Source organism: Novosphingobium sp. ERW19, assembly GCF_012641315.1.
In the GTDB taxonomy this organism is placed as follows: Bacteria; Pseudomonadota; Alphaproteobacteria; order Sphingomonadales; family Sphingomonadaceae; genus Novosphingobium.
Genome location: NZ_JABAIC010000001.1, coordinates 1 through 114,263, shown reverse-complemented (window position 1 = coordinate 114,263; position 114,263 = coordinate 1). Strand labels below are relative to the sequence as shown.

Here is a 114,263-nt window from a genome sequence, read left to right as displayed (position 1 = left end):
GGCTTCGGGATCGAGCCCCAGCGCCTTGTGGAACACCGGCCGCGCGTGATCGCGGACGTACATCGTCGAGTAGACGGCGAGCAGGAAGAACCGCACCCACAGCTTGTTCATGCCGGTCAGCAGCTTCGGGTCCGCGCGCAGCAGCAGCGCGAAAGCCTCGCCATGGCGGAATTCGTCGTTACACCAGCTTTCGAACCAGTTGAAGATCGGATGGAAGCGCAGTTCCGGGTGCGCGGCCAACTGGCGATAGATCGCGATATAGCGGGCATAGCCGATCTTCTCGGAGAGGTAGACCGAGTAGAAGATGAACTTCGGCTTGAAATAATGGTACTTCTTGGCCTTGGTCAGGAAGCCGAGGTCGATGCCGATGCCCGCATCCTTCAGCGATTCATTGATGAACCCGGCATGGCGGCTTTCATCGCGCGCCAGCAGCTTGAACAGCAGCTTCATGTCCGGATTCTTCGTGCGCCGGGCCATTTCGGCATAGAGGATACAGCCCGAAAACTCGGAGGTCAGGGAACTGACAAGGAAGTCGATGAACTCGGCGCGCAGTTCCGGCTCCAGCGCTTCGATCACCCCGGCAAAGCTTTCCTGGCGCTTGAAGTGCTTTTTGTTGGGATCGCTGACCATCTCGGCCATCAGTTCGTCCCACTCCTTGCGCACCAGCGATACGTCGATGGAATCGAGCGCGGCAAAGTCGGTGGTGTAAAAGCGCGGGCTCAGCACGGTCTCGTGGCTCACCATCTTGTGCACGTCGGGCTTGGGCGCGCTCTCCCGCGCCGCCACAGGACGTTCGAGTGTAATCGCGTTCATCTCAGGCTCCCAGGATTGAAGCTGACCTCGTAAAGCTCGGTCAGGCCAAGGTAGGCGACAAGCCGCATCCAGCCCCGCAGCAGGGGGCCTGCACGAACGACGGTTGCCGTCCGCTCGAACACGGCGCTTTGCCCAAAGGCCACGCGGATCGGTTCGCCATGAACGCGGACCTTGTCGCCGGGCTGGACGGCAAGATTGCCCGCCAGCTCGACATGTGCGTGGAAATGCGCCTCGCTCTGCTCCACCGCCACACGGCAGGGCACTTCAAAGGCGCGGGCGCGGATCATGCCTGATTTCCCTTCACGGCCGTTCCACTCAGGAACTTTGCAAAGGCGGCCCGGTTGGTTGCGCCGAACGAGCCGAGCTCGATCGAACGCCCCGTCGCCGGGTCGCGCAACGAGAGCGATCCGTTCTCCCACTGCGTCAGTTCGAAGGGAGCCGCTGGGCCGATCCCCTTCATCTTCCTCTCGCGAGCCATGCCGCGCATCACCCCGCGCACGAACCCGCCACCATCGTTCTCGCCCTTCATCACGGCGAGCGTCGAACCTGCATCTGCGTCCTTGACCACGACTGCCCCGTCCGCCCGGTCCTCGAAAGCGAGGTGCCGCACTTCCAGCGCCGCCACGTTGTCCCGCGCCCGCGCCACGGCGGGCACCGCCTCGCGCTCGAGCACGCCGACCCGCACCAGCGCTGTCAGCGCCAGCGTCGTCGCCACCAGCGCACCTGCCAGCATCAGGGCCGGGCGGGGAACAGTGTTCTCATGGTCATGGACCAAGCTGCCATGGTGGGGGCTCATGCCGCCGCTCCCTGCAGGCCATGGTCACGCACCGGTGTCGCCTTGGTGCGCACCGCTGCGGCCTCGTTCGGCACTACTGCCGCACAGGCCTTGGCGAGAACCCTGGCGGCTGCTTCTGCATCGGGCAGAGCGCGCAGCATCGGGCTCGGCTGGCCAAGCCGCCACGGCCGTGCGTGCGGCCAGAGCATGGCGAAGCCGAGCCGGTGGCGCCCGACCAGTGTCAGCGCAATGTCGCCATGCCCGCCACCCTGCGGCCGCAGGTCTGCCGAGCCGATCATTGCCAGCGGCAGGTTTACGCACTTGTTCAGTGCCACGCCAATGCGCAGCACCACGCGGCGGTTGGTGATCGTGTAGACCGTCGTCTTCGCCACCGCGATCGCGAACACGGCAAGCAGACCCTGCGTGATTGCCCCGCCGACCACGGCCGCACCCGCGCCAAACAGCCTGCCGGAGGCCAGGCCCAGCACTGCCAGTGCTGCGAAATAGCCGCTCACCCAGCGGGTGTGCAAAGCGCTGCGGGCGAAAGTCCGCCAGTCTGGCGAACCCTGCCACAGGATGTTTTCGCCGGCCGGCAGATCGCCCGGCAGCCCGCGGATCGGCTCGTGGTCATACTCGCTCATATCAGCGGTTCCAGCCGGTTTTCGTTGGCATAGAGGTAGCCGGTGCCGAAGTAGGCCACGGTGCGCTCTTCCTCATACCGGGTGATCTCGCCCGGATTGGCGGGGAAGGGGGCACCGGCAAAGTCGGCCGCGTTGATCGCATCAATGATCACCGCGTTCTTCTTGACGACTGCCATCGGCATCGGCGCGAGCACGGTCTTGGTGCCGGTATCCACTGCCAGATACCGCACCATGTGCTCAGCCCGGTCGACCCACATGTCGGTCACCACGCCGGCCTTCAGGCCATCTGCGCCATAGACGGGCAGCCCGCGCGGGTCCGTGCTCGCCGTGGCCACGCTGATTTCCGGCACCAGGCCCATCGGCACGATGCGCGGATTGCCATGCGCGTCAATGTCTGCCCACTTGGCACGGTCGGCATAGGAGCCAGGGCCAACGCCTGCGGCAAACACGTCGCCCACCGGGCTCAGCGGGGCACCGCCAAAGTTCTCGCGGCGCTTGGCGTTGATCTCGAACGGATCGCGCTCTCCGGTGGGAACGGATTTCGTGCCCTTGCCGAACGGCAGGATGAAGGTCTTGGGCGCCGCAGCCGAAAGCGGACCGCCTTCGCTCAGCAGGCGTCCGGTCAGCGCGTCTTCCAGCGGATAGCCCTCGCGCCGGTCCTCGCGGCGGAGCCAGAAGACAAGGGCGATGAAGAACCCGATGAAGGTTATCATCGCGATCTGAGCGGCATCGATCGTGCCGACGATATTGCCGTAGTTCATGTGCGTGTCCTCTTCACGTTCCCTGTGCCCCTGCTGCTCATGTGGGGAATTCCGTCAGTCCGAAGCTTCGTCCCTCCCGCCGGATGGCCGCCGGGGTCTGGCCCACGAGCGGGCCCAGCACGACGAGCGTGGCCAGCAGCAGGCAGATTTCGATGATGTAGATCGTGGCATAGCCGGTGGCGCGATTGGCCAGCGTCAGGCCCAGCTCGTCCGAGACAGCAAGGCCCGAAACCAGATCGCGCAGCACCCCGCCCATCGCGATGGCGAGGCCCGCAAAGGTCGTCTGCACCGCGCCCCATGCCCCAAGCGCGAGGCCCGATGTCTTCTCGGTCGCCAGCGTCATCGCGGTGGTCAGCGTACCGACGAGGAACAGGCCTGCGCCCGCACCGATGCCTGTCGCGCCAGTCAGCAGTGCGCCCGGGCTGCCCAGCGGAGCTGCAAAGATCACCAGCATGAACGCCGCGATCCCCACCACCGCGCCGAACCCGGCAATCCGCAGCGCGTCCATCCCGCGTGAAAGCCAGCGGCCCGACAGCGTGAACCCCGCCAGCGCGCCCAAGGACCAGCCCCCGGTCAGGAACGTCGTCGCCCCCACCGAAAGGCCAAGGATCTCGCCGCCGTAAGGCTCAAGCAGTGCGTCCTGCATCGAGAACGCCGTCGCCCCGAGGCCGACTGCCACCAGCAGCCGCATCGTGATCGGCTCGGCCACGAAGCTCTGCCACACCTCGGTAAAGGCGGGGCGCGGCGTCTCGGCCGATGCAATCGCCGCACAGCGCGCCTCCTGCTTCCACAGCGCAATGACGTTGAGGAAGAATGTCAGGATCGCCGAGCCTTGAATGACCTGTACCAGCCGGGTCGGCGTGAAGTGTGCCAGCAGTCCGCCGATCACCAGCGCGCCGATCATCATGCCCGCAAGCAGTGCCAGATAGAGCAGCGCCACCGCACGCGGGCGGCGCTCGTCGTCGACAAGATCGCCGGTCAAGGCGAGGCCTGCCGTCTGGGTGGTGTGCATGCCGAAACCGGCCAGCAGGAACGCCAGCGCGCTAGCCGCAACGCCGATGGTGAACAGCTGGGGCCGCGCCATCAGCAGCAGGGCAAAGGGCATGATGGCAAGACCGCCGAACTGCATCAGCGTGCCGAACCAGATGAATGGCACCCGCCGCCACCCTAGTACCGAACGATGCACATCCGACTTGTGCCCGATCAGTGCGCGGAACGGCGCTGCCAGCAGTGGAATGGCGATCATCAGCGATACGAGCCAGGCCGGAATGCCCAGTTCCACGATCATCACGCGGTTCAGCGTGCCGTTGAGCAGCACGGTCATCATGCCAACGCTCACCTGGAACAGCGACAGGCGCAGCAGGCGCGACAGCGGGATTTCCGCGCTGGCCGCATCGGCAAAGGGCAGCCAGGTGATTGCCACCTTGCTCCACCTTGCGGAAAGGGCCTGCCGCTGCGCCATCAGATCTTCACCAGCTCCATCGCATGGCTCTTGTAGAACCCGCTGGAGATCCGGCCCGACCGGCGCACGTCCCAACCCTCGAACTGGTTGAGCGCCGCGCGCAGCTGGCTTTCGGCAATCGGCACGATCGCGGGCGAACGGTCGGAGCGCGGGAAGACCTTGCCGACCGTATGCATCGCGCCGAGCAGCGGGGTGTAGGGGGCAAAGGTGAAGAGGATCGAGCCGGTGCAGCGGCGGGTCAGCGCAGAAAGCGCCCAGACCATGTCCGTCAGCGTATAGTGGATCAGCGAATCCATCGCCACGACATGGTCGAAGCTGCCCAGTGCAGGGTCGAGCATGTCGCCCACGCGCCACTGGATGCGGCCATGACCAAGGTAGGACGGCGCCCGCTCGGCGGCGATGTCGACCAGCCCTTGCGCCACGTCGATGGCGGTCACTACTGCCCCGCGGCAGGCGGCTTCCACGCTCAGGCTGCCGGTGCCGCAACCCGCGTCCAGCACGTCGCGCCGCCGCAAGTCCTCGGGCAGCCAGCCCAGCAGCTGCGCGCGCATCGCATCGCGCCCGGCGCGGACCGTGGCGCGGATGCCGCTGACCTTGGCGTTCGATGTCAGGTCGATCCACGCCTTCTGCGCGGTGCCATCGAAGTACTGTGCAAGCTTCTCGCGCTGGCTGTCATAGCGGTTGGGGGCAAATTGCGTGGCCATCATTCGTACCCCAGGAAGTCGAAGATATCGCGATCCTTCATCGGGCTGGCGACCACCGGATCGACGCCGTCCCACAGCATTTGTGCAAGCCGCAGGTATTCCTGCTGCGCAGCAATCACTTCGGGCGAAGGCTCCATTTCGAACAGCGTGCACTTCTTCAGGCGGCTGCGCCGGATCGCATCGACATCCCGGAAGTGCGCCAGGCGCTTCATCCCGATCGCCTCGCTGAAGCGGTCGATCTCGTCGGTGGCGGCAGAGCGGTTGGCGATCACGCCGGCGAGCCGCACGTTGTAGTTCTTCGCCTTCGCACCGATCGCCGCAACAATGCGGTTCATCGCGAAGATGGAATCAAAGTCGTTAGCCGCGACAACCAGCGCCCGTTCGGCATGCTGCAGCGGGGCAGCAAAGCCACCGCACACCACGTCGCCCAGCACGTCGAAGATCACCACGTCGGTATCTTCCAGCAGGTGGTGCTGCTTGAGCAGCTTGACTGTCTGCCCCACGACATAGCCGCCGCAGCCGGTGCCTGCAGGCGGACCACCGGCCTCCACGCACATCACCCCGTTATAGCCCTCGAACATGTAGTCTTCGGGCCGCAGTTCCTCGGAGTGGAACTCGACGCTTTCCAGCACGTCGATCACCGTCGGCATCAGCTTCTTGGTGAGGGTGAAAGTGGAATCGTGCTTGGGGTCGCAACCGATCTGCAGCACGCGATGGCCCAGCTTGGAGAACGCGGCGGAAAGGTTTGAAGACGTCGTCGACTTGCCGATCCCGCCCTTGCCGTAGACCGCGAAAACCTTCGCGCCCTTGATCTCGTCGCGCGGGTCCAGCGAGACCTGCACCGATCCTTCGCCGTCCGGCTGGCTGAAGCGCGCCCTTGGGTCGAGCAGGTTCATCGCAAACTCCTATTCCGCCGCAATTGCGGAAGTGATGGTGGAAGGGGCATGCCCCACGAACACGCCTTCCAGCCTGTCCTCGAGCTCGTCGCTGGCCATGCGCAGCGCTTCGAGCGTATCGTCGTCGGGTTCCCACAGGCGCCGCTCGCACGCCTCGAGCAGCCGGTTCGCCACGCGGGCCGAGCTGGTCGGATTGAGCTGTGAAAGCCGCTCGCGCATTGCCGGGTCGAGCACGAAAGTCTCGCTGATCTGCTGGTAGACCCATGGCGCCACCTGGCCGGTCGTGGCCGACCAGCCCACGGTGTTGGTCACGTGCTGCTCGATATTGCGCACGCCTTCGAAGCCGTGCTTGAGCATGCCTTCGAACCACTTCGGGTTGAGCGTCCGCGTCCGCGTCTCCAGATCGATCTGCTCGGCCAGCGTCCGCACCTTGGCCTCGCCCACCGTCGCATCGACGATATAGACCGGCGCTTCTGTACCCTTGGCCCGCGCGATCGATCGGCTGACTCCACCGAGGCTGTCGACGTACTGGTCCAGATCGGTAATGCCGACTTCGACGCTCTCCAGATTCTGATAGACGAAATCGACGTCCTTCAGCGCGCTGCGCAGCAAGTCGCGCTGGGCCACCGGCGTGCCCTTGACCCCATAGGCATAGCCCTTGCGCGTCTCGAAGGCATTGGCCAACTCGTCCGGATCGGCCCAGACGCCGCCCTCGATCAGCTGGTTGACGTTCGCGCCATAGGCCCCTTCGGCATTTGAGAAAACGCGCAGTGCGGCGGTCTCCATGTCGCAGCCATGCTCGCTCATGTGCGAAAGGCTGTGCTTGCGAACGAAGTTCATCTCCAGCGGCTCATCGGCCTGCGCGGCCAGAAACGCTGCTTCGGCCAGCATCCGCGTCTGCAGCGGCAGCAGATCGCGGAAGATGCCCGAGAGCGTCACCACCACGTCTATTCGTGGACGGCCCAGTTCCTCCAGCGGGATCAGTTCGGCCCCGGCCAGGCGGCCGTAGCTGTCCATCCGCGGCCGTGCGCCCATCAGCGAGAGCGCCTGCGCAATCTGCGCGCCCTCGCTCTTCATGTTGTCGGTACCCCACAGCACCATGGCAAGGCTTTCCGGCGCGGCTTCGCCATTGGCGGCGTGCCGTGCGAGCAGGCGCTGCGCCTGCAGCTTGCCCTGCTCGCAGGCAAAGCGCGTCGGCAGGCGGAACGGGTCGAAGCCGTGGAGGTTGCGCCCGGTCGGCAGCACTTCGGGATTGGCCAGCAGGTCGCCGCCGGGGGCAGGGCGCACATAGCCGCCGTCAAGCGCATGGATCAGCGCGCCCAGTTCATCGCAGGAATCCAGCGCCGCCTCGATCGCTTCGGCCGAACTTTCGCCCGCGTCCATCAGCGCCTCGACCAGTTCCGCGCGCTCGGCCCCGGTTGGCGCCTCGCCCAGCACATGCAGCCCGTGCGGGATCAACGTGCGCTCAAGCTCGTAGAGATTGGCGCTCAGCTCCATCACGCTTTCGGCAGTGACGTCGAGCGCATCGCACTCGTCCCAGATCAGTTCCTCGAGAGCCGTGCGCTCTGCCCCATCGGTCGTCATCCGCCAGCGTTCGATGCTCCCTTTCAGGTCCGCAAAGCCGCGGTAGAGCCCGGCCCGCGCCAGCGGCGGCGTCAGGTAGCTCAGCATCGTCGCGCCCGAACGCCGCTTGGCCAGCACGCCTTCGGACGGATTGTTCGCGGCAAACAGGTAGAAGTTGGGCAGGTCACCCAGCAACCGCTCCGGCCAGCACTTGCCGGTCAGGCCAACCTGCTTGCCCGGCATGTATTCGAGCGCGCCATGCGTGCCGAAATGCACCACAGCGTCGGCACCGAAGTCCTCACGGATCCAGCGGTAGTAGGCCGAAAACGCATGCGTCGGGGCAAAATCGCCGTCGAACAGCAGGCGCATCGGATCGCCTTCGTACCCGAAGCCCGGCTGCACGCCCACGAACACGTTGCCGAACCGCGCGCCCAGCACGTGAACGTGCGAACCGTCGCTCTGGATCTTGCCCGGCGCCGGACCCCACTGTGCCTCGATCTCGGCCAGATAGGGCTCGCGCCGCACATGCTCGTCGGCGTCGATGCGGGTGTAGACGTTGGCATCGGCGCCAAACCGCTCGGCATTACCTTTCAGGATCGCATCGCGCAGCGCGTCCACGCTCTCGGGCACTTCGACCTGATAGCCCTCGCTCGCCATCCGCTTGAGCGTGCCCAGCAGCGATTCAAACACCGCAAGGAACGCCGCAGACCCGGTCGCCCCGGAATTGGGCGGGAAGTTGAAGATGGTGATCGCCACCTTGCGCCGCGCCCGCTCCGCCTTGCGCAGCGCCACGATCTTCACGACCTTGGCGGCGAGCGCCTCGACTCTTTCGGGGCAGGCGCGCATCGCGTTGACCGGCCCGGTGCTTTCGAACACGCATGCCGTCGCGCAACCCGCGCAAGCCTTGCCCGCACCGTCCGAACGGCCACCGAACACCGTCGGCATGGTCGCACCGTCAAGCTCCGGGATTGCCACCATGATGGTCGATTCCAGCGCCAGCAGACCCTGCCGCGAAGCACCCCACTGCTCCAGCGTCTGGAACTCCAATGGATGAGCGGCAATGTAAGGCACGTTCAGGCGGCTCAGGATTTCCTCGGCCGCCTTGGCATCGTTGTAGGCAGGGCCACCCACCAGCGAGAAGCCGGTCAGCGAAATCACGGCATCGACCACCGGCTCACCGTCCTTGAGGAAGAACTTCTCGATGACAGGGCGTGAATCCAGCCCGTTGGCAAAGCCGGGGATGACGCGCAGACCAGCCGCTTCCAGCGCCGCGATCACGCCGTCGTAATGCCCGGCATCCTTCGAGATCAGGTAGGAGCGCAGCAACAGCAGCCCCACTGTGCCGTTCGGCCCATGCTTCGTCGGCAACAGCCGCAGGCTGTCCGAAAGCTTCTGCTCGGTGCGCGGGTGATAGACGCCAACTTCGGGATAGTCGCGCGGGGCTTCGGCCTTGGTCATGCCGCGGCGGGTCAGACGCTCGCCGGCGGCATAACGGTCGATCAGCGCACGGACCATCGACACCACGTTGTCGTCCGACCCCGCCAGCCAGTACTGCAGCGTCAGGAAGTAGGCGCGCACGTCCTGCGCGGTTCCGGGAATGAAACGCAGGATCTTCGGCAGGCGGCGCAGCATGCGCATCTGGCCCGCGCCGGAATTCGCCCCGGGCTTGCCCGATCCGCGCAGCTTCTTGAGCATGGCGAGGGGCCCCTTGGCCGGCGCATCCATGCGATAGCCGCCCATCCGCGTCAGCCGCACCACGTCGCCCGAAGACATCAGGCAGACCATCGCGTCGCAGTCCTCGCGCCGGGCCTCCAGCGTCGGCAGGATCGCACGGATGTGATCGTCAAGGAACAGCATCGTCACGATCACGATGTCGGCCTGGGCAATCGCGGTCTTGGTCGTTTCCAGCGCCTTGCTGCCGGGCCGGTCCCAGTCGGTAGCGGCATGGAGCGTGACGCTCACATTGTCCTGCCGCAGTCGCGCGTCGGCGCGCTCGACTCCTGCCTTGAGGTGGTTGTCCAGTGTGACGATTGCGACACGGACCTGAGGGGCGCGGCTACCGGGCATAGTGGGCCTTCGCATCATAGAGCGTGGCCAGATCCACCGCGCCGCGACCCTGCAAAACTGCAAAGGCCTCGGTGTTGCGGCGAACCTTTCCGCGCACGAAGAACGGGACTTTCCTGAGCTCCTGTTCCGCTTCTGCGGTCCACGAGATCTGCGAACCTGCCGGCCGGGCCTCGGCAAGGTCACCATGGGAAACTTGCGCGGCAGCGACTTCGATCGCGCGGGGGGCTGACGGGGCAGGGGCGCTCTCGCCCTCGTGGCGCCGTGCTGCACCGTGCAGGTGTGAAGGGCCGGCCTCGTCCGAAAACTCGAAGTCGTCGCGGAACATCGTCAGCAGATGTTCTTCCAGCCCCATCACCAGCGGATGGACCCAGGTATCGAAGATCACGTTGGCGCCTTCGAAGCCCATTTGCGGGCTGTGGCGCGCCGGGAAGTCCTGCACATGCACCGGCGAGGAAATCACCGCGCAGGGAATGCCGAAGCGCTTGGCGATGTGCCGCTCCATCTGCGTGCCCAGCACCAGTTCGGGCGAGGCGTTGAGAATCGCGTCCTCGACTTCGAGATGGTCGTCGGTGATCAGCGGCTCGATGCCGTAAAGCGCTGCTGCAGCGCGCATTTCGCGCGCAAACTCGCGGTTGTAGCAGCCAAGGCCGCAGACTTCGAAGCCCAGCTCTTCGTGGGCAATGCGTGCCGCAGCAATTGCGTGCGTAGCGTCCCCGAAGATGAAGACGCGTTTGCCCGTCAGGTAGGTCGAGTCGACCGAGCGGCTCCACCACGGCATGCGCGATTGCTGATCGGCCAGAGCCTCGGTTGCGTCGACACCGGCCAGCGCGGCAACTTCCGCAATGAATTCGCGGGTCGCGCCAACGCCGATCGGCACGGTGCGGATCGCCGGCTGGTGCAGCGCCTGATCCAGCCAGCGCGCCGCTTCGCCGCCAACTTCGGGATACATCACGATGTTGAAGTCGGCCCGGCCCAGCGTGCGAATGTCGTCCGGCGCAGCATCGAGCGGCGCGACGCAGTTGACGTCGATCCCGAGGTTCCACAGCAGCTTGCGCACTTCGAGCACGTCGTCACGATGGCGGAAGCCCAAGGCACAAGGGCCGAGCAGGTTGACCAGCGGGCGCCGCCGTTCGCGTGGCGCGGGGCGCACGTCGCGATCCACCAGCTGCCGTACGACGCGATAGAATGTCTCGGCCGCGCCCCAGTTCTCCTTGCGCTGGTAGCTCGGCAGCTCCAGCGGGATCACCGGGCAGGGCAGTTCCAGCGCTTCGGCCAGCCCGGCCGGGTCGTCCTGGATCAGCTCGGCGGTGCACGAGGCGCCGACCAGCAGCGCCTTGGGGGCAAACCGTTCGTAGGCATCGCGCGCGGCATTCTGGAAGATGCTTGCGGTGTCCTTGCCCAGGTCTCGCGCCTGGAACGTGGTGTAGGTCACCGGCGGGCGCTTGCCACGCCGTTCGATCATCGTGAACAGCAGGTCGGCGTAAGTGTCCCCCTGCGGGGCATGCAGCACGTAATGCAGATCCTGCATCGCAGTGGCGACACGCATCGCCCCCACGTGTGGCGGACCCTCGTATGTCCAGACCGCCAGCTGCATCGCCTATACCCTCAAGATGTCGCGACGGCGCAGGGGCCGCGCGAAGAGCTCGGCGAGGTCACCCGCCTGCTCGAAGCCGTGGATGGGCGAGAACACCAGTTCGATCGCCCACTTGGTCGAAAGTCCTTCGGCCTCCAGAGGATTGGCCAGGCCAAGCCCGCAGACCGTCAGGTCAGGGCGGTCGAGCCGTACGCGGTCAAGCTGCAGGTCAACGTCCTGCCCTTCGCTCAGCCGAGTGGAGGCCGGCAGCAGCACCAGTTCGCGGGCATTGAGCTCGCGGTTGAGGTAGGGCGTGCCCACTTCCACCGGCATCATGCCGAGCTCTGTGTGCAGGAAGCGCGCCAGCGGCAGTTCTAGCTGCGAATCCGGCAGGAACGTGATGCGCTTGCCCTCAAGCCGTTCGCGCCGATGGGCAATCGCTCGCTTGGCCCGTTCGCGTCCCGGAGCCACGACGCGGTTGAAGTGCATCCTGTCGATCCCGAAGGCCTCTGCCGCTGCGCGCAGCCAGTCGGTCGTGCCTTCGGCGCCGAACGGGAACAGCGCGTCGAGCCGCTTTGCTCCGCGCCGCTGCAGCGCACCAATCGTCTCGGTCAGGAACGGCTGGGCCAGCAGGAAGACGGTGTTCGGACCCACCTTGGGCAGGTCGGCCATGCGCTTGGCGGGCAGGAAATGCACAGGGCCAATGCCCAGCTCGTCGAACAGCCGCTTGAACTGGTCCTCGACGATGTCGGGCAGGGCACCGACCACGAGCAGGTTGGCTGCCTCGACCGCGTCCGCAGCAGGCATCTCCGGCACCAGCGCGGTCAGGCAGGCGTCTTCGCCTTCGGTAAAGGTCGTCTCGATCCCGCTGCCCGAATAGTTCAGGACACGCACCGATCCGGCAAACTTGCCATCAAGCCGCTGCGCTGCCTTGCCGAGGTCCAGCTTGATCACTTCCGACGGGCACGATCCCACCAGGAACAGCGTGCGGATTTCCGGCCGCCGCGCCAGCAGCTTGTCGACGATGCGGTCAAGCTCGTCCTGGCAATCGGCCATCCCGGCCAGGTCACGCTCTTCGATGATCGCGGTGGCAAAGCGCGGCTCGGCAAAGATCATCACGCCTGCCGCGCTCTGCAGCAGGTGCGCGCAAGTTCGTGATCCGACGACGAGGAAGAATGCGTCCTGCATCTTGCGATGCATCCAGATGATGCCGGTCAGTCCGCAGAACACTTCGCGCTGGCCGCGTTCGCGCAGGATCTGTGGCTGTGCTGCCGGAGCGCATCCAAGAACGCTTTCGCCGGGGCTCATGCCGCCACCTCAAGCCGCGCTGCGCGCAGTTTCAGCAGGAACTGTCCAGCGTTGATGACATAGGCGGCATAGCCCGCCAGTGCGATCTGAATGCGCTGCTCGAAGCTGCCGAAATTGCCCAGCAGCATCACCAAATAGGTGGTGTGCAGCGCGATCACGAGCATCGAGAACACGTCTTCCCAGAAGAAAGCGCGGGCAAACAGCCACTTCCCGAAGACGACCTTTTCCCAGATCGAGCCGGTCACCATGATCGCATAAAGCGTGAGCGTCTTGATCACGACCGAGATGTCGGCCGCGACGGCGCCTTCGCCCCACGCAAGACTACGTAGAACTAGCGCCAAACTGACCAGAAACACCAGGAACTGGAAGGGGGCGAGCAGGCCCTGCACCAGCGTCCACCGCGTGGAGTCGCGCTTCTCGCGTTCCTCCGCAGTGTAAAGCGGCGGGCGCGTAGCCTGCGTGCCAAGTGCTTGGCCTGCGGCTTTAAATCTGATCGCGTCCCCTCTCATTCGGCCCCTTTCGCGGGCTGAGGCACCAGGCCTTCGAGAACTGGAGACTACGCCTCGTCTTGCAGAAGTGTCAATCTATCTTGACGACAAATAAAAATGACAGATCAGGGTTTGTCAGCAACAGTTTACAGGCGTAGAGTGTTGGCTCCGGTCAGAGTCGAACTATCGATCCGACAGTCCGGCGGGTGCGATTTGCACCCCACAGGCCGGAGGGGTCTGCCATGGCGACTGTTTATGGGTCCGAGGCCAACGCCGATGCAGTAAGGCGGACACGTCGCAGACGTGCCCCAGGCTTGCGATCAGGTCCGACCCACACGGATGGACACAATTCCTCTCCCGCCAGAGGGCCGGCATCGGTTAACAGCCTGATCGAGGAGCAGATCATTCCTCGTCTTTTGCTCGCCCATTCGTCCGGTGTGCCCAAAGGCCGGGTGACCGGCACGCTCTCGGTCGATCCGTCCGACGCCGCCAGCTTCGCCTCGCTGCCGCTCGATCTCGATGCCGAGGAATTGCTCGAAGTCGTCGAAGGCTTCATCGCGCGCGGCATCGCAATTGAATCGATCTTCGTCGATCTGCTTGCCCCTTCCGCGCGCCGCCTCGGCCAGCATTGGGAAGAGGACGAGTGCGATTTTCTCGATGTCACAATGGGCTTGTGGCGCTTGCAGGAAGTCATGCGGCAGGTCGCGTTGCGCTTTCCTGCCGACGACTCCGATGGCGACCGCGCCCGCAGTGCGTTGTTTTCTCCGATGCCCGGTGACAGGCATGCGCTGGGCACGCTGATGATCGAGGAAGTCTTTGCCCGGGCCGGCTGGCAAACCGAGGCGCTGATTGAACCCAAGCGTAAGGAATTGCTGCAAATTATCGCCGAAAGACACTTCGATGTCATAGGCTTGACCGTCAGTTGCGATTGCACTAACGCGAATCTCAGTGACCTAATTTGTTCCATTCGCAGCGTCTCTCGGACGCCCGGGGTTCAGGTCTTCATTGGTGGACGAATGGTCAATGCCAATCCGGGTATCGTCGATGAAGTGGGCGCCGATGGCACCGCTCCCGATGCACGATCGGCTCTCGTTCTTGCCGAAAAGCTGGTTGCCAGGAAACACGCCGGATCGGTCCGCCCCGAACATCCCCTCGGATAGCCGGCTCGACTGATGCCTTCCCGCAATAACTCCGTCGAAGGGAAGCTGCCCTTCGCCAGTCCCCGCACCCATTTCGAGGCGCTCGGACCGGATGCTGCCGCGACCCTGGCGATGGTGGCGGGCGATCTTGCTTTGGTGCTCGATGAAGGTGGCCAGATCGTCGACGTGACGGCAAACCCGCGTGAATTTCCCGATGCCCAGCAGTGGATCGGCCGCGATTGGCTCGATACGGTATCGGTGGAAAGCCGGCCCAAGGTCATGGAAATGCTGGCCAATGCGCGCAAGGGCGTGACCCAGCACTGGCGCCAGGTGAACCAGACCACGACCGAAGGCGAAGTGCCGCTGCGTTTCGTGGTGGTCCGCCTCGGTGAAAGCACCAACGCCATCGCCATCGGCCGGGACATGCGGGATGCCGCTGCCCTGCAGCAGCGAGTCCTCCAGGCGCAGCAATCGCTCGAGCGGGACTATCTGCGCCTGCGCCAGCTCGAAGCGCGCTACCGCATGCTGTTCGACCAGTCGCTCGATCCGGTGCTGATCGTCGATGCCGAAGCTTTCCGTATCCGCGAGGCCAACCGCGCCGCGCACCAGCTGTTCCAGGCCCGTAACGGCACGCTGCAGGGCGCCAAGCTGACCACGCTGTTCTCCCGCCCCGCGCGCGAACACCTGATCGCTTTCCTCGGGTCGACCCTCGTTTCGCCGGGCGTCCTCCCGATCGAGGTGCAGCCCAACAACAGCGACGATGCCGTCATGCTTTCAGCCAGCGGTTTTCGCGAAAAAGGCGGGCAGTTTCTGCTCATCCGCCTGTCCGGTGCTTCCAGCGTCGCCGAGCACGCCTCGGGCGAGATGATGCGCGTGATCGAGGCCATGCCGGATGCCTTCGTGCTGACCGATGCCCGCATGGTCATTCAGGCCGCCAATCCGGCCTTTGTCGAACTCGTCTCTGCCGCCACCGTCGATCAGCTGCGCGGGCGTCCGCTGGCGGATTTCGTCGGGCGTCCGGGCATCGATCTCGATCTGATCGACGGCCAGCTCGCCAAGCACGACATTGCCCGCAATGTCAGCACGGTGGTCGGCGCGCGGGACGGTTTCGATGGCGAGCCGGTCGAACTTTCCGCTGTGAAGACCGGCGATGACCAGCCGCACTACGGTTTCGTGATTCGCCCGATCGGTCGCCGCCTGCGCGACCTTCCCGTCACGGCAGACGCCCCGCGTTCGGTCGAACAGCTCACCGATCTGGTCGGTCGCATGTCGCTGCGCGATATCGTGCGCGAATCCACCGACCTGATCGAGCGTCTCTGCATCGAGGCAGCGCTCGAATACACCTCGAACAACCGCGCTTCTGCCGCCGAAATCCTCGGCCTCAGCCGCCAGAGCCTCTATTCGAAGCTGCATCGCTACGGCCTTGGCAATCTGGTTGATTCACTTGACGAATAAAGTGTCAATTTGATTTGACGCTTTGGGTCCATGGGCATAGTCTTTGCCCATGGCGCAATCTGCAGTCTCCACTGGGATGACGCCGCCTCCGGCGGCTCGCGACGTCTTGGAACTCCTCAAGCCGATCACGTGGTTCCCGCCGATGTGGGCACTGATGTGCGGCGTGGTGTCCTCGGGCGTCTCCCCTTTAAGCCGCTGGACCTTCCTCATCGCCGGCATCCTCTTGGCTGGCCCGCTGGTCTGCGGCACCAGTCAGGCCGTGAACGACTGGTTCGATCGCCACGTCGATGCGATCAACGAGCCTGACCGGCCCATTCCCTCGGGTCGCATCGGCGGGCGCTGGGGCCTCTACATCGCCATCGGCTGGACTGCCCTGTCGCTGGCGGTTGCTGCCTTCACCGGCCAGTGGGTGCTGATCGCGACTGTGTTCGGCCTCGCCTGCGCCTGGGCCTACAGCGCGCCGCCCTTCCGCCTCAAGACCAGCGGCTGGATCGGCCCCGCCGTCGTGGGTCTCACTTACGAAGGCCTGAGCTGGTTCACCGGCGCTGCCGTAATGGCCGGGGCCTTGCCACCGGTCCATGTCCTCGTGGTCCTAACGCTTTACAGCATCGGTGCCCACGGCATCATGACACTCAACGATTTCAAGGCCGTGGAGGGTGACCGGGCGACCGGCCTGCGTTCGCTTCCGGTCGTGCTCGGTGAACGACCGGCTGCCTTGCTCGCCAGCGCCGTCATGGCCGTGCCGCAAGTGATCGTCGTCGCGCTGATGGTCATGTGGGGACACCGAATCTCCGCAGGGGTGGTTGCGGTCCTGCTCGCTGCGCAACTCGCGCTCATGCCGAAACTGGTGTCGGCCCCGGCGCGCAATGCGCCGTGGTACAACGCCACCGGCGTGTCACTCTACGTGCTCGGCATGCTCGCCTCGGCACTCGGCCTTGGGGGGTATGTCTGATGAACCGCAGTTTCGGCTGGTTTTCGATTGTCCGGCTCGGGGCCGTACAGGCCTCGATCGGCGCGATGGTGATGATCGCAACTTCCCTGCTCAATCGCCTGATGGTGCTGGAATACGGCCTTGCTGCCGGCATCCCCGCCGGGCTGGTGGCCTGGCACTACATGGTCCAGCTTTCACGGCCGCTGTGGGGCCACGGCTCGGACCTCGGGCGCAAGCGCACCCCCTGGGTCATCGGCGGCATGGCCATTCTTGGGGCAGGGGCAATGCTCGCTGTTCAGGCCACGACCATGCTCGACGATGCCCGGACACCAGGCATCGCGCTCGCCGTCATCGCCTTCTCGCTGATCGGCGCGGGCGTTGGCGCCGCGGGAACCTCGATGCTCGCGATACTTGCGTCCGGCGTCGCGCCGGAGCGCCGTGCGGCTGCTGCTGCCACGACATGGATCATGATGGTCTTCGGCATCGTCATTTCCGCTGGTACTGCCGGTGCGCTGCTCGATCCCTATTCCGAACAGCGCCTGTTCGTGGTCGCGGGCGGTGTGGTGGCTGCGGCAATCTCGCTCACCTGCCTCGCCATGCTCGGGCTTGAAGCGAAGACCACTGGCGCCGTGCCGACGGAGAACCGTCAGCCCCCGGCAACCTTGCGTGAAGCCATCTCCGAAATCCTCGGCGATCCGCAGTCGCGTCGCTTTACCCTGTTCATCTTCGTCTCGATGCTCGCCTATTCGATGCAGGACCTCATCCTCGAACCCTTTGCCGGGCTCGTGTTCCAGATGTCGCCGGGCCAGTCGACCAGCCTTTCCGGACTCCAGCACGGCGGCGTGCTCGTTGGCATGATCGTGACCGGGCTGGGCGGCAGTGCCTTTGCCGGGCGCATGCCGATCGAACTGCGCGTCTGGACCATGCTCGGCTGCATCGGCTCGGCCGTCGCGCTGGCTGGGCTGGCGATGGCGGCTCAGGCTGGTCCGGGCTGGCCCCTGGCGGCAAACATTGCGGCGCTCGGTTTCTTCAACGGCGCTTTCGCAGTCTCCGCCATCGGCTCGATGATGGGCTTGGCTGGTGCCGGCAAGCGCACCCGCGAAGGCGTGCGCATGGGCGTCTGGGGCACGGCGCAGGCCATCGCCTTCGGCCTTGGCGGCCTCACCGGCGCTCTCGGCGTCGATTTCGTGCGCGGTGCCACGGGGCAGGTGTCGCAAGCCTTCCAACTCATCTTCGCTTTCGAGGCGAGCCTGTTCCTCATCTCGGCAATCCTCGCGATGCGTGTGACATATCGGCGGGCCATCCCCGCCCAACTGGGGACGGCAGGGGCATGACCGACAGGGTTGAATACGATGTCGTCGTCATCGGCGGTGGACCATCAGGAGCCACGGCCGCGTGGGATCTGGCACGCATCGGCCGCAAGGTCCTGCTGCTTGACCGGGCCGGGCGGATCAAACCCTGCGGCGGCGCGGTCCCACCGCGCCTGCTCGAGGAATTCGACGTCCCGCAATCGCTGCTCGTGGCGCGCGCCCGCTCGGCGCGGATGGTCGCACCCTCGAACCGTGCGGTGGACATGCCCGTGGGCGAGATCGGCTACGTCGGCATGGTTGATCGTGACCATTTCGACGAATGGCTGCGCGAACGTGCCGCCAAGGCCGGGGCCGAGCGCCGCGTCGGCACGTACGAAAGGATCGAGCGGGATGGCAATCCCGGCGCGGTCGTCTGCTACCACGAAGCGCGCGGCGACGAAGTGCGGAAAGTCCGCACCCGCCTCGTCATCGGCGCTGACGGCGCGCGTTCGGGCGTGGCGCGCGAAAACATCCCAGGTGCCGAACGGAACCCTTGCGTCTTCGCCTACCACGAAGTCGTCCGTTCGCCACAAAGCACTGAACAAGGCTTCGATGCCTCACGTTGCGACGTGCTCTATCAGGGCAAGCTCTCGCCAGATTTCTACGCATGGGTCTTCCCCCATGGCGAAACGTCGAGCATCGGCGTCGGCAGCGCCAACAAGGGTTTTTCCCTGCGCGGTTCGGTCAAGCAGATGCGCGATGAACTCGGCCTCGAAGGGTGCGAGACGATCCGCCGCGAAGGCGCACCGATCCCGCTCAAGCCCTTGAAGCGCTGGGACAATTGCCGCGATGTGCTGGTCGCTGGGGACGCTGCCGGAGTCGTCGCGCCTGCCTCGGGCGAGGGCATCTACTATGCCATGGTCTGCGGCCGGATCGCCGCGCAAACCGGCGACGCTTTCCTCGCCAGTGGCAATCCTGCTGTGCTGAAGCGTGCGCGCAAGGCTTTCCTGCGCGAACATGGCCGCGTGTTCTGGATCCTCGGGATCATGCAGTATTTCTGGTATTCCAGCGACAAGCGCCGCGAACGCTTCGTCGAGATGTGTGCGGACAAGGATGTCCAGCAGCTGACCTGGCAGGCTTACATGAACAAGAAGCTGGTGCGCGCAAAGCCGATGGCGCACCTGCGCATTTTCCTCAAGGATTGCGCGCACTTGCTGGGCCTGAGGCCCGCTGCCGGATGAAGCGCGCCTCGCTCATGCCCGCCGGCATTCCGATCGGCATCGCCACGCTCGCAGCCTTTGCCACGGCGATGGTCGGCGGCACGATCACCGATCTCGGGCCTTGGTACGATTCCCTGATCAAGCCCGCTTTCACGCCGCCGCGCCCGGTCTTCCCGATTGCCTGGACCACGATCTTCGCCCTGTGCGCCATCGCCGGGGTCGTGGCATGGCGCGCCTCGCGCACCTCGCGAACGTCTGACACGGTGATCGGCCTGTTCGCGCTGAACGGCTTCCTCAACATCTTGTGGAGCCTCATCTTTTTCCGGATGCAACGGCCCGACTGGGCATTCTGGGAGCTGTGCCTGCTGTGGCTCTCGATCGCCACGCTGATCGTCTACTGCGGCCGCATATCCCGGCTCTCGGCAGTCCTGCTGCTGCCCTATATCGCCTGGGTCACCGTGGCTGGCGCGCTCAACTGGGAAATCGTCCGCCTCAACGCGCCGTTCGGTTAAAGGAAGGGCGTTGCCCGGCACCATGGAAGCGCTCTTCGCCTCGGGTCACGCCGCCGACATCGTCCTCGCCGCACTCCTGCTCGAAGCACTCTGGCTGCGCTTGCGGGGATGGAAAGTCGCAGATCTGCTCACCATGTTGCTGCCTGCCGCACTGATCGTCGTTGGACTTCGCGCTGCCTTGGTCGGCGCGGATTGGCCGTGGATTTCAGCCCCGATCGCGCTCTCCTTCCCGGTGCACATCGCCGACGTTGTGCGCCGTCGCCGCAGCCTCTGACAGTCGCGCGTTCGTCTGGCAGAGTTGGGGGTGAGTTGCGGGGGAGTTGCCCTTCTGCCCCGGAGAGTTGGAAACACAAAAAGGGTCCGCCGGAGAAGCTCCAGCGGACCCTTCAGGTCCCACATTCCTGCGGGGGATCAGTGTGTTGCGGTCGAAACCGCAGCGGCAATCGGAGCTGCGGGAGCCGCCGGTGCTACAGGAGCTGCCGCCGGTGTCGCCATCGGGGCACCCCACAGCGCCGGGTAGTCCTTGGCCATCTTGTACCCGCCCATCGGCTTGTTCTTGCCCTGGTGGCAGGTGGCGCAGCTCACCTTGAACGGATCGCCCATCGGGCCCTTGCGGTGCGCCGGGAAGACGTCCTTCAAGCTGCTGATATATTGGCCATTTATGTCGCGTACCATGCGCAGGCCGTACCACGCCGTGGCGCGCTTGGGCGTGCTGATGTTCCACGGCTTGAACGCCTGTGCGTTGTGGCAGAACGTGCAGTTCACGCCCAGCGACGTCGACAGGTGGTTCATAAGTGCATACTGCGGCTCGGTTTCCTTGATGGAAAGCTCATTGGCCTTGGTCGGATGCAGGGTATCGGAAACGACCCGGATCGACCTGTCGGTCTTGGGATCGCCGGTCAGGTAAAGCGCCAGAGACGCTTCCGGCAACGAAGAATAAGCCGACGCGGCAACCGGATTGTTCTGTCCGTGGCGGTTGCCGATGATCCCGTTCTTTCCGGCATCCGGCAGGGCCCAGTAGTTGGCCGGGATCGCATTGCCGCGGTGACAGGTCCAGCAGGTCACGCCCGTGTTCGCCACGTGCTTGTTCCAATTGGAGTTTATGTTGCGGGTCATCTGCAACATCTTGCGCGCGGCGACCTTGGTGTACTTCTCGTCCGAGGCCATGTTCTCGGGGTTGTGGCAGTAGTTGCAGCCCTGCTCAGGGGAAACCCACGCGGTGATCGCAGCCATCGTGTAGGTGAACTGCTCTTCCGACACGTCGCCCAGAACCTGCACGTTCTGGTAGGCCGCGCCGGCGCGAGGTCCGTCGTTCGAGGGCGGATCATATGGCGGGGCGGGCACGTCGTCCTTGGCCATGGCCACCTTCTTCAAGGTGACCTGGTCCATCCCCGTGCCGCGATGTCCGTTCTGGACCGACTGCTTTGGCCCTAGCTCGCAACCCGAAAGGGTCAGCGCAGCACTCGCCAATGCGGCGATTGCGATTGTCCTTCTCATTGGCCCGCACTCCCCAGCGTTGCGGGATCGATGACCCCGGTATCGGGATACATCGGAGCATAGCCATGCTGCTGCGCCCAGAGGTACCAGTTGTCGACCACGGTGCCGGTCAGCAGGATGCCGATGCCGCCCGTGAGCGTCGTCAGCACGGCGAACCACCAGGCCCAACGGTGGATTGATTCCATCGTGGCGTTGAAGCCCATGGTCCAGCGCCAGAACAGCGCGGCGCGTTCCGAGGCCGTGCCCCGATCGGTGATCTGCTCGATCTCGCGCTCACCGCCGTAGCGACCGACTGCAAGAATGGTGGCGCCGTGCATCGCGAAGAGCAGGGTCGAACCATAGAGGAAGGCGATCGAGAAGGCGTGGAACGGGTTGTAGAACAGGTTGCCGTAGCGGATCGAGAAGGCCGCCGTCCAATCAAGGTGCGGGAAGATGCCGAACGGCACAGATTCCGCCCACGAGCCCATGAAGAACGGGCGGATGAAGCCGAGCACGAGGTAGAGCCAGATCGCCGAGGCGAAGGCCCAGGCCACGTGCGTCCCCATGCCAAGCGCGCGGGCGCGGGTATATGTGCGGACCCACCACAGGATGATCGACGTGGTCAGGAAGAACCCGGCCATGATCCACCAGCCACCCTTGGCCAGCGGCACGAAGGGGGTGAAGCCATATTCCGGTCCCGGCGGTTCAAGCGACAGCCAGGGCAGCATGCGCACGAACTGGATCGGGTTCCAGTTTACCGAGGCGAGCATGTTGAGCCCGATGATCTCGATCGCGAAGAAGCCGAAGATCAGCGCGAACACGCCGGTCCAGCCCAAGTAGACCGGACCGATCTGCGCATGGCCGATCAGGCCCATGAGGTGGTTGAACGATCCCTTGCCGATCCGCGGCTCGCTGCCGGGGGGAAGGGCGATCCCGGCTTCGGGCTCGCCCCGCAGCTGGACCTGGGTGAAAATGTTCTGATAGGTCGCCATCGCTCAGTGCTCCTTCACGACCAGATCGGCAGGTTGAGCCACCAGGTCCACCATTCGGGCCAGCCCTTGGTCCACAGCGGCCCGCTGATCACGATGCATACCGCGCTCCAGAAGCCCGCGTTGAGGGCAAGGAGCAGGCCGACGCGGTGAATGCCCAGCGTGCCGACCGAGTAGCCGATGAGATCGCGGAAGAAGGTGTCTTCGTACTCGGGCGACTTCACCTCGGCACCTTCCGGCGGGTTGACCGCAGAGAGCACCAGTGCGCCGTGAAGGGCGAGCGCAAGCGTCGTCGTGAAGAAGAACGAGACTGCCAGCATGTGGGCCGGATTGTAGTGGAAGTGCAGGTACTGGTACCCCGTGTTGGAAACCCAATCGAGGTGGCTGAAAATGCCGTAAGGGAAGCCGAAGTGCCATCCGCCCAGAAGGACGGGGCGGATCACCACCAGCGTGAAGTAGGCGAAGATCGCCATGCTGAAGGCGACCGGGACATGGTATCCCATGCCCAGCTTGCGGCAGATCTCGACCTCGCGCAGCGCCCAGCTGCTGAACGAAATCAGCGCGCAGACGGTAATGACCTGCCAGAACCCGCCTTGTGCCAGCGGGGCAAGGCCCAGCCCGTACTTGAGATCTGGCGGCTCGATCGAGATGAGCCAGGGATTCCACGTCGGCCCTTGCGATGCCGCGTAGAAGATGAGCGCAGTGCCCAGCGATGCGAAAATCGCGGTCACCACGCCAAAGAAGCCGACGTAGAACGGACCCACCCAGAAATCGAACAGGTCGCCGCCGATCAACGTGCCACCGCGAACGCGGTATTTTCGTTCGAAACTAAGGAGTGCCATGGTTCTACCCCTCCCCGCCGCGGCGCGACGGGCTTAGCTGTGTTCTGATTGGCTGCCACAGGAGGCGGCGACTAGAGCGCCGCCGCCTCTCGCACAGTTGGCGTCAGGGCGCTGCGGGCGCCGCTGCTGCTGCGTTCGCCATGCCCTGGGCCGAGTTCGGACCATCGAGCCAGTTGAACGTATCGGTGCTGAGCAGGATGAAGTGAATCACCAGTGCGAGCACGAACAGGAATGCGAACAGGGCAACCAGAGCCCTGCGCGGATCGAAAATAAGCCAAATCCTCCACATGGTCTTAGTCCTTGTGCAAGTGTTGAAGGTTCTGCCTCAGGCAATCGCCGTCGACAGACGGATGCGTCAGAGCCAGGGCTTCCACATCCAGACGAGGACGTGTGCGACCACTGCGACGGCGGTGAAGCCGACGAAGCTGCTCATGAACAGTTTGTGGAATTCCTTTGCTTCCTCAGGCGTGAGGTAGGTCCTCAGCCCGAAGCGATCGTCATGATCACTCATTGCCCAATCTCCAGTCGTTGTTGATGTGCGAGAGGCGGAAGACCTCTTTCGATATCCACGCGGAACTGACCCGCGAGGATGGGGGAACACGGGCGACCGGAGAGGGGCGACCGTGCAAGCTGTTGCGCCTGGGATGAGCGCGGAAGGATAGGTGCGCAGGTCATGTCACCTGCGCCTCGAGCATGGCATCGGCGAGCCTGTCGGCGCTGACGCGGGTTTCGTTGTGGCGACGCGTCACCCGTTCGGCTGCATCGCGCAGGCGCTTGGCCGCGGAGATGCGCACCAGCACGGGCTGTGCCTCGACGATCTGGTCGAGCCGCGCCTTGGCGTCTTCATCCCACGCCAGTTCGCGGGTATCGCGTGCCGGGGTTGCCTCGACAGCATCGAGCTGGGTTGCCAGCGGGATGATGTTGAACAGCGCATCGAACAGCGCGTTGCACACTTCCTGGACGAGGTAGGTCGCGCCAGAATAGCCCATGAACGGTGTGCCGATGTGGCGACGGATCGCCGCGCCGGGGAAGCTGGCCGGAATGTAGATCGACCGGCCGCCCTCTTCGGCGCTGTACATGCGTTCGTTGTAGCTGCCGAACAGCACTAGGGGCGAATTGCCGTGGATCGCGGCGCGTACGTCCTCGTTCTTCGGCTTCACTCCTGCGCTGCGCGAGAAGGCGAACGTGCAGGGCAGGCCCATGTCGTCTTCAAGAAACTTGCGGATGCCGCGCGTATAGGTCTCGTTCGCAACGATGCCGAAGCTGGCCGTGGCGAAGAAGTCCTGCGTGACCGAGCGCCACAGGTCCCATAGCGGCTTGATCGTGGTGTGCTTCTCGCGCTCGATGAACGGTTCGGGATCTAGCCCGAGTTCCGCAGCCAGCGCGCGCAGGAACCGCGTCGTGCTGTCGAGCCCGATAGGGGCCTGAAAGTATGGCCGCTCCATCTGCTCGCACAGGGCGCGGCCGAATTCGCGGTACATGCACACGTTCGCCTGCGCATCGGCCAGCTTGCGGACATCGGCCAGATGGCTTCCAAGGGGGAAGACCATGTTGACCTCGGCGCCGATGCCTTCGATCAGGCGGCGAATCTCGTGGACGTCGCTTGCCATGTTGAACATGCCGTATGACGGGCCGAGGATGTTCACCTTGGGCTTCTCGCCATCCTTGACCGGCTTGAGCACTGGGACGGTCTTCGGCCCGAATTCCGACCAGAGCCAGCTGAGTGCGCGATCCGCACACTGCCACTGGTCCTCGTCAATGGTGCGCGGCAGGAAGCGCTTGATATTGGTGCCCTGCGGCGTGACGCCGCCGCCGATCATCTCTGCGATGGAGCCGGTGACGACCACGGCGGGAAGCTCGGGATCGAGCACTTTCCACGCCCGCTTCATCGCGCCCTCGGTGCCGGTCTTGCCCAGCTCTTCCTCGCCCAGGCCGGTCACGACGATGGGCAGTTCGTGCGGCGGCAAGCCGTCGGTGTAGTGCAGGACCGAGGTGACCGGCAGGTTCTCGCAACCGACCGGACCGTCGATGATCACCTGCAGGCCTTTGACTGCGGTGAAAACGTAAACCGCGCCCCAGTAGCCGCCTGCCCGATCATGGTCGAGGACGAGCGTCATGTGCCAACCGCCTCTGCCGCCTTGCGCGCGGCTTCGTTGAGGGCGGCGTACTTCTTCTTGAAGGCGGGGCGGTCCTGCGGGGTGTCTTCCCAGATCCCGGCTGCAGGGCCGGTGCCGACGCCTTCGAAGAACGCGCTCATCCGGTCAAAGCGCGCCTTGTTGGCCATCGCCGCGTTGATGACTTGCGCAAGGCTGCCCGCGCCAGCCACGCCCATCAGCGGACGGGCCGAGATCAGGTTGGTGAAGTAGAGTGCCGGGATCGCCTTGGCCTTGGCGTGCTGCACCACCGGCGTCGTGCCGATGGCGAGGTCTGGGCGGAATTCCTCGACCGCGGCGATGTCCTGCTCAAGGCTGGCGCGGAACTGGACGCGCACGCCGCGCGCTTCGAGCCATTCGCGGTCAGGATCGGACCAGCTTGTACGCGGGCAGGCACTGCCGACATAGGGTACCTCCGCGCCGCTTTCGATCAGCAGGCGGGCAACGAGCAGTTCGGAGCCTTCATAGCCCGAAACGGTGATGCGGCCCTTGATCGGGTTGGCGGCAAGTGCGGCCTTGATCATCGGGACGAAACGCGCCTTGGCGGCTTCGACCTTTTCCGGCGCCACGTTGCAGGCCGCGCCGATGGCATCGAGCCATGCGGCGGTGCCATCAGCGCCGACCGGGGCCGAGCCGACCACGGTGCGCCCGGCATGTTCGAACTCGCGGACGCTGGCGGTGTAGAACGGGTGGATCGCGGCGACCACGGCACAATCGAGCGCGGCGTAAAGCTCGCGCCATTCGCGGGTTGGGACAACCGGCCCGGCGGCAAGGCCGAGCGGTTCGAGCATCATGCCGATGCCCACGGGGTCAGCCGGGAACATTTCGCCGAGCAGGGTGACGGTCGGCTGGTCAGAGCGGGTGGCAGGAGCCGCCACCGGACCCTGCGCCACTTCCTCGCGCGCGTAGGCGAGCATGGCGCCTGCCAGCACGTCCTTGGCCTCGGCATGAGTGGGAATGCCGAAGCCGGGCACGTCGATGCCGATGATGCGCACGCCATTGATCTGCTTTTTGAGCAACCGAAGTGGCACACCACTGGCGGTTGGCACGCACAAATTGGTTACAACAATCGCGTCGTAATCGGCCGGGTCGGCCAGGCCCTCAACCGCTTCCTTGATGTCCTCGAACAGCTTGCCGGTGACGAGCGTTTCGGAACTGAATGGCACGTAGCCGACGGTGCGGCGCGCGCCGTAGAAGTGCGAGGTGAAGGTCAGGCCATAGACGCAGCAGGCCGAGCCCGAGAGGACGGTTGCGGTGCGGCGCATGCGCAGGCCAACGCGCAGCGAGCCAAACGCCGGGCACATCGATTGCGGTTGATCGTGCGGGCCGACCGGGTAGTCGGCGGCGTAGCGCTCCAGCAGTTCTGAGCCTTGCGCCTTATTCGTCGCATCGCGCAGCACGTCCGCGCCTGCGTGGCAGCCGCCGCCTTCGACCGGCGGATCGAGTTCGATCCGGTCCGGTTCACGCGCGTGAAGCGCCCCATCAACGAGGTCTGTCATGGCCTAGACCTCGTCATAGACCACCTCAAGCGAGGGCTTCTTCTCGAATGATCCGCCGCGCATGTCAGCCTGTGTCGCCGGGACCAACTCGACGTTGCCTCCGGTGTCTTCGGGGGAGAAGAGGCCGAGCAGTCCATCCTGGTCGAGGGGCGTGGGCTGCCGCGGCGGCGCCGACGCGACATTGGATGCAAGCTCCGCGAAGAGACTGCCCCATTGCCCGCCGGGCTTGCCGATGATCTGGTAGTTGGCCGATTTGCGCCGGATGTCCTCGTCGGCGGGAATGGCGCAGAGGACCGGGATGTCCACCGCCTTGGCGAAGGCCTGCGCTTCGCCGGTGCCGTCGTCCTTGTTCACGATCATGCCGGCCACGCCGACATTGCCGCCCATCTTGCGGAAGTATTCCACCGCCTTGCAGACGTTGTTGGCCACGTAGAGCGACTGCAGGTCGTTCGAGCCGACGACGATGACTTTCTGGCACATATCCCGCGCGATAGGCAGGCCGAAGCCCCCGCAGACGACGTCGCCGAGGAAATCGAGCAGGACGTAATCGAAGCCCCAGTCATGGAAGCCAAGCTTTTCGAGCAGTTCGAAGCCGTGGATAATCCCGCGCCCGCCGCAGCCGCGGCCAACTTCCGGTCCGCCCAGTTCCATCGCGAAGACGCCGTCGCGCTGGAAGCAGACGTCCTCGATCCGCACGTCCTCTCCCGCCAGTTTCTTGGCCGAGGACGTCTCGATGATCGTCGGGCAGGCCTTGCCGGCAAATAGCAGGCTGGTGGTATCGGACTTGGGATCGCAGCCGATCAGCAGCACGCGCTTGCCCTGCTGGGCGAGCATGTAGCTGAGGTTGGACAGGGCGAAGCTCTTGCCCGAGCCGCCCTTGCCATAGATCGCGATGATCTGCGTCTCTTTCTTCACTTCCCCGGTGTGCGGTGCGTCAGGCTCGATCGACGCTTCATCGCGCAGAGCGGCGGCATGTGTATCCAGCATCGTCATGCGCAGTTGCTCCAGTCGAGGACCATCTTGAGGCAGTCGGCATCGAGGAAGGCTTCCGGATAGGCATCCGGGGCTTCCTCAGCCGGGCGCTGGTGAGAGACCAGACCGGCAAGATCGAGTGCGCCGCTGTCGATCAGGGCGCGGGTAGAGGTAAGATCGTCCGGGCCCCATTCGGCGGCGACACGGAAGCGTGCCTCGGCACGGAAGGCGGGGGCGAAAGCGAAGCTGGGGCGGTTGGCGTAGAAACCTGCCAGCACGATCTCGCCCCTCTTGCGCAGGCGCGGAACCAGCAGGTCGAGGCAATCGGCATCGCCGCTGGCATCATAGATGTTGGCGTAATCGTGGCGGTCATCGTCCTTGGGGGCGATGACGTTGTAGCCTTGCGCGCCTGTGCGGCGGGCGGGCTTGTGCTCCCAGACAGTGGGGGCAGGGGCGCCAGCAGCGATGGTCATCCGCGCAAGCAGGCGGCCCAGCGTGCCATGGCCGATGATCAGATCGGGCGGGTCGCCGCCGTTCATGGCGTGAAGCGCAGTGGCGGCGAGAGCGAAGAGCACGCCATCCCGGCCCAGCGACTCGGAGACCGGCAGGGCGCGCGCCAATGGCACGATCACCTGCCGCGCCGTGCCGCCGAAGAGGCCGCGCGCATCGCGATAACAGGTCGCGCCGGGGACAAAGACCCAGTCGCCGATGCGGGCCTGCACTTCGCTGCCGGCGTCGACAATGCGGCCGAGGGATTCGTATCCGGGCACCAGCGGGTACCCCATGCCCGGGAAATTGGGCATCTCGCCCGACCAGAGAAGCTTTTCGGTTCCGGCACTTACGCCGCTCCACTGCACTTCGACCAGAACGTCAGAAGGGGCGAGCGCGGCGGAAGCTGCGTCGGAGCCTTGTCCTGACGTCAAGGCAAGCCTGCGAAGCGCGATGCGCCTCGGTGCTTCCAGTATGACCGCCAGCGACTCCATGCCGGTCTTCCCCTCTCCCGGTGATCCGGGCCGTGCCGCAGTATCCGGATGGGTACTGTCAGGCAGTGTTCACCATACGCTAACGCCAAAGGGTGTCAAACAGATTGGACGGTCATAAGTGTCAATATGAACTAACAATGACCGAGGCGATCACGGGCATTGCCGTGCGCTTCTGCTGCCAGTGCCGGAAGCCCGCCTTGCGAAGCATCGCGCCATATTCAGCTGGTGTGCGAGGGCGCCCGGAGTTCATCGCCCAGAGATACAAGCCAAAATAGGCGTCACCCATGGCTTTTGCCCCGCGTGCGCCGGCCATCGGTTCGGCAATGACAAGGCGGCCGTCCTCGGGAAGAGCTGCCCTGATTCCGCGCAAGATCTGAAGGCAGCGATCATCGTCATGATCGTGGAGAATTCGCGACAGGGTGATGCAGTCGTAGCCTGTAGGCGGGGTATCGGCAAAGAAGTCACCCGGATGTCGGGAGACTCGCGGCGGCAGATTCGTCGCACCAGCCAGAACGGGAGGCAGATCGAATATGCCCAGCTCAAGCGAAGGGCATGCCGCGGCCAGCGCATTGACGAAAGCGCCATGACCGCCGCCGATATCGAGCAGGCGGCGGTGGCGATCGAAGGCGTAGGCACCCATCGCCTGCTGCGCAACCATCTGTTGCGAAGCGGCCATGAGTGAGGAGTACCGACCGGCAGTTTCACCATCGGTTTCAGGGTGATAGTGCCAGAAATTCGACAGGGCGGTCGGCTTCTGCCGGTCCTGCCGCAGCAGGGCAAGCGGGTCGGCGAGATCCGCGTAAAGCAGCGGGTGATGTTGAACCATGGCGAGCGCGCCGGGGTTGGAAAGCAGCGCGGCGCCCTGCTGGCCGAGCATCCACCAGCCCGGAGCAACCTCTTCTGCAAGGTCCAGTGCAGTGGCGGCGCGCAGCAGCCGAGTCGCGGCGGCGCGGCTCAGTGCGGCCGACCGGGCGATATCGTCGGCACCGCACGGTCCAGCATCGAGCAGGTCGAGCAGGTCGACCTGGACCGCGGCTAGCAGGACCTGCGAATAGGTGAAGCCCGCCACCAGATCGAATGCGCTGGCGGCGCGGCGCCTTGAGACGCTTGCGAAAATGGGGAGGCGAGATGCCCAGTCCTGAAACACCGGGCTGCCCAGAACCCGGTTGCGCCAATGGGTCCAGCGGCGTCGCCACTGAGGGGGCCATTTGGGAGGGCTCTGCGCCGGCGGCGCATCCGTCAAGGGGGCAACGTCCAGCATATGTCCAAAAGATTGGACATTTGTGATGTAAAGGTCAATTGTATTCGCTGGAGGGTTTCCCTCCGAGAGAGGAGCATGCCTTGGCATCGCGGGTGGCGATCATCGGCGCGGGCATCGGCGGCCTGACGGCAGCCGCGCTGCTGGCTGCGCGCGGGGCCGACGTCACCGTCGTGGAGAAAGCCGCGCACCCCGGCGGAAAGGCGCGTCAGCTTATCGTTGATGGTGCCTCCATCGATGCCGGGCCCACCGTCTTCACCCTGCGTGATGTGTTCGAGGGCATCTTTGCTGCCTGCGGTGCCGACCTGGCCGACTTTATCGACATCCGCCGCGCCGACGTGATCGCCCGCCACGCGTGGGGGCCGGAGCGGCATCTCGATCTCCATGCCGATCCGGAACTGAGCGAGCAGGCCATCGGTGACTTTGCCGGCGCTTCGGCCGCCGCAGGCTTCCGCGCCTTTCGCAAGGAGGCCGCGCGCATTCACGGCATCATTGACCGTCCGATGATGCGCGGCAGCAAGGTCAGCTGGCCGCTTCCGCTGATGTGGCGCATCGGCCTGTGGCGCATGGGCGATCTTCTGGCGATCCGGCCCTACGAATCGCTGTGGAAGGTGTTGGGCGAACACTTTGCCGACCAGCGTCTGCGCCAGCTTTTCGCGCGCTATTCGACTTACTGCGGTTCCTCGCCGTTCGAGACACCGGCCACCTTGATGCTGATTGCCCACGTCGAGGCGCAAGGCGTCTGGCTGATCGAAGGCGGCATGAGCGCGCTGGCCGGAGCTCTGATGCGCCTTGCGCAGATGCACGGCGCGAAATTCCGTTTCAGCACCGGCGCCGCCCTCATAGAGACCGCACAAGGACGCACATCGGGCCTGATCCTCAGCAATGGCGAGCGGATTGCCGCCGATGCGGTTATCGCCAATGCCGATCCCGAGGCTCTCGCCGCAGGACGCTTCGGGCCTCTGGGCGCCATGGCGGTGCCATCGCATGGCGTGCGCAAGCGGTCGCTCTCGGCGATGGTCTGGCTGGCAAATGCGCGCACCTCGGGCTTTGCGCTGCAGCGCCACAACGTGTTCTTCTCACCCGACTATGCCCGCGAATTCAGCGACATTCGCGGTGGGGCTCCGCCATGCGATCCCAGCGTCTATGTCTGCGCGCTCGATCGCGAGGGTGGGGCCGATGTGCCGCCGGGCCACCGTGAACGTCTGCAGATCATCGTCAATGCGCCCGCCAATGGCGACACCCATACTTACACCGAAGAGGAGAAGGCCCGGTGCACACAGGCCATGAGGCGCAGCCTTCAGCGTTGCGGACTGGAGCTGGAGGACAACTTTCCCCACACGCTGCTGACACCGAACGCCTTCGAGAACTTTTTGCCCTCGACCGGGGGGGCGATCTATGGTCGGGCCTCGCACGGTTGGGCGGCGTCCTTCCTCCGGCAGGGTACGCGGACCCGGATCCCTGGGCTCTACTGCGCGGGTGGAAGCACCCATCCGGGGGCCGGGGTGCCGATGGCCGCCTTGTCCGGGCAACTGGCGATGCAGGCTGTGGTGCAAGACCTCGCTTCGATGCGCAGATCCCGCCCGGTGGTTATGGCTGGTGGTATGTCGATGCGATCAGCGAGTGCGGACGCCATGGGCTGACGATCATCGCCTTCATCGGCAGTGTATTTTCGCCCTACTACAAGAAAAGCGGCCGCGGCGATCCGCTGCAGCACTGCGCCTTGAACGTGGCGCTCTACGGCCCCGGCGCGCGCTGGACCATGACTGAGCGTGGGCGCGGCAGCGTCGCGCGCGATGCGGACAACCTGCAGATCGGGCCGAGCGCGGTGCGCTGGACCGGAGACTCGCTCGAAATCGATATCGAGGAGATGGACAAGCGGGTTGGGGTGCCGTGGCAGCGTCGTGTGGCCGGCAAGGTTCGCGTCTATCCCGAAGCGACCAACGACCGCGCCTTCTCGCTTGACCCGGAGGGGCGCCACCGCTGGCACTGCATTGCCCCGCGCGCGCGGATCGAGGTCCAGATGGAAAAGCCCGGTCTCGGGTGGAAGGGCAGTGCCTATCTCGATTCGAACTTCGGCGCGGAGTCGCTGGAGGAAGGCTTCCGCGTCTGGCACTGGTCCCGCGCCCATGGGCGCAGCGGGTCGGTGGTCTGCTACGAGGGCATCCGTCGCAATGGCCAAGGCTTTGCCAGCGCCCTGCGCTTCGGTGCGGACGGGGTGCCGCATGAGGAGGAAGCGCTGCCGCCGGTCGCGCCCTTGCCGAACACACTATGGCAGATGGAGCGCAAGACGCGGGCGGACAGAGGCCATGCCAGCGTCATCCGCACCTGGGAGGATGCGCCGTTCTATGCCCGCTCCACCCTGTCATCGCGCCTGTTCGGAGAGCCGGTCGTGGCGGTACAGGAAAGCCTTGATCTCGATCGCTTTTCTTCGCCGATCGTGCAATTCATGCTGCCCTATCGGATACCGCGGGTAGAGTGACGGCCTAGGAGTTGAAAGGAGGTGCAGGCATTACCGCAATGCCTTCGCTGCGAAGTTGAGCGATTGCCAGTCGTTCACGCTCAAGCGCGCGAACGACTGATGGGCGCGCTTCGACCGCGCGAGCATGGGCGGCAAACCTGGGATAGGCTTCGACCGGGAATCCGCCGCCAAGCACACGGCACCAGACCCAGTAAAGATAGCCGTCCATGACGGACCAGTCCTGACCGTACCAGAAGGGTTTTCCCTCTAATCTCTTTTCGACAATCTGGAACTGATCGCGCATCATCGTGATGGCCGCTTCCCTGACCTGATTTCGTGCATCGTCAGTTTGCGCAAAGAAGCGTGGAATGCAGATACGGGTCACGATGGGGTGCAATGTTGCCGAACAGAAGCACAAGTCGGCAACTTGTGCCATTCGCTCAAATTCATCGCCGGCTTCGGGCAACAGCCTTGCCTCGGGATAGCAAGTGTTGAGATAGCTCAGGATAGCGACGTTTTCCGTGAGCGAGCGTCCATCTATGACCAGCGCGGGCACCTTGCCCTTCGGATTGATCGACAGATAATCAGGCTGCTTGTGTTCGCCGGTCGCCATACGGACGAGGTGAACTTCGAAGTCTGCACCGGCTTCCTCAAGGGCGATTGCGGTCACTCGGGCGCAACTCCCTGGCGAATAGAAAAGCCCTATATTCATTGGTTCCTCGATGCAGATCAGGTTCCTGGGGCGACACTCAACGCTCGTCTTGCGGAGTTTTCCGCTTGGCAGCTTCCTTGTCCTTGGCAATCTCGCGGTTGACTGACCATAGCTGGTAGACGCCAAAGCCCAGCGCGATGACGGCGGTGAAGACGATTTCCACCCAGCCGAAGTGTTCGCTCATCGAATTCATGCTGGCTCTCCCTCCTTTTGCGCGCTTGCAGCGGCGAACGTGCGGATCAGTTCAGCGGCCTTCGCGGGGCACTCCTCATGCGCAAGGTGCCCCAATCCCGGCAGCACTTCCACACGGCAATCGGGGATCAGCCTTGCGGCCTGTTCGGCAGACGAAAGCGGCACGGCGGTGTCGCCACTGGAATGGACCAGCAGCACGCGGTTTCTCAACTGCGGCAGCAACCGGCTGAGCGCTTCAAGGTCCCAGCTTGCCATCATTTCCATCGCCCCGCCGCAGTGGTGATGATTGCCCATAAGCGCCTCGTAGGCGGCAATTCCCATGGCATCGATGGCAGAGCCTGTGGCGCGGCGCAGGAAGCGCCCGGTCTCGCCGGGAATGCGGGCAATGCCGGCCAGCATGCGCGGCACGAACGGGTTCACGAACAGCATCTTTGCCAGCGACGGGAACAGCTTGGCGGCAAGGCCGGGGAAGGGCATCAGCGCGGGGTTGAAGCCGATCAGGGGTGTGGCTGCGCCCTGCAAATGGACGGCCTCGATTGCTATGGCCGCGCCCGCGGAGTGGCCGACCATCAGCGATGGCTTATGGTCCAGCGCATCGAGCAGATCTAGCACGGCACTTGCCATGCCGGGCAGGGTCAGGCCCTGACGCGGACGGCCTCTGGTAAAACCGTGGCCGGGCAGGTCGGGGGCGATCACTGTGAAGTCCTGCGCCAGCAGTGGCAGCACGTCGCGCCAGCTGTGCGTTGCCGCGCCGGTGCCGTGGAGCAGCAGGATCGTCGGCCCCTCGCCGGTGACCTGAACATGCCATCTGAGCCCGGGCGTCTCCACGAAGCGGCTTGCCTCGCGGTTGGGCCAGTTGTGGCCTTCGACGTCCCAGCTTGGGGCCCTCATGCGCGTTTCTTCTGAGGCTCGGCAGCAAGCGTCACCGCCGCCTTGAGCGCCTTGGCATCGGCGAAGGGCAGCGGCAGGTAGCGCGCCCGCATGGCTTCGGCGATGCGGGCAGCTTCGGGCCGAGGGCGCGGGGAAATGTCGATCACCACGGCATCAAGACCCGCGCTGGCAATTCTCCGTGCGGCGGTCAGCGCGTCGGCATTGGCCTGGGCGCGGCCGGATGAGCCGTCTGCGCCGATGTTCGCGCTGCCGTCGGTTAGGAATACGAGAAACGGTGTGCGGCCTCGGCTCATCACGGCATCGGCCAACTGGCGGGTCAGGGCAATGCCTCGTGCCAGTGGGGTGCCGCCGCCGCCGGGTAGTTCGGCAAGGGCGCGTTTGGCGCGGGTCAGCGAACGCGTGGGCGGCAGCAGCAGGTCTGCCTCGGTCCCACGGAAGGCGACCAGCGCCACTTCGGCACGCTTCACATAGGCCTGGGCAAGGATCAGCTCGACCGCGCCCTTGGCCTCGGACAGGCGGGCGAGAGCTGCCGAGCCTGAGGCATCGACCGCAAAGATCGTGACCGTCGTGGCGCGTTCCTCGAAGCGGCGGACCCTGAGGTCGTCGCGGCGAAAGCGGATCGGGCCGGCACCTGCGGGAGCCGGATCGCGCCTGCGCAAGGGCTGCCACGGGATCGCCGCGCGAAGGGTATCGACGAGCGCCATGCGCACACCGCCGCCGGGCATGCCCGGGCGCGCACCAAGGGGCTTGCCGCGTAGTGCCGAACCGGTGCGGCGTCCAGCGCCTCCGCCACGCGCCGACCGTTGCGCGCGACCAGAGGCGATCAGTTCGAGCACATCAGGCGGGATCATGGCGCGGGCCGCTTCGATCAGCAGGTCTTCGGGCAAGTCCGGCGCGCTGTCGTCATCGTCGTCGTTGTCCGGGCGCTCTGCCTCTTCCGGCTCTCGCTCCGGTTCGGGAGGCGGGGGCGCTTCGGGTTCGGGCGGCAACTGCGTCGCGCGCGGAGCAAGCACAAGGCGGGTCGCAGCCTCGAGGTCGGCGCGGCCTGCCGTATCGCGCCCGCCAAGTGCGGCGTGGGCACTGGCTGTGGCTGCGGCCTGCAACAGCGGACGGATCGATGCAACGCCGAGCGCCGTTGCCGTGGCGGCAAGGGCAGACAGCGCCTCGCTATCGAGCGGTGGTGAGGCTGACACTTCGCAAGCAGGCGGCAGATCGATTGCAAGGTCCGCAGCGCGCACGTCCCGCAGCGACAGGTCGAAAGCCACCCGTTCCATCAGGGCCAGCGGCGGGCGCTCGTCCTGGCCTTCGCCATCGTCGAGCAGGACAAGCAGGAAGCCGCCGCCATTGTCGAGCGCCTGCGCGATCCGGCCCGCAGTGTCCGTGCGCAGGCGTTCCGCCATGGGCACGACCAGCACGCCGCCCGCCACCTCAGCCAGCAAGCCGCGTTGGAGAACCAGCGAACCCGTGGCGAGGCTGGCGGCAATGTCTGTGCCACCGGTCAGCCGGTCCTCATCGATATGACCGGGCAGGCGGCGGAAGGAGGTGTCCGTCGGAAGCAATCCGAGCAGCGCTTGCAAAACGAGATCGCGCGCCGGTCCGCCGCCGCGGAGCACCATGCCGCCAAGCTTGCGGTCTGCGGTCAGCAGGCGCGCTGCCAAGAGCGCATCTGCCATCGCATCGGTCATCCGAAGTGTTCGGCGATCGCGCGATCAATCCGTGCGGTCGATCCGCTTTCGTCGAGCACGTCGCGGCGCAGGCGGTGGCGCAGGGCCATCGGCGCAACGTGAAGCAGGTGATCGCGCTTGACCACCTTTGCGCCCTTCAGCGCCGCATAGGCGCGCGCGGCGCGCATCAGGGTGAGCTCGCCGCGCAAGCCGTCAACGCCCACGGCGCTGCAGATCCCGGCGGCATCGATCAGCACGCTGTCCGGCACCTCGATCTTCGCCAGCTTCTTCTGCCCGCGCGCGATCTGCTGCAGGACTTTCTCGTCCTCCTCGGCCCACTGCGCGGCAAATGCCTCGCTGTCGGCATCGTGCGAGGCGCAGCGGCGCATGATTTCGACGCGGTTCTCGATCTCGCGCGGGGTGCGCACTTCGACCGAAAGGCCGAAGCGGTCGAGCAGCTGCGGGCGGAGTTCACCCTCTTCCGGGTTGCCGCTGCCGATCAGCACGAACTTTGCCTTGTGGCGCACCGACAGCCCCTCGCGCTCCACCACGTTCTCGCCCGAGGCGGACACGTCGAGCAGCAGGTCGACCAGATGGTCTTCGAGCAGGTTGATCTCGTCGATGTAGAGGAAGCCGCGGTGCGCCCGCGCCAGCAGCCCCGGTTCAAACGTCTTTTCCCCGGTGCGCAGCGCGCGTTCCAGATCGAGCGAGCCGAGCACCCGGTCTTCCGTGGCGCCCAGTGGCAGATCGACGAACGGCACCGGCCGCTTGCTGGCCTTGTTCGATTCGCAGGGGCCAGGGCAGGAATGCGGCGCATCGGGCGAGCAGCCATAGCGGCAGCCGTCCATCACCATGATCGGCGGCAGCAGGCTGGCGAGGGCGCGGGCGGCGGTGGACTTGCCTGTCCCACGGTCGCCAAACACCATCACTCCGCCGATGGAGGGATCGACCGCTGCGATCAGGAGCGCGAGCTTCATCTCGTCCTGACCGACGATCGCAGAGAAGGGGAAGCGCGCCATCTGTCCAGAAGTGTGGACACATATGGCCGTCAGGACAAGCGGAATTATTGCCGATCAGAAGTCTTGATCAATCGGTCCTTGAGTGTGTGCATCGTCCACCACACGCCCAGCACCATCGGCAGCACCAGCAAGCCGATCACGAACTCGTCCGAAACGCCCAATGCGCTGTCGGGCACGGCATAGAGCGCGTACTTGATCAGCCCCAGAACATAGTAGCTGAGCGCCACTGCAGACAGGCCCTCGACCAGCTGCTGCAAACGCGCCTGCATCGATATCGACTGCTCCATCGACCGCAGCAGCTCGGCATTCTGGTTCTCGATCCGCGTATCGATCCGCGCGCGCAGCAGCGACGTCAGCTGCTCGGTGCGTTCGCCGATGCGCTCGATCCTCTCGCTGGTGGCGATGCAGGTGTTCATGGCCGGGCGGAAGCGGCGCTGGGTGAAATCAACCAGCGAGGCGTAACCCTCGACCGGCTGCACGTCGAGCTGCTCCAGACGCTCCTCGACGATCTGCCCGTAGGCGCGGGTGGCGTCCATGCGGAACGAGATCGCGGTTGCGACCGAGGCAAGATCGAGCGCGAGGCGTGACAGTTCCTCAAGCAGGCTGTCGTCGCGCGCGTCGCTGTCGGCGATGCGGTTGGCAAGATCGCTCAGGCGTTCTTCGGCTGCATCCAGCTTGGGCCAGCATTCGCGGGCGACCGGCAGGCCGAGCAGCGCCTTGTTGCGATAGTTGCCCAGTTCCTGCAGGCGCTGGATCTGGCGGGTCAGATCGCGCCGGTCGATGCCGTTGGCCGCGGCGAGCAACCGCCCGAAGCCATCGTCCTTCAGCCGGAAGTCCGACCATATGCGGATTCCGCCGCCCAGGGTGCTGGAAACAAGTTCATCGCGATTGATCGGGTGGCGATGGAGAACCTGCTCGACGTCGGCATCGCTTTGCGCCAGCCACACGCGCGTGCTGCGCACGATCTGGCCGGGTAAGGTGCGTGCCCAGGCGATTGCGGCCGACAGTTCTGCATCGGCGGTCGGATCGAGAAAGCCCTCGTCGTCGCAGGGCGCACAAAACAGCGTCAGGCTGCTGCCTTCGCTCTGGCGTTCCCAGGTGAAGGTGACCCTCTCGTTGATCCGGCCTTCGCGGTGCGTCGGATTGCCGACGTTGTCGGTGCTCGCCGTCAATGCCTCGATGGCGGAGAGTTCCTCGGCACGCTCGCTGTCGTCGATCGCAAGGACCCACTGCACGATATGGCAAGGCACCGGCAAGGGCGGCCAGCGCCGCAAATGCATCTCGCCAACGGCCCTGCTTCGAAGGTCATGGTCGCGCATCGGTGGAAATCCCTGACGCGGCTGGCAGGAGAGAGGCACCATTGACGCCGCCGCTTGGGCAAAACGCTATGCCAAGAGTGGCGCGCCACCAAACGGATTTGCGTGGTTTCGTGCAAGTGCCTGCCGGGATTGCCCAAAAGAACTAGGCTTTCGCGCGATGGGCGCCGAAGCCCCTTGACCGCGTGAACGTTCTCAATTAGGTGAACGTTCACAAGAGCGCTGATGGCGAGCATTTCGCGTGGCAGTGCCGAGGTTGTAAAAGGGGAGGATCATGAAGGTTTCCATGACACGTTCCGCTGCCGTTCGTGCAGCCAGCATGGGTGCCCTTGCACTCGCGCTCGCCGGGCAGGCCGTCCACGCGCAGGAAGCGCCGCAGGATGCCGCTGCTCCGGCTGAAGAAGGCGAAGCCATCGTCGTCACCGGCATCCGCGCCTCGCTGTCGAAGGCTCTCGACATCAAGCGCAGCGCGCAGGGCGTCGTCGATGCGATCTCCGCCGAAGATATAGGCAAGTTCCCCGATACCAACCTTGCCGAATCGCTGCAGCGCATCACCGGCGTTTCGATCGATCGCAACAGTGGTGAAGGCTCCACCGTCACCGTCCGCGGCTTCGGTCCGGACTTCAACCTTGTCCTGCTCAACGGCCGCCAGATGCCTGCCTCCAGCCTCGGCGGCAGCAGCGGCGCCCCGGCCTCGCGCTCGTTCGACTTCGCCAACCTCGCCTCCGAAGGTATTGCCGGCGTCGAAGTCTACAAGTCGGGCCGCGCTTCGCTCGCCACCGGCGGCATCGGTTCGGTCATCAACATCAAGACCGCCAAGCCGCTCGAGCGCCCCGGCTTCCATGGCAGCATCGGCGCCAAGGCGGTCTACGACACCTCGCTGTTCGACGGCACCAGCATTACCCCTGAAGTCTCGGGCATCATCAGCGATACCTTTGCCGACAACCGCATCGGCGTGCTGCTGACCGGTTCGTATCAGGACCGCAAGGCCAGCCAGGCGCAGTTCAATGCGGGCTGGCGTGAAGGCTATCTCGGTTCGGAAAACAATTGGGGTTCGCTGGCGCAGCCCGGCACGCCGGGTGCTGCCAACATCCAGAACCGCCCCGGCCCGAACGACATCTACCAGGTCACGCAGAACGCCGGCTACGATTTCACCACGTTCCGCCGCAAGCGCATCAACGGCCAGGCCGTGGTGCAGGTCAAGCCGACCGACACGCTGACCGCCACGGTGGACTACACCTTCTCGCAGAACACCATCGACGCCCGCACCAACTCGATCGGCGTTTGGTTCAACCACGGCGATACTTCCAGCAGCTGGACCGATGGCCCGGCGGCCGGCCCCAACTTCTATGCCGAGAACTTCGGACCCGGCAAGGACCTCGCCATCACCGGTGCGGTTGCGGCCAACCGCTCGCGCAACCAGTCGATCGGCGGCAATCTCAAGTGGGAAGGGCCGGGCGGGCTGCGCCTCGAACTCGATGGTCACCACTCGACCGCCGAGAGCAAGCCGACCAAGCCTTATGGTTCGGGCATTGCCGTTGGCAGTGCGATCTTCGGCGTGAAGTCGCAGAAGGTCGATTACACGTCCGACATGCCGGTCATCAGCGTGCAGATGTATCCGGGCTCCGAGATCAAGGCCTCGAACATCCGCCCTGCCGGCAACGCCTTCCGCACCGCCTACATGCGTGACGAGATCAACGAGGTCACCTTCCGCGGCGGCTACGATTTCGATGCCTCGTTCATCGACAGCCTCGACTTCGGCGTGACCTACACCGAGAACAAGGTGCGCTCGGCATTCGGCGTGATCCAGAACGATACCTGGGGCGGCACGCTCTCGGCAGCCGAAACCCCGGACGATCTTTACCAGATCCGCGATCTGCCCAAGGATCTTTCCGGCATGTCGGGTTCGCAGGATGCCTCGATCATCCCGAACTACTTCAACATCGACACCGACGGCCTGATCCGTCTGCTCGACAGCAAGATCGGGATCTGCAGCACCGCCGTTACGGCCGGCACCTGCATCGCCAAGTACACGACCGATCGCACCGTCCGCGAACGGACCTGGGCGCCGTATGTGCAGACCAAGCACTCGTTCGATCTGGGCGCGGGCACGGCAAACCTGCGCCTCGGCCTTCGCTACGAGAAGACCAAGGTCGATTCGACCGCGCAGGTTCCAATCCCGGTCCGCACCATCTGGACTGGCGGCAATGAAACCGCGATCGATTACGGCAACCCGCAGCAAGTCGCTGCCGCCTCGCTCAAGGGCGAGTACGAGAACTGGCTGCCGGCAATCGACTTCGACATGGAGCCGGTCCGCAACGTCCGCCTGCGCGCCAGCTACAGCCAGACGATCACGCGTCCCGACTATGCCTCGCTGCAGGGCGGCACCACGCTCGCCTCGCCGATCCGCATCGGTGGCAGCACGGCGTCGAGCGGCAATCCGGGCCTGCTGCCGTACAAGTCGAACAACGTCGATCTTTCGGCTGAATGGTATTACGCGCCGACCAGCTACGTTTCGGTGGGCTTCTTCCACAAGGTCGTGAAGAACTTCATCAGCCAGACGCAGGTCAACCAGCCCGCGTTCGGCCTGACCAACGCTGCCGCCGGCGCCAATGCCGCAGCCGCACGGGCAGCGCTGGGTCCGAATGCCACCGCGCAGCAACTGCTCGACTACATCGGCGCCAACTTCCCCTCGACGGTCATTCGTGACAACAACGGGGTGGTCACCGGTGTCGTCGGCCAGGCGTCCGATCCGCTCGTCAACTTCATCACCACGCAGCCGACCAACAGCGACCAGAAGGCCAAGCTGTGGGGTTGGGAGTTCGCGGTCCAGCACAGCTTCTGGGATACCGGCTTCGGTGCGATCCTGAACTACACCGTGGTGAAGAGTGACACGAAGTTCGACAACACCCTGCGCTACACCATCCCGCAGTTCGCGGTGAACGGGGTCAGCGACAGTGCCAACGCCGTGCTGTTCTACGACAAGAACGGTCTGCAGGCGCGCGTTGCCTATAACTGGCGCGACGGGTTCCTCTCGGGCTACGGTTTCGATCCGTACTACGTAAAGGCCTATGGCCAGTTCGACGCCAGCGCATCGTACGAAATCCGCAAGGGCGTGACGGTGTTCGTCGAAGGCATCAACATCACCAACGCCGACCGCAAGGGCTATCAGCGCAACAACCAGACCGTGTTCTTTGCGGCACCGGGTTATGCGCGCTATGCTGCCGGTGCGCGGTTTACTTTCTGAGCCTGACGGGATGACCTTCGGGTAACGAAGAACCGGCGGCCCGTATTGCTTCGGCAGTGCGGGCCGCAGGGGTTTTGAAGACTGGGAGGCTGGCCGGATCAACCGGTGGCCGATACGGGTGAGAGATGAGCGGGTCGGTGAAGCAGGTTGTCATCGTCGGAGGCGGCACCGCAGGGTGGCTCTCGGCGTGCCTGCTCGCGGCGCGGCGGCCCGAACTGGCGATTGTTCTGGTCGAGGCGCCGGACATCCCGACCATCGGCGTGGGCGAGGGCACCTGGCCGACCATGCGCGAAACGCTCGCCACCATCGGTATTCCCGAGGCGGAGTTTCTCAGCCAGTGCGACGCTTCGTTCAAGCAGGGTTCGCGCTTCGATGGCTGGGTCGATGGTTCTGCGCAGGACAGCTACCTTCATCCGTTCACGCCGCCCCCGCCGGGCGACATGGCTGCCATGCTGCAGGCGTGGCGCGCGCAATCGCCGGACCTTCCCTTCGCCGCGCTGATGACGCCGCAAGCTGCGGCCTGCGACGAGAACCTCGCGCCACGCCAGCGCGCCATGCCCGATTACGCCGGGGCGCTGAACTACGGCTATCATCTCGATGCCGGCAAGTTTGCCGCGCTTCTGAAGCGCCATGCGACGACGCGGCTCGGCGTGACGCATGTCTCGGCGCAGGTGACTGCCGTTGCCGACGACGAGGCGGGCAACATCGCCAGTCTTCACCTGCACGACGGGCGGGAAATTGCCGGTGACTTCTTCATCGATTGCTCCGGGCTCGCCGCGATCCTGATCGGTGACCACTGCGGCGTGCCATGGGTGGACCGGTCCGACGTGTCCTTCAACGACAGCGCGCTTGCCCTGCAGGTGCCGGTCGAACCCGGCAGCGCGATTGCCTCGCAGACGATCGGCACCGCGCACGAAGCGGGCTGGATCTGGGACATTGCCCTGCCGACGCGGCGCGGCATCGGCTGCGTGTTCTCCTCGCGCTTCATGGACGATGCGCGCGCCAAGGAAGTGCTGCGCAGCTACATTTCTGCGCGGCTGCCTTCTGCCGATCTGGCCGCCCTGCGCCCGCGCAAGCTAACGTTCTCCACCGGCCACCGTGAGCGCTTCTGGCATCGCAACTGCCTCGCCGTGGGCCTCTCGGCAGGCTTCATCGAACCGCTTGAAGCTTCGGCCATCGTCACCGTCGAGCTGTCGATCAAGGCGCTCGCCGAAAACTTCCCGCGCCGTCAGGCCACGATGGGCCTGCTGGCCGAGCGCTTCAACGAACTGTTCCGTTACCGCTGGGACCGCATCGTCGAGTTTCTCAAGCTGCACTACGTCCTCAGCCGCCGGACAGAGCCCTACTGGCTCGCCCAGCGCGATCCGGCGACGATCCCGGCGCGGCTTGCCGAATGTCTCGAGCTTTGGCGCGATCAGCCGCCGTCGGTGTGGGACCTGCCGCGCATGGACGAACTGTTCTGTGCCGCCAGCCAGCAATACGTGCTCTACGGCATGGGCTTCCCAGTGCCGGCCGGAGCAGCCGACGCCACTGCCAGCCAGCGCCTTGCCGAAGTGCGCCAGCGCTCGCGCGCGCTTGCGGCGGCGCTGCCATCCAACCGGACCTATCTCGATGCCCTGCGCCCCGAAGTGGCCGCAGCCCCAACCGCCATGCATGGAGCGGCAGTGAAATGAGCAACCACGCAGTCCTCAATCCCGCCGATCACGCCGAGTTGCGCATCGATACCGCCGCCAGTGCCGAGCTTGGCGACAATGTCATGGCCTGCGCCACCGTCCCTGCGGAATTCCGCTCGATCCAGGCGCACTATCCCATCGTCCTGCGCCGCGACCTTGCCAGTGGCAAGCTGGAGGCGCTGGCGCTCCTGGGGTTCGAGACCGGGGAGAACCTGTTCCTGCGGGATGGTGCATGGGATGCACCCTACCGCCCGCTTTCCATGGCGATCCGCCCGTTCCTGATCGGTCGCGCGGCGACGCCCGATGGCGTGGGCCAGGTCCACGTCGATCTCGACCACCCCCGCATCAGCAGGACGGGCGAGGGCGTGCGTGTGTTCGATGCGAGCGGCCAGCCCACGCCCTACCTTGAGGACATCGCCGCCAAGCTCGGTGATCTCGACCACGCCCACCGCGAATCCGCCGACTTCTTCGCCGCGCTCGACCGCTATGAACTGGCGGAATCCTTCACGCTGGAAGTTACGCTTGACGATGGCGCGAAGAACTCGCTCGTCGGCTATCACACGATCAACGAGGAAAAGCTCTCCGCCCTGGATGGTGCAGCCCTGCAGGACCTGATGCAGAGCGGCCACCTCGCGCGGATCTACATGATCATTGCGTCGCTCTCCCACTTCGGCGATCTGGTCGCGCGCAAGAACGCCAAGGTTGCCGGTGGCTGAAACAACTGCCCTGATGCTTCCTGCAGTCGCTGAGAGGACACTCGAACACCTGAGCGATCTCGACGCCATGCTGCAGGGCGCGCGCGAACCGTTCGTGCTGCGCGGGCTGGTGCGCGACTGGCCGCTGGTGCAGGCGGGCCTTGAATCTGCCCGCGCCGCCCGCGCCTATCTGGTCGAGCGCGCGCGGCCCGTTCCGTTCACCGTCTCGCTGGCCGATCCCGGCAGCGGCGGACGCCTGTTCTATGACGCTGCCATGCAAATGAACTTCCGCACCGCGCGCGGCAAGCTGGCGGATATCTTCGCCGGGTTCGATGCCAACGAAGGCAGCGCCGATCATCCGGTGATCTACCTCGGCTCGATCGACGTGCCGACGCACTTCCAGAGCGTCGACGCCGAGAACCGCGTAGACCTCGGCACGCGCGATCCGATCACCAGCCTGTGGATCGGATCGCCCACCCGCATCGCGGCGCACAACGACTTTCCCGACAACCTTGCCTGCTGCGTCGCCGGGCGTCGCCGCTTCACGCTGTTCCCGCCCGAGCAGTTCCGCAACCTCTACCTCGGCCCCATCGACAACACCCCGGCGGGCCGCGCCGTCAGCATGGTCGATTTCGCTGCGCCGGATTTCGATGCGCACCCGCGCTTTGCCGAAGCTCTGGAGCATGGGCAGGTGGCTGATCTCGAACCGGGCGATGCGCTGTTTGTGCCCTCGATGTGGTGGCATCATGTCGAGGCGACCGAGCCTTTCAACATCCTGCTCAACTACTGGTGGCGCGATACCCCACGTTACATGGGCCAGCCGCAGACCGCGCTGACCCACGCCCTGCTCGCCATCCGCGACCTGCCCGAGGCGGACCGCGCGGTGTGGCGCGAGCTGTTCGACTACTACGTGTTCTCGGGCGGCGACCAAGCCCGCGCCCACATTCCCGCAGAGGGGCAGGGCGCGCTAGGGCCCATCGACGCGCAGGGCGCTGCCCGCATCCACCAGTTCATCCTGAGGAGCCTCAGCCAATGACCGCTTCGCATCTGCCCCGCCGCATCGTCATTGCCGGAGGCGGCACCGCCGGATGGATGGCCGCCGCCGCGCTCGCCCGCACGCTTGGGCCGGTCGCGCAGGTCACGCTGGTCGAGAGCGAGCAGATCGGCACCATCGGCGTCGGCGAAAGCACGATCCCCCCGCTCGTCACCTACAACCGCCTGCTCGGCATCAACGAGGCCGAGTTCATGCGCGCCACGCAGGCGACGTTCAAGCTGGGCATCAATTTCGAGAACTGGCGGGTCGAGGGCGAGAACTACTTCCACTCTTTCGGCGGCACCGGCAAGGATCACTGGTCGGCAGGCTTCCAGCACTTCTGGCTCCACGGTCTGGAGCGCGGCCACACTGAGCCCTACGGCGAATACTGCCTTGAACTGAAGGCAGCGGAAGCAGGCAAGTTCGCGCACTTGCCGGACGACCGGATGAATTACGCCTACCAGCTCGATTCCGGCCTCTATGCCAAGTTCCTGCGCACCATGGCCGAGGCCGATGGCACCATGCGGATCGAGGGCAAGATTGCCCGCGTCGAACTCGATGGCGAGAGCGGCGATATAGCGGCGCTGGTCCTGGAGGGCGACCGCCGCATCGAGGGTGACCTGTTCATCGATTGCACCGGCTTTCGCGCGCTGCTGATCGAAGGCGCCTTGCGCGCAGGCTACGACGACTGGACCCACTGGCTGCCCTGCGACAGCGCCATCGCCATCCAGACATCGAGCGTGCGCCCGCCCGTGCCTTATACCCGCGCCATCGCGCACGAGGCGGGCTGGCAGTGGCGCATTCCGCTGCAGCACCGCCAGGGCAATGGCGTGGTCTATTGCAGCGACTACCTTTCCCACGAAGCCGCGCTCGAAAAGTTGCTCTCTACGGTCGAGGGCGAGAAGCTGGTCAAGCCGAACCATATCCGCTTCCGCACCGGGGCGCGGCGCAAGCAATGGCACCGCAACTGCGTGGCGGTTGGGCTTTCGGGCGGGTTCATGGAGCCGCTCGAGTCGACCTCGATCCATCTGATCCAGCGGGCCATCCTGCGCATCGTGCGGATGTTGCCGGCAGGCGTCATCAGCCAGCGCGACATCGACGAGTTCAACGACCAGCAGTTCACCGACATGGAGCAGATCCGCGACTTCCTGGTCCTGCACTACAAGGCGACCGATCGCCGCGACACGCCGTTCTGGCGGCATTGCGCCAGCATGGAAGTGCCCGCCAGCCTCGAGCACAAGATGGAACTGTTCCGCGTAACCGGCCGCGTGTTCCGCAAGAACGAGGAGCTTTTCGCGGAGAACTCGTGGGTGCAGGTGATGATGGGGCAGGGGATCAACCCGCAAAGCCACCACCCCGTCGCCGCCAAGCTGCGCGACGAGGAACTGAAGCATCTGCTTGGCAGTTTGCGCGAACAGGTCAGCCGCACGGTTGCCGCGCTGCCATCGCATGGCGATTACGTGGCGCGCTATTGCGGCGCGCAGGTTCCGGCCGCGGCATGAGTTTTCTGCTTCTGGCTGCAGCGGCGGTCCAACCCGATTGGCAACTCGTGTGGGCCGACGAGTTTGACGGCACCACGCTTGATCGCAATCATTGGGTCCTTGCCGAGGATTGTTGGGGCGGCGGCAACGAGGAGCGCCAGTGCTACACTGCGCGCAAGGCCAACCATCGCGTGAGCGGCGGAGTGCTGGAGATCATCGCCCAGCGCGAGGACTTCACCGGCCCGGCATACCCTCGCGACCAGCGCGACAGCATGGAGAAGTCCGAGGCGAAGCGGTCGAAGCCGTTCACTTCCGCCCGTCTTTCAACCGCCGGAAAGGCGGCGTGGCTCTATGGCAAGGTGCAGGTGCGCGCGCGACTGCCGCAGGGGCAAGGCACCTGGCCGGCAATCTGGATGCTGCCGGAGGACTGGGCCTATGGCGGGTGGGCACGTTCTGGCGAAATCGACATCATGGAGGCGGTCAACCTCGGCGAGCCTTGCGAGACTTGCGAGGGCGGCCGCGAGAACCATGTGCTGGGCACGATCCACTTCGGCGGGCAGCCGCCGCGCAACCGCTATATCTCGGAGCAAACGCAGCTCCCCGATCCGACCGCCTTTCACACCTACGAGGTGGAGTGGGACAAGGATGGCATGGTCTGGCGCGTCGACGGCAAGGACTATGCCCGCCGCATGCCGCACGAATGGCACACGCTGGGGTCTGACAAGCCGGGCGCGCCGTTCGACAAGCCCTTCCACCTGATCCTCAACCTCGCCATCGGCGGGCACTTGCCAGAGGGGCGCAACACCACGGGCGTGGACGCTTCCGGCTTTCCCAAGGCAATGGCGGTTGACTGGGTCCGCGTATGGCAAAAGCCCGGCGAAGCCGCTAACGCGGGCGTGGGAACGAAGAGCGGGGGTAACTGAGCTACCATGGCGCGAAGGCGGCAGGCGGTAACCATCAAGCACGTGGCGGCCGATGCGGGCGTCTCGCTGCAGACGGTCAGCCGCGTGATCAACAACGAGGCCAATGTCCGGCCCGAGATGCGCGAGAAGGTCCAGGCCTCGATCGACAAGCTGGGCTACGTGCCCTCGATCGCGGCGCAGCGGATGAGCGGATCGCGCTCCTACCTGATCCTCGCCCTCAACGACCGCGAACGCACGATTGCCGACTGGCGGGCGCGGCAGGGCACCGACTGGGTCGACCAGATGCTGCTGGGCGGCATGCTCGAATGCGCCGAACATGGCTATCGCCTGATCTTCGAACTGGTCGATACCCACAACGATCACGTCGAGCGTGAACTGGGCGCGGCGATTGCAGCGCTCCAGCCCGATGGCGCGATCCTCACCCCGCCGCACTCTGACAATCCGCAGATCCTCGAGACGCTGACCCGCCACCACGTGCCGTTCGCGCGGATCGGCGCGCAAGTGCACGAGGAAGGGCTGCCCGATGGCATCATGGTTTCGATGGACGACGAAGGCGGTGCACGCACGGCGACGCGGCATCTGATCGAGCTTGGCCACAAGCGCATCGGCTTCATTTCGGGGCCATCGGAGTATCGCCTCTCGGCCAAGCGCATCGATGGCTGGAAGGCCGAGATGGAGGTAGCGGGGCTCACCACCGCGGGCCTGCTCGAGGCTGGGGACTTCACCTATGCCTCTGGCGTGCGGGCCGCTCGCGCCTTGCTCGCCAGCCTCGATCGGCCGAGCGCGATCATTGCCAGCAACGACCAGATGGCGCTGGCCACGGTCGAGATTGCCGACGAACTGGGCCTTGCCATTCCGGCGGACCTGTCGCTGGTCAGCTTCGACAACACCCCACTGGTGCGCTTCACCCGGCCCGCGCTGACCGCCGTCGATCAGCCGATTGCCGAGACGACGGCCACGGCGGTGCGCAGCCTGATTGCGGTACAGAAGGGCGAAGAGGTTGCAGGCGCGGTGATCCTCCCGATGGGCTTCGAGGTCCGTGGCTCCACCGGCCCGGCAGCGGCCTGCGGGGCGTGATCGCCGGACAGGCCCGAGAACACCGCTTTCTTGCGCTCTATGCATTGGCGTGGGCTGGATCGACGATTGCCTACGTCCCGTTCCTGACCCTGCTGCTGCCGATGCACGTGGGCGATCTGGCGGGAAGCGAGGCCGTGCGCTGGCTGGCTGCGACGACGTTTCTGGGCGCGATTGCCGCCAGCTTGTGCAACATCGCCTTTGGCTGGGCGAGCGACCTTGTCGGCAGGCGCCGCCCCTTCGTGCTGGCGGGTCTGCTGCTCTCCAGCGTCATGCTCCAGATTGCGCCGCGCACCGGGACCTTGCTTTCGCTGACCGCGGTGATCGCGCTGTGGCAGGTCGGGCTGAACATGATGCTCGGGCCGCTGTCTGCCTGGGCCGGGGATCAGGTGCCGGATGGGCGCAAGGGGCTGCTTGGTGGTCTGCTCGCTTTCGCCCCGGCTTCGGGCGCGCTTGCCGGGGCCTTGGCGACCTTGGGCGACGCCTTCTCGCTGGAAACGCGCTTTGCCGTCGTGGGCGTGATCGTGGGGCTCTGTGTCCTCCCGCTCGTGCTGCTGGGTGAGGACGGTTTTGCGCAAGGCGTGGCAAAGCCGGCCGAGGGAAGCGCTGTTGCGCGCAAGGTTCTCAAGGGCATGGCGACGCGCATGTGGCTGGCCCGCCTGCTGGTGCAGATCTCCGAAGCCTCGCTGTTTGCCTTCTTCTACCTGTGGCTGCGCTCGGTCGATCCGGGCCTTGCCGACGGCGCGATTGCCCGCGTCCTGCTGACGGCGATGGTCATCGGCGCGCTGGTCGCGCTTGTGGCCGGCGGCCGGGCGGATCGCACCGGGCAGCCGGTTTCACCGCTGGTGCTCTCGTCAATCGGCGCTGCGCTGGGACTGATCATCATGGCGTTTGCCGCAGGGCGCGACGGAGCAATTGTGGGGTACATCCTGTTCGGTCTTTCGACTTCGGCATTTTTGGCGCTGCATAGTGCCCACACCTTGCGGGTCCTGCCCGACAGCGCGCGGCGCGGGCGCGATCTCGGGCTGTTCAACCTGACCAACACGATCCCGTCGCTGGCGATGCCTGCGCTGACCTTGGCGCTTGTGCCAAGCCTCGGCTTCAGCGCGCTTTTCGTGGTTTTGGCGTTGCTCGCGCTTTGCGCAACCGTGCTTCTCATCGGATTGCGACGGGCTGCCTGACAGCCGTTTCGTCAAGGGTTGATTTCCGCTCGCAAACATGTGAGACGTTCGATTGAGAACGTTCACAGAATTTGGGGAAGTCGATGTCGAAGGGAAGCCTGCGTCCTGCCATGGCAAGTGTGGTGGCGCTATCATTCCTGCTGGCCGCTGCGCCGGTAACAGCGCAGGAAAGCGCGGTGGCCAATCCGGCGAACTGGCCGGTTGCTCACAGTCCGTCGACCATTACCGACGCCAGGACCGAGCGGGCCATCACCAGGCTGCTGCGCAAGCTGACGGTCGAACAGAAGGTCGGCCAAGTGATCCAGGGCGATATCAGCTCGATCAAGCCTGAAGACCTTGCCCGCTATCCGCTCGGGTCGATCCTCGCCGGTGGCAACAGCGGCCCCTATGGCGACGAGCGTGCCGATGCCGCCAAGTGGCTCAAGCTGGTAAACGAGTTCCGCGCCGCTTCGCGCAAGGCGGGGGCGGGCGTGCCGATCCTGTTCGGGGTCGACGCGGTCCACGGTCATTCGAACCTGCCGGGAGCCACGATCTTTCCGCACAACGTCGGGCTTGGTGCGGCGCATGACGCCGATCTGATCAAGCGCATCGGTGTGGCGACGGCGGCCGAGGTCGCGGGCTCTGGCATCGAATGGACTTTCGCCCCGACGCTCGCCGCCCCGCAGGACCTGCGCTGGGGCCGCGCCTATGAGGGTTATTCGAGCGATCCGGCGGTGATCGCCAGCTATTCGAAGGCGATGGTCGAGGGGCTGCAGGGCCCGTTGCTCGCCGGAAAGCCGCTGCCGGCCGAGAAGGTTGCCGCCAGCGCCAAGCACTTTCTTGCCGATGGCGGAACCGAACATGGCAAGGACCAGGGTGATGCCAAACTGGCCGAACCCGAACTCGTCCGCCTGCATGCACAGGGCTATCCCGTTGCCATCGACGCTGGGGCGCTGACTGTCATGGCCAGTTTCTCCAGCTGGAACGGCGCAAAGAACCACGGCAACCGCTCGCTCCTGACCGACGTGCTCAAGCAGCGGATGGGCTTCGAGGGCCTGGTGGTTGGCGACTGGAACGGGCATGGTCAGGTTGAGGGCTGCACGCCGACCGATTGTGCCGCTTCGATCAATGCCGGTCTCGATCTCTACATGGCGCCCGACAGCTGGAAGGGTCTGTACGACAACACCTTGCGTCAGGTGCGCGATGGCACGATCCCGATGGCGCGGCTGGATGACGCCGTGCGGCGCATCCTGCGGGTGAAGTACAAGCTTGGGCTGATGGGGCCTAAGCTGGTCGAGCGTGGCGATCCCGCAGCCGTGGGGGCGCAGGCGCATCTCGACGTGGCACGCGAGGCCGTCGCCAAGTCGCTCGTTCTGCTCAAGAACGAAGGGTCGGTCCTGCCGATCAAGCCGGGTGCCAAGGTGCTGGTGACGGGGCCGGGCGCCGACAGCATGGCGATGCAGGCCGGTGGCTGGACGATCACCTGGCAGGGCACCGACACGACAGGCGCCGATTTCCCCAAGGGCCGCACCATCGGTCGCGCGATCGTCGAGGCCGTGGCCGAAGCGGGCGGTTCCGCCGAGATTGCCAAGGGGCAGGGCGCGGTCAAGCCTGATGTCGCCATCGTGGTGTTCGGCGAACAGCCCTATGCCGAGTTTCAGGGCGATGTGCCGAACCTGCTGTTCCAGTCGCGCGAGGGCGAACTGGAGCTGATGAAGCAGCTCAAGGCCCAAGGCGTGCCGGTGGTGGCGCTGTTCCTTTCGGGCCGTCCGATGTTCGTGGGACCTGAGATGAACGTGGCCGATGCCTTCGTCGCGGCGTGGCAACCGGGCTCGCAGGGGCAGGGCGTGGCCGATGTGCTGGTCGCGCGCAAGGACGGCAAGCCGCCGCGCGATTTTACCGGGACGCTCCCGTTTGATTGGCCGCGCGATGCCCGTTCGCCGATGGTGGAGCCGCTGTGGCGGGTCGGCCATGGTCTCAGTTACGCAAAGCCCGCGAGCGTCGGCAAGGTCAACGAGGAGCCTCGCGTAGAAGTGGGCAGCCTGCTGAGTGAAACCACGTTCATCCGTGCCGGAAAGGTGATCGAGCCGTGGCGGCTGGGGCTGGACAGCGTGGTCACCATGCGCGCGGTCGATGTGGCGGCGCAGGAAGACGCGCGACAGTTTACCTGGGGCGGCAAGGGCGACATCGCGCTCGACGGGCCGGTGGTGGATATGCAGCGCCACCTCAATGGCGGCTTTGCGTTGCGGCTCGACTGGCGGCTCGATGCGCGCGGGTCGGGGCCGGTGACGGTTGCCTTTGCGGGCGTGAAGCTGGACGTCAGCCAGAGCCTTGGGGCTGCGGGCAAGCCAGCGACCCTGCGCATCCCGCTGACCTGCTTTGCCGAGCATGGCGCGAAGCTGAATGCAGTCGGTTCGCCCCTGCGCCTGAGCGCGGACAAGGGTTTCACGGTGAGTGTGCGCAACGCCCGCATCGAGGGCGTGGGCGAGACGATTCCGTGCCCGCCCTTCGTCCAATAAGGCCTTAGGGAGTGCCCTTAGCGGATCGGCGTGAGCAGGAAGGACGCTGCCACGCCGAGAATGATCAGCGCGAAAATCCGGCGGACCGTGCGCGTCCGCCGGGGATCCGACAGCCAGCCTTGGGCACGGGCTCCGGCAAGCACGATCGCGCAGTGGATCAGCGTGGCGATGGCGGTGCTGACGAAGCTGAGCAGGAGGGCGTTGCCAAGGCCAAGGGTTTCCCCACCAAGGAATTGCGGGGCGACGACCACGAAGAACAGGTAGGCCTTCGGATTGAGCAGGTTGATCAGCGCGCCGGTGGCAAAGGCGCGCCCGGTGGTGCCGTTGGCAGCAGGCGTTTCCTTGCCGGCGCCGCGCCAGGCTTCGACCGCGAGCCAGACCATCATCAGCGCGCCCGCGATGCGCAGGCCGTTCCACAAGGCGGGGAAGCTCTCGAGCAGGGCGGCGAGGCCGAGGGCTGCAAGCGCGCCGTTGGCGAGGAGACCGAGCGCGACGCCGGCCACCGCAGCCATGCCGCTTCGCCTGCCTTCAGTCGCAGCGAGGCCTGCCAGCCATGCCATGTTCGGGCCGGGCGTCAATTCGATCAGCAATACGGCAAGGGCGAAACCGACGATGTCCAAGCCTTGGGTCCTTGTGGGTGAAGGACTTGCAGTGGACGCGGCCACAATGGAACGCAAGCATATGAAGGATCATCCGCTGGCGAGTGCGGACGGTAACGCCGGGGGGAAAGCACAGATCGCGCGACCGGTGCGGTGCCGTTGCGGCACGCAAGGGATGGGGCGCGGGACCGGTTGCGAATGGCCGGGGGGCGGTTCCGTGCCCCTTACCGGCTCAGCCTGAGGGCGGACATATGTGAAAGGACGAAGCGTCAGCAGCGGCTCGCGGGCTGCCTTGGCTTCTGGCAAGCGGCTGCGTGAAAAGAACCTGTCGTTTGTGCTGACACAGTCGCACAATCATGGCGGGTTCCGCATCCGCAGCGTCGCTCAGGGTTCGGCGCCGTGCTGTCAGCCCTGGGTTGTCCTGTCTGTCCTTGGGTAACGACGAAGGATTGCCCGGTGGGTCTTGGGCTTTACGCCCCGCATTGAACCCACGCGCACCTGCCGCACCGATCGCGCCGGAAGCCTTCACGATGTGTTGGCGTCCGAAGGGAGAGGAGCGGGTTGGCCTTGTGCCCTCTCCTGACCTGTGGGCGGGACGTATAACCTATATGGTTCATTTTGTCAAGGTCTATCAGCGTGACCCCCATCGTCATCCCGGGCTTGACCCGGGATCCCGCTTCTTTGTTGCGAGACCGTGCAGGAAGAAAAGCGGGGCCCCGGGTCAAGCCCGGGGCGACGGTTGTGTTTGGGGTGTGTGGGGTGTGAGGCGGCGTGGGGCACTGCGGCTGGATTCAAATAGGCCGCTATTTTCGGAAACGAAAAGCAGCGAAAAATCCCGAAGACAAACCCGGCCACCACCAAGCCAATTGGACGAGGCCGCCTTCGGGAGGATAACACCATGCGCACCAGTCGCCTTTGCCTGCTCGTCTCGGCCAGTATTATTGCAACGTTTGTGGCGCGAACTGCGGCTGCACAGGAACAGTCGGCCGCCGATACGGCCGCAAGCGATCCCAACGAAATCATCGTGACCGCACAGAAGCGCGCGCAGAGCGTACAGGACGTGCCGATCGCGATTACGGCGGTGGCTGGATCATCGCTCGGCACCTTGCAGATGCGCAGCGGGACCGAACTGGCGCGCCAGACGCCGAACCTTTCGGTGAGCGTGCTGGGCAACGAGGATCAGCCAAAGTTTTCTGTGCGCGGCATCGCGCAATCGGCCTTCGATCTCAACGCCTCGTCGCCCACCGGCATCTTCTACGACGAAGTCTTCGTGCGGGCCTCGTTCCTCGGCGGTGCGCAGCTGTTCGACATGGACCGCGTCGAAGTGCTGCGCGGCCCACAAGGCACGCTGTTCGGCAAGGAAACGGTGGGCGGTGCCGTCAGCTACGTCACGCGGGCGCCGCAGTTCGACAACTCGGGCTTCATTTCGGGCGAGCTTGGCAACTACAGCTATGTCGGCCTGCAAGGCGCGGCGAACACGCAGCTGGTCGAGGACCGGCTGGCCCTGCGCGTTTCGTTCAACACCAGCGACAGCGACGGCTTCGTCAAGAACCTGCTGCCGGGCGGGCGGGACAAGTCGAACTTCAACAAGGTCGCGATCCGCACCGCGCTGAAGTACAAGGACGACGCCGGCTTCGATGCCACGCTGCGCTACAGCTACACGCGCAGCTCGCCCGAGGCGGTTGGCACCAATGTGACCGGCTACCTGCCCGGCAACACCAACGCTTTCGGTTTCGACCCCCGCCGCGATCCGGTGACCGGCAAGCTGCTGGATGCGCGCGAGGGGTATTATGACCGCGATGGCCGCATTCGCGTGCGTGGGGACGGCGTCAGCCTTACGCTGAACAAGGATCTCGGCAATGTCACGCTGACCTCGATCTCGTCATACCTCAAGGGCTACTTCCTCAACGAGGTGGATGGCGATGGCAGCGCGGCAAACCTCCTGGCGCTCGATTTCGAGGCGCGGACCAAGGAGTACATGCAGGACCTGCGCCTGACGACGAAGTTCGATGGACCGTTCAATGTCATCGCCGGCCTGTTCTACTTCCGCGATACGCTGGACAACCTGTTCCACGTCTCGCAGTTCAACGGGGCGTTCGACGGGCGGCAAACCTATCGCCAGACGCGCACCTCCTATGCTGCCTACATGGACGGCACTTACGACTTCTCGCCTTCCTTCAGCCTGTACGGCGGGATCCGCGTGACGCATGACAAGGCGACGATGCGCAACTTCCGTTCGGTGGTGAACATCCCGGGCCTTGGCATTCCCAACACCAACGTCGACTACACCGAGACCCAGCCGAGCGGTCGCCTTGGCCTGCGTTACAAGCCGTCGTCCGATTTCATGGCCTTTGCGCAATATGCCAGAGGCTACCGCAGCGGCGGCTTCAACGGTGGCGCGCTGGTGTTTCCGGGCGACCTGAACACGGCCAAGCCCGAATTCCTCGATGCCTACGAAGTGGGGATCAAGAGCCGGCTGCTCGACCGCAAGGTCACGCTGAACCTTTCGGCCTTCCATTACCAGTTCAAGGACCAGCAGTTCATCAATTCGATCTCGGTGATCAACCAGGCGCTGGTCAACGCGGGCCGTTCGCGCATCAACGGCGTGGAAGCCGAGATCAATGCCAGCATAACGCCACAGTTCCGCCTTTCGGCAGGGATGGGTTATCTCGACGCCAAGTATACGCGGCTGGTACTGAACGGTGCCAACCTTGCGGGCAATCGCATGATCGAAGCGCCAAAGTTCTCGTTCAGCGGTGCGGCCGATTATACTGTCCCGCTTGACGGCTCGACCGAACTGACGCTCCATGGCGACATGGTGCACAAGAGTTCGCAGTTCTTCACCGCCTATAACGCCGATGTCTTCCCCTTCAGCCTTGGCCGCACGCCGGGGTTCGAGGAATACAACGCGCGCATCGGCCTGTCGCTCAACGAGGGCAAGTACGAACTGGGCCTGTGGGGCAAGAACCTGAGCGATAACAAGACTCTGGTTGGCGTCGGCATCGAGACGAACACCAACTTGCGCTTTGGCACGGTGCCCTATCCGCGCCGCTATGGCGTCGACTTCCAGGCAAAGTTCTGATCGTGGGCGTTCGCAGCACCAGACAGGCAAAGGCAGGGGCGCTCGTCGCTCTTGCCGCCATGCTCCTGGCCATCGCCGGACTGCTTCTGGCAAGCAGGGTGCAATCGGCCCACGGCGTCAGTGTCAGTGAAGTGCATTTTCGGGGGAGCAGTGGTGCGCAGATGCGCGCGCTGCTGTTCCGCCCCGCAGGCGCGACCGAGGCCAACAAGGCTCCGGCGATCCTGGCGGTGCATGGCTATCTCAACAGCGCGGAAATGCAGGGCAACTTTGCGACGGAATATGCGCGGCGCGGCTATGTCGTGCTGGCGCCCGACCAGCGCGGGCACGGCGCGAGCGATCCGGTGGCCTTTGCCGATGGCTTCGGCGGACCCGATGCGCTTGCCTACTTGCGCAGCCTGCCGTTCGTGGACCGCGACAACATCGGCCTTGAAGGCCACAGCATGGGCGGCTGGACGGTGCTGCGCGCTGCCGAGGCCCATCGTGATGGCTATCGTTCGCTGATACTGGAAGGTTCGAGCGTGGGCGCGCCGTTTGCGCCCGAAGGCACCACGGCATTCCCGCGCAACCTGCTGGTTGTCTATGGCACGCGCGACGAGTTCGGCGGGTTCATGTGGGGGCCTGAGGCACCGCTTGCCACCGGCTCTGTCCAGAAGCTGCGGGATCTGTTCGGCAGCCGCGATCCTGTCGAGCCCGGCCGGCTCTATGGCCGTGTGGAGGACGGGTCGGCGCGGATGTTGCTGACGCCGGACGTGACCCATGCCTGGCTGCACCAGTCGCGGACAGGTATCTCGCCGGCGATCGAGTGGTTCGGCCGCACGCTCAACGGCGGGCGCCCGCTTCCGGCCAGCGACCAGATCTGGCCATGGCGCGAGGCAGGGGACTTTCTGGCGCTGCTCGCCATCCCGGCGCTGATCGCGGGCGCGTTGGCTGCATTCGGCGGCCGGGCCTTTGCCATTGCGGCGCCGGCGGATGCGCTCACACCGCACGCGGCAGCGACACGGAGCCCTCTGGCGTTGGCGGCCGTTGCCATCGTGCCGGCGCTGCTGTTCATTCCGGCTTGCATGCTGACCGAGGTCGCGCTCGGGCAGAACGGGCTGTTCCGGCAGACCTTCACCAACCAGTTCGCAGGCTGGGCACTGCTCAGCACGATCCTTGCGGTCATTGCGTTGCGGCGGCAGGGTAGTGCCTTGCCACTGGCGCAGGTTCCCCGCGCTCTGCCCCTTGCGCTGCTGGCGCTCATGCCCGCCTATGTCCTGGTTCTGGCGGCGGACCGACTGTTGCACGTCAATCCTTCATGGTGGTTCATCACGGTCCGTCCGGTCACGCTCGAACGCACGCGCGACTTCCTGCTTTACGCACCGTTCTTCACCGTGAACTGCCTTGCCTCGCTGAGCTTGATCCAGGCAGTGTCACCATTGGAGAATGGCGGGCCGTGGGGAGCGACGATGCGGGCGGTGGCGGCAACGTCGGGAGGTTTCGTGCTGTTCCTGCTGGTGCAGTACGGCGTGCTGGCGGTGACGGGACATCTGCTGTTGCCGGGTGAAGGCCTGCGGGTAATCTCCGCGATCGGTTTTGCGGCGTTTCTTGCCTTCGTGGGCATCTTCGGGACAGTTTCCAGGCGTGCGCTCGGCTCGGTCGTACCCGGGGCGGTCGTGTCGGGTCTGTTCGTGACCTGGGTGCTTGTTGCCACGCAACCGATTGGAGCCTGAGAATGACGACGATTGCCAGAATGCTGATTGCGGCCATGCTCGCGGGCGCGTCGCCGGTCAGTGCTGCCGAGCCGGGAGCCCCGACGCTGCGTTTCGTGTTCGAGGAGCGCGTGGATCTGGAACCGGCCGAGGCTGCAGGTGCCAACCCGCGCGGGGCAGGGAACCGCATCGGCATAACCGGAGGCACGATCAGCGGCCCCATGCTGCAGGGCACGGTCCTGCCCGGAGGCGCCGATTGGCAGTTGATCCGCAGCGATGGCTGTTCCGAAATCGTGGCGGACTACTTCATCCGTGCGGAGGACAAGTCGCTGATCCATGTGCGCAACGTCGGCCTTGCCTGCGGGGCGGGTGCGGAGCGGGGCGCCTATGCCAGGGCGACGCCGGTGTTCACGGCGCCTGTCGGCAAGCACGACTGGCTGAACAAGTCGGTGTTCACCTCGACGATCGAGCCTGTGATTGACGGGGAGGGCAGGCTGCGGCAGGTGGTCCTGCGCTTCTATGAAGTGCGATGACGCCAGCTCCAGAGCTTGCCAGGCTGGCGTCGGGACAGGCCAACGCTTTGCAGGGCTCCTGCACCCTGCGGGAAAATGGGCGGATACAGAACGTGCGCGATCTGGCTGCGGTACGCCAACTGAGGCTTGTCGAACATCTCGATGCGGTGGGGCACGGCAAGGTCGAAGATCTTGCCAGATCGCTGGGCGTGACGCCGCAAACCATTCGCGGAGACTTGCGCCAGTTGGACGAACAGGGCGTCGTGTCGCGGGTTCGGGGCGGCGCCATGTTGCGATCCCGGCTGGACAATCTGGGCTACCATTCGCGTCAGGCGCTTGCGGCGAATGCCAAGTCGCGCATTGGCGAGGCCGCGGCGGCGCTGATCCCCGACGGGGTGTCGTTGTTCATCAATATCGGCACGACCGTGGAGGCGGCCGCGTCGCGCCTTCGGCAGCGTCAGCGACTGATGGTGGTGACCAACAACCTCAACGTCGCCGAAATCCTGGCAGACGCCCGCGGGATCGAGGTGATCGTGGCGGGTGGCCGCCTGCGGGCGGAGGATCGCGCGGTCGTCGGTCCCCTTGCAGTGGATTTTCTGAGCGCATTCAAGGTCGATTATGCCGTGATCGGTGCCAGCGCGCTGGACGCCGACGGGAGCCTGCTCGATTTCGACATCGACGAGATCAAGGTTTCGCAGTCGATCGTGGCGCATGCGCGGCATGTGATCCTGGTGGCCGATGCGTCCAAGGCCTCACGCCACGCCCCGGTGCGCTTTGCCACCATGCGCGATGTCGACACTTTCGTGACGGACAGAGTCACCGATCCCGGCCTTGCCCGCAGCTGCGCAGAAGCCGGTGTACGGGTGATTGAAACCGACCCCAGCTGATCGAGCTGCCTTTCGAGATTCCGGTTGAGCCGCGCAGGCCAGACTGCCGCGGAGCGACCTTTCCTGCCTGCAACGCTTCAGACCGAGCCAACCATGACCAAAGCTGTGAGACCTGTGTCGACAAACGCGGAGCCGACCTACGACGTGGCTGTCATAGGCGCCGGCATCAACGGTGCCGGGATCGCGCGGGATGCTGCCGGACGAGGCGCCAGCGTCGTGGTGCTCGAAGCGGGAGACATCGCCCGCGGCACGTCCTCGGCTTCGACCAAGCTGATCCACGGCGGCCTGCGCTATCTCGAGCACCGCGAGTTCGCCCTTGTGCGCGAGTCCCTGGCCGAGCGTGAACGGCTATGGAAGATTGCGCCCCATGTCGTCTGGCCCTTGCGCTTTGTCTTGCCCCACCGGCCGGGCCTGCGCCCCCGCTGGCTGCTGCGGCTGGGCCTGTTCATTTATGACCACATCGGCGGACGGCGCGCCCTGCCGCCGGCGCGCACGATCGACCTGCGCACGCATCCGGCGGGGGCGCCGCTAAAGCCGGGGTTCGCGACAGGCTTTGCCTATTCCGACTGCTGGGTCGACGATGCGCGCATGGTCGTGCTCAACCTTCGCGATGCGGCCGACCGAGGGGCGACGGTGCTGACCCGGACGCAGGTTACGAGCCTGACGCGTGACGGCGATCTCTGGCGGATCGGGACGCATGGAGGCGAGCACTTCACCGCGCGCGCGGTGGTCAATGCCGCCGGGCCGGCAGTGCTTGATGTTCTTGGCCTTGATGTTCTTGGCCTTGATTTCCTGGGCCTTTCGGCAGAGCGGGCCGGCCGGAAGATGCGGCTGGTGCGCGGATCGCACATCGTGGTGCAGCGATTGTTCGAACACGATCATGCCTATTTCTTCCAGCTGCCCGATGGCCGCATCTTCTTTGCCATCCCTTATGAGCAGGACTTCACGCTGGTCGGCACGACGGATGTCGATCACACGGGCCCACTCGATGGCCTGAAGCCGGATGACGCCGAGATTGCCTACTTGTGCGAGGGGGCAAGCGCCTATTTCCGCAAGAGTATCACTCCGGCCGACGTGGTATGGAGCTTTGCCGGCGTCCGCCCGCTTGTCGACGACGGATCGGGCCGCCCCGAAGCCGCAACGCGCGGCTATCGGCTCGATCTTTCCGATGCGGCGATGGGACCGCCGCTGCTCAGCGTTTTCGGTGGGAAATTGACCACCTATCGCCATCTGGCGCAGTCAGCCACCGATCTGCTTGCCACGCGTCTGAACGGTTTGCGGGGGAAGGGCTGGACTGCGACCGCGCCACTGCCTGGAGGCGATTTCGCCATGACCGGCGCCGCGGCGCTGACCCGGGACCTGATGGCACAATATCCGTTCCTGCAGCGCGACTGGGCGCATCGCCTGATCACTTCGTATGGCACGCTGGCACGGCAGATACTGGGCAGTGCGCAATCGCTGGCAGATTGCGGCGCTCACTTCGGTCACGGTTTGACGGCTTGCGAAGTGGATTACCTGATTGACCGGGAATGGGCGCGGGAGACCGACGACATCCTGTGGCGGCGCAGCAAGCTGGGCCTGCGCCTGTCGCCCGACGAGGTGGCGGCGCTTGACGGCTATCTCCAGACCAGAACCGGAGGGGCGCGATGAAATCTATCCTGGCGATCGATCAGGGCACCACATCGACCCGGTCCCTCGTGATCGACGTGCAGGGCCGAGTTGCGGCCCGCGCGCAAGTTGAACTGCCACAGTCCTATCCCCGGCCTGGCTGGGTGGAACATGATCCGGAGGCGATCTGGCGCGATGTCGTGGCGACGGCGCGCCAGGCACTGGCCGAGGCAGAAACTGGCGGCCATGAAATTGCGGCGATCGGCATTGCCAACCAGAGGGAAACCTTCGTGGTATGGGACCGGTCCACTGGCAGGGCCGTATATCCGGCAATCGTCTGGCAGGACCGCCGCGGGGCGGAACTGTGCGACAGGCTTGCGAAGGAGGGCGCTGAAGAAGGGGTTTCGGAAATCAGCGGCCTCGTGCTCGATTCCTACTTTTCGGCAAGCAAGCTCGCCTGGTTGCTCGATGCGGTGCCGGGTCTCCGGCAAAGGGCGGAAGAGGGTTCGGTAGCCTTCGGGACGATCGACTGCTTCCTGTTGTGGAAGCTGACGGAAGGGCAGGTTCATGCCACCGATCCCACCAATGCCGCCCGCACGCTGCTGTTCGACATCGCGCGCATGGACTGGTCCGAAGACCTGTGCCGCCTGTTCGGCGTGCCCCGGGCCATGCTGCCGGAGGTGCGCGATAACGACGCGCTGTTCGGCGTGGCATCGGCAGCGGTTCTGGGCAGGGCGATCCCTATACGAGGCATGGCGGGCGATCAGCAGGCTGCGCTGATCGGTCAGCATTGCCTGTCACCGGGCTGCATCAAGATCACCTACGGCACCGGCGCCTTTGGCCTGATGCATACCGGGGAGACGATCAGTCGATCACGGCACCGCTTGCTCAGCACCGTGGCCTATCGCGCTGCGGCACGCACCTGCTACGCCCTTGAAGGTTCGATCTTCGTGGCAGGCGCGGGCGTGCAGTGGCTGCGCGACCGGCTTGGCATCATCGGCACGGCTCAGGAGACCGAAGCCCTGGCGCGCAGCCTTCCCGATAACGGCGGTGTCTACCTGGTGCCGGCCTTTTCGGGCCTTGGCACGCCGCACTGGGACTCCAACGCCCGCGCCTTGCTCTGCGGCATGACCCTGGGCACGAGTGCCGCACATGTCGCGCGTGCGCTGCTCGAAGCGGTCGCCTACCAGAGCGACGAACTGGTTGGCACGATGCGCGCGGACAGCGGCATCGGCGCCGCTCTGCTCAGGGTCGATGGCGGGATGGCGCAGAACGATTGGCTTTGCCAGTTTCTGGCCGACATTCTGGCAACCCCGGTTTCGCGACCGGCGAATGTTGAAGCGACGGCCTTGGGCGCGGCTTTTCTTGCCGGTACATCCGCGGGCATCTGGCAGTCGTTGGCGCATACGCCCATATCCGCGCATGGTGCCGATTTCGAGCCGGTGCTGGAGCCTTGCGAACGGGAACGTTTGCTCGGCGGGTGGCGGGATGCGGTATCCCGCGCGCGACAGGGGGCCTACCAGTAGTTCTCGAGCGCCTTCTGGCAGCGCGATTGCGCCGCCACCACGGGGGCCGCTTTTGCATCATCGAGATGCTTGAGGATCTGCGAGCTTGCCGCAAGCAATTCGCGTGCGGCCGCGTCGGGCAATTCGGCGCTGCGGGTGCGGCGCATGAGAATGGAAGACGCCATCGAGCGCGCCAGAAAATGCATGACGGGGTTTGACGCCATATCGGCAATGTCGCGAATGAAGCCGTACCAGGCTTGGCCAAGATTGGTGCCGTCGGGTGCATTCTGCATCAGGCTGAAGGAATGCCTGATCCGGTCGAGCCCCTCGGCGGTACGTCGCTGCCGCGCGATCTCGATCATTCCGGTGTTGATCCGGTCGAGCACTTCGCGACAGTCGTCGGTGGAGACGCTGCTGGCCGAAAGATAGGCATTGGTAATGTGCAATCCCCGGCCGGGTCCTGTGTTCGAAGCATAGACGCCGCCCGCTCTGCCGCGGCGAACCTCGACCTTCTGGGCATCCGACAGGATTCGCGTCGCTTCGACAGCCACTTCCAGGCTGACCCCGTAATCGCTGGCGATGTCGGCCAGGGGGCCGAGCGCACCATCGCCGTCGTGCGAGAGCGCAAGTTCGTCCAGCAACCGGCCTGCCAGCCAATCTGCGAGGTTCTGCGGCCGGTGGCCCTGCCCATGTTGGAGGCGTGGCGTGTCCGGTGCGGTCAGGAGCAGCCGGATGAATTCCGCCAGTGGATCATGTCGATCATCGAGGCTTGGCAGCAGCCATTGTGCTGCCTCATCGAAGGCCTGCCGGCCCGCGCCTGATCCCAGATCAAGTTCGGCATGGATGCATGACACGGTGCCGGAGATATCCGGCGGCAGCGTCCACAGTCCGCCCAGGCCGTTGCCGCCACGGCGTGGCATCAATATGCCGCGCTGGCGCAGTATGCGGCTGGTCTGGCGCACGATCCTTCGCCCGACGCCAAACTGCGAAGCGATCATGGCTTCCGTGATCGGACGCGCGAGGGGGCCGGAATTGCATATCCGCTGCTCAACCCTGTCCGCGATCATCGACGATGTCGACGACAGATCGCCGTGCTCGTTGATCACGCGCCTGAACAGCTCGCGCGCCCGGGCGAGCTGCGGGTTGTCCAATGCCAATGCTGGAAGAGTTGCCACTTCCATGAACGTACAGCATCCCTCCTGGCCTCCGTCTTTGCGGAGGCTGCCAAGGCGTGCAGTTATTCATGAACCCGAGGCGCTTTTCCAGTCGCATCAAAGGGCAATCCCTTGCGGCGGGGTTCCGGCGTGTTCGGGCGTCACAGCAATGGACTGCATTCAATTGCTGGTTGGGGGGGCGGAGATGTTGCAGAAAGGAATGGCCGATGGCTGACAGGTCAGGCGGGACTTAGGATGTCAAACGGGCCGCGATGCAAAAAGGCGCTTGAGCGTCAGGTGGGTAACGGCAAAGCCCAGCAGTCCGCCGAAAGCGAGCTTGATGGCCAAGGCGGCAGCCTTCGCCATGGCAGCCCACCCCGGAGCAGATAGAAGATCGCCTCGGCAATCCGGCGCATTTCCCACTTCGGTGGTCGGCCCGTTCTCGCTGGTGGAGGAAGAAGGGGCTCAAAAATGGCCCACTCGGCATCGGTCAAATCTGTTGGCAAAGCCAACCCGCTTCGCGAGTGATCCGGCTCTTCGGGAACGCATGATCGCGCTTCGGTTCCGCCGCGATGAACTGGCGGCAGAGATCACAGCGCTGTCACAGCGCCTTGCCAGCGCCGACCCGGCCATCACACCTGAAAAGGTCAGAAGGCTGGGCATGTTGCTGAGCAAGCAAGTGCACCGGGGAGAGCCTGAGCTGCGCCAGGCGTACGCAAGGCTCTTGCTCGACGAAGTCGTCGTGAACGATGGCCGTATCGTGATTTGCGGCTCAAAGTCCGTGCTGGCGAGAACGGCTAGCGCCGCATCCGACGATTCAGCGGAAGGCGTTCTCTCTTTTGTTCGGAAGTGGCGCGCCCGGCAGGACTCGAACCTGCTGCCTCAAGATTAGAAGTCTCGCGCTCTATCCAGATGAGCTACGGGCGCGCGCCGGGTTCCCTTAAGCATGCTTTGCGGATCGTGCAAACCGCGTTAGCAGATGCGTCCATGAGCGATCCCCAGATTTCGAGAATCGACGGCTCCACCAGCGCGCGCCGCCATTTCCGCTACTTCGACTATGTCATGGCCGCGTTCGTGGCGATCCTGCTGCTGTCGAACCTGATCGGGGCGGCCAAGCTGGCGCAGGTGGGCGGGTTCACGTTCGGCGCGGGCATCCTGTTCTTCCCGGTGTCCTACGTGATCGGCGACGTGCTGACCGAGGTCTATGGCTATGCCAACGCGCGGCGCTGCGTGTGGATGGGGTTCTTCGCGCTGGTGTTCATGGCGTTCATGAGCTTCGTGGTCGTGGCGATGCCGCCCGCGCCGGGCTGGGACGGGCAGGCCGCCTATGAAAGCGTGTTCGGATCGACCTGGCGGATCGTGCTGGCATCGGTGACGGCATTCTGGGCGGGCGAGTTCGTCAATTCGTTCGTGCTGGCCAAGATGAAGCTGCTGACGGGCGGCAAGATGCTGTGGACGCGCACGATCGGTTCGACCGTGTTCGGGCAGGCGGTGGACAGCCTGCTGTTCTATCCCATCGCCTTCCTCGGCATCTGGACGACGGGCCAGGTGCTGACGGTGATGGTCACCAACTGGCTTATGAAGGTGCTGTGGGAAGCAGTGCTGACTCCGGTGACCTATGCGGTGGTCGGCTGGTTGAAGGCGCGCGAGGGTGCGGACGTCTATGACACCGACACCGACTTCTCGCCGTTTGCCAAGGCGCCTCAGGTCTAGGCCGAGGAAAAACGCAAAAGCCCCGCCTCTCCGGGGGGGCGGGAGAGACGGGGCGGCTTGCGGGCGGGCTGGAAAGGACCCGCAAGAGAGCGTTGCGCTTAATCGGCAATCAGGCCAATCAGCAGGTAGACGAGCACTGCCGAGCCGAAGCCGAGCAGGGTGCCGAGCGCGAAGGCGACGCGGACCAGCGTGACGTCGACATTGAAGTAGTTGGCGATCCCCGAGCAGACGCCCATGATCTTGCCGTGGACCTTGTCGAGGCGGAAGCCGCGCGAGGGCTCGATCGGGCGGGGTGCCGAGTCGTCGAAGCGAAGCTGGCTCATCAGATCATCTCCTGCATGGCGGCGGGTGCCGAAGTGGTGTTGACGGGGGTGTGGACAGTGCCGGCGATCAGCGCGAGGCTGAGCGCGAAAGCGGTGGCGGCTGCGGCGATACGGTTGGTCAGGGCGGTCATGATCTTGTCCTCATGGTAACTGGTGAAGCCGTTGTGGCTTATGCAAACAGCATTGCATGGGGCGTGCCAAACTGCAGGAATGGCGAATTTCTGCGGTTTCAGGGCTCGGGTCGTAGTTTTGGCGTCTTTCCCGCTGCTGAACAGTGGTGAAATTCCCCATTAATTGGCGAGCGTGAGACTTGTCTGGTCCTGGCCTCTTCGGCTGACGTGCTTTGCAGCTTGCTTTTTCGTGCAACCGGGCCTATCTGCGCCTCATCCCGACATTGTGAAAGCAAGGTCAGGCTGGTGCCACCGGGCACCGGCACGATCCCGCTTTCGCTGTTCGGCTCATTGGAGATTGCATGGCGGATATCGCACGGATTGCGGAAGTTATCGAACCGGAGGCCAAGGCCCTGGGCTTCGATCTCGTGCGCGTGCGCTATTTCAAGGGCGGCGAGATCGGTGACGAGGAGCATACGCTCCAGGTCATGGCCGAGCGTCCAGAGACCGGCCAGCTGGTGATCGAGGACTGTGCGGCGCTTTCGAATCGCATCTCTGACCGGTTCGACGAACTGGAAGAGGCGGGCGAAGTGCTGCTGGAAGATGCCTACCGGCTCGAGGTTTCCTCGCCGGGGATCGACCGTCCGTTGACCCGACCCAAGGACTTTGCCGCGTGGGTCGGGCAGGAGGCTCGCATCGAGCTTTCCGAGTTGCTGGGGGAGCGCAAGCGTTTCCGCGGCGATCTCACGGGCTTCGATGCTGAAACTCAGACCATCTCGATCGAGGACGATGGCGTGGTGTTCGAGGTGCCGTTTGCTCTCGTCGCCAATGCCAAGTTGATCCTGACGGACAAACTTATCGCCGCTTCCCGGCCGCTGGACACCAGCGGTGCGGACGAAATTCTCGAAGAACAGGAAGACTGACCCATGGCCAGTGCGATTTCCGCCAACCGCGCCGAACTGCTTGCGATCGCCAACGCGGTCGCCACCGAGAAGATGATCGACAAGTCGGTCGTCATCGAGGCGATGGAAGAGGCAATCCAGAAGTCGGCGCGCAACCGTTATGGCGCCGAGAACGACATCCGCGCGAAGCTCGATCCGCGCACCGGCGACCTGCGCCTGTGGCGCGTGGTGGAAGTGGTCGAGGTGGTCGAGGACTACTTCAAGCAGGTTGACCTGAAGGCCGCCGAGAAGCTGCAGCCGGGCGCGGCCATCGGCGATTTCATCGTCGATCCGCTGCCGCCGGTGGACCTCGGCCGCATCGACGCGCAGTCGGCCAAGCAGGTGATCTTCCAGAAGGTCCGCGATGCCGAGCGTGACCGCCAGTACGACGAGTTCAAGGACCGCGCCGGCGAAGTGATCACCGGCGTGATCAAGTCGGTCGAATTCGGCCACGTCATCGTCAACCTCGGCCGCGCCGAGGGCGTGATCCGCCGCGACCAGCAGATCCCGCGCGAAGTGCCGCGCGTGGGCGAGCGTGTCCGTGCGCTGATCATGAAGGTCGAGCGCCAGAACCGCGGGCCGCAGATCTTCCTCAGCCGCGCACACCCCGAGTTCATGAAGAAGCTCTTCGCGCAGGAAGTGCCCGAGATCTACGACGGCATCATCGAGATCAAGGCCGCTGCCCGCGATCCGGGCTCGCGCGCCAAGATCGGCGTGATCAGTCGCGATTCGAGCATTGATCCGGTCGGCGCCTGCGTCGGCATGAAGGGTAGCCGCGTCCAGGCCGTCGTGCAGGAACTGCAGGGCGAAAAGATCGACATCATTCCCTGGAGCGAGGACACCGCGACGTTCGTGGTCAACGCGCTGCAGCCCGCTACGGTCAGCCGCGTGGTGATCGACGAGGAAGAGAGCCGCATCGAAGTCGTCGTGCCCGATGACCAGCTGTCGCTCGCTATCGGCCGTCGCGGCCAGAACGTGCGCCTGGCCTCGTCGCTGACCGGTTCGGCGATCGACATCATGACCGAGGCGGAAGCTTCGGAGAAGCGCCAGAAGGAATTCGCCGAGCGTTCGAAGATGTTCGAGGAAGAACTCGACGTCGACGAGACGCTGTCGCAGCTGCTGGTGGCCGAAGGCTTCACCGAGCTGGAAGAAGTCGCCTACATCGAGACCAGCGAACTGGCGACGATCGAAGGCTTCGACGAAGAGCTGGCGGAAGAACTCCAGAGCCGCGCTGCCGAGGCGATCGAGCGCCGCGAGGAAGCCCTGCGCGAACAGCGCCGTGGCCTTGGCGTCGAAGATGCGCTGGCCGAACTGCCGCACCTGACCGAAGCGATGCTCGTCACGCTCGGCAAGGCGGGCATCAAGACGCTCGACGATCTGGCCGACCTTGCCACCGACGAGCTCATTGCCAAGAAGCGCGCCGAGCAGCGCCGTCGCAACGACAAGGGGCCGCGCGAAAAGAGCGATCGCCCCGAACGCGTCGAGGACAAGGGTGGCGTGCTGGGCGAGTATGGCCTCAGCGAAGAGCAGGGCAACGAGATCATCATGGCCGCGCGCGCCCACTGGTTCGAAGACGAACCGTCTGTTGAGGAGGCCGCCGATGCGGATTCCTCACAATGAGCCGCTAAGCTCCGACATCTCCGGCACTGCACCGGCGAGGAAGGCCTCGCCGGAGCGCAAGTGCGTGCTGACCGGGCGCCATGATGCGCGGGACGAATTGATGCGTCTTGCCATCTCGCCCGACGGCGACGTGCTGCCCGACGTGATGGCGCGTGCCCCCGGGCGCGGCGCCTGGATCGGTGTGGACCGGCAAGCCCTTGAAAGAGCTGTTGCCAATGGCAAACTTAAGGGAGCGCTGGCGCGTGCCTTCAAAGGTGCGCCGCTGTCCATCCCGACCGATCTGCCATCCCGCATCGAACAGGCGCTGCGTCGTCTGGTGACCGACCGGCTCGGCATCGAGCTGCGGGCGGGCAATGTGCTGCTGGGCACGGAGAAGATTGCGCAAGGCTGCAGGGCAGGGGCGGTGACGTTCCTCGGCCATGCCTCGGACGCCGGCACCGATGGTCCCAACAAGCTGGCGCAAGCCTGGCGGGTGGGCGAAGGCGCCGAAGGTTCGGGGATGAAAGGTGTGATCTTGCCGCTGGACCGAGCGGCGCTGTCTGTGGCATTGGGCCGCGACAACGTCGTTCACGTCGCGCTGACCGACCCCGCTGCCGCCGCAAGGCTGCAAGCGCCGCTGCAGCGCCTGATACATTTTCTCGGAAACGAGACTGAAGCCACCGAATCCGGGACGGGTGCGGTGGCGAACGACGATATTGATACGAAGGGCGAATGAGTTCGATGAGCGATAGCGACAAGAAGCCGACACTGGGCCGTAGGCCGCTGGGTCTGAAGACCTCGGTGGAGGCGGGAGAGGTCAAGCAGACCTTCAGCCATGGTCGCACCAACAAGGTGGTGGTCGAAGTGAAGCGGCGCAAGCTGATGGGCCGGCCCGGCGAGGCCGCTCCTGTTGCTGCGCCTGCTGCACCGGCACCTGCTGCTGCGCCGGTAGCGCCGCCGCCACCACCGCCGCCGCCGCCTCCGCCGCCCTCGGCCAGCCGCGAAACCCGCCAGGAAATGCAGGCCCGCCTGCTGCGCGAAGCTGAGGAAGCCCGCCTCGCCGCGCTCGAAGCTGCGAACCGCCGCGAGCAGGAAGAGAAGCTGAAGGCGATCGAGGAAGAGCGTCGCCGCGCCGAGGAAAAGGCCAAGGCCGAAGCCGCGCCCGCGCCCGAACCTGTGGCAGAGCCGACCCCTGAGCCCGAAACTGCGCCTGCACCCGCGCCTGCGCCAGTCGCGACGCCTGAAGTGGCCAAGCAGCCGGAAGTCGCGCCCGCTCCGGTCGAAGCCAAGGCTGTTGAGCCGAAGGCGGAGGAAGCCGCACCGGTAATCCCGGCACCGCGCCGGTTCACGCCGGTTGCGTCGCCGGTTCCGGTCAAGCGGCCCGAGCCTGCTGCGAAGAAGCCCGCCGCCAACCCGCGCGATCGCAAGACCGAAGACCGCCGTGGCGGCAAGCTGACTGTCACGCGCGCACTGAACGAGGACGAAGGCGCACGCGCCCGTTCGCTCGCCGCGCTCAAGCGTGCGCGTGAAAAGGAACGTCGTGCGCACTTCGCCGGCCAGTCACAGCCGCGCGAAAAGCAGGTTCGCGATGTGGTCGTGCCTGATGCGATCACGGTGCAGGAGCTGGCAAACCGCATGGCCGAGAAGGCTGCGGACCTGGTCAAGGCGCTGTTCAAGATGGGCATGATGGTCACCATCAACCAGACCATCGACCAGGACACCGCCGAACTGCTGGTCACCGAATTCGGTCACAACATCCAGCGCGTGAGCGACAGCGATGCCGACATCGACACCGCGGCTGACGTTGACGCCGAGGACACGTTGCAGCCGCGTCCTCCGGTGGTGACGATCATGGGCCACGTCGACCACGGCAAGACCTCGCTGCTCGATGCGCTGCGCGGGACCGACGTGGTGCGCGGCGAGGCCGGCGGCATCACGCAGCACATCGGCGCCTATCAGATCAAGACCAAGGGCGGTGAGTTCATCACCTTCCTCGACACCCCGGGCCACGAAGCCTTCACCGAAATGCGCATGCGCGGTGCCAATGTCACCGACATCGTCATTCTGGTTGTTGCCGGTGACGACGGGCTGATGCCGCAGACGATCGAGGCGATCAACCACACCAAGGCGGCCGGCGTGCCGATGATCGTGGCGATCACCAAGTCCGACAAGCCCGAGTTCAACCCGCAGAAGATCCGCGAGCGCCTGCTCGAGCACGAGATCATCGTCGAGGCGATGTCGGGCGACGTGCAGGACGTGGAAGTTTCGGCCAAGTCCGGTGCGGGCCTGGATGACCTGATCGAAAAGATCCTGCTGCAGGCCGAACTGCTCGAACTGAAGGCCAACCCGGATCGCGCGGCTGAAGCCACCGTGATCGAGGCCAAGCTCGACAAGGGCAAGGGTCCGCTGGCGACCGTGCTGGTCAACCGCGGCACGCTCAAGGTCGGCGACATCCTCGTGGTCGGCACCCAGTCGGGTCGCGTCCGCGCGATGCTCGACGACAAGGGTCGCCAGGTGAAGGCGGCGGGGCCGTCGCTGCCGGTCGAAGTGCTCGGCATCGGCGGCGTGCCGATGGCCGGCGACACGCTGACCGTGGTGGAAAGCGAGGCCCGGGCCCGCGAAGTGGCCGCGTACCGTCAGGAACGTGCGACCGCCAAGCGCACCGTGCAGGCGCCTGCCAGCCTCGAGAACATGTTCTCCGCGCTCGCCGCGAAGAACACGGTCATCGAGTACCCGCTGGTGGTCCGCGCCGACGTGCAAGGGTCGGTCGAAGCGATCGTCAATGCGCTCAACAAGATCTCGACCGACGAGATCAAGGTGCGCATCCTGCAATCCGGCGTTGGTGCGATCACCGAAGGCGATGTCAACCTGGCGCAGGCCAGCGGCGCGCCGATCGTCGGCTTCAACGTCCGTCCCAACGCCAAGGCGCGCGAGCTGATCGAGCGCAACAAGGTGCGGATGAAGTACTTCGACGTGATCTACCAGCTTACTGACGACATCCGTTCGGAAATGGCGGGCGAGCTGGGTCCGGAGGCGATCGAAACGGTCGTGGGCCGTGCCGAGGTCAAGGAAGTCTTCCCGGCGGGCAAGAAGGACAAGGCAGCCGGTCTGCTCGTGGTCGAGGGCGTCATCCGCAAGGGGCTGCATGCGCGCCTCACGCGCAACGACGTCATCGTCAGCCGCACGACCATCGCCTCGCTGCGTCGCTTCAAGGACGACGTTGCCGAAGTCCGCGCAGGCCTGGAATGCGGCGTGCTGCTGCAGGACACGAACGACATCAAGGCTGGCGATCAGCTGGAAGTCTTCGAAGTCGAGATGCGCGACCGCACGCTTTGATGATGTAAGGGGATGCTCCCTCCGCCTTCAGGGGCGGCGGGGCGTCCTGCCATTCTGGCGGCAGTCTGACTGGTCAATAGCTTCAAAGCACAGGACTAACGGCGCACAGGTCTAGCTTTAAAAATTGTCTTTCCGAGGTCGCTACCGGCGACAGAAGGGAAGGTGATGTTATTGAGACTAGAAACTGTAGCGCTTCTGGTTCTCGGCGTGGCCACATTGATCGTTGGCTTCGTCGGACTGGTGATCAAGCTGATTGAGCTTGGCCGCAAGTAAAGCCAGTGCGGGGGTGCTGTAGCAGCGGCACCCCCAATACAGAAAGAACCCGGACGTAGCAGCGTCCGGGTTCCGGGATGGTGATCTTGAAACCATCAACTGTAGCGACATCATCTATACAGCAAGTTTCCCCGAATTGCAAGAACGGCCATCTACCATGACCCGCTATGTTGCCCTGTTCGGATCGATCAACGTCGGTGGCAATCGCGTGACGATGGCGGATCTGCGCTGGGCGTTCGAGCGGGAAGGGCTGACCGGGCTGGAGACGGTGGTCGCCAGCGGCAACCTGCTGTTCGATTATGACGAGCGACCGCTGGATGGTCTGGAGGACTTGTTCGCGCACGTCATGCTCGAGCGGTTCGACATCAAGAGCTTTGTTGCGGTGCGCGATCGGGCGGCGATTGCACAAGCCGTGGAGGAAAATCCGTTCACCGGGATCGGCAAGGACAATCTGGTCCACACCCTGTTCCTCGAACGCCAGCCCGATCAGGTCGCTTTCGACAAGCTGGCAGCGGACCAGGCCATGCGCGGACTTGAGAAACTGGCAATTGGCGAGCGCAGCATCTATATCGATTTTGTAAGCAGCGTTGCCGAAAGCAAGCTGACGAGCGCCTTTATCGAGCGCCGTCTCGGTTGCCGGGGCACCGCCCGCAACGTGCGCTCGATCGCGCGCATCCTTTCGAAGATGAGTTAGAATTGGCCAAGTTTCAGACCACCCCCGAAACCCGTTCCGTCCGCCTGCTCAAGGTGGGGGAGCAGGTGCGCCATATCCTGTCGGAGCTGCTGACGCGGCAGGAAGTGCATGACGACGTGCTTTCCGCGCACTCCGTTTCGGTTACGGAAGTGCGCATGTCGCCCGATCTGCGTCACGCCACGGTGTTTGTGAAAGCCTTACTGGGCAAGGACGAGGAAGTCGTCCTCAAAGCGCTTCGGACCAATACGGCGTATTTCCAGCGCGAAGTGGCGCAGCGGTTGCGGCTGAAGTACGCCGCCAAGCTCAAGTTTCTGCCGGACGAGAGCTTTGACGAGGCAAGCCGGATCGAGCGGTTGCTGTCCGATCCCAAGGTGCTGCGCGACCTCGAGGATTGAGCCGGGAGGACTAGGCCGGCAACATCTGCGTATCGATGCTGATGGTCACGCTCTTGGCGACGATCAGGCGATAGGCGGTCATCCCGAATTCGGTGCGGTCGATCCTGGCGCGGCCTGACAGGCGGATCGCCTCGCGGCCGCTGGCTTTGGCGGGCGGCGCGGTGAAGCTGACATCGAGCGTGGTTGGGCGAGTGACGCCCTTGGCGGTAAGATCGCCGCTGACCACTGCGGTAACAGGCCCGGTCATCGTCATTGATCGGCCGACGAAGCGCACCTGCGGGTGATGCTCTACATCGAAAAAGTCCGGGCCCTTGAGGCGCTTGAGCGTGACGGAATCCCCGGCTTCGAGCGCGGTTGCATCGAGCGTGACATCGAGCTTCACGCTTTCCAGATGCGCCGGGTCGAGTTCGATGCCGCCGCTGATGGCCGGAAAGCGGGCGGTCTTGCTGGCGATGCCGAAAAAGCCGACACGGGCGTGGACGTCGCTGTGCTGGGCGTCGATGCGATAGCGCAACTTCTGCGGCGGTGTATTGCCGCCCAGCGCAAGGATCGAGGCGGCGAGGGCCAGGGCGCCGATTGTCTGTCGAGTTTTCCTGCGCATTGGTCGGCGATCCCTCTGGCAATCCGGAACGTCCGGCTTATGGCTGTGCGCAATGGCCAAGCTCTATTTCTACTACGCCAGCATGAACGCCGGCAAATCCACTAATCTCCTGCAAGCGGACTTCAACTACCGCGAGCGGGGGATGGCGACGATGCTGTGGACTGCGGCATTGGATGACCGGGGCGGCGCCAAGGGGCAAGACTTTGCCATCGAAAGCCGCATCGGCCTTCATGCCGAGGCGCATCGTTTCGGGCACGCTACCGATCTGTGGACGGCGGTGAAAGCTGCCCATGTGGTACAGCCGCTGTCGTGTGTGCTGGTGGACGAGGCGCAGTTCCTGTCCAAGGCCCAAGTCTGGCAACTGGCACGGATTGCCGACGAGGCGGGGGTGCCGGTGCTGTGCTATGGGCTGCGCACCGATTTTCAGGGGGAGTTGTTCGAAGGGGCAGCAGCGCTGCTCGGCATTGCGGACTCGCTCGTGGAATTGAAAGCCGTCTGCCACTGCGGGCGCAAGGCGACGATGAACCTGCGCGTGGATGAAAACGGCGCGGCGGTGCGGGCGGGGCAGCAGACCGAGATCGGCGGCAACGACCGCTATGTCGCGCTTTGCCGCAGGCACTTTTCGGAGGCGATGAAGGCATGAGCAGAGATGGACTGTACGTGCCGCTTGCCGAGGGCGACTTGCGGCTCGAGCTGCTGCGCGAGGATCATCGCGAGGGCCTGCGCCATGCTTGCGCGCAGGACGACGAGATCTGGGACGTCTATCCGTTCAGCTACCGGGGCGAGGCTTTCGATCCGCAGTTCGACAGCCTGCTGAACTCTGCGCCGCAGCGTCGGCCCTATGCTGTCTTTTCGGGCGAGGTGCTGGTCGGCATGACGGCGTGGATCGAACATGGCGCGCCGGGTTGGTCGATCGAGATCGGCAACAGCTATATCGTGCCGTCGGTTCGCGGCACCGGCCTCAACGGACGGCTCAAGCGGCTGATGATCGACCACGCCTTTGCTTGTGGGCTGGAGCGCGTGGCGTTCAAGGTGGATACGATGAACCTGCGCAGTCAGGCTGCGGTCAGGAAGGTTGGCGGAGTGCAGGAAGGCGTGATGCGGCACGAGCGTCGGACGTGGACGGGCCGTGTGCGCGATACCGTGCTGTTTTCGATCCTGCGTGACGACTGGATGAGCAAGACGAAATGAACCCCGAAGGTCTGGTCTGGCAGATTGCCACGATCGCAATTCCGATGATCCTGGCGATCGTGTTCCACGAGGTGGCGCACGGCTGGGTGGCGCGGGCCTTGGGCGATCCTACGGCGGCCGAGCAGAAGCGGCTGAGCCTCAACCCGCTGCGCCATGTCGATCCTTTCGGCACGATCATCCTGCCGGGGCTGCTGAAGCTGAGCGGTGCGCCCGTGTTCGGCTGGGCCAAGCCCGTGCCGGTGGACTTCCGCCGTTTGCGTAACCCGCGCGTTGGCATGATGCTGGTGGCCGCAGCAGGGCCGATGACGAATTTCATTCTCGCAGCAATCGCCGCCATCGGCCTCGGCGTGCTGGTGCGGGCGACCGACAGCATGGGTGAGCCGGGTCTGGGCGCCTTGTTCCTTTCGGACAACTTGCGCAATTTCCTGCTGGTGAACCTGTTCCTTGGCGCCTTCAACCTGCTGCCGATCCCGCCGTTCGACGGTTCACGGATCGTCATGGGCGCGCTGCCGGCACCGCTGGCGCGGGGCTATGCGCGGCTTGAACCGTTCGGGCTGCTCGTGGTGTTCGGTCTTCTGGTGATCCTGCCTTATTTTGCGCCAGACCTGCATCTGGTCCAGCGGCTGATCGGGCCGCCGGTGGACTGGATGGGCCAGCAGCTTGCCAATCTTGCCATGCTGGTGGCCGGGCCTGAGCCAATCTGATCATGGTCGATGGCTGGATCATACTCGACAAGCCGCTTGAGCTTGGCTCGACGCAGGGCGTGGCGGCGGTGAAGCGCAACTTGCGGGCTGCAGGCTTCGGCAAGTGCAAGGTTGGACACGGCGGCACGCTCGATCCGCTGGCGACAGGTGTGTTGCCGATTGCCATTGGCGAGGCGACCAAGCTGTGCGGGCGGATGCTCGATGCCAGCAAGATATATGCTTTCACGGTCCGTTTCGGGGAGGAGACTGACACACTCGATCTTGAGGGGAAGGTCGTGGCGACAAGCGATGTCCGGCCCTCATGGGCAGAGATCGAGGCAGTCCTGCCGCGCTTTACCGGGCCTATCGCGCAAGTGCCGCCAGCCTATTCGGCGCTGATGGTTGATGGTGAACGGGCCTATGACCTTGCGCGCAAGGGTGAGGCATTTGAACTCAGATCGCGCGATGTGACGATCTTCTCGCTACAGGCAGATCCTATTGCGGGCGCTGGCCGGGTTGAAGAACTGACCCTCACTGCCCATGTATCCAAAGGAACGTACATCCGCAGCCTGGCCCGAGACATCGCTCGCGCGCTTGGCACCGTGGGTCACGTGACCATGTTGCGCCGCCTGAAGGCTGGGCCGTTCGACATTGCTCAAGCGATTTCGCTGGACAAATTGAACGATGTGGGTAAAGGCGCGCCCCTTGAACACATACTCTTGCCGCTGGAGGCAGGGCTGGTCGACATCCCGGCTCTCTCCCTCGATCCCGAGCAGGCAAGGGCGGTCCGACAGGGCCGCGTTCTGGCGGGATTGCCCTTCGAGGACGGGCTTTACTGGGCGAAGGCCGGATCTGTGCCGGTCGCGCTGGTGGAGCTTTCGGGCGGAAGCCTGAAGGTCCAGCGGGGCTTCAACTTACAGGATGTCGCGGAGTAGAATACATGTCGATTACCGCAGAAAAGAAGCAGGAAGTCATTGCAGCTCACGCTCGCGCCGAGGGTGACACCGGTTCGCCGGAAGTCCAGGTCGCGATCCTGACCAGCCGCATCCAGACGCTGACCGAGCACTTCAAGTCCAACCACAAGGACAACCACTCGCGTCGCGGCCTGCTGATGATGGTCAACAAGCGTCGTTCGCTTCTCGACTACCTGAAGAAGAAGGACGTGGGTCGCTACAACGACCTGATCCAGAAGCTCGGTCTTCGCAAGTAACCAGCGGAGCGGCCCCAAGCGGGCCGCTTTTGCTTTCTGGGAGTATCGCGCGAAAAGTGGGAACCGGTTTTCGCTTTTCGCGATGCGACCAAACAACAGGCGTCCTCGCAATTCGGCGAGGTGCCTCTGGGGCAAGACAAACGGCCCCACACCGGACCGGGACGGCATTCCCCGGCAGCAAACCCCGCTCGCAATAGGGCGCGCGGGCTGAAGGAAACGAAATGTTCGACGTCAAGACAGTATCGCTGGAGTGGGGCGGAAAGACCCTCACCCTCGAAACCGGCCGCATTGCCCGTCAGGCTGACGGCGCGGTCATCGCCACCTATGGCGAAACCGTGGTGCTTTGCGCGGTCACCGCGGCAAAGTCGGTCAAGGAAGGCCAGGACTTCTTCCCGCTGACCGTCCACTACCAGGAAAAGTATTCGGCTGCGGGGCGCATTCCCGGCGGCTTCTTCAAGCGCGAGCGCGGCGCGACGGAAAAGGAAACGCTTGTTTCCCGCCTGATCGACCGTCCGGTCCGTCCGCTGTTCCCCGAAGGTTTCTACAACGAAATCAACGTCATCGCCCAGGTCCTGAGCTATGACGGTGAGACCGAACCCGATATCGTCGCGATGATTGCCGCATCGGCTGCGCTGACCATTTCGGGCGTGCCATTCATGGGCCCGATCGGCGCTGCCCGCGTCGGCTTCGTCGATGGCGAATACGTGCTGAACCCGAAGCAGGACGTGGCGCTGACCGACGGCCGCCTCGACCTCGTGGTTGCCGCGACCGACACCGCCGTGATGATGGTGGAATCGGAAGCCAAGGAACTGAGCGAAGACGAAATGCTCGGCGCCGTGCTGTTCGCGCATGACGAGATCAAGAAGGTCGTCGGTGCGATCATCCAGCTGGCCGAGAAGGCTGCCAAGGACCCTTGGGACATCGACCTGTCGGACAACACTGCCGACATCAAGAAGAAGCTCAAGGACCTGGTCGGCAAGGACGTTGCCGCCGCCTACAAGCTGACCGACAAGTCGGCCCGCTCGAACGCCCTGAACGAAGCCCGCGCCAAGGCGAAGGCTGCGTTCGCGGAAGAAGGCGCGCAGACCCAGATGGTCGCGATGAAGACGATGAAGAAGGTGGAAGCCGACATCGTCCGTGGCGCGATCCTCAAGGATGGCCAGCGCATCGATGGCCGCACCACCACGCAGGTCCGTCCGATCGAGGCGATGGTCGGCTTCTTGCCGCGCACGCATGGTTCGGCACTGTTCACCCGCGGTGAGACGCAGGCGATCTGCACGACCACGCTGGGCACCAAGGACGCCGAGCAGATGATCGACGGCCTCGAAGGCCTGCGCTATGAAAACTTCATGCTCCACTACAACTTCCCGCCGTACTCGGTTGGCGAAGTTGGCCGTTTCGGCGCTCCGGGCCGTCGTGAAGTGGGCCATGGCAAGCTGGCATGGCGCGCGCTGCACCCGGTGCTGCCGACCAAGGAAGAGTTCCCCTACACGATCCGCATCCTCTCGGACATCACCGAGTCGAACGGTTCGTCCTCGATGGCCACCGTCTGCGGCGGCTGCCTTTCGATGATGGACGCGGGCGTTCCGGTGAAGCGTCCGGTTTCGGGCATCGCCATGGGCCTCATCCTTGAAGGCGACAAGTTCGCCGTCCTGTCCGACATCCTTGGCGACGAGGATCACCTCGGCGACATGGACTTCAAGGTGGCTGGCACGTCTGAAGGCATCACCACGATGCAGATGGACATCAAGGTCGCGGGCATCACGCGCGAGATCTTCGAAGTCGCGCTGCGTCAGGCCTCGGAAGGCCGCGCGCACATCCTCGGCGAAATGACCAAGGCCCTGGGCGAGGCACGTACCGAGCTTTCGGCCCACGCTCCGCGCATCGAGACGCTGCAGATCGACAAGTCGAAGATCCGTGATGTCATCGGCACCGGCGGCAAGGTGATCCGCGAAATCGTCGCCACCACCGGCGCGAAGGTCGACATCGACGACGAAGGCCTGATCAAGATCTCGTCCTCGGACCTGACCCAGATCGAAGCTGCGAAGAACTGGATCCTTGGCATCGTCGAGGAAGCGGAAGTCGGCAAGATCTACAAGGGCAAGGTCGTCAACATCGTCGACTTTGGCGCTTTCGTGAACTTCATGGGTGGCAAGGACGGCCTCGTCCACGTCTCGGAAATGAAGAACGAGCGCGTGGAAAAGCCCACCGACGTCGTGAAGGAAGGCCAGGACGTCTACGTCAAGGTCCTCGAGATCGACCAGCGTGGCAAGGTTCGCCTGTCGATGCGCGTCGTCGATCAGGAGACCGGTGGCGAGCTGGAAGACACCCGTCCGCCCCGCGAACCGCGTGAACCGCGCGGTGATCGCGGAGATCGCGGCGACCGTCGTGGTCCGCGCGGCAACGACCGTGGTGGCCGTGGCGACCGTGGCCCCCGTCGCGAGGGCGGTGATCGCCCGCGTCGTGACCGTGAAGACGGCCCGGCTCCGGACCACATGCCGGCGTTCCTCAAGTCTGACGACTGAGGAACGGCCTGCAGGCCAGGCAGAAAGGGGCTCCACCGAAAGGTGGGGCCTTTTTCGTTTGCAGGAACGTGCTCGACCCTGGGTGTTACCGTCCAGACGCGACCCCGGGCAGTTTGCGTTTGCTATTGTCCCGCCACGGGTCCACTGCAAGGTATCGGTGAGATGACCATTGTAGGCATCACCGGCTGAGAGACCTGTGCGCTCCCGCTTACGCAGTGGGACCAGGCCGTCGAAATCACCAGAAAACTTGCAAGCCCCGGAGCCGGTCATGCCGGTTGCAGCGTGAGCTGCATGAAAAACCGGGCTGCTGCCGACGCCTGGACACCATCAAGCACACAAGACGCGCCATTCAGCGTGTTCGCAACGGAGTAACCCGCATGAGCCGAGCCATGAACACCACGCTGAACGAAGCCCGCGTCCGCGCACTTTGTGAAAAGTCCGGCGTCGCAATCAGTGCGCTTGAAGTCCTGCCTTCGGGCGGCACGCGACTGGTCTGTACGCGCGAGGAAGGCGCAGACGAAATGCGGATCGCGCTGAAGGGGAACATGATTGAAGGCCGCGTTCCGCGGTTCGCATTCCAGCGCAGCCAGAATTCACAATATGGCTGATCCAAAGACCAGCAAGTCCCGCAGTTCAGGGTAAGGGCTAGGCCGCATCGCGCAGTGGCGGTGGGGTCTCGCCGGCCATCAGGATGCAGTTCCGGCCCGATTGCTTTGCCGCATAGAGGGCCTCATCGGCTGCTCGCAGGGCATCGCTTCGCGTCTTGTAGGCAAACACGTCGGCGACGCCTCCCGAGAATGTCACCCTGCCGAACGGCATGTCGGTCGCCCGGTTGACGAGGCGTCTTTCGGAAATTGTCTCGCGGGCGTGGTCGAGCCGATCCCAGGCCTTTTGCGGCGTCAGCGCGCGGAACAGGACGGCAAATTCCTCGCCGCCATGGCGAGCGACATGACAGCGCGCGTCCGAGATCTGGCTGAGGGTTTCTGCCACGATCTTGAGCACGCGGTCACCGGCAGCATGGCCGTGGCTGTCATTGATGCGCTTGAAGTGGTCGATGTCGCAGAAGGCGACGCAGAGCGGTTCGCCTGCCTCCTTGGCCGCGGCGTATTCCTTTTCGAACAGCACTTCGAAGGCGCGGCGGTTGGGCAGGCCGGTGAGGTGGTCTTCGTCGGCCACCCGGCGCGCCTCGTCCAGGCTGGTCTGCAGCTCTATCGCGCGTCGTTCGGATTCGCTGAGGTTATGCTCGATCTCGCGCGTGCGCTGCATCATCGCCTTGGCAAGTGCCGCGAGTTCGGTGATCACCGCGCCGGCGCGACCGACCTGTTCGAGATCATCGACGTGCTGCTGCAAGGCAACGCCATATTCGGTGGTCGCGGATCTGGCATGTGTCGTGGCGCTGGTGAACTCCTCAAGCGTGCCTTCGAGGCGCGCCATGAGGGCCGCAAGCAGTTCGGACGAGCTCTCGCCTTCTTCTTCGCGCAGCACCTGTTCGAGCCACACGATGGAGATGGCCTGCCCAGCCTCGGTGCGTTCGAGGATCATCTGGGCGAGTTTGGGCTTGGCCCCGGTGACGCAGTCATAGGCGATTTCCAGCGTCCACGGCATGACTTCGAGATCGTGATCGATCAGAAAGTCAGCCACTTTCGCCAGGAGCCGGCGCTTGGCCGGGAGCCAGATTTCCCTGGCTGTCACGTCGCGCACGAAACTCGTAACGTCCGGCGAATCCTCCTGAAACTCCGTATCGCCGGCAAGGCCGAACCATCTGAGCAGGCGCGACCGGGACCCGCGCGAGGAAGGATCATTTGTCATGTTTCCCAGAACGGCCAACGCCGCGTGGGATTAACCACGCGGCGCCGCAGAATTCCGGGAATACGTGTTCGTCCTGAGGCCGATTCAGCGCACGCGAGGACCGCCGAAAGGCATCGGCGGGGGAGGCCGGCGATGGCCGCGCGGAAGCTGCGCCTGATAGGCGCGGCCGCAATGCTCGACGCAATAGGGGAAACCGGGATTCACCTTGTCGCCACAGAAGTGGAAGTCCGGCTCACCGGGGTGGCCCATCGGCCAGCGGCAGATGCGATCGTTGAGATCGAGCAGGCTGGTCTTGTCCGCGATTTCCGGGCTGGGTCGTGCCGGAACCAGGCGACGCGGCGGAGCGGGCGGAATGGGCGCCTGCTGATCGCCGGGACCCTGACGCAGGAAGCCGCCGGGGCCAACCGAGACGATTCGCGGTTGAGGAGCGGCAGGTGCGGCATCGCTGGCAGGCTTTGCTTCAGGAGCCGGTGCGGGAGCGGCGCGCGGTGCCGGTGCCGGGGCTGGCGGTGCCGCTGCCACGACCGGGCGCGGCGCGGCGACCTTGGGTTCCGGAGTCGGAGCGGCGGGCTTGGCGACCTTGGGCGCCGCCGGAGAAGCCGACGCATCCGTCTTGTCGTTGGCCTTGACCGGGGAGGGGCGCGCCTTGAGCCCGAGGCGATGCGCCTTGCCGATCACCGCATTGCGGCTGACGCCACCGAGTTCATCGGCGATCTGGCTGGCGGTTGACCCGCCCTCCCACATCTTGGTCAGCTTCTCGATCCGCTCTTCGGTCCAGCTCATGCCTTCACGTTTCCTTCCGTGCCGGAATGCTCCGGCCGTTAAAATCTGCCCGGTCGGCAAGTTCCGACACGTGCTTGCCATCGGCGTGCCAGCGCGATACCGCGATGGCCATGGCCAATCAACCGCTACCCCGTGAAGGGGCGACAACCCGCAACGCCGGAACCTTTGCCCCGCCCGGACAACCGGTGTTCCGCGGCTTCAACAGGCTGGGGCTGTGGACTCTCTATATGAAGGAGGTCCGCCGTTTCTTCAAGGTCCAGACCCAGACGATCTGGGCTCCGGCGGTCACCACGCTGCTTTATCTGATGATATTCACGCTGGCGCTCGGCGGCGGGGCCAATGGCGGGCGCATGGTCCTTGGCGTGAACTTTGCGAGCTTCGTCGCGCCGGGCCTGATCGCGATGGGCATGATCAACAATGCCTTTGCCAACTCCAGCTTCAGCCTTCTGGGCGGCAAGATCCAGGGCACCATCGTTGACTACCTGATGCCGCCGATCTCTACCGGCGAGTTGATGGCGGCGCTGGTCGGCGCTGCGGTAACGCGCGCGGTTCTGGTCGGCCTTGCGGTGGCCGGGGCAATGCTGCTCTGGCCGGGCGTGTCGCTCAAGATCGCGCATCCGTGGGCGGTCGTCTGGTTCGGATTGATGGGTTCGATCCTGCTCGCCATCGTCGGCGTGCTGACGTCGATCTGGGCCGAGAAGTTCGATCATAACGCAGCCGTCACCAACTTCGTCATCACGCCACTGTCGATGCTGTCAGGCACGTTCTACGTGATCGACAACCTTGCCCCGGCGTTCCAGGCCGTGAGCCGGCTGAACCCGATCTTCTACGTGATCTCGGGCTTCCGCTTCGGCTTTCTCGGGCAGAGCGACATCGGCGATACGAACATGGCGGTGCTGCACGGCGCAATCGGCCTTGGCGTGGTGAATGTCGCGCTGGCCGCGTTGCTCTACGGGCTGCTCAAGTCCGGCTGGAAGCTCAAGAACTGACGAGCGCGCTCTCGCCACAAGGGAGAGCGGGGTCTCCCCTGTGCGTCAGTCTTGCGCGTCAGTGCGACAGGCTGCGCCTCAGCCGATAGCGGCCATTGCGGAAACCTTCGAACATCTCGTCCAGCGAAGGGTGGTCGATCGGCCCGGCCTCGGCGTCAGACTGCAGGTTCTGCTGGCTGACATAGGCGACATAGCTGTTCTCGTCGTTCTCGGCGAGAAGGTGATAGAACGGCTGGTCACGCGGGGGACGGATGTCTTCGGGGATCGACTGGTACCATTCCTCGCTGTTGGCGAAGACCGGGTCGATATCGAAGACGACGCCGCGGAAGCCGAACATGCGATGGCGCACCACGTCGCCGATCGAAAAGCGCGCCGATGAGACGGGGGGAGCCGAAATATCGCGTCCGGCTTGTGGCGAAAAGAAACTCGCACGATCCATGCCTCGGGATATAGGGTTTCGCCGCGGTGCAAACAAGCCGCTTGCCAATAAAGGTTCGTCGCGAGGGCCTCCTGTGGAAAAAGCTTTCCGCTTTCCACTTGGCAAGCCGGTTTGCATGCGCTAACGGCGCGCTTCCTCGACCGGGAACGCCCCTTGCGGCACCCAGATTGGCACCATGGAGAGGTGGCAGAGTGGTCGAATGCGCCGCACTCGAAATGCGGTGTACGGGCAACCGTACCGTGGGTTCGAATCCCACCCTCTCCGCCAGCCACCTGTCTACAAGCTTCCGCTAAACCCCAGAAAATGTTGATTTTCGGCGCTTTTTGAGCTATACAGTTCCCTGTTTGTTCTAATGCTTCCGTATGCCTCCAGAGAGAAATGGGGGCATTTTGGGGGCAGCGAAAATCAGATTTGGGGGCATCCATGCTCAACGATATGGCAGTTCGCAACGCGAAGCCTAAAGACCGTGATTACAAGCTTGCGGATTCGGAGGGGCTCTACCTTTTCGTATCGAAATCGGGCCACAAAAGTTGGCGTTTGAAGTATCGTTTTGCGGGCAAAGAGCGGCGATTGGTATTTGGCCCTTATCCAGAGGTCACTTTAGCCCAGGCGCGAGATCGCAAAGCTGACGCTAGAAAGCTTCTCAGAGAAGGCAGAGACCCGGGTCTGGAAGCGAAAAAGCAAGCTCTTCGAAATGCGGCAGCAGCGGCGAACACATTTGAGGCGATGGCGCGAACGTGGTTTGGGTTGCAGGAGAAGCGCTGGACAGCAGTACATGCCAAGGATGTCATCACCAGCCTTGAAAAGGAGGTGTTCCCGTGGCTCGGCAATGTACCCGTCACGCAGATCGATGAACCGCTTGTACTCGCAGTACTTCGAAAAATTGAAAAGCGTGGCGCAATCGAGACTGCACATCGCGTGAGGCAGCGCATGTCCGCTGTTTTCGTTCACTCGATTGCGGAGGGAGCCTCCAATCGCGACCCGGCCGCGATTGTTGCCAAAGCGTTGAAGCCAGTGCCACGATCGCGGAAGCGGCCTGCTCTCTTAACTCTCGCCGAGCTTCATGATATGATCCGGAAGACAGAGGTAGAGCCTGCCTCGCCGCTCACGAAGCTTGCATCGCGCTTTCTTGCCCTCACGGCGCAAAGACCTGGCATGATCCGCAGCATGCCTTGGTCCGAGCTTGAAGGCATTGACTGGTACGATGCAGAGACAGTTCACCCGGACGCAATTTGGCGCGTCCCGGCAGCACGGATGAAGCTGGTTACCGAGCTAAAGGGGGACATGGCATATGATCATATCGTTCCTCTCGGAAAAGCAGCGGTAGCGGTCCTTCAGGCAGCTCATTCTGTTTCGGGTGACGGACCACTGGTTTTTCCGACCAACCGGAATACCCGTAAACCTATGAGTGAAAACACCCTCAGCTACTTCTACAATCGCTGCGGGTACCAAGGCCGCCACGTGCCGCACGGATGGCGCGCATCCTTCTCGACCATCATGAACGAATGGGCAGAGAGGAACGGTACGCCTGCCGATCGACATGTCATCGATCTCATGCTTGCTCATGTGCCGGACGGTGTGTCCGGCTCCGAAAGTGTCTATAACCGAGCCGGGTATCTGAGCAGGCGACGAGAGATTGCCGAAGCATGGTCAGAAATGCTCATTAACGATTTTTGTCATCCTTCGAAGTTGCTCGCATATCCATCTCGGTGACAAATGTGCGACCTGGATGGCGTTTGGTGCGTATTGTCTAAAGCGCTGTTTTTTTAGCGCGTAGGCCTGCAGGTCAGGAAACTTCTTCTTGCGGGCCGATCCAATCAACGCGCAAGCGATCTAGACCGAAGATCTGCCCTTCGACGATCACCCTGAGATTTGCTGCGAAGTCCTGTTCGTGCTCGTGATCTAGGACCCAGATGGCATCGTCGTCCGTCTTCAATAGCCAGCCACGACGACTCTCTAGCAAAATTCCTGATGCTCTAAGCCGTCGTGTCACCGTACTCTCCCGGCGCGCGAGTGGGCGCTTGCGCACTACGTCCATGCAAACCAAACCCTAGTGTCCGCGTGTACCAATCGAACGCTCTGTGGGCATCTATCCGGCTTAGGCGTGGAATGTAAGACGCAGGAGCCAGATGGACAGTCGCAAACTGATCTGGCCTTGGTTTCGGTTAGAGAGATTGCGCCAAGACCGCTGAGACAAAGGGGCGTCACGCTATCGGCCCTCCGACAATTAGCGATTGTTGTTCCGGCAACGTCAACAACATCGTCCACGCTCCTCCGTCACTAACCCTGCCAAAAGAGTTTGCAGCCGATTTCGTCCAACGGCGACACCGCCGGAGGGCGCAACGCTACCGTATCCAATGTCATCCCAACAGAAGCTTTGTCGTTGCAATCGAAACCGCACTGTCATAGTTTTCAAAGGCGTAGCGTAGATGTGCTGCGTCGAGGCCTGAGAACCTTGCTCTGGTAGCTTTCCCGTTTCTGCCGTCGCATACGGCCGGATCGCCTTTGTCCATGTCCAAGCCCTTCGGGGCCAAAGGCAAAGGCGCATGTCTCCAGACGTGTTCTCAGGATCCGGCCAACCACCGGAATGCCTCGCAGGCTGGGGCTTGGCGATTGACGAATCCTTTTGCAGCACAGGCAGGCCATGACAGCCATAGTCAGAACACCGCACAAGCGCATCCACCCGACGTGGCGGCGATCGAGGCGGAATACCGCCACTCGTGCCCCGCACTGCTCCGTAAACTTGCTCGAAAGACCGGAATGACCTTGGCCGAAGATCTCGTCCAGCAGGTGTTCGTGCGGCTCATGGCGAACCGTCAGCGCCAGATCGAGAATCTGTCCGGGTACGTACGGGTTGCCGCAGACAATGCGCGCAAGGACCTGGTCAGGCAGGAGTTGCGTCAGCACCAGTACAGCCATGAGCCGTTCGAGGATATCCATCCTGGATGTGATCTCCAATCGCAACTCGAAGCGCGCGATCGCCTCGCCCGGCTAGAGCAGGCACTCTCCCGTCTCAAGCCGCTCACGCGAAACATCTTCCTTGCCCGTCGGCTCGATGGCTATAGCTATGCCGAGATCGCAGAACAGACGGGGTTGAGCGTGCGGGGCGTGGAGAAACAGATGAGCCGGGCGCTCAAGGCCCTGGCGCGGCATCTCGCCGAGGATTGACCGCGCGTGAAGAGGCAACCCATTCCCGGCAAGATCCGCGATGAAGCGGCAGAGTGGCTGGCGCGCAACGAGAACGCCGGTCAAGCGCGTGCGCCCGGCTTTCAGACCTGGCTTGCCAGCGATCTGCGACATCGTCTCGCGTATGCCGAAGTGGAGCGCGCGTGGCGCGATAGCCTGGCGCTCGATCAGAGCCCCCTTGGCCAGCAGCGCAAGCTGACCCGTGCACCGTTGCACCTGCAACGCAGCACACAGCTTGCCGCCGTCGGCGCGTGCCTGTTGCTTGGCATGGGATTGCTGACAATGCGGTTTTCAGGGGACCACCCGGTAATCGGCGTTGGAACCACCGTTGAGGCCAGGACATACACTACGGCCACAGGTGAAACACGGACATGGCAGCTTGTCGATGGAAGCTCCCTGACACTCAACGGGCCAAGCAAGGCACGAACCAACATCACTCCCGCTAACCGCCTGGTTACGATTGATGCCGGTCGCGTTCGTATCCGTGTGGCCCGGCGCGGCACGGATGCGATGCAGATCATGAGTGCAGGCACCAGGATCGACAGTGCTGCAGGCACGGTGGAAATTGCGCTCGCCGCAAATGGTCTGCGCGTCGAGGTCGTAGATGGCCAAGTGCAGGTGCAGAACACCGATGGCGCTCGGCACACCCTTGGTCGCGGGGCGCACATGATCGAAGCCGGGCCATCCGGGACCGAGCATCGCTCCGAGCGAAGCTCTTCTGCACAACCTCCAATGACCACCGGTGACCGCATATCCCTGGGAGAGGCGGTCAGCCTGCTCAACGCGCGCAATGCTGTTCAGCTTCGCCTCGCAAGTCCTGCACTGGCCAACAGGACTCTGGCAGGTGCCATCCGCCTCGACGATCCGGTAGGCTTTGCGAGCATTCTCGAGGCCCTGGGCGGAATCAGGGTGACGCAGCACCCCGGCATGCTGGTGATCGACACGGCCTGAAGCTTCCTGCCCCCTCGCGGACCGTGTGAAAGATCCGCGTGCCGTCCGACCGGCGGCTCCTCTGGATGCAAGAGACCTCATTCGCTTCCCGGACAGAGGAAAGGCGGCGGTGGATCGGTGCGCGCTGACGGCTCGGCATGATCTCCACAGTCACGGGGTGACCGGCTGACCGGCTGCGGGCCGTCCGCGACGATGCCCGCCGAAAAGAATTCTGGCGGGTGTTCTCGCGCGACGTCGTCCCAACCGATGCGCGTCCCCTGAGATGGACGCGAGGGAGGCAATCATGACGTTCAAGACATCAACGCATGCCATGGTCATCGCAATGCTGGCGGCACCTCTGTTGGCGGCAGCACCTGCGGGCGCGCAGGAGGCCGATACCCTTGCGCTGGACCTGCCGGCGCAGGCCATGGCGCGATCGCTCCACGATCTTGCCGCCAAGGCCGGTGCAACCATCGTCGCAGACGACAAGCTTGTGGCGGGCCGAACCGCTCCTGCAGTGCAGGGGACCTACACTTTCGCAGGCGCGCTGGGCAAAATCCTCGAAGGCTCAGGGCTTCAGGGCATCGCGACGAGCCAAGGCTACGCAATCCGCTCTGAAGGATCGTCAACGCCAATGCGCGGGGCATCCGCAGACAGCACGGCTGACGATATCGTGGTAACCGGCACGCGCATTCGCGGTTCGGCGCCGGCGGGCGCTGCCGTGATCGCGATCGACCGAAAGGCGATCCAGGAAAGCGGCAGGGCCACAGTGCAGGACCTGGTATCGGTCCTTCCGCAGAACTTCGGCGGGGGCCCCAATGAAGGCACGCTCGGCTTTACCCAGCGGAACAATGCCAATGCCAATATCGGTTCGGGTGCCAGCATCAACCTGCGCGGCCTTGGCACGACCTCGACCCTGACGCTCGTCGATGGCAATCGGCTGGCGCTGGGAGCCGCGAGCTCCATCGTCGACATTTCACTGATACCGGCCAGTGCCATCGAACGCATCGAAGTCCTCGCAGATGGTGCGTCAGCCATCTACGGCTCCGATGCTGTTGCAGGCGTGGTCAACGTACGCTTGCGGCGCGGATATGAAGGTGCCGAGACATCGTTTCGGGTGGGTATGGCTGACGGCTTCAGCGAGGTCCAGGCAAGTCAGCTGGCAGGTCTGCGCTGGAACAGCGGCAGCCTGATGGCGGCTTACGAGTTCTACCGGCGCGACCGCCTCGGGGCCCAGGACCGTGATTACGCAACAGAGGACCTTACCCGCTTTGGGGGCCCTGACTATCGTCAGGCCTTCGCCAACCCCGGCACGATAACTGCAGCCAACGGCGCTATCTTCGGCATACCGGCCGGACAGGATGGCAGGGCACTTGCGCCAGGCGATCTGCTTGCCGGAGTGCGCAATCTTGGCGACGGTCGGCGCCTGACCGACATCCTGCCACGCACACGACGTCACGCAGGGCTTATCGCGCTAGAACAGGACCTGTCGTCGTGGCTGACGATGCGGCTTCAGGGCTTTGCGGCCGACCGCCGCTCGGACCAGCGTTACATCGTCTTCGGATCGCAGGTTACCGTGCCCGCGAGCAACCCGTTCTATGTCGATCCAATCGGAACGGGGCAGCCCATAAGCGTCGGTTATGATTTCCGGGACGACCTCGGGGCCACGGTCAATCGTTCGCATGTCACCAACTGGACGGTTGCGGGTGCGCTGGAAGCACGCTTCGGGGCATGGCGGGCCGAGGCTTACGGCAATCATGGCGTCCAGCATGAAGAGCTGCTGCGGGACAATCTCGTCAATCGCGCCCGGCTCGCGCAGGCTCTCGCAGATCCCGATCCGGCCAAGGCCTTCAATCTGTTCGGTGACGGCTCTTACACCAGCGCAGCCACGATCGACTATGTGCGCGGATCATCGCGGACAAGTGCGCGAGCGCGCCAGACGACCACCGGTCTCAAGTTCGACGGGCCGCTCCTGACGCTTCCAGGGGGAGCGCTGACGCTGGCATTCGGGGGAGAGTATCGCGAGGAGGGCTACGGCTCGCGTAGCCTTGCGGATGAAACGACGCTCGTTCCTGTCGCGAGTGGCGACAATGGATATCCGCTTGCGCGTAACGTGATTGCGGGATTTGCCGAACTTCGTGCACCGCTGGTTGGCCCCGAGCAGGGCATTGCGGGCGTGTATCGGCTCGACCTGTCGGTCGCAGGACGCATTGAGCACTACTCGGATTTCGGGACGACGACCAACCCCAAGGTCGGACTAACGTGGGAGCCTGTGCAAGGCCTTGCGCTGCGAGGGTCGTATGGCACCTCGTTTCGAGCACCCGGCTTCTTCGACGTGCGCCAGGGCCCGGGGCTCAGCCAGGTCGTGCCGATACCCGTTACAGACCCCGGTTCGCCCTCCGGCAGCAGCAATGTCATTGCCTTGTTCGGCAATGATCCGGGGATCGGACCGGAACGCGCGCGGACCTGGACGGCAGGTTTTGACTTCAAACCGCCTGCGATCCCGTGGCTTTCGATGAGCGCCACGTACTTCGACATTTCTTACAAGGATCGCATCTTCAATCCCGCGGTCGATGCTTTCACGTTCCTGGCCCAGCGGTCGCGTTACGAGCCGCTGATCACGGCCAATCCGTCGCCAGCGCAAGTGGCAAGCTTCTATGCGAGCCCCGATTTCAGCAATCCCTTCGGCATTGCTGCAGGCTCGATCCGCTACGTGATCGATGCGCGCAACGCCAACCTGGCACGCAACCATCTCGACGGGATCGATTTTGATCTCAGTTATCGCCACGAGACAGCCCGAGGTGCGCTTTCGCTTGGTGCATCGGGGAGCTGGCTGTTCCACCTGACGCAGCAGTTGACGTCGGCTGCTCCGCGCACGCAGGCGCTCGGGACGATCGGCAACCCGGTGCGCTATCGTTTGCGCGGGCGCGCCGGGTTCGAGCAGGACGGTTTCGGGGCCACAGCCTTCGTCAATCACATGGCGGGCTATCGCAACACGGCGGTGGCACCGGTCGAGCCGGTTGCAAGCTGGACGACAGTCGATCTTACGCTTTCCAAGCGGTTTGGAGATGAAGCCGGGGCCTTGGCGGGCACGCGCTTTGCCTTGAGCATCACGAACCTGTTCGATCGCGACCCGCCTTATGTAAACAATCGCACCCCGTTCAGCGCAGCCGGCTTCGATCCCGAGCAGGCAAGCGCGGTCGGACGGTTTGTCGCGGTGCAGGTGACCAAGTCATGGTGAAGCGATGGCATCCAGCCCCGCTGTCGCTTGCCCTGGCCGCCCTGGTCCCGTTTGCAGCGCAGGCTGCGGACGGGGCCGGGATCCGGCCCGCCATAGAAATCACGCGGATCGACAGCCCTTCCATCTCGCCGGATGGCACGCTTGCCCTCTGGCGCGAGTACCGCGCCTCGGTCGACCGCAACGACTATGATGTCGCATGGCTTGTGGCGCCGTCTGACGGTTCAGCGCCTGCCAGACGCATCGCTGATGCTGGGGAAATCGAATGGCTCAACGGCTTTCCCCTGACTTCAGGCGCGCAGTGGACGCGCGATGGCAGAACCGTGCTGTTTCGCAAGATCGCAGGCGGGCAAGTCCAGGTCTGGCAGGCGGCGACCGATGGTTCAGGCGCTGCGCAAGTTACCAGCGAGGCTGGCAATGTCAGGGACATGATCCCGCTTGCAGGTGGCAAGACATGGTTGCTCGGGTTTGGCCCGGAGCGCGCCGCGATCGAGGCAGCCGAGCAGGCCGAGTACGATAGCGGAACGCGGATCGATGCGTCGGTCGACCCGCAACGGCCGCTGTATCGTGGCGATCGCATCGATGGCCGCTGGGCCAGCGGACGTCTCCAGGGTGTCTGGTTCGAGCAAGGCGGCGTCATCGCCGCGGGCAAGCCCAGGCTCAAGGTGCTTGGACAAGACCTCGCGACAATCCGCGACGCAACAGCCGAAGAAGCTCGCAATTACGCCTCCCGCCCGCGCTCGCTCGAAGGATTGGCTGACTGGTACGTCGCCCTGCGCCAGCCCTCCGGCGATGCCAGGGGCATGGCGGTTGTCCTGTCGAAAGGCCTCTCGTGGCGGTTGGCCGTGATCAATGCCGAAGGGAAGGAACTTGCGCGCTGCGAAGCCGTGCAATGCACAGCCGCCCGGGCGCGCTCAGTCGCCTGGGCTGGCACGGACAATGCCCTGATTTTCGAAAGCCGCAATCGCGACGGTGGCAGCACTCTGGCAAGATGGGACTTGGCCAGTGGGCAGGTCGAGGAGGTGTTCCAGAGTTCGGGCGAACGCAATGGCGGAGACAACGGCAAGGCCTGCGCAGCTTTGACCCGCAGGCTCATCTGCGTCGCCTCCTCGGCCAACGCGCCGCCGCGCGTGGTGGCAATTGATCTGGCAACACGCCATGAGCAGGTCCTAAGCGCGCCCAATCCGCCACTCGAGAACCCAACTATCCGCTTCGACCGGCGGGTCTGGCAAGACCGCGCAGGGCGAACGTTCTCGGGCTATCTGGCCTTGCCGCCAGGCCAAACCGGGCCGGTGCCGCTGTTCATTACCTACTATTCCTGCGAGGGGTATCTGCGCGGAGGAACGGGGGACGAGTATCCCTTGCGCGATCTCGCGGCATCGGGAATCGCGGCTTTGTGCATCAATCGTCATCCCGGCCTGGCGGGCGGCGGGGACAACGTCGAAGCCTACAGGGTCGCTGCCAGCGGGATCGAGGCGATCATCGGAGAACTGTCCGGGCAGGGCAGGATCGATGCCTCGCGCGTCGGCATGGGCGGGGTAAGCTTCGGCGGCGAAGTCACAGCCTGGCTCGCCATGCACACAAAGTTGCTGAAGGTCGCAGCCGTAGCCAACGTCATGGTGACGCCAACCTACTACTGGTTCAATGCCGTCGCGGGGCGCGACGTGCCCGCCATGCTCAAGTCGGCCTGGGGCCTGGGTGATCCCGATACGGATCAGGCCGGGTGGAGGCGCGTATCCCCTTCCTTCAATGCCGACCGCATCTCGGTGCCCTTGCTGATGCAATTGCCCGAACAGGAGTATCGCGCCAACGTCGAGCTCCTTGCGCGGCTGCAGCACGCCGGGAAACCAGTCGAACTCTGGGCTTTTCCCGGCGAAATGCACCTCAAGTGGCAACCGCGTCACCAGCTGGCGGCCAACTTGCGCAACTTCGACTGGTTCAGGTTCTGGCTGCTGGGAGACGCGGGCAGCAAGCCTGCTGATCCGGCATCCTGGCAACGCTGGCGGGATATGAAGCCCTGAGCGCTCATCGGTCCGCCATCGCCATTGCTGAACGATTGCGCCGGTCAGCAACTCAAGGGTCGCCAAGCCATGCGCGAAGCCAGCCCTCGGTGTCGATCAGCGGCAGAAGAAGATGTGCCCGAGGATCGGCGCGCCTTGCCTTCTCCCGTAGCGCGCTCTCCACTCTGGCCAGATCAAGCAGGCCCTGGTGCGCGAGATGGCCATCGAGCAGAAACGGCATAAGCGCTTCCGCCTGCTGCTCTATCGCAGCCAGGGCATAGCCATCGAGTGCTCCTTTGCTGCGTCGATCGCGGATCAGGTCTGGCAGGCGGTTTGCAAACGCGGCACGGGCTACGGCCCGGTCCTGCCCGCCCTCGACCCAGAGCCAGCTTGGTATGCGCAAGGCAGTCTCGACGACGGGCTGGCTGAGCAGCGGAAACCATGTCGGGGCTATGGTGTGGCGAGGATAACCGTCGACGTGGGCGAGGCTGGCGAGGATGGCATGAACATGGTCCCGCTTTCCGGGCAACATGCTGCTGGTTTCCGCGAGCCAGGGGTGTGGCGGTGCATCGGGGAGGGGCACGGTATCGGCGAGATATCCGCGTGCGCGCGGCCAACTGCCCGGATCGTTTGCGCCTCGTGCCAGCTGCCAGGCCCTGCCAGCGACCGACCAGACACTGGCGTTGTGATAGCGGGCCAGCGCCTCGATGGTGCGCCAGGTGGTCCTGGCCGCCCAACCCGACCTGTTGGCGGCATCCGCTGCGGCCCCGGCAGCGTTGGGCGTTGCGAAAACGCAATCACCGCCCGCACCGCTGAAGAATGCCGTGATCGCTTGCGCCGTGCCTTCCTCTGACAGCACTGCATCGGCAGCGCCGAGGATCGCTGGCAGGCCCGGACGGGCTTCGCGGCTGCGGGCCGGGCCAACCAGGTTGGATTTTCCGACTTCGCGCAATGTGAGTGCGATGCCTGCAGCATCGGCGGCGGCCTGCGCATAGATGCGCTCATCGCTCTCTGCCGAGCCCGTCGAAAGGCTGACCGCTTGTCCCTGGCCCTCACACCTTGCCAGGGCTGCTGCGATGATCGAGGAATCAAGCCCACCCGACAGTTCGAGCAGGACCGCGCCATCGCCTGCCAGGCACCGGACAGCCTCGTCTATGATCTCGGCAAGGCGCCTGCTGGCGTCAGCGAAGTCCGCGATCTCGATATCTGTGCGCACGAACATGCCCGGGGACCAGGCCATTGTCCGCCGCGCCGGCTCCACGGCAAAATCAAGCCATTGCCCGCCCAGAAGTTCTTCGATGCCGACAAGGCCGGTCTGCGCGGTCTTGAGGTGCAGGAAAGCAAGATGGTTCGCGACAAAAGACCAGTCGATCTGGGGCCTTGCAGCGCGTGCCGCCGCAAGCTCCGGGACATGCGAGGAGATCCACAGTCTGCCGGCCACAGCGGCCGTGTAGACTGGGAGATGGCCAAGCGGCGCTCGCAGCAACCACGATGGACGCCCGCTCTTGGACATGTGCAGAGCAAGGTAGTTGCCCCAGCAATGCGCCACGAGCAGGTCGGGATGAAGATCGGCGCGCTGCAACACCGCAAGATCGCCGAAGATCTGTCCGATGATCACAGTCCTGCCGATTTGCCGCAGTTCGGTCGATGGCGAGACATGAATGGTCAGCCCTTCGAACCTTCGTGCGCGCCATGGACCGGGCAGCCGGTGAACGAGATTTTCGGCCGATCGCGAATCTGGTCGCACATCCGACTGTCCATCCAGGTCGCATGCGACGAGATAGCCTTCGGTCACAGTGCCAGTACCACGACGAAGCGGCGCACCTTGTCCAGTGGATCGGTCAGCACGAGGCTGCCCGATTGCACCCAGCAATGGGCTTCGAAGGGATGGAGTTTTACCCCGAAGACAAGATCGACCGCAAAACCCTCGCGCCTTGCCATGCGCGTATAGGCCAGCGCATCGGGGAGGCATCTTGGCCGAACCGGCGCCCAGCGTCGCGCCCGGTCGAACGCACGGGCGTGGGTCACAAGGTCACGTGTCGTACGTCCACCAGACACTGCAGGCAGGTCGATCAGCACCTGGTCGAGCGGTGCCGAGCGCAGATCCATTCTGGCGCGGATGCAGTTCCAGACGCTTGCGAGCAAATGCAGCGGTCGCAACCAACCGGCTTCGGGACCTTCCACTGCGCTCGCGGTCGGTGTCCGGATATCTGCAGCCGTCAGCCAGGGTCCTGAGCCCTGTTCTCCCTTCGTCAGCAGGCCATGTCTTACGAGTGTGCGGCAGTCGTCCTGAGACAATGGACATGGCTTGCCGCAGCGCAGGTCCAGCAGCGCTGATGCGCAAGACCCGCTCCACATCGTGTAGCGATCATGCCGGACATCGAGCACGACTGCCTTGTCGCCGATCTGCGCAACACCGACCCCGGCTGCGATCCGGCATGAGGAAAGATAGGACCCAGGCGCTGTCATGTCCGCCTCGCACAAGCACAAGGCAGGTGCGCCGGGCCAGCAAGGCCTTGCGCACCTGCCAGTGGATCAGTCGCGATCAAGGCCCGGCAGCTGCGCGAGCACACCGAACTCGATCCGGTCTCCCGGAGGGCCGAGCGTTTCGATGCTGGCGGTGCCCAGGTCTTCGACGTCCTCGACGAGATCGAACGTGCGTTCCATCGGTCTTCTCCTTTTCACCTCGCCGCGTGATTGCGGCAGGATCAGACTATGGAAGGCGCCGTTTGATCTGAAATTTATACGAATTCTATATGCCGATTGTTGGCGCGGACGGGTTCGCCGGGCGGTGCAGGGCGTGCAGGATCTCGGCAGAGCTGCGAATGCGCCGGCGGTGGTAGGCGCCCAGCAACCGTCGCAGATGATCCTTGTCGCCACTGTCCAGCGCGCATTCGATATCGCGCACTTCTGCGATGGAGCCGTCAAGCACGGCCGGTTCAATCATGCGAACGGCATGGAGGCGTGCGTTGAAGAGGGCCATGACCCGACCATGCTCGGAGTTGGCCGAAGCGCGTGCCACTCCCTCGAATGCATCGGCGACGCGTTCGGCATAAGCCGTCCGACGCTCGGCAATCCTGTCCCAGTCCACGATCGTCCATGGCCGCCAGAGGCGGAGCGCAAGGCCCAGCACTTCGTTGCTGAAAGCGTACATGTCCTTGAGCCTTGGCTCGTCGAGCGTCGGGAGGAAGAAGCCGCCCGCGCGATGGGTCACGACAAGCTGCTCTCCGCACAGCACATGCAGGGCCTCGCGCACGGGCGTGACGCTTGCACAGAGCTGTTCGCCGATGACTGCGGGATCGAGCCTGTCACCCGGCATGAATGCGCGAGACAGAATCATGGCGCGCAAGGCGTCATAGATGCGTTCTGCTATGGGGCCGGCGCTCATCCGCTTCTCCCATGGGCAAAAACACGGGCCTGCTGCACCTGGTCGGGACGCAAGGCATCGATTGCTCCCAGGGGCTCGCCCTTGTAGTCTCCGAGCAGGATCGAAGGACATTGCCCTTCGAAGTTCCCGAGGTTCGGTCGGTGCTGCACGTAACCTGCAAGTGCCGCGAGCTCGGGAGGAAATGTCCTGGCAATGTCCGGGGGGTAGGCGAGCCACGGGTTCTCGTAGGGCTTGAGCCAGCCCAGCGAATAGCCAATCACGATGCCGCGCCGCTCTTGTGCACTCGCGTTGGCGCCCGCGCCATGAAGCGTCGAGCCCAGGAAGAGCAGGGCTGATCCCGGGACAAGCTCGGGCGCGATGAAATCGTCCTGGGCCACGGCCGACAGGGCGTTGCTGCCATGGCTCTGCGGCCAGATCCGCGTGCCTCCGTTCTTTTCCGAAAAGGGAGTGAGCGGCCACATGACATTGACGAGGTATTCGCGTTTGCCGAAATCGGCCTGCCACATGTCCTGGTCGCGATGGGGCAACTGCGCAGGGGCGCCGGGATGGACCGCGATGGCCTGGGTCGTGTTGAGCTGGATGCGGTCGCACCAGGGCCCGAGAATCCGGCTCACGACATCCTGAATGACCGGATGCAGGACCAGGCACTGCGTGGCAGCGGTCCGTCGAAGAAGCCTGCCGAACCGTTTGGTCCGCTCGCCATAGAACATCCCGGTCCCGAACGGCGTGGCTGCAAAGTCGTCCAGGAGATCCTCATGGACTCGCTCGATCACGGAAACGGGCAGGGCTTCATGCAGGATCGCGTAGCCATCAGTCTGCAACTGACGGACGGCCATGCCGATCTGGTTTGCCGGTTCCATCAGTGCCACCCCTTGTGCCCGGCGGGCAGGGAGCTGGGTATGGCCCGCGCAAGATTTTCACCGTAGCCGCAATGGATCCCGGCCGCTTCGAGCAGCTGCTGTGTGTCGGCAGTGATGCCAATTTCAAGGCCGACCAGCTCCTGCCCCCCTGTCCGGATGGGCGCGCCCAGGGCCCGGCAGCTCCAGCCGAACCGTTCGATCTGCCTGAACCAGCCAAGGCCTGCGACTGCGCAGTACCGCGAAATCCCGGCGTCGATTGCATAGGTGGCAAGCGCGTGGACAAGCGCATTGCGGACGTCGCGCCGCTCACGGGCATTGAGTGACCGGTCGAGGCAGAATCGGGTGATTTCGAAGGTATCGGGTGCGCAAGGTAGGGGCCCGGCACAGAGCATCGGGAAAAGGCCCGACAGGATTCCTTGCCGTGTAGTCGGCAGGAGCCTGGCAGACGCGAGATGATCGCCGTTGTCACTGAGGATCAGGTAGCGTGCGTGCTCATCATCGAACTGGTCCATTTCGAATTGACCGGCAAGGACCGGTAGGTCCCACTTCAAGAGATCGATGAAGACCGCCTTTCGTGCGGCAAACATGGCGCGCAGCAGCGCAGCGTCCGGCTCTGTGCCGGGCGTGGTGACTTTCAACATGACGGATCGCTCCTCAACCGAACTGGTCAGCCAAGGATCAAACGGCGGTGACGTCCTCGCTACCCCCAGAAATGGGGGTATCGCCAAGGTCGGACATCCCCGAACGTGAGCGTTCCGTCATACAGGGTCAGGGTGATCAGCAATTGTCTCTTGTAGATCCCGTAGCGCTGACATGCCGTGCGAACATGCTCGGTCACCGTCTCGCGCGATATGCCCAGAATTGTCGAGATTTCCGGATCAGTCTTGCCCTGGGCCATGAGAAGCACGCAGTCGCGCTGGCGATCGGTCAGAACCGGTTTGCGCAAGGCAAGGCTATGACCTCTCTTCAGCCAGAGACGCCGCGCGGTTTCGAAGGCGAATGTCCCAGCGCAATGGGCGATGAGCGAAATCGGGGCACCTTCTCGCGGATTGCGGCATGCAAACGAGCAGGATCCGCGCGCTTCGCCCGGCACATGCGCTGGTACTGTAAAGCCACTACGCAAGCCCTGCTCTTCACCAAGAGCAAGCATTCTGTGGTCTTGGGCCGTGAGCGGAATGAGGCGACCGATGTCAGACCAGGAGAAGCCCTTTGCCGTCACGTGGCTGGCCCGATGCACCGGATCAACCATGCCCAGCGCATGGGAGTCGTAACTTTCTGCCCAGCTCTGCGGGTAATTGTGCAGCCTGATCGCTCCATCATCCTTGCTCGCAAGCTGACAATGATGGGTGAGAGCATAGTAGTCGAAGCCAAGCCTGTTGGTGACTTCGCCCAGCAGCGCATCGAGTTCGATGATCGATCCTGCGCGCTCAGACATCTCTTCCAGAAGTTCCCCAAGCGCACGAGCCGCCATGAGGTGCCATTGCGCCCACCGGCATTCTTGGCAGCCGGCCTCCAGCAGGGCGCCCTTTCTCCTGCCTATGGACCGCGATCCAACTTCTCAGGATCGGAGGCGATCCGGTTGAAACTGTCCAACCTGTATCATGGTTCAGTCCCGCTTCAATACCGTGAACTGCCAAATTCGATCAATATGTCAGAAGGTTATTTGCCTTGCAGGAAGGTGCGCTGCTTCGATTGCAGACAATACACAAGCTCGGCTAGCAGCGAGACAGGCACATGAGCGCTCGTCCGGTTTGCACTCGACCTCGCCGGATTCACGGGTTCCGCAAGCCAGCTCGGCAAAGTGCCGTAGCTTTACGGCGCTACGCCCAGGCCGAATTGGGCGATCACACATGCCGCTGGACCAGCATGGCAACAGCGCTCGCGGCATTTGCCGAGTTCGATGGACGCGTCCAATCGGAACGCCACATACTCCCCTTGCACTGGTATGTGGCGTGCCGGCTGGTCGTGGAAGGTGGCTTCGATCCTGATGATATCATTCCGCGGCCACCATTTCGTGTGGAGCGTCGTAAACGCAAGCCGCCACTGCTCTACTTCGATCCGACCCTTGGCGGATGTGGGGAAGGGACTGTTCTCGGAGGGATCAGAGCCAAGCATGTCGACGTTCTGGTTTCGCTTGCCCGGATCGGGCCTGTGCTTTCGGTGTCGTGCAAGGGCGTCACCGGGGCCTTTCGCAATCTCGGCAACCGCCTCGAGGAAATTGTCGGCGAATGCACTAATCTCCACATGGTGCATCCGGCACTGGTTATCGGACATCTGGTGCTGTTGCGCGGCAACCGAGCTACGGACCAGAACTCGGCAGCACACAACAGTGCCGCACCGGACTGGCGGCGAGGTGGCGGCAATGCCGCTTTAGCGCAGGATGGGGCGCCGGTGTCGCCAGTGCGGCGGTTTCATGATGCCCTGCAGGTTTTGGGGCGGCGCCGTGACCTCATGGATCAAGCCGGACAATGCGAGGCGGCGGCACTTGCCATGGTTGCCATGGAAGAGGAATGCCGGACAAGGTTGGTACCGGGCTTTCCAAGCGATGAGAGCGGGCTGCACTTCGACACATTCTTTGCCGCGCTATACGCCCGATATGACGAAAGGTTTGTTATCCGTTGCCCGGTGATGGCCGCGATAACCCGACGTCATTGCTGGGATCGATCATCTCCGGGGCTCCGTCTGTTCGGCTTGGATTACCAGCCGAGAGTAGCGCTGCTACCGACGAGTGACTTATCTTAGCCTTCCTGATGCCTTGTTCATTTTGCCCTTGGCACGAGAAGCAAAACCGTCGAATCTGCATTCCATGAACTCCGGCCTCGATCACCTGCCCGAAGGCAAGCGGCGCGAACTTGCACATGTGGTCGAGACCGTGCGCACGGGCTTTGCCGAAGCAATTTCCACGCGTACGCAGCCACGCTTCCGCGCAGGCAAGTTGCTCAAGATAGTCCTGTTCGGCTCCTATGCCCGTGGTGATTGGGTCGAGGACCCGGTGGGACGCTATTTCTCCGACTACGATCTTCTCGTCGTGGTGAACCACGACGATCTCACGGATATTGCCGAATTCTGGGAGGCGACCGAGAACAGGCTGCTTGCCGATCTTTCCGCTGGGACCGTCCTGCGTACACCGGTCAGCCTGATCTACCACAGCCTTGAAGACGTGAACGACAAGCTGCGGCTCGGTCGCTACTTCTTCATGGACATTCTCAAGGATGGCATTGTCCTGTTCGAAGAGCCCGGCTTTCACTTCGTCGAGCCGATGCCGTTGTCGCCTGAGCAAGCTCTCAAGGAAACACGAGACTACTTCGATGACTGGTTCAGCAGCGCGTCGAACTTCAAAGATCTAGCCGCAAATGCTCAGGCCAGTGGCATGCCGAAGGAAGCTGCGTTCCTTTTCCATCAGGCGGTCGAGAGACTTTACCATTGCCTTTTCCTCACCCGGACGCTCTGGAGTCCGAAATCCCACAATCTTAATCGTCTGCGCGACATGGCCGAGGAACTTGAGCCCTCGCTAAAGGACGTCTGGCCGCGTACCGGGCGCTTCGAAAAGCGCTGCTACGCCCTCCTGCGAGATGCTTACGTCAAAGCCCGCTATTCACCTTCATACCGGATCTCCGCCGACGAACTCACATGGATCGCCGGGCGTGTGAAAGAGTTGCAGATTTTGGTGAAGAGCACCTGCGAAGCGCGCATCGATGACCTCGCTAAAGCCGCCTGACGCCAGTTGACCGTTCCGCCGAAAGTGTACCGGCGCTGCGATCTCATCACCTAAGCTTCCGCTTCCAGTTCTGTCGCGCAAGAGGCTTCGTGGAAGCTAGAACTTCCAACTTTGCAGTACATTGCGAACATACTCCGGCGTCTCGCCATTGCGGGGAATGCCGCCTGCACGCTCAACGGCGCCGGGACCTGCATTGTATGCAGCTACCGCGAGGTGGACCACGCCAAACCTGTCGAGCATCTGCCGCAGGTATCGCGCTGCGCCGAAGATGTTGGCAATTGGATCGAAGCGATTGAAGACCCCAAGCTCTTTTGCCGTAGCGGGCATCAGCTGCCCAAGGCCCGCGGCACCCGCCGGGCTGACAGCCAAAGGGTTGTAACGAGATTCTGTCCATACGAGCGCATCAAGCAGGCCCGCAGGCAATGAGTACTTCGCCTCAGCGGCATAGATGTGAGGCAAGTAGCTCGCTCGCCGAAACCCGGATGGGGCCGGCTTGGCATTGGGTTCGTATCTGTATGGCAGGTTGACCCGGCCATCGTCCGACACTGACAGGCGCGGTGCTGGGGCGGTCTGCGCGGAACGCCAGAGCCCATGCTCGACCAGTTGGAAGCCGTTTGATGCTTCCGCAATCCGAATGCCTTCGGATGGGATCGCCGCAGCGCCGTTCGTGGCTGGCGCTGCTATGTCCTGAGCACCGGCCGGGATAGCAGAAGTGATCGCGATGCCCGCGATCAAGAGAGTTCTGATTGTCATTTCTCGATCCTTGTCTAGTCGAATCGAGTGAGAACATATAAAGAACAAGAGATGTAGGAAAACTGGAATGGCGCAAGTGCAGAGCGGAGGCTGCGCGCGGAGGGCACCTCAACCGGAGAAGGTCGATGCCCCCGTTAGACAAAGTTCATCAACTCGAACGCCGCGCCCGCACGATCGTCGAAAGCCTTCAGGGTACATGGAGTCGGGGCATAGGCATGTGCTGCTGCCCCGCGCACGACGACCGCACTCCCTCACTGAGCGTGACACTGGGCCGAAAGGCGATCCTGTTTCATTGCTTCGCGGGATGCTCGAACGAGGAGGTCATAGCGGCGCTTGACCGCCAGGGTGTTCGCAGCCGTGACCTGTTCGATGGCTCGGGTGCGGTTGCCGCTGATCGACTGGAAGAAAGGACCTTCAATTCCAACGCGCGGCGTTTGTGGCACTCGGCGACGGCGATCTCCGACGGCCCTGCCGAAGGATACCTCGCGCAGCGCGGGATCCTGCGTGCCTCTGATCAGCTCCGTTATCTCGAGCGAACGCCCCTCGGGCCGCGCGGGGCTGTCCAATTCCTGCCGGCCATGTTGGCGGCGGTCACGACTGACATTGGCATAATCGCGATCCACAGGACATTTCTCGACGCGCCGAACGCAAAGCTCGCCGGTTTCGATCGGCCAAAGCGTGCGCTGGGAAGCCTTGGCTGTGGTGCTGTCAGACTGGCCCCGCCAGCAGCGGGCCGGTTGGGTCTTGCCGAAGGTATCGAAAGCGCCCTTTCAGCGATGCAGCTGTTTGGCGTCCCTTGCTGGGCAACGCTCGGTAACGAGCGGTTCGGCCTCGTCACGATTCCAGAGAGTGTGCGCGAACTTCACCTGTTCATCGACAATGATGCAGGAGGCGAGCTCGCAGATCAGCGCGCGCGAAGGGCCTATTCACCATCAGGCCGTGTGATCCAGACGCGAGCACCAGAATCGATCGGTTTCGACTGGAACGATGAACTTAAGGCGAGGGTTGCTCGGAAAACCTGATCAGCGAGCCAGAGGGGAGGGAGCCTTCGGCTGATTGAGGTCTGCGAGACGCAGGACCTCGTCAGGAGGTTTCCCATGTCCAACTCTTCCCTCGCCTTCGCGTTCGATCCACCATCTCCGCCGCTCGTCGTGACGGCAGCCAAAGCAATGGCGTCGCAGTTTGCAGAAGGCCGCCCGATTTCGCGCAGCGACATCAACCGCATCATGACGGACCACTTCGGCGGAACCGATGCACTCGGGGCATGGTCAATCCGTGATGCTCACGCTGCGCTCGAGCTGGCGCAGGTTCAACACCTGCAAGCATCAGATCAAATCCAGCTCACGAGCCCGATCGACGAAGCCGAACAGTTCTTCTGCGGTCTCGATGCCCGAATTCCGACCCAGACCAACCGCAGCGACGAGCAGATCGAATGGCAGCAGTTCGCGACGCCGCCGCGCCTTGCCTGGCTTGCTGCCCGGGCTTGCGCGCTGGAAGTCGATGAGCTCGCGCTTGAACCCTCGGCCGGAACGGGGATGCTCGCAGTCTGGGCGGCAAAGGCTGGCGCGCGCCTTGCCCTCAACGAAATCTCGCCGCTGCGCCGCGACTGCCTGACTGCTGTGTTCCCCGCTCCCCGTGTTACTGGATACGATGCCGAGCTGATCGACGAATTGCTCGATCCGGCCATCAGCCCCAGCGTCGTGCTGATGAACCCGCCCTATTCTCACGGGATCGAGCGGGGCCACGATGGCCGCACTGGGGCGAGGCATCTGCGATCGGCCTGGAACCGTCTGGCGTCCGGGGGGCGGCTTGTCGCGATCATGCCTGAATGGTTCGACTGTGCGAAGTTCCTGGCGGGGCTGAAGGGACCGATCTCGCTGCGGCTCAATGCCGCCGTCGAACGCGCGTTCATCAGGCAGGGCACCGGCATAACCACGCGGTTGCTGGTTCTCGATAAAGTGGCAAGCTCCGACGAGCCTGTCGCGATCCGCACACACGACTTTCGCCAGCTGACCGATCTTGTCGATGCTATCCCGCCTCGCGCCAGCCTGGAGGCTGTTCCCGAGCAATCGCGCCTCCCGCTTCGTGCGCCGTTCCTCCTGGTGGCCGCGCCGCGCAGGCCGCTGCCTACACCAGCGAGGATCACTCCTTCAGCCTCCGCCATCGGGTCGCTTACCTACCAGTCACTTGAAACCCCTGCGCCGGTCGCCCCTCAGGTCGGCCACTATCTGCCCTATCGCCCGAGCAGGATCGTCATCGATGGCGCGGCCGGGCATCCGACGCCGCTCGTCGAGTCCGTCGCCATGGGGTCGATTTCGGCACCCAAGCCAGACGCGGTGCCGCAGCTGCCTGACGGGCTTATCGCCAAGGGACTGTTGTCGGCTGCTCAGGCAGAGACACTCATCTATGCCGCGAGCGCTCACGCCCGCGATCTTCCCGGCCGGTTCGAGCCCGAGGACAAGGGCTGCTCGCTCAAGGCGTCGGCGGAAGGTCACGTCTACCGGCAAGGCTATTTTCTCGGGGACGGGACAGGCGCTGGCAAAGGCCGCCAGGTCGCGAGCGTCATTCTCGATCGCTGGGTGCGCGGTGAGCGCCGCCATATCTGGATTTCGAAGAACGAGGCGCTACTGGAAGATGCCCGGCGCGACTGGGCTGCGCTTGGCGGCATCCCGATCGACGTCCAGCCGCTGGCGTCCTGGAAGCTGGGCACCCCCATCGCCATGCGCGACGGGATACTCTTCGTCACCTATCCGACCCTCCGTTCGGGCCGAAACGACGCAACGCGCCTTGACCAGATACTCGCCTGGGCCGGTGAAGATTTCGATGGCGTGATCGTGTTCGATGAAGCGCACGCCATGGCCAACGCCGCTGGCGGCGAGGGATCGCGGGGCAAGGTCAAAGGATCGGAGCAGGGCATTGCCGGGGTGCGCCTGCAGAACCTCCTGCCCCGGGCAAGGGTGCTTTACGCCTCGGCCACAGGCGCATCCGACGTCAACAACCTGGCCTATGCGACGCGCCTCGGGCTCTGGGGGCCGGAGACCGCGTTTGCCAATCGTGAGGCCTTCGTTGCCGATATTCGCGATGGCGGAATTGCAGCCATGGAACTGGTCGCGCGCGATCTCAAATCGCTCGGCCTCTACACGGCCCGGGCCCTTTCGTTCGCCGGTGTCGAGTATGAAATCCTCGAGCATTGCCTGACCGAGGATCAGATCGCGGTCTACGATGCCTATGCCGAGGCCTGGGCCATCATCCACGCTAACCTGCGCGAAGCGCTGGAGGCCACGCGCATCGTCGACAGCGAAACCGGCGGGACGCTCAACTCGGGTGCCAAGTCCGCAGCGCTGTCGATCTTCGAGGGAACCAAGCAGCGCTTCTTCGCGCAGCTGCTTCTGTCGATGAAGCTCCCCAGCTTGCTGCCCGCGATCGACACGGCGATTGGCGAAGGACAGGCAGTGGTCGTGCAGCTGGTCTCGACGGCAGAGGCCATGCTCGATCGGCGGCTTGCCGACCTGTCTGAAGATGAGCGCGAAGCTCTCGAGATCGATCTCTCCCCGCGGGAATATGTCATCGACTATCTCGCCAAGAGCTTCCCCGTCCGCCTAATGGCGGTGTTCACCGACGAAAACGGCAATCCTCGCTCCGAGCCGATGAGTGACGAGGATGGCGCACCTGTGCTTTGCCGCTCAGCGCTGGCCGCGCGCGATCGGATGATCGAGCAGCTCTGCGCCTTGCCGCCCATCGCCACAGCCCTCGATGCCATCATCGAACGCTTCGGCGTTGACCAGGTAGCGGAAGTCACCGGTCGCACACGTCGGCTCATCGTCGGCTTCGATGGTCGTCAGAAACTTCAATCGCGCTCGCCGCGAGCCAATGTCGCCGAGACCCAGGCCTTCATGGACGGCGCCAAGCGCATCTTGGTGTTCTCCGATGCCGGAGGAACGGGGCGCAGCTACCATGCCGATCTGGCCGCGAAGAACCAGGCCCGCCGCGTCCACTTCCTGCTCGAGCCGGGCTGGCGAGCTGACGCCGCAATCCAGGGGCTCGGGCGGACCAATCGCACCAATCAGGCATCGGCCCCGCTGTTCAGGCCGGTGACCACCGATGTGCGCGGCGAGCGCCGCTTCATCTCGACGATCGCTCGGCGCCTCGACAGCCTCGGCGCTCTGACCCGCGGACAGCGCCAGACCGGTGGCCAGAACCTGTTCGATCCCGCCGACAATCTCGAAAGCATCTACGCCAAGGAGGCGCTCCATCGCTGGTTCGGCCTCTTGTTCACCGGCAAGCTCGAAGCGGTCAGCCTCGGGCGCTTCCAGGAGCTGACAGGCCTGCGGATCGAGGCGCCTGACGGGTCGATGGTCGATGATCTGCCGTCGATCCAGCGCTGGCTCAACCGCATCCTGGCGCTTCCCATAGCCTTGCAGAACGCGATCTTCGATGAGTTCATGGGGCTGGTCGAAGCGCGTATCGATGCCGCCCGGCAGGCTGGCACGCTCGATCTCGGCCTCGAGACGATTGCAGTCGAGGACTTCACTGTCCTGTCGGACACGCTGCTGCGCACCGATCCGGCATCGGGCGCGACGACCCATCTCCTCGAACTGGAAATCGCCAGAGCTTTGAAGCCGCTTACGCTTAAGCGGCTCGAGGAGATCCACGGCCTCACCGGGCCACGGCAGCGACCGGTTCGGAACGCCCGCTCTGGTCGGGTCGCCTTGCTGGTGCCCGCCCGAAGCATCCTTGCCGATGACGGTACGCGCGTGACCCGCTTTGAATTGCTTCGCCCCCTCAAGCGCAGCCACATCACCGCGGATCAGTTGGGTGAGAGCAGCTGGGAGGATATCTCCCTCGACGATTTTCAAAACTCCTGGGCGACCGAGGTCGAAGAAGCCCGTTCCAGCCACAAGCGCGAGCGCCTCTATCTTGCGACGGGCCTCCTGCTTCCGGTCTGGGACAAGCTCCCTTCGGATTTCGTGAGGGTCAGTCGCATCTCGGCGGCGGATGGCCGTTCGCTCCTCGGCCGGGAGGTTCCCGTCCACTGCGTGCCCGAACTGTGCCGGGCGATGGGTCTGGAACGGGAACAAACGCTCTCTGCTGATGAAATTGTTCAGACCGTCCTGGCGACGGGCCGGTCCATGGAATTTGCGGGCCGCGAGCAGCTCATGGTCAAGCGCAGTCTGGTCAATGGCTCACAGCGAATTGAGCTTACGGGATGGAGCTCTGTTCGGCTCGACTGGTACAAGGCCCAAGGCTGCTTCACCGAGATCATCCGCTACCAGACCCGGCTTTTCGTGCCGATAGAAGGCGCAGCGAGCGTGATTGCCAGACTGGCATCATCGGCATAGTTCCTTGCCAAATGGCATTATCTTGAATATATGCTGCCATATGGAGAACTGCCATGTTGGCTCTGCAACCCGTTGATACTGCCGTTACCGCCTTCCGTCCCGATCCGATTACGCAGGACGAGGCAGCTGCCATGTTCCGGGCAGTCCTCAATCTGTTTGGCAAATGGGAGTTGACCGACGAGCAGGCTGCAACGCTGCTCGACATGCCAGTGCGCTCCTATCGGCGATGGAAGGCGGAAGGGCCCGGGCGCGTATCGCGTGACGGTCGTGCGCGCCTGTCCAACCTCATGGGGATCCACAAGGCGCTCCGGATCATCTTCTCCGAAGCGACCCGCGGGTATTCTTGGATCAGAGCAGCGAATGAAGCGTTCGGCGGAGCCAGTGCGCTCGACGTGATGCTGGGAGGCGAGCTGACCGACATCATGCGGGTGCGTCGCTACCTCGACGCCGAGCGCGGTGGCTGGTGAGCGAAGCACCAGAAATCCCCGTTTCTAGAGTTGAGTGGAAGGGCGCTGTCAGGATCATCCGCAGCGCCTTTCCGCCAATCGACCTGTTCGAGGACATCGCCGATCCCGCGGACTGGCCGCTGCTGATCTCGGCAGAGCAGAAAACCAATCCACGCATCATGGCGACGATTGGCAATCTCGACCTCGTTCCGGTCGACCGACGCGTCGGCGGTAACGGAGCCTCCCACCTCATGGCGCCATTCACCCACGTTAGCACCGATAGACCGAGCCGCTTTACCGATGGGAGCTACGGTGTGCTCTACGTTGGGGACCGTTTTGAGACCGCACTGTTCGAGACGATTTACCATCACGCCCGCTTCATGGCCCGAACGCACGAAGCGCCTGGCTGGACGTCGCAATTCCGGGAGATCGTCATGTCGGTCGATGCAGACCTGCATGATTTGCGAGTTCCGGCAGGGGAGCCAGTTCCGGCGCTCGATCCCGACAGTTATGTCGCATCTCAAGCGCTCGCGTGGCACCTCAGGGACGCGGGATCGGACGGGATTGCTTATCCGAGCATCCGGCATCACGGAGGAGAATGCGTGGCGCTCTTCTACCCTGACTGCGCATCAAATCCGCTCCAGGGGCGGCACCTGGACTATCACTGGGATGGCGCGCGGGTTGATCTGGTCCGTGATGCGGGATCCGGCGCTGTCTTCCGGATTGTCGATTTGCCGCCCCATCCCGCCTGACCGAACGAGCCGGGTTTCCAGGCAAGTGTTGTAGGATATCCGAGCGCAGTGAACCGCCTGCAGGCTCATGCCCGCGAACCAGCCTTCACGAGTTCATGAAGGGCTTTGTCCGGCGAAACTGGTCCCTTGTACAGCGGGCTACACGGTGTCTCCGCGAGCTTGGCGGAAATCGCCAGAAGGTCGTCGTCATCACCCTTCTCATAGGCATAGGCAGCCAGCCAGAATTCGGCCTGCTTAACGAACTCATTGAGGATGCCAACAACGCTCCGATTCACAGTCTTTGCGTAGCGGACCTGGTCCATTCGCCAGACTTCTTGCGCGATGAATTCGCTTGGGGCGCCGTACTCTTTCAGGACAAGCGCCAGCTGCGCCGGGAAGCGTCGAGCAAGCGTGGCCGCTGGAGCCAGCGGCATTAGCACGGGAAGAAGCGTGCGCTCAGAAACCAGCAAAGCTAATTGCGGCCTCCAGAACAGGGCGGTGGCGTACCAGTTGCCCAGCGCCGTGTCGCTTTGCCCAGGCACAGCGACTTCCGGTTTGATCCGATCGAGTAGCTTCTTGGTGCAATGGAGGTGGAACATCAGGGCGGACGATAGTTTTCGGCGCTCAGTGAGTCCATCGACGCTAATAGCCTTGCCATGGGCATGGCAATCTCCGCAACCGTAGCGGTTGCTTAGCCACATTTTTTGGGTCGTGTGAAACCTTCCCGTCTTTCATTCGAACCTCCGTCCCCGTGCGTTCGCAGCGGACCGAGTGGGCAAGCGAGCTTATGGCATGGGTCAAGATCTCGTCCGCCACTCCTGATCACAAGAGCGCAGTTGGCTCATAGTGCCTTTCGCTCGTCACATATTCGTGCAGCTGGGTGGGCGGCATCGCGTTCCAGCGGTGGCCAAGCGCGACGGCGAAGGCTGCGGGGCCGGCCAGATAGAGGCGTATTTGTCGTGCACCGAGCCGCGCGACCGCCGCATCTACCGTCTGCTTAACTAGCGAAGCACTCGCCTGCGCCGCTCTCCCCGAGGCTATCGCCTCTGGTAAATGAAGGCCTAGCACCGCGTCCGCCGCAATTCCCGCTGAGGCATCAAGGTCGGCAGACGGGTCGCGCAGTACCCCGACCGTGACGATGAGAGCGTCGCCTTCCAATCGAGAGGGCTGATGGATACACCACGGTGGAGCAGGCTCGCCAGTCGTAGGGCGATCGTCAGTCGACCAGCTGCCAGCGCGTGTCTGGATTTCAAGCTCGAAACCATGAGCGGACCGTAACGACCAGCCGACCGCTAACGCTGTGTTGAGCCGGTAGGAACCACTCAACGCGACTCTCGACATAGTATGTGCGCGCAGCCATCGCGCCGTGCGGTCAAGCGGACCAAGCAGCTGCTCGGCCCAGATGTCCGGGGGCGGGAAGCCGGCATCGCCGCCCGAGAACTGGCTCGCGTCCAATTCCAGCGCGGTCTCATCGGCTTCGTTGCGATCGGATCGGATGTGGAGCGCACAAGTTTGCCCGAGTGGAAGCGGCTTGCCCAACGTCTGCTCCATCGCTCTTCTTAGTTCTGAACGGCCGAGCGGGGTGCCAAGCGAACGGCGTGCGAGGGAGGATAGCACCTCGAACGTATCGGCAACTTTGCGGGACGGTGCTTCCAGTGCTGGGAAGGCCTGGTCGAGCGCGGCGCCGAAGGTGGCGAGCGCAGTGGCGGCGTCGGGCAGGCTGCGCTCACTCACTTCGACCGCGGACGCTACGAATTCACCGAGTTCCAGGCCATAAGTTTCGACAAGACTATCGCGTAGTGCCGCATCGCTCGCCGCCATGATGTCCGCGAAAGGCGCATAGAAGGGACGTGCCCGGCGTACGCGAAGCGGGTCCCGAGCGAGCCAAGCGAGTGTTGGCGGTAACCGCGGCGTGACCAACGCGTGGATGCGCGTCGCGTTTGGAAACCGCTCTTCGAAGCCGTGGAAGGTCTTGAGTACGTCGCGGACCTCGCCTGGCGAAAGCGCGCCGGCCTTAGCCTGATAGCGTTCGAGCAGACGGTGGCGGGGAGACTGGGGTGCGAAGAAGCGGGCTTCCAGATCTTCAAGTCCTTCGAAGATTATTTCCTCGAAGGCCGGGTTGGCGAGCCATGCGGGTAACCGCGCGAGGCCGTCCCAAAGCTGATAGTCGAAACCGCCTTGGGCGATCACGCCCCCCATGCCGCGGGCATCGGTCAGGGCCGGCGCGGGAGGTTTATCAGACAACATCCATCTCCAGTTTGGCCTCGAACTCATTGCCCTGCGGATCAAACACCCAGCTGGCCGCAGAAAGTGTGCCGCCGTCAAGCCGAACGATCATTAGCACCGCGAAGCTGCCGGCGAAGCGGGCATCACCCACCAGCGCCGCATCGTCGCGAGGTCTGTGCCGCTCGGATACACCGCGAAGCTCGGATGGCTGTGCCATTCGCCAATGTAATTGTAGCGTGTGTAGCGATGCTTGGTGCGATCGAAAAAGTGCATCGCATCGCGTGCGGCCTGCAGCAGATCGACCATAAAGCGCGCGAAGCTCCCGCGACGCGCCTGGATGGTGAGCTCGGTCACGTCGAAGTCGGACGGCGCAAGCTGCTCACCGAACAGCTGTCCGCCGATCTCGCGCTTGCCGGCCTTCTCCAGCGCCGCGACGAGCCTGGCGGTCTGATCAACCGGCAGCCTTAGCCGCATCGAGCCATTCCTTGAATAAATCGAGTGCGAAGGCCCGGGCCTCGGCATCCTCTCCGCTGATGCCCGGACACCGTTCGCCGACGCTCAGCCGGATCGTGTGACCATGGCCGTCGAACAGCCAGTGCCTGCTGTAACCGAGAAGGAGCCAAGCGGAGTCCGACGGAGCGGGCGCTCCGTCGACTATGTCTAGGATGACGCGCGCCGCATGCCCGGCGGTCATGGTGACTGCGGCATCGTCCGCAACGATCGGCGCACCGTCGCCGGCGAGCATCTCGTAGCGCCGGGGACCGGGCTCTGGCGGGGCCACGCCTTGCTCATCACACCAGGCAAGAAAGGTCGCCCGCCCATTAACGAACGGCGGATCTCGATCGGGCAGCGCCGTCGCCACAAGCGCGCCAAGCCCGCCCTCGAAGACCTCGACCGACACGAACGGGCGCTCGTTCGCGTCGGCAAGAGCACCGAGGAAGAGCGCAGTTGCCGGATCGCCGGTGGCGTCGACGATGACACTGCAGTCGGCAACGGCCTCGACCTGCCAAGCGTGTGATTTGGCCGAACGCTGCCAGTTGAGATTGTTGTCGACCACGCGGATGTCGGCGCCGGGCGCGATGGCAAGAAGGCGGCGCTTGAGGCCATTGACTTTGCGGAACCCTACGTCGCGCCACTCGAGCGCGTGCCGCTCGAGATTGTCGGGGAGGAGTACGTCGCCGTCGATTAGCGTCAGGAGGCCGAGGCCGGATCGGACCAGAGATTCGGCGAGCTTGGAACCGATAGAACCTGCGCCAACGATCGCGACGCGCTTGCACTCAGCCGCTGTCGATCTCGCGGACCGCGCACCGCTCTCGTCCGGAAGCACAAGAACCCGGCGACGGTGTGTGGCGCCATCCGCCATCAGGTGGAACCCGGCAATGTCCGCCTCGCCCGTGAAGAGAATGATGGCAGCGTTCGTTTCGAGGGCCAAGTTGGCCATGTCCGACGGCAGGTCGGCGGCTGCCACCAACGCGGCCCGATCTGGCACCCCTGCGGGCGCAGACCGGGTAGAGACAAATACCGGAATATCGAAGCGCCAGTTGTGGATGTCTGCGCCTGGCGGCCGGCGAAGCAAGAGCCGGTCCTCGGCGTCATGGACGAGAATCGGCCAGACTTCGTCAGCCGCCATCCAGCGCAGTCCCACCAAGTCCAAGGCGATTCCCGCTTCGATCCGCTCGGCGCACCGTTGGCCGATCAGGACGGGATTGAGGCCCCAGTCATAGGCCTGGACCTGTCCAATCCGATGATCCGAAGGCGCGCGTTCGCCGCCTTCGCCCAGCGGGTCCTCGGTCACGAGCAAATTGTGTGCGCTACGTAGCACATCCGCCCCGGTCGCTTCTGCCGTCCAATTGTCCGGTCGCAGCTCAAGGCAGAGCACGCCCTTGCCATATTGATGAGTGGACCAGCGCGCCTCATCCTGCGGCTCGACCCAGGGTGGGACCTGCGGAAACTGGTCAGGATAGATCAGCCGGACCGGATAGCGCCGGCCGTGAGCCGAGATGATGGCTTCGGCAGCGAACCGCGCGTCGTCGAACTTCCATCGGGTGAACTCCAGCCAGTCCTCGTCGCGCGCCAGCGCTTCGACCGCCGCGCGCTCGGCAGCGAGCCGGGCAGAGTTGGTGAGCCACCAGAACCTCAAGCGAAGCCGCGCGGCTTGGTAGGAGGCGCAGCCATCGCATTGGGGAAGGTGTATCCGGCGGCCACCGGTACCGCTGCGGCGAACCCGCCATAGGTCGAGGCCTTGGCCGGCGTCGCAGTGGCCTTGAAGCGATCGCCGAACACCCGGCGCCATTGCCGTGTTGCTTCCTCGATATCGTCGGCGTCCTGCGCCCGGCGGGCGATGCCGGCATAGACCCGAACCTTCTCGATGAATTCAGTCCACTGGGCGACCGACACCTTTCCCAAGATGTCGTTCGAGCCATCCGCGGGGTCGGCGATGAATGGCTTTTGGCCAATCGAGGTATGATAGCCATAGGCGTCGTAGATATTCTCAAGCAGTTGAGCGAATGCCTCGCCGTAATGCGTCTCGCCGGTGGGCGCGTGCAGCCCGACGAGCACTTCGAGGACGAAACCCTTGGGGCGCCGACCGGTTAGCGGGTTGATTCGACGCCACCATTTGAACAGCTTCACGAGCGGCTTGAACCGGCCACCGAACCGCGTGTTCTGCGCCGAACTCCAGCTCGTGTGGACCGGGGGATTGGTAAACTTCCAAGTGCCCGTGTCGCGGTCGGGGATCATGTAGCCGTTCCATGTCGATGCGACCGGAACGATGTCCATCTCCGCCTGCCAGGTCTCGACCCGCACAGAGCGTTTATTTATTCGCTCGACCTCATAGCCGTCGCCGCCGTCTTCGAGGGCCTTACAGACCTCCTTCAGCACCGTGTCGGGATGGTCGTCGGTCGAAAAGTTCGTCACGATGATGATGTCGACATCAGGCCGCTCTTGACCATTCGACGTCGAGCGCGGGCGGATGGCAGAGTCGCGGGCATAGCTTCCTGAAAGGAAGCTGGTCACATATCGGTCCTTGAACTTCGCCTGCGTGCGCAGATGGTCGCGGATGCCGGTATGTCCGCCGGACGCCCGCGTTTTGGTTGTCGTGCTCGGCTCAATATCCTGCAGCAGTTCGATGAATCGTGTATTCGGAACGGGCATGGATCCCCCCAAGGTGTTCCCTATTCGTTTCAATATGGGAGTGCTCCTTCGGTCGCGCAAGATGCACGGTTCAAACTTGGTGGAAAGTTGTGGTGCACAATGGGGTAGAAGTTGCGGCTCAAGATTCTGATTTGCGGCATCGCCCGACGGAGCAGTCGCGCATCGGCGAAATTAGGTCAGCTGAACGATTGGCGCGAACAACATAAAATGCTCCAGAGCCCGCAATCATGATCATTCGTCATTGCCCGCTGCCATCGGCAGGTTTGCTGCGAACGTATTAAGAGTGGAGTGGGCTTTGCCCTGATCGAGCCAGTTGGGCGTCGAAGGTCGATGCACAAGGCTCTCAGTCAGGAGTGTGTCCCATGATCAAGTCGATCCCGCTGAACAAACTCGTCCAGTCTCCCCGCAATGTCCGTCGTCACAGCGATCCGGCGGCAGATGCCGAACTCAAAGCCAGCATTGCAGCGCATGGATTGCTGCAGAACCTGATCGTCCGCCCCGCTGCCAAGGGCAAATTCGAGGTCGAAGCTGGGGAGCGTCGTCGCCGCGCGATGCTTGCGCTCGCAGACGAAAAGATCTTCGCCCGCGATCACGAAGTCATGTGCTTGGTCGTCGAAGACAGCGCCGAAGCCGCCGTCGAGACCAGCCTCGCCGAGAATTTCCACCGCCTCGCCATGAACCCAGCCGATGAAGCCCAAGCTTTTGCCGCGCTTGTCGCATGCGGCGCGACCGTCGAAGACGTTGCGCGCCGTTTCGGCCTGACGGTCCGCTTTGTCGAGGGACGTCTGCGCCTCTCGACGCTTGCGCCCGTCGTATTCGAGGCACTGGCCTCCGGCCAAATCACGCTCGACATCGCCAAGGCCTTTGGTGCGACTTCCGACCAGGAAATCCAGGCCCGCGTTTTCGAGCAGGTCTCCTCGGGCTATTATGCGCCTAACCCCGACAGTGTCCGGCGTATGGTCCTGTCCGGGACGGTACGAGGCAGCGATCCGCGCGCCCGGCTCGTTGGCCGCGACGCCTACATCGCTGCAGGCGGCCGGATCGAGCGCGAACTGTTCGATGACGACGACAGCGAATCCTGGGTCGATGTTGCGCTGCTCGAAAGCCTTGCCGCCGCGAAGATGGAAGAGCAGGCCAAAGCCCTCGCCGCCGAGCAGGGTCTCGCCTGGGTCAAGCCGACGCTCGATCCCTATGCCAGCCACGACCTGGTCGAAGGGCTGGTCCGGCTTCCTGCCGAACCAGCGCCATTGACCGAAGCCGAATTGGCAAGGCTCGACGAACTCGATGCCTCCTATGACGAACATGCGGCGATCCTCGAGGATCAGGACAGTGCCGAGGAGGCTGTGGCTGCGGCCGAAGCGGCAATCGAGGCCATCGAACGCGAGTGCCAGGAAATCCGGGCCCGCCCGCCCGTCATCGCGACCGAACTCAAGGCCGAGGCGGGGATGGTCCTGGTGCTCTCGCGCGATGGCACGCCGGTTCTCCAGCCGGTGTTTTACGGCGAGCGTCAGGCTGAACCCGTCGGAGCCGACGGTGGGATCGAAGTCGTTACGGGCGATGAAGGTTCGGATAAGCGCCGGACCACCTTGTCCAAGCGCCTGGTCGACGAGCTCGCCATGCAGCGCCGCGATGTGCTGGCGCTGCACGTTGCATCCGATCCTGGTCTGGCGCTCGACATCATGGTCTTCACGCTTGCCGATGCCGACACCCACGACTGGCGGGCGCGCCCTTCGACCACGCTGCGCGCGCCTGTTCCAGCAGGCCCGATCATCGGCTTCGAAGCCAAGGATGCGCCGGCGAGCAGCGCGCTTGCTGAG

General features: G+C 64.1%; 101 protein-coding genes, 2 tRNA genes and 1 pseudogene (1 of these 104 running past the window's edge). 52 read left to right on the top strand and 52 right to left on the bottom strand.

All coding sequences use genetic code 11. The features are described 5' to 3' along the window. The 12 genes in view from acsF to bchF are tightly spaced (at most 38 nt apart) and all read right to left on the bottom strand, a layout consistent with a single transcriptional unit that may run on beyond the window. Positions 1-813: the 5' portion of a magnesium-protoporphyrin IX monomethyl ester (oxidative) cyclase gene (acsF, locus tag HGI46_RS00515; protein ID WP_168902689.1), read on the bottom strand. The gene continues 276 nt to the left of window position 1, outside the view; the window shows 813 of its 1,089 coding nt (coding positions 1-813); its start codon is at positions 811-813; its stop codon lies off the left edge, out of view. Next, on the bottom strand, positions 810-1,100 hold the full coding sequence (locus HGI46_RS00510; protein WP_118072122.1) for a hypothetical protein: 291 nt from the start codon (positions 1,098-1,100) through the stop codon (positions 810-812). Before HGI46_RS00510 ends, acsF begins: the two co-directional genes overlap by 4 nt. Continuing rightward, complete coding sequence (gene puhC, locus HGI46_RS00505; RefSeq protein WP_168902688.1) at positions 1,097-1,609, bottom strand: photosynthetic complex assembly protein PuhC; 513 nt, start codon at positions 1,607-1,609, stop codon at positions 1,097-1,099. Before puhC ends, HGI46_RS00510 begins: the two co-directional genes overlap by 4 nt. Continuing rightward, complete coding sequence (gene puhB, locus HGI46_RS00500; protein ID WP_168902687.1) at positions 1,606-2,229, bottom strand: photosynthetic complex putative assembly protein PuhB; 624 nt, start codon at positions 2,227-2,229, stop codon at positions 1,606-1,608. The genes puhC and puhB overlap by 4 nt, the downstream gene beginning before the upstream one ends. Beyond that, a complete protein-coding gene (gene puhA / locus HGI46_RS00495) occupies positions 2,226-2,990 on the bottom strand; it encodes a photosynthetic reaction center subunit H (RefSeq protein ID WP_168902686.1) in 765 nt (254 codons plus the stop codon). Before puhA ends, puhB begins: the two co-directional genes overlap by 4 nt. A gap of 37 nt (positions 2,991-3,027) precedes the next feature. Continuing rightward, positions 3,028-4,413: a BCD family MFS transporter gene (locus tag HGI46_RS00490; RefSeq protein WP_346766649.1), complete on the bottom strand. Its 1,386-nt coding sequence runs from the start codon at positions 4,411-4,413 to the stop codon at positions 3,028-3,030. Positions 4,414-4,451: 38 nt separating this feature from the next. Continuing rightward, a complete protein-coding gene (bchM, locus tag HGI46_RS00485; protein ID WP_168902684.1) occupies positions 4,452-5,156 on the bottom strand; it encodes a magnesium protoporphyrin IX methyltransferase in 705 nt (234 codons plus the stop codon). Next, complete coding sequence (bchL, locus tag HGI46_RS00480) at positions 5,156-6,052, bottom strand: ferredoxin:protochlorophyllide reductase (ATP-dependent) iron-sulfur ATP-binding protein (protein ID WP_168902683.1); 897 nt, start codon at positions 6,050-6,052, stop codon at positions 5,156-5,158. The genes bchM and bchL overlap by 1 nt, the downstream gene beginning before the upstream one ends. 9 nt (positions 6,053-6,061) lie before the next feature. Next, on the bottom strand, positions 6,062-9,682 hold the full coding sequence (locus HGI46_RS00475) for a magnesium chelatase subunit H (RefSeq protein WP_168902682.1): 3,621 nt from the start codon (positions 9,680-9,682) through the stop codon (positions 6,062-6,064). Continuing rightward, positions 9,672-11,276 (bottom strand): ferredoxin:protochlorophyllide reductase (ATP-dependent) subunit B, encoded by a 1,605-nt coding sequence (gene bchB, locus HGI46_RS00470; protein ID WP_168902681.1) that lies wholly within the window; start codon positions 11,274-11,276, stop codon positions 9,672-9,674. The genes HGI46_RS00475 and bchB overlap by 11 nt, the downstream gene beginning before the upstream one ends. 3 nt (positions 11,277-11,279) lie before the next feature. Next, positions 11,280-12,563 (bottom strand): ferredoxin:protochlorophyllide reductase (ATP-dependent) subunit N, encoded by a 1,284-nt coding sequence (locus HGI46_RS00465; RefSeq protein WP_168902680.1) that lies wholly within the window; start codon positions 12,561-12,563, stop codon positions 11,280-11,282. Continuing rightward, positions 12,560-13,072 carry a 2-vinyl bacteriochlorophyllide hydratase gene (bchF, locus tag HGI46_RS00460; protein ID WP_168902679.1) on the bottom strand — a complete coding sequence of 171 codons (513 nt, stop codon included), beginning with the start codon at positions 13,070-13,072 and terminating at the stop codon, positions 12,560-12,562. Before bchF ends, HGI46_RS00465 begins: the two co-directional genes overlap by 4 nt. A 416-nt stretch (positions 13,073-13,488) precedes the next feature. Between bchF and HGI46_RS00455 the strand changes: the two genes are divergently transcribed. Genes HGI46_RS00455 through HGI46_RS00425 form a run of 7 tightly spaced genes read left to right on the top strand, consistent with a single transcriptional unit; the run spans position 13,489 to position 19,871 of the window. Further along, complete coding sequence (locus tag HGI46_RS00455) at positions 13,489-14,211, top strand: cobalamin-dependent protein (RefSeq protein ID WP_346766664.1); 723 nt, start codon at positions 13,489-13,491, stop codon at positions 14,209-14,211. Between the two features lie 12 nt (positions 14,212-14,223). Then, complete coding sequence (gene ppsR / locus HGI46_RS00450; protein WP_168902678.1) at positions 14,224-15,645, top strand: transcriptional regulator PpsR; 1,422 nt, start codon at positions 14,224-14,226, stop codon at positions 15,643-15,645. A gap of 49 nt (positions 15,646-15,694) precedes the next feature. Continuing rightward, entirely contained in the window at positions 15,695-16,597 is a 903-nt protein-coding gene (gene chlG / locus HGI46_RS00445) for a chlorophyll synthase ChlG (RefSeq protein WP_168902677.1), read from the top strand. Beyond that, positions 16,597-17,910 carry a BCD family MFS transporter gene (locus tag HGI46_RS00440; RefSeq protein ID WP_168902676.1) on the top strand — a complete coding sequence of 438 codons (1,314 nt, stop codon included), beginning with the start codon at positions 16,597-16,599 and terminating at the stop codon, positions 17,908-17,910. The genes chlG and HGI46_RS00440 overlap by 1 nt, the downstream gene beginning before the upstream one ends. After that, entirely contained in the window at positions 17,907-19,106 is a 1,200-nt protein-coding gene (locus tag HGI46_RS00435; RefSeq protein WP_168902675.1) for a geranylgeranyl diphosphate reductase, read from the top strand. Before HGI46_RS00440 ends, HGI46_RS00435 begins: the two co-directional genes overlap by 4 nt. Further along, positions 19,103-19,597 carry a TspO/MBR family protein gene (locus HGI46_RS00430; protein WP_118072109.1) on the top strand — a complete coding sequence of 165 codons (495 nt, stop codon included), beginning with the start codon at positions 19,103-19,105 and terminating at the stop codon, positions 19,595-19,597. Before HGI46_RS00435 ends, HGI46_RS00430 begins: the two co-directional genes overlap by 4 nt. A 10-nt stretch (positions 19,598-19,607) precedes the next feature. Next, on the top strand, positions 19,608-19,871 hold the full coding sequence (locus tag HGI46_RS00425; RefSeq protein WP_240946513.1) for a hypothetical protein: 264 nt from the start codon (positions 19,608-19,610) through the stop codon (positions 19,869-19,871). Between the two features lie 137 nt (positions 19,872-20,008). Here HGI46_RS00425 and pufC read toward each other — a convergent pair whose 3' ends face one another. The 10 genes from pufC to HGI46_RS00375 form a co-directional block, all read right to left on the bottom strand. Next, positions 20,009-21,094 carry a photosynthetic reaction center cytochrome PufC gene (gene pufC, locus HGI46_RS00420; RefSeq protein WP_168902674.1) on the bottom strand — a complete coding sequence of 362 codons (1,086 nt, stop codon included), beginning with the start codon at positions 21,092-21,094 and terminating at the stop codon, positions 20,009-20,011. After that, entirely contained in the window at positions 21,091-22,065 is a 975-nt protein-coding gene (gene pufM / locus HGI46_RS00415) for a photosynthetic reaction center subunit M (RefSeq protein WP_168902673.1), read from the bottom strand. The genes pufC and pufM overlap by 4 nt, the downstream gene beginning before the upstream one ends. A 14-nt stretch (positions 22,066-22,079) precedes the next feature. Continuing rightward, positions 22,080-22,904 (bottom strand): photosynthetic reaction center subunit L, encoded by an 825-nt coding sequence (gene pufL, locus HGI46_RS00410; RefSeq protein WP_039336611.1) that lies wholly within the window; start codon positions 22,902-22,904, stop codon positions 22,080-22,082. Positions 22,905-23,007: 103 nt separating this feature from the next. Then, positions 23,008-23,193 (bottom strand): light-harvesting antenna LH1, alpha subunit, encoded by a 186-nt coding sequence (pufA, locus tag HGI46_RS00405; RefSeq protein ID WP_039336613.1) that lies wholly within the window; start codon positions 23,191-23,193, stop codon positions 23,008-23,010. A gap of 66 nt (positions 23,194-23,259) precedes the next feature. After that, complete coding sequence (gene pufB / locus HGI46_RS00400; protein WP_082013438.1) at positions 23,260-23,415, bottom strand: light-harvesting antenna LH1, beta subunit; 156 nt, start codon at positions 23,413-23,415, stop codon at positions 23,260-23,262. Between the two features lie 160 nt (positions 23,416-23,575). Beyond that, complete coding sequence (gene bchZ, locus HGI46_RS00395; protein ID WP_168902672.1) at positions 23,576-25,021, bottom strand: chlorophyllide a reductase subunit Z; 1,446 nt, start codon at positions 25,019-25,021, stop codon at positions 23,576-23,578. Continuing rightward, positions 25,018-26,556: a chlorophyllide a reductase subunit Y gene (bchY, locus tag HGI46_RS00390; RefSeq protein ID WP_168902671.1), complete on the bottom strand. Its 1,539-nt coding sequence runs from the start codon at positions 26,554-26,556 to the stop codon at positions 25,018-25,020. Before bchY ends, bchZ begins: the two co-directional genes overlap by 4 nt. Before the next feature lie 3 nt (positions 26,557-26,559). Further along, entirely contained in the window at positions 26,560-27,549 is a 990-nt protein-coding gene (locus tag HGI46_RS00385) for a chlorophyllide a reductase iron protein subunit X (protein WP_168902670.1), read from the bottom strand. Then, complete coding sequence (bchC, locus tag HGI46_RS00380; protein ID WP_168902669.1) at positions 27,546-28,511, bottom strand: chlorophyll synthesis pathway protein BchC; 966 nt, start codon at positions 28,509-28,511, stop codon at positions 27,546-27,548. Before bchC ends, HGI46_RS00385 begins: the two co-directional genes overlap by 4 nt. 121 nt (positions 28,512-28,632) lie before the next feature. Then, complete coding sequence (locus tag HGI46_RS00375; RefSeq protein WP_168902668.1) at positions 28,633-29,772, bottom strand: methyltransferase; 1,140 nt, start codon at positions 29,770-29,772, stop codon at positions 28,633-28,635. An 80-nt stretch (positions 29,773-29,852) separates the two neighbouring features. On the opposite strand from HGI46_RS00375, the gene crtD reads away from it, so the two are divergent. Further along, a complete protein-coding gene (gene crtD / locus HGI46_RS00370; protein ID WP_168902667.1) occupies positions 29,853-31,412 on the top strand; it encodes a 1-hydroxycarotenoid 3,4-desaturase CrtD in 1,560 nt (519 codons plus the stop codon). Between the two features lie 86 nt (positions 31,413-31,498). Beyond that, the gene (locus tag HGI46_RS00365; protein WP_346766663.1) at positions 31,499-32,251 is read left to right on the top strand and encodes a hydroxyneurosporene dehydrogenase; all 753 of its coding nucleotides are present in this window, start codon (positions 31,499-31,501) and stop codon (positions 32,249-32,251) included. A gap of 4 nt (positions 32,252-32,255) precedes the next feature. Here the strand turns inward: HGI46_RS00365 and HGI46_RS00360 are convergent, their stop codons facing one another. Genes HGI46_RS00360 through HGI46_RS00335 form a run of 6 tightly spaced genes read right to left on the bottom strand, consistent with a single transcriptional unit; the run spans position 32,256 to position 38,027 of the window. Continuing rightward, positions 32,256-32,942, bottom strand: a complete 687-nt coding sequence (locus HGI46_RS00360; protein ID WP_168902666.1) for a glutathione S-transferase family protein — start codon at positions 32,940-32,942, stop codon at positions 32,256-32,258. A 37-nt stretch (positions 32,943-32,979) separates the two neighbouring features. Then, entirely contained in the window at positions 32,980-33,135 is a 156-nt protein-coding gene (locus HGI46_RS00355) for a hypothetical protein (protein ID WP_168902630.1), read from the bottom strand. Then, positions 33,132-34,025, bottom strand: coding sequence for an alpha/beta fold hydrolase BchO (gene bchO, locus HGI46_RS00350; protein ID WP_168902665.1), 894 nt, complete (start codon positions 34,023-34,025; stop codon positions 33,132-33,134). Before bchO ends, HGI46_RS00355 begins: the two co-directional genes overlap by 4 nt. Further along, on the bottom strand, positions 34,022-35,710 hold the full coding sequence (locus HGI46_RS00345) for a magnesium chelatase subunit D (protein ID WP_168902664.1): 1,689 nt from the start codon (positions 35,708-35,710) through the stop codon (positions 34,022-34,024). The genes bchO and HGI46_RS00345 overlap by 4 nt, the downstream gene beginning before the upstream one ends. Continuing rightward, entirely contained in the window at positions 35,707-36,708 is a 1,002-nt protein-coding gene (gene bchI, locus HGI46_RS00340; RefSeq protein WP_168902663.1) for a magnesium chelatase ATPase subunit I, read from the bottom strand. The genes HGI46_RS00345 and bchI overlap by 4 nt, the downstream gene beginning before the upstream one ends. A 44-nt stretch (positions 36,709-36,752) precedes the next feature. Continuing rightward, positions 36,753-38,027 carry a DUF3422 domain-containing protein gene (locus tag HGI46_RS00335; RefSeq protein ID WP_168902662.1) on the bottom strand — a complete coding sequence of 425 codons (1,275 nt, stop codon included), beginning with the start codon at positions 38,025-38,027 and terminating at the stop codon, positions 36,753-36,755. 283 nt (positions 38,028-38,310) lie between these two features. Between HGI46_RS00335 and HGI46_RS00330 the strand changes: the two genes are divergently transcribed. The 9 genes from HGI46_RS00330 (at position 38,311) to HGI46_RS00290 (ending at position 51,829) form a co-directional block, all read left to right on the top strand. Beyond that, positions 38,311-41,271: a TonB-dependent receptor gene (locus HGI46_RS00330; RefSeq protein WP_240946512.1), complete on the top strand. Its 2,961-nt coding sequence runs from the start codon at positions 38,311-38,313 to the stop codon at positions 41,269-41,271. A gap of 125 nt (positions 41,272-41,396) precedes the next feature. Then, on the top strand, positions 41,397-42,944 hold the full coding sequence (locus tag HGI46_RS00325) for a tryptophan halogenase family protein (protein ID WP_168902660.1): 1,548 nt from the start codon (positions 41,397-41,399) through the stop codon (positions 42,942-42,944). Continuing rightward, the gene (locus HGI46_RS00320) at positions 42,941-43,660 is read left to right on the top strand and encodes a SapC family protein (protein WP_168902659.1); all 720 of its coding nucleotides are present in this window, start codon (positions 42,941-42,943) and stop codon (positions 43,658-43,660) included. The genes HGI46_RS00325 and HGI46_RS00320 overlap by 4 nt, the downstream gene beginning before the upstream one ends. Positions 43,661-43,673: 13 nt before the next feature. Further along, positions 43,674-44,675 (top strand): cupin-like domain-containing protein, encoded by a 1,002-nt coding sequence (locus tag HGI46_RS00315; RefSeq protein WP_168903082.1) that lies wholly within the window; start codon positions 43,674-43,676, stop codon positions 44,673-44,675. Continuing rightward, the gene (locus HGI46_RS00310) at positions 44,672-46,174 is read left to right on the top strand and encodes a tryptophan halogenase family protein (RefSeq protein WP_168902658.1); all 1,503 of its coding nucleotides are present in this window, start codon (positions 44,672-44,674) and stop codon (positions 46,172-46,174) included. Before HGI46_RS00315 ends, HGI46_RS00310 begins: the two co-directional genes overlap by 4 nt. Then, a complete protein-coding gene (locus HGI46_RS00305) occupies positions 46,171-47,076 on the top strand; it encodes a glycoside hydrolase family 16 protein (RefSeq protein WP_168902657.1) in 906 nt (301 codons plus the stop codon). Before HGI46_RS00310 ends, HGI46_RS00305 begins: the two co-directional genes overlap by 4 nt. Before the next feature lie 6 nt (positions 47,077-47,082). Further along, positions 47,083-48,153, top strand: coding sequence for a LacI family DNA-binding transcriptional regulator (locus HGI46_RS00300; RefSeq protein ID WP_168902656.1), 1,071 nt, complete (start codon positions 47,083-47,085; stop codon positions 48,151-48,153). Beyond that, positions 48,150-49,331: an MFS transporter gene (locus tag HGI46_RS00295; RefSeq protein WP_346766648.1), complete on the top strand. Its 1,182-nt coding sequence runs from the start codon at positions 48,150-48,152 to the stop codon at positions 49,329-49,331. The genes HGI46_RS00300 and HGI46_RS00295 overlap by 4 nt, the downstream gene beginning before the upstream one ends. An 83-nt stretch (positions 49,332-49,414) precedes the next feature. Then, positions 49,415-51,829: a glycoside hydrolase family 3 protein gene (locus tag HGI46_RS00290; RefSeq protein WP_206065455.1), complete on the top strand. Its 2,415-nt coding sequence runs from the start codon at positions 49,415-49,417 to the stop codon at positions 51,827-51,829. Between the two features lie 17 nt (positions 51,830-51,846). On the opposite strand, the gene HGI46_RS00285 is transcribed toward HGI46_RS00290, so the two are convergent. Continuing rightward, positions 51,847-52,449: a LysE family translocator gene (locus HGI46_RS00285; protein WP_240946511.1), complete on the bottom strand. Its 603-nt coding sequence runs from the start codon at positions 52,447-52,449 to the stop codon at positions 51,847-51,849. A gap of 877 nt (positions 52,450-53,326) precedes the next feature. Here HGI46_RS00285 and HGI46_RS00280 point away from each other — a divergent pair. The 6 genes from HGI46_RS00280 (at position 53,327) to glpK (ending at position 61,731) form a co-directional block, all read left to right on the top strand. After that, entirely contained in the window at positions 53,327-55,510 is a 2,184-nt protein-coding gene (locus HGI46_RS00280) for a TonB-dependent receptor (RefSeq protein ID WP_168902655.1), read from the top strand. Between the two features lie 2 nt (positions 55,511-55,512). Continuing rightward, positions 55,513-57,219, top strand: a complete 1,707-nt coding sequence (locus HGI46_RS00275) for an alpha/beta fold hydrolase (RefSeq protein WP_346766647.1) — start codon at positions 55,513-55,515, stop codon at positions 57,217-57,219. A gap of 2 nt (positions 57,220-57,221) precedes the next feature. Beyond that, entirely contained in the window at positions 57,222-57,731 is a 510-nt protein-coding gene (locus HGI46_RS00270) for a DUF3237 domain-containing protein (RefSeq protein ID WP_240946510.1), read from the top strand. Continuing rightward, complete coding sequence (locus HGI46_RS00265; RefSeq protein ID WP_168902654.1) at positions 57,728-58,597, top strand: DeoR/GlpR family DNA-binding transcription regulator; 870 nt, start codon at positions 57,728-57,730, stop codon at positions 58,595-58,597. Before HGI46_RS00270 ends, HGI46_RS00265 begins: the two co-directional genes overlap by 4 nt. 93 nt (positions 58,598-58,690) lie before the next feature. Further along, positions 58,691-60,247: a glycerol-3-phosphate dehydrogenase gene (locus tag HGI46_RS00260; protein ID WP_168902653.1), complete on the top strand. Its 1,557-nt coding sequence runs from the start codon at positions 58,691-58,693 to the stop codon at positions 60,245-60,247. After that, a complete protein-coding gene (gene glpK, locus HGI46_RS00255) occupies positions 60,244-61,731 on the top strand; it encodes a glycerol kinase GlpK (protein WP_168902652.1) in 1,488 nt (495 codons plus the stop codon). Before HGI46_RS00260 ends, glpK begins: the two co-directional genes overlap by 4 nt. On the opposite strand, the gene HGI46_RS21995 is transcribed toward glpK, so the two are convergent. The 3 genes and pseudogenes from HGI46_RS21995 to HGI46_RS00240 all read right to left on the bottom strand — a co-directional run bounded on the left by HGI46_RS21995 (position 61,722) and on the right by HGI46_RS00240 (position 63,791). Continuing rightward, positions 61,722-62,891, bottom strand: coding sequence for a hypothetical protein (locus tag HGI46_RS21995; protein WP_240946509.1), 1,170 nt, complete (start codon positions 62,889-62,891; stop codon positions 61,722-61,724). The two genes, glpK and HGI46_RS21995, sit on opposite strands and share 10 nt — an antisense overlap. Before the next feature lie 320 nt (positions 62,892-63,211). Beyond that, a pseudogene (locus HGI46_RS00245) lies at positions 63,212-63,451 on the bottom strand (transposase); the annotation flags it as partial. A gap of 263 nt (positions 63,452-63,714) precedes the next feature. Continuing rightward, positions 63,715-63,791: transfer RNA gene (locus HGI46_RS00240), tRNA-Arg, on the bottom strand. A gap of 60 nt (positions 63,792-63,851) precedes the next feature. Here HGI46_RS00240 and HGI46_RS00235 point away from each other — a divergent pair. After that, positions 63,852-64,577 (top strand): queuosine precursor transporter, encoded by a 726-nt coding sequence (locus HGI46_RS00235; protein WP_168902651.1) that lies wholly within the window; start codon positions 63,852-63,854, stop codon positions 64,575-64,577. A 98-nt stretch (positions 64,578-64,675) separates the two neighbouring features. On the opposite strand, the gene HGI46_RS00230 is transcribed toward HGI46_RS00235, so the two are convergent. Both HGI46_RS00230 and HGI46_RS22330 read right to left on the bottom strand, forming a co-directional pair. Beyond that, positions 64,676-64,900 carry a PspC domain-containing protein gene (locus HGI46_RS00230; RefSeq protein ID WP_168902650.1) on the bottom strand — a complete coding sequence of 75 codons (225 nt, stop codon included), beginning with the start codon at positions 64,898-64,900 and terminating at the stop codon, positions 64,676-64,678. Then, the gene (locus HGI46_RS22330) at positions 64,900-65,031 is read right to left on the bottom strand and encodes a hypothetical protein (RefSeq protein WP_255418790.1); all 132 of its coding nucleotides are present in this window, start codon (positions 65,029-65,031) and stop codon (positions 64,900-64,902) included. The genes HGI46_RS00230 and HGI46_RS22330 overlap by 1 nt, the downstream gene beginning before the upstream one ends. 341 nt (positions 65,032-65,372) lie before the next feature. On the opposite strand from HGI46_RS22330, the gene rimP reads away from it, so the two are divergent. The 6 genes from rimP to rbfA all read left to right on the top strand — a co-directional run bounded on the left by rimP (position 65,373) and on the right by rbfA (position 72,248). Then, on the top strand, positions 65,373-65,933 hold the full coding sequence (gene rimP / locus HGI46_RS00225; protein WP_168902649.1) for a ribosome maturation protein RimP: 561 nt from the start codon (positions 65,373-65,375) through the stop codon (positions 65,931-65,933). 3 nt (positions 65,934-65,936) lie between these two features. After that, positions 65,937-67,571 (top strand): transcription termination factor NusA, encoded by a 1,635-nt coding sequence (gene nusA / locus HGI46_RS00220; protein ID WP_118072081.1) that lies wholly within the window; start codon positions 65,937-65,939, stop codon positions 67,569-67,571. After that, positions 67,552-68,286, top strand: coding sequence for a DUF448 domain-containing protein (locus HGI46_RS00215; RefSeq protein ID WP_168902648.1), 735 nt, complete (start codon positions 67,552-67,554; stop codon positions 68,284-68,286). The genes nusA and HGI46_RS00215 overlap by 20 nt, the downstream gene beginning before the upstream one ends. 5 nt (positions 68,287-68,291) lie before the next feature. Beyond that, positions 68,292-70,886, top strand: a complete 2,595-nt coding sequence (gene infB, locus HGI46_RS00210; protein WP_206065454.1) for a translation initiation factor IF-2 — start codon at positions 68,292-68,294, stop codon at positions 70,884-70,886. A 430-nt stretch (positions 70,887-71,316) separates the two neighbouring features. Next, entirely contained in the window at positions 71,317-71,853 is a 537-nt protein-coding gene (locus HGI46_RS00205; RefSeq protein WP_168902646.1) for a DUF1697 domain-containing protein, read from the top strand. 2 nt (positions 71,854-71,855) lie between these two features. Beyond that, positions 71,856-72,248, top strand: a complete 393-nt coding sequence (gene rbfA, locus HGI46_RS00200; RefSeq protein WP_168902645.1) for a 30S ribosome-binding factor RbfA — start codon at positions 71,856-71,858, stop codon at positions 72,246-72,248. A 10-nt stretch (positions 72,249-72,258) separates the two neighbouring features. Here the strand turns inward: rbfA and HGI46_RS00195 are convergent, their stop codons facing one another. Beyond that, on the bottom strand, positions 72,259-72,849 hold the full coding sequence (locus tag HGI46_RS00195) for a YceI family protein (RefSeq protein ID WP_168902644.1): 591 nt from the start codon (positions 72,847-72,849) through the stop codon (positions 72,259-72,261). Positions 72,850-72,901: 52 nt separating this feature from the next. On the opposite strand from HGI46_RS00195, the gene HGI46_RS00190 reads away from it, so the two are divergent. From HGI46_RS00190 to HGI46_RS00160, 7 genes are all read left to right on the top strand, one after another. Next, positions 72,902-73,492: a thymidine kinase gene (locus HGI46_RS00190; protein WP_168902643.1), complete on the top strand. Its 591-nt coding sequence runs from the start codon at positions 72,902-72,904 to the stop codon at positions 73,490-73,492. Then, on the top strand, positions 73,489-74,040 hold the full coding sequence (locus tag HGI46_RS00185) for a GNAT family protein (RefSeq protein ID WP_168902642.1): 552 nt from the start codon (positions 73,489-73,491) through the stop codon (positions 74,038-74,040). The genes HGI46_RS00190 and HGI46_RS00185 overlap by 4 nt, the downstream gene beginning before the upstream one ends. Then, entirely contained in the window at positions 74,037-74,744 is a 708-nt protein-coding gene (locus tag HGI46_RS00180) for a site-2 protease family protein (protein ID WP_168902641.1), read from the top strand. Before HGI46_RS00185 ends, HGI46_RS00180 begins: the two co-directional genes overlap by 4 nt. 2 nt (positions 74,745-74,746) lie before the next feature. Then, the gene (gene truB / locus HGI46_RS00175) at positions 74,747-75,658 is read left to right on the top strand and encodes a tRNA pseudouridine(55) synthase TruB (RefSeq protein ID WP_168902640.1); all 912 of its coding nucleotides are present in this window, start codon (positions 74,747-74,749) and stop codon (positions 75,656-75,658) included. Positions 75,659-75,663: 5 nt separating this feature from the next. Next, positions 75,664-75,933, top strand: a complete 270-nt coding sequence (rpsO, locus tag HGI46_RS00170; RefSeq protein WP_039337765.1) for a 30S ribosomal protein S15 — start codon at positions 75,664-75,666, stop codon at positions 75,931-75,933. Positions 75,934-76,154: 221 nt separating this feature from the next. Then, entirely contained in the window at positions 76,155-78,458 is a 2,304-nt protein-coding gene (gene pnp, locus HGI46_RS00165) for a polyribonucleotide nucleotidyltransferase (protein ID WP_168902639.1), read from the top strand. Positions 78,459-78,835: 377 nt separating this feature from the next. Further along, positions 78,836-79,066: a hypothetical protein gene (locus HGI46_RS00160; protein WP_118072071.1), complete on the top strand. Its 231-nt coding sequence runs from the start codon at positions 78,836-78,838 to the stop codon at positions 79,064-79,066. 37 nt (positions 79,067-79,103) lie between these two features. Here the strand turns inward: HGI46_RS00160 and HGI46_RS00155 are convergent, their stop codons facing one another. Continuing rightward, positions 79,104-80,267, bottom strand: a complete 1,164-nt coding sequence (locus tag HGI46_RS00155) for a GGDEF domain-containing protein (RefSeq protein ID WP_168902638.1) — start codon at positions 80,265-80,267, stop codon at positions 79,104-79,106. An 84-nt stretch (positions 80,268-80,351) separates the two neighbouring features. Next, the gene (locus HGI46_RS00150) at positions 80,352-81,050 is read right to left on the bottom strand and encodes a GcrA family cell cycle regulator (RefSeq protein WP_168902637.1); all 699 of its coding nucleotides are present in this window, start codon (positions 81,048-81,050) and stop codon (positions 80,352-80,354) included. Between the two features lie 110 nt (positions 81,051-81,160). On the opposite strand from HGI46_RS00150, the gene HGI46_RS00145 reads away from it, so the two are divergent. Beyond that, complete coding sequence (locus tag HGI46_RS00145; RefSeq protein ID WP_168903075.1) at positions 81,161-82,039, top strand: ABC transporter permease; 879 nt, start codon at positions 81,161-81,163, stop codon at positions 82,037-82,039. 58 nt (positions 82,040-82,097) lie between these two features. On the opposite strand, the gene hspQ is transcribed toward HGI46_RS00145, so the two are convergent. Then, positions 82,098-82,478, bottom strand: a complete 381-nt coding sequence (hspQ, locus tag HGI46_RS00140; RefSeq protein WP_168902636.1) for a heat shock protein HspQ — start codon at positions 82,476-82,478, stop codon at positions 82,098-82,100. 177 nt (positions 82,479-82,655) lie between these two features. Between hspQ and HGI46_RS00135 the strand changes: the two genes are divergently transcribed. Next, a tRNA-Ser gene (locus HGI46_RS00135) sits at positions 82,656-82,745 on the top strand. A 156-nt stretch (positions 82,746-82,901) separates the two neighbouring features. After that, positions 82,902-84,191: an integrase arm-type DNA-binding domain-containing protein gene (locus HGI46_RS00130; protein ID WP_125955251.1), complete on the top strand. Its 1,290-nt coding sequence runs from the start codon at positions 82,902-82,904 to the stop codon at positions 84,189-84,191. A gap of 73 nt (positions 84,192-84,264) precedes the next feature. Here HGI46_RS00130 and HGI46_RS00125 read toward each other — a convergent pair whose 3' ends face one another. Beyond that, positions 84,265-84,516 carry a DUF5818 domain-containing protein gene (locus HGI46_RS00125; RefSeq protein ID WP_125955252.1) on the bottom strand — a complete coding sequence of 84 codons (252 nt, stop codon included), beginning with the start codon at positions 84,514-84,516 and terminating at the stop codon, positions 84,265-84,267. Positions 84,517-85,091: 575 nt separating this feature from the next. On the opposite strand from HGI46_RS00125, the gene HGI46_RS00120 reads away from it, so the two are divergent. The 4 genes from HGI46_RS00120 (at position 85,092) to HGI46_RS00105 (ending at position 91,853) form a co-directional block, all read left to right on the top strand. Further along, on the top strand, positions 85,092-85,646 hold the full coding sequence (locus HGI46_RS00120) for a sigma-70 family RNA polymerase sigma factor (protein ID WP_240946508.1): 555 nt from the start codon (positions 85,092-85,094) through the stop codon (positions 85,644-85,646). Between the two features lie 6 nt (positions 85,647-85,652). After that, positions 85,653-86,615 (top strand): FecR domain-containing protein, encoded by a 963-nt coding sequence (locus HGI46_RS00115; RefSeq protein WP_125955257.1) that lies wholly within the window; start codon positions 85,653-85,655, stop codon positions 86,613-86,615. A gap of 283 nt (positions 86,616-86,898) precedes the next feature. Next, positions 86,899-89,835 (top strand): TonB-dependent receptor, encoded by a 2,937-nt coding sequence (locus HGI46_RS00110; protein ID WP_158453963.1) that lies wholly within the window; start codon positions 86,899-86,901, stop codon positions 89,833-89,835. Beyond that, complete coding sequence (locus tag HGI46_RS00105; RefSeq protein ID WP_168902635.1) at positions 89,829-91,853, top strand: Atxe2 family lasso peptide isopeptidase; 2,025 nt, start codon at positions 89,829-89,831, stop codon at positions 91,851-91,853. The genes HGI46_RS00110 and HGI46_RS00105 overlap by 7 nt, the downstream gene beginning before the upstream one ends. 52 nt (positions 91,854-91,905) lie before the next feature. Here the strand turns inward: HGI46_RS00105 and HGI46_RS00100 are convergent, their stop codons facing one another. The 7 genes from HGI46_RS00100 to HGI46_RS00070 form a co-directional block, all read right to left on the bottom strand. Further along, a complete protein-coding gene (locus HGI46_RS00100) occupies positions 91,906-93,627 on the bottom strand; it encodes an asparagine synthetase B family protein (RefSeq protein WP_125955260.1) in 1,722 nt (573 codons plus the stop codon). Further along, positions 93,624-94,301, bottom strand: a complete 678-nt coding sequence (locus HGI46_RS00095) for a lasso peptide biosynthesis B2 protein (protein WP_125955261.1) — start codon at positions 94,299-94,301, stop codon at positions 93,624-93,626. Before HGI46_RS00095 ends, HGI46_RS00100 begins: the two co-directional genes overlap by 4 nt. Positions 94,302-94,367: 66 nt before the next feature. Continuing rightward, the gene (locus HGI46_RS00090; protein ID WP_118074434.1) at positions 94,368-94,499 is read right to left on the bottom strand and encodes a benenodin family lasso peptide; all 132 of its coding nucleotides are present in this window, start codon (positions 94,497-94,499) and stop codon (positions 94,368-94,370) included. Positions 94,500-94,584: 85 nt separating this feature from the next. Next, positions 94,585-95,220 (bottom strand): GntR family transcriptional regulator, encoded by a 636-nt coding sequence (locus HGI46_RS00085; RefSeq protein ID WP_158453964.1) that lies wholly within the window; start codon positions 95,218-95,220, stop codon positions 94,585-94,587. Beyond that, positions 95,217-96,080: a phytanoyl-CoA dioxygenase family protein gene (locus tag HGI46_RS00080; RefSeq protein ID WP_125955263.1), complete on the bottom strand. Its 864-nt coding sequence runs from the start codon at positions 96,078-96,080 to the stop codon at positions 95,217-95,219. Before HGI46_RS00080 ends, HGI46_RS00085 begins: the two co-directional genes overlap by 4 nt. Then, positions 96,080-96,721, bottom strand: a complete 642-nt coding sequence (locus tag HGI46_RS00075; RefSeq protein ID WP_125955264.1) for an acyl-homoserine-lactone synthase — start codon at positions 96,719-96,721, stop codon at positions 96,080-96,082. The genes HGI46_RS00080 and HGI46_RS00075 overlap by 1 nt, the downstream gene beginning before the upstream one ends. Positions 96,722-96,780: 59 nt before the next feature. Continuing rightward, positions 96,781-97,551 carry a LuxR family transcriptional regulator gene (locus tag HGI46_RS00070; RefSeq protein WP_125955265.1) on the bottom strand — a complete coding sequence of 257 codons (771 nt, stop codon included), beginning with the start codon at positions 97,549-97,551 and terminating at the stop codon, positions 96,781-96,783. Between the two features lie 395 nt (positions 97,552-97,946). Here HGI46_RS00070 and HGI46_RS00065 point away from each other — a divergent pair, with 395 nt between their 5' ends. Together HGI46_RS00065 and HGI46_RS00060 are read left to right on the top strand one after the other, a co-directional pair. Then, positions 97,947-98,822 (top strand): hypothetical protein, encoded by an 876-nt coding sequence (locus HGI46_RS00065; protein WP_082013504.1) that lies wholly within the window; start codon positions 97,947-97,949, stop codon positions 98,820-98,822. A 13-nt stretch (positions 98,823-98,835) separates the two neighbouring features. Next, positions 98,836-99,798, top strand: coding sequence for a HEPN domain-containing protein (locus HGI46_RS00060; protein ID WP_240946507.1), 963 nt, complete (start codon positions 98,836-98,838; stop codon positions 99,796-99,798). A 96-nt stretch (positions 99,799-99,894) separates the two neighbouring features. Here HGI46_RS00060 and HGI46_RS00055 read toward each other — a convergent pair whose 3' ends face one another. Further along, positions 99,895-100,551: a lytic transglycosylase domain-containing protein gene (locus tag HGI46_RS00055; RefSeq protein WP_125955266.1), complete on the bottom strand. Its 657-nt coding sequence runs from the start codon at positions 100,549-100,551 to the stop codon at positions 99,895-99,897. A gap of 125 nt (positions 100,552-100,676) precedes the next feature. On the opposite strand from HGI46_RS00055, the gene HGI46_RS00050 reads away from it, so the two are divergent. The 4 genes from HGI46_RS00050 (at position 100,677) to HGI46_RS00035 (ending at position 107,088) form a co-directional block, all read left to right on the top strand. Continuing rightward, positions 100,677-101,573 carry a toprim domain-containing protein gene (locus HGI46_RS00050; RefSeq protein WP_125955267.1) on the top strand — a complete coding sequence of 299 codons (897 nt, stop codon included), beginning with the start codon at positions 100,677-100,679 and terminating at the stop codon, positions 101,571-101,573. Between the two features lie 75 nt (positions 101,574-101,648). After that, positions 101,649-105,890 (top strand): bifunctional class I SAM-dependent methyltransferase/DEAD/DEAH box helicase, encoded by a 4,242-nt coding sequence (locus HGI46_RS00045; protein WP_125955268.1) that lies wholly within the window; start codon positions 101,649-101,651, stop codon positions 105,888-105,890. A 53-nt stretch (positions 105,891-105,943) separates the two neighbouring features. Further along, positions 105,944-106,357: an MbcA/ParS/Xre antitoxin family protein gene (locus tag HGI46_RS00040; RefSeq protein ID WP_094472550.1), complete on the top strand. Its 414-nt coding sequence runs from the start codon at positions 105,944-105,946 to the stop codon at positions 106,355-106,357. Then, positions 106,354-107,088: an RES family NAD+ phosphorylase gene (locus HGI46_RS00035; RefSeq protein WP_125955269.1), complete on the top strand. Its 735-nt coding sequence runs from the start codon at positions 106,354-106,356 to the stop codon at positions 107,086-107,088. The genes HGI46_RS00040 and HGI46_RS00035 overlap by 4 nt, the downstream gene beginning before the upstream one ends. A gap of 65 nt (positions 107,089-107,153) precedes the next feature. Here HGI46_RS00035 and HGI46_RS00030 read toward each other — a convergent pair whose 3' ends face one another. The 5 genes from HGI46_RS00030 to HGI46_RS00010 form a co-directional block, all read right to left on the bottom strand. Beyond that, the gene (locus tag HGI46_RS00030) at positions 107,154-107,666 is read right to left on the bottom strand and encodes a hypothetical protein (RefSeq protein ID WP_125955462.1); all 513 of its coding nucleotides are present in this window, start codon (positions 107,664-107,666) and stop codon (positions 107,154-107,156) included. Positions 107,667-107,889: 223 nt separating this feature from the next. Beyond that, positions 107,890-109,311 carry an SAVED domain-containing protein gene (locus HGI46_RS00025; protein WP_206065453.1) on the bottom strand — a complete coding sequence of 474 codons (1,422 nt, stop codon included), beginning with the start codon at positions 109,309-109,311 and terminating at the stop codon, positions 107,890-107,892. 93 nt (positions 109,312-109,404) lie between these two features. Beyond that, positions 109,405-109,767, bottom strand: coding sequence for a Mov34/MPN/PAD-1 family protein (locus HGI46_RS00020; protein WP_206065452.1), 363 nt, complete (start codon positions 109,765-109,767; stop codon positions 109,405-109,407). Next, on the bottom strand, positions 109,745-111,433 hold the full coding sequence (locus HGI46_RS00015) for a ThiF family adenylyltransferase (protein ID WP_168902633.1): 1,689 nt from the start codon (positions 111,431-111,433) through the stop codon (positions 109,745-109,747). Before HGI46_RS00015 ends, HGI46_RS00020 begins: the two co-directional genes overlap by 23 nt. After that, positions 111,430-112,446, bottom strand: coding sequence for a nucleotidyltransferase (locus tag HGI46_RS00010; RefSeq protein ID WP_125955273.1), 1,017 nt, complete (start codon positions 112,444-112,446; stop codon positions 111,430-111,432). The genes HGI46_RS00015 and HGI46_RS00010 overlap by 4 nt, the downstream gene beginning before the upstream one ends. A 362-nt stretch (positions 112,447-112,808) precedes the next feature. Here HGI46_RS00010 and HGI46_RS00005 point away from each other — a divergent pair. Further along, the coding region (locus tag HGI46_RS00005; protein ID WP_168902632.1) for a ParB/RepB/Spo0J family partition protein at positions 112,809-114,263 on the top strand (1,455 nt) is incomplete at its 3' end.

Coding starts and splice junctions, on each gene's coding strand:
- HGI46_RS00510 (WP_118072122.1), bottom strand. CDS start 1,100: ATGATCCGCGCCCGCGCCTTTGAAGTGCCCTGCCGTGTGGCGGTGGAG.
- puhC (WP_168902688.1), bottom strand. CDS start 1,609: ATGAGCCCCCACCATGGCAGCTTGGTCCATGACCATGAGAACACTGTT.
- puhB (WP_168902687.1), bottom strand. CDS start 2,229: ATGAGCGAGTATGACCACGAGCCGATCCGCGGGCTGCCGGGCGATCTG.
- puhA (WP_168902686.1), bottom strand. CDS start 2,990: ATGAACTACGGCAATATCGTCGGCACGATCGATGCCGCTCAGATCGCG.
- bchM (WP_168902684.1), bottom strand. CDS start 5,156: ATGGCCACGCAATTTGCCCCCAACCGCTATGACAGCCAGCGCGAGAAG.
- bchL (WP_168902683.1), bottom strand. CDS start 6,052: ATGAACCTGCTCGACCCAAGGGCGCGCTTCAGCCAGCCGGACGGCGAA.
- HGI46_RS00475 (WP_168902682.1), bottom strand. CDS start 9,682: ATGCCCGGTAGCCGCGCCCCTCAGGTCCGTGTCGCAATCGTCACACTG.
- bchB (WP_168902681.1), bottom strand. CDS start 11,276: ATGCAGCTGGCGGTCTGGACATACGAGGGTCCGCCACACGTGGGGGCG.
- HGI46_RS00465 (WP_168902680.1), bottom strand. CDS start 12,563: ATGAGCCCCGGCGAAAGCGTTCTTGGATGCGCTCCGGCAGCACAGCCA.
- bchF (WP_168902679.1), bottom strand. CDS start 13,072: ATGAGAGGGGACGCGATCAGATTTAAAGCCGCAGGCCAAGCACTTGGC.
- ppsR (WP_168902678.1), top strand. CDS start 14,224: ATGCCTTCCCGCAATAACTCCGTCGAAGGGAAGCTGCCCTTCGCCAGT.
- chlG (WP_168902677.1), top strand. CDS start 15,695: ATGGCGCAATCTGCAGTCTCCACTGGGATGACGCCGCCTCCGGCGGCT.
- HGI46_RS00440 (WP_168902676.1), top strand. CDS start 16,597: ATGAACCGCAGTTTCGGCTGGTTTTCGATTGTCCGGCTCGGGGCCGTA.
- HGI46_RS00435 (WP_168902675.1), top strand. CDS start 17,907: ATGACCGACAGGGTTGAATACGATGTCGTCGTCATCGGCGGTGGACCA.
- HGI46_RS00430 (WP_118072109.1), top strand. CDS start 19,103: ATGAAGCGCGCCTCGCTCATGCCCGCCGGCATTCCGATCGGCATCGCC.
- pufC (WP_168902674.1), bottom strand. CDS start 21,094: ATGAGAAGGACAATCGCAATCGCCGCATTGGCGAGTGCTGCGCTGACC.
- pufM (WP_168902673.1), bottom strand. CDS start 22,065: ATGGCGACCTATCAGAACATTTTCACCCAGGTCCAGCTGCGGGGCGAG.
- pufL (WP_039336611.1), bottom strand. CDS start 22,904: ATGGCACTCCTTAGTTTCGAACGAAAATACCGCGTTCGCGGTGGCACG.
- pufA (WP_039336613.1), bottom strand. CDS start 23,193: ATGTGGAGGATTTGGCTTATTTTCGATCCGCGCAGGGCTCTGGTTGCC.
- pufB (WP_082013438.1), bottom strand. CDS start 23,415: ATGAGTGATCATGACGATCGCTTCGGGCTGAGGACCTACCTCACGCCT.
- bchZ (WP_168902672.1), bottom strand. CDS start 25,021: ATGACGCTCGTCCTCGACCATGATCGGGCAGGCGGCTACTGGGGCGCG.
- bchY (WP_168902671.1), bottom strand. CDS start 26,556: ATGACAGACCTCGTTGATGGGGCGCTTCACGCGCGTGAACCGGACCGG.
- HGI46_RS00385 (WP_168902670.1), bottom strand. CDS start 27,549: ATGACGATGCTGGATACACATGCCGCCGCTCTGCGCGATGAAGCGTCG.
- bchC (WP_168902669.1), bottom strand. CDS start 28,511: ATGGAGTCGCTGGCGGTCATACTGGAAGCACCGAGGCGCATCGCGCTT.
- HGI46_RS00375 (WP_168902668.1), bottom strand. CDS start 29,772: ATGCTGGACGTTGCCCCCTTGACGGATGCGCCGCCGGCGCAGAGCCCT.
- HGI46_RS00360 (WP_168902666.1), bottom strand. CDS start 32,942: ATGAATATAGGGCTTTTCTATTCGCCAGGGAGTTGCGCCCGAGTGACC.
- HGI46_RS00355 (WP_168902630.1), bottom strand. CDS start 33,135: ATGAATTCGATGAGCGAACACTTCGGCTGGGTGGAAATCGTCTTCACC.
- bchO (WP_168902665.1), bottom strand. CDS start 34,025: ATGAGGGCCCCAAGCTGGGACGTCGAAGGCCACAACTGGCCCAACCGC.
- HGI46_RS00345 (WP_168902664.1), bottom strand. CDS start 35,710: ATGACCGATGCGATGGCAGATGCGCTCTTGGCAGCGCGCCTGCTGACC.
- bchI (WP_168902663.1), bottom strand. CDS start 36,708: ATGGCGCGCTTCCCCTTCTCTGCGATCGTCGGTCAGGACGAGATGAAG.
- HGI46_RS00335 (WP_168902662.1), bottom strand. CDS start 38,027: ATGCGCGACCATGACCTTCGAAGCAGGGCCGTTGGCGAGATGCATTTG.
- HGI46_RS00330 (WP_240946512.1), top strand. CDS start 38,311: ATGACACGTTCCGCTGCCGTTCGTGCAGCCAGCATGGGTGCCCTTGCA.
- HGI46_RS00325 (WP_168902660.1), top strand. CDS start 41,397: ATGAGCGGGTCGGTGAAGCAGGTTGTCATCGTCGGAGGCGGCACCGCA.
- HGI46_RS00320 (WP_168902659.1), top strand. CDS start 42,941: ATGAGCAACCACGCAGTCCTCAATCCCGCCGATCACGCCGAGTTGCGC.
- HGI46_RS00315 (WP_168903082.1), top strand. CDS start 43,674: ATGCTTCCTGCAGTCGCTGAGAGGACACTCGAACACCTGAGCGATCTC.
- HGI46_RS00310 (WP_168902658.1), top strand. CDS start 44,672: ATGACCGCTTCGCATCTGCCCCGCCGCATCGTCATTGCCGGAGGCGGC.
- HGI46_RS00305 (WP_168902657.1), top strand. CDS start 46,171: ATGAGTTTTCTGCTTCTGGCTGCAGCGGCGGTCCAACCCGATTGGCAA.
- HGI46_RS00300 (WP_168902656.1), top strand. CDS start 47,083: ATGGCGCGAAGGCGGCAGGCGGTAACCATCAAGCACGTGGCGGCCGAT.
- HGI46_RS00290 (WP_206065455.1), top strand. CDS start 49,415: ATGTCGAAGGGAAGCCTGCGTCCTGCCATGGCAAGTGTGGTGGCGCTA.
- HGI46_RS00280 (WP_168902655.1), top strand. CDS start 53,327: ATGCGCACCAGTCGCCTTTGCCTGCTCGTCTCGGCCAGTATTATTGCA.
- HGI46_RS00270 (WP_240946510.1), top strand. CDS start 57,222: ATGACGACGATTGCCAGAATGCTGATTGCGGCCATGCTCGCGGGCGCG.
- HGI46_RS00265 (WP_168902654.1), top strand. CDS start 57,728: ATGACGCCAGCTCCAGAGCTTGCCAGGCTGGCGTCGGGACAGGCCAAC.
- HGI46_RS00260 (WP_168902653.1), top strand. CDS start 58,691: ATGACCAAAGCTGTGAGACCTGTGTCGACAAACGCGGAGCCGACCTAC.
- glpK (WP_168902652.1), top strand. CDS start 60,244: ATGAAATCTATCCTGGCGATCGATCAGGGCACCACATCGACCCGGTCC.
- HGI46_RS21995 (WP_240946509.1), bottom strand. CDS start 62,891: ATGGAAGTGGCAACTCTTCCAGCATTGGCATTGGACAACCCGCAGCTC.
- HGI46_RS00235 (WP_168902651.1), top strand. CDS start 63,852: ATGAGCGATCCCCAGATTTCGAGAATCGACGGCTCCACCAGCGCGCGC.
- HGI46_RS00230 (WP_168902650.1), bottom strand. CDS start 64,900: ATGAGCCAGCTTCGCTTCGACGACTCGGCACCCCGCCCGATCGAGCCC.
- HGI46_RS22330 (WP_255418790.1), bottom strand. CDS start 65,031: ATGACCGCCCTGACCAACCGTATCGCCGCAGCCGCCACCGCTTTCGCG.
- rimP (WP_168902649.1), top strand. CDS start 65,373: ATGGCGGATATCGCACGGATTGCGGAAGTTATCGAACCGGAGGCCAAG.
- nusA (WP_118072081.1), top strand. CDS start 65,937: ATGGCCAGTGCGATTTCCGCCAACCGCGCCGAACTGCTTGCGATCGCC.
- HGI46_RS00215 (WP_168902648.1), top strand. CDS start 67,552: ATGCGGATTCCTCACAATGAGCCGCTAAGCTCCGACATCTCCGGCACT.
- infB (WP_206065454.1), top strand. CDS start 68,292: ATGAGCGATAGCGACAAGAAGCCGACACTGGGCCGTAGGCCGCTGGGT.
- HGI46_RS00205 (WP_168902646.1), top strand. CDS start 71,317: ATGACCCGCTATGTTGCCCTGTTCGGATCGATCAACGTCGGTGGCAAT.
- HGI46_RS00195 (WP_168902644.1), bottom strand. CDS start 72,849: ATGCGCAGGAAAACTCGACAGACAATCGGCGCCCTGGCCCTCGCCGCC.
- HGI46_RS00190 (WP_168902643.1), top strand. CDS start 72,902: ATGGCCAAGCTCTATTTCTACTACGCCAGCATGAACGCCGGCAAATCC.
- HGI46_RS00185 (WP_168902642.1), top strand. CDS start 73,489: ATGAGCAGAGATGGACTGTACGTGCCGCTTGCCGAGGGCGACTTGCGG.
- HGI46_RS00180 (WP_168902641.1), top strand. CDS start 74,037: ATGAACCCCGAAGGTCTGGTCTGGCAGATTGCCACGATCGCAATTCCG.
- truB (WP_168902640.1), top strand. CDS start 74,747: ATGGTCGATGGCTGGATCATACTCGACAAGCCGCTTGAGCTTGGCTCG.
- rpsO (WP_039337765.1), top strand. CDS start 75,664: ATGTCGATTACCGCAGAAAAGAAGCAGGAAGTCATTGCAGCTCACGCT.
- pnp (WP_168902639.1), top strand. CDS start 76,155: ATGTTCGACGTCAAGACAGTATCGCTGGAGTGGGGCGGAAAGACCCTC.
- HGI46_RS00160 (WP_118072071.1), top strand. CDS start 78,836: ATGAGCCGAGCCATGAACACCACGCTGAACGAAGCCCGCGTCCGCGCA.
- HGI46_RS00155 (WP_168902638.1), bottom strand. CDS start 80,267: ATGACAAATGATCCTTCCTCGCGCGGGTCCCGGTCGCGCCTGCTCAGA.
- HGI46_RS00150 (WP_168902637.1), bottom strand. CDS start 81,050: ATGAGCTGGACCGAAGAGCGGATCGAGAAGCTGACCAAGATGTGGGAG.
- HGI46_RS00145 (WP_168903075.1), top strand. CDS start 81,161: ATGGCCAATCAACCGCTACCCCGTGAAGGGGCGACAACCCGCAACGCC.
- hspQ (WP_168902636.1), bottom strand. CDS start 82,478: ATGGATCGTGCGAGTTTCTTTTCGCCACAAGCCGGACGCGATATTTCG.
- HGI46_RS00130 (WP_125955251.1), top strand. CDS start 82,902: ATGCTCAACGATATGGCAGTTCGCAACGCGAAGCCTAAAGACCGTGAT.
- HGI46_RS00125 (WP_125955252.1), bottom strand. CDS start 84,516: ATGGACGTAGTGCGCAAGCGCCCACTCGCGCGCCGGGAGAGTACGGTG.
- HGI46_RS00110 (WP_158453963.1), top strand. CDS start 86,899: ATGACGTTCAAGACATCAACGCATGCCATGGTCATCGCAATGCTGGCG.
- HGI46_RS00105 (WP_168902635.1), top strand. CDS start 89,829: ATGGTGAAGCGATGGCATCCAGCCCCGCTGTCGCTTGCCCTGGCCGCC.
- HGI46_RS00095 (WP_125955261.1), bottom strand. CDS start 94,301: ATGACAGCGCCTGGGTCCTATCTTTCCTCATGCCGGATCGCAGCCGGG.
- HGI46_RS00090 (WP_118074434.1), bottom strand. CDS start 94,499: ATGGAACGCACGTTCGATCTCGTCGAGGACGTCGAAGACCTGGGCACC.
- HGI46_RS00085 (WP_158453964.1), bottom strand. CDS start 95,220: ATGAGCGCCGGCCCCATAGCAGAACGCATCTATGACGCCTTGCGCGCC.
- HGI46_RS00080 (WP_125955263.1), bottom strand. CDS start 96,080: ATGGAACCGGCAAACCAGATCGGCATGGCCGTCCGTCAGTTGCAGACT.
- HGI46_RS00075 (WP_125955264.1), bottom strand. CDS start 96,721: ATGTTGAAAGTCACCACGCCCGGCACAGAGCCGGACGCTGCGCTGCTG.
- HGI46_RS00070 (WP_125955265.1), bottom strand. CDS start 97,551: ATGGCGGCTCGTGCGCTTGGGGAACTTCTGGAAGAGATGTCTGAGCGC.
- HGI46_RS00065 (WP_082013504.1), top strand. CDS start 97,947: ATGGCAACAGCGCTCGCGGCATTTGCCGAGTTCGATGGACGCGTCCAA.
- HGI46_RS00055 (WP_125955266.1), bottom strand. CDS start 100,551: ATGACAATCAGAACTCTCTTGATCGCGGGCATCGCGATCACTTCTGCT.
- HGI46_RS00050 (WP_125955267.1), top strand. CDS start 100,677: ATGCCCCCGTTAGACAAAGTTCATCAACTCGAACGCCGCGCCCGCACG.
- HGI46_RS00045 (WP_125955268.1), top strand. CDS start 101,649: ATGTCCAACTCTTCCCTCGCCTTCGCGTTCGATCCACCATCTCCGCCG.
- HGI46_RS00040 (WP_094472550.1), top strand. CDS start 105,944: ATGTTGGCTCTGCAACCCGTTGATACTGCCGTTACCGCCTTCCGTCCC.
- HGI46_RS00030 (WP_125955462.1), bottom strand. CDS start 107,666: ATGTTCCACCTCCATTGCACCAAGAAGCTACTCGATCGGATCAAACCG.
- HGI46_RS00020 (WP_206065452.1), bottom strand. CDS start 109,767: ATGCGGCTAAGGCTGCCGGTTGATCAGACCGCCAGGCTCGTCGCGGCG.
- HGI46_RS00010 (WP_125955273.1), bottom strand. CDS start 112,446: ATGCCCGTTCCGAATACACGATTCATCGAACTGCTGCAGGATATTGAG.